General features: G+C 68.5%; 100 protein-coding genes, 5 tRNA genes and 1 pseudogene. 72 read left to right on the plus strand and 34 right to left on the minus strand.

Features of this window, described 5'->3' with window-relative positions:
• The 5 genes from ACIPQB_RS21010 to ACIPQB_RS21030 form a co-directional block, all read left to right on the plus strand.
• The coding region (locus ACIPQB_RS21010) for an acyl-CoA dehydrogenase family protein (protein ID WP_446483135.1) at window positions 1–236 on the plus strand (236 nt) is incomplete at its 5' end.
• A 42-nt stretch (window positions 237–278) separates the two neighbouring features.
• Window positions 279–551, plus strand: coding sequence for a type II toxin-antitoxin system Phd/YefM family antitoxin (locus ACIPQB_RS21015; RefSeq protein WP_446487200.1), 273 nt, complete (start codon window positions 279–281; stop codon window positions 549–551).
• Window positions 548–970 carry a type II toxin-antitoxin system VapC family toxin gene (locus tag ACIPQB_RS21020; RefSeq protein WP_446487201.1) on the plus strand — a complete coding sequence of 141 codons (423 nt, stop codon included), beginning with the start codon at window positions 548–550 and terminating at the stop codon, window positions 968–970. The genes ACIPQB_RS21015 and ACIPQB_RS21020 overlap by 4 nt, the downstream gene beginning before the upstream one ends.
• A gap of 13 nt (window positions 971–983) precedes the next feature.
• Window positions 984–2,036 (plus strand): enoyl-CoA hydratase/isomerase family protein, encoded by a 1,053-nt coding sequence (locus ACIPQB_RS21025; RefSeq protein ID WP_446487202.1) that lies wholly within the window; start codon window positions 984–986, stop codon window positions 2,034–2,036.
• 58 nt (window positions 2,037–2,094) lie between these two features.
• Window positions 2,095–2,898: a class I SAM-dependent methyltransferase gene (locus ACIPQB_RS21030; RefSeq protein ID WP_446487203.1), complete on the plus strand. Its 804-nt coding sequence runs from the start codon at window positions 2,095–2,097 to the stop codon at window positions 2,896–2,898.
• Here the strand turns inward: ACIPQB_RS21030 and ACIPQB_RS21035 are convergent.
• Window positions 2,865–3,022 (minus strand): annotated as a pseudogene (locus ACIPQB_RS21035) (hypothetical protein). The gene ACIPQB_RS21030 and the pseudogene ACIPQB_RS21035 overlap by 34 nt on opposite strands.
• A gap of 38 nt (window positions 3,023–3,060) precedes the next feature.
• Between ACIPQB_RS21035 and mmsB the strand changes: the two are divergent.
• On the plus strand, window positions 3,061–3,972 hold the full coding sequence (gene mmsB, locus ACIPQB_RS21040) for a 3-hydroxyisobutyrate dehydrogenase (RefSeq protein ID WP_446487204.1): 912 nt from the start codon (window positions 3,061–3,063) through the stop codon (window positions 3,970–3,972).
• 167 nt (window positions 3,973–4,139) lie between these two features.
• On the plus strand, window positions 4,140–5,366 hold the full coding sequence (hemA, locus tag ACIPQB_RS21045; RefSeq protein WP_446487205.1) for a 5-aminolevulinate synthase: 1,227 nt from the start codon (window positions 4,140–4,142) through the stop codon (window positions 5,364–5,366).
• A gap of 33 nt (window positions 5,367–5,399) precedes the next feature.
• Here the strand turns inward: hemA and ACIPQB_RS21050 are convergent, their stop codons facing one another.
• Entirely contained in the window at window positions 5,400–5,837 is a 438-nt protein-coding gene (locus ACIPQB_RS21050) for a MucR family transcriptional regulator (protein ID WP_446487206.1), read from the minus strand.
• A gap of 205 nt (window positions 5,838–6,042) precedes the next feature.
• On the opposite strand from ACIPQB_RS21050, the gene glyA reads away from it, so the two are divergent.
• From glyA to ACIPQB_RS21090, 8 genes are all read left to right on the plus strand, one after another.
• Window positions 6,043–7,347 carry a serine hydroxymethyltransferase gene (gene glyA / locus ACIPQB_RS21055; protein WP_446487207.1) on the plus strand — a complete coding sequence of 435 codons (1,305 nt, stop codon included), beginning with the start codon at window positions 6,043–6,045 and terminating at the stop codon, window positions 7,345–7,347.
• Window positions 7,348–7,379: 32 nt separating this feature from the next.
• The gene (gene nrdR / locus ACIPQB_RS21060; RefSeq protein WP_446487208.1) at window positions 7,380–7,853 is read left to right on the plus strand and encodes a transcriptional regulator NrdR; all 474 of its coding nucleotides are present in this window, start codon (window positions 7,380–7,382) and stop codon (window positions 7,851–7,853) included.
• A gap of 78 nt (window positions 7,854–7,931) precedes the next feature.
• The gene (locus tag ACIPQB_RS21065) at window positions 7,932–8,396 is read left to right on the plus strand and encodes a 6,7-dimethyl-8-ribityllumazine synthase (protein ID WP_446487209.1); all 465 of its coding nucleotides are present in this window, start codon (window positions 7,932–7,934) and stop codon (window positions 8,394–8,396) included.
• Window positions 8,393–8,854 carry a transcription antitermination factor NusB gene (nusB, locus tag ACIPQB_RS21070; RefSeq protein ID WP_446487210.1) on the plus strand — a complete coding sequence of 154 codons (462 nt, stop codon included), beginning with the start codon at window positions 8,393–8,395 and terminating at the stop codon, window positions 8,852–8,854. The genes ACIPQB_RS21065 and nusB overlap by 4 nt, the downstream gene beginning before the upstream one ends.
• Complete coding sequence (gene thiL, locus ACIPQB_RS21075) at window positions 8,763–9,911, plus strand: thiamine-phosphate kinase (protein WP_446487211.1); 1,149 nt, start codon at window positions 8,763–8,765, stop codon at window positions 9,909–9,911. Before nusB ends, thiL begins: the two co-directional genes overlap by 92 nt.
• 107 nt (window positions 9,912–10,018) lie before the next feature.
• Complete coding sequence (locus tag ACIPQB_RS21080; RefSeq protein ID WP_446487212.1) at window positions 10,019–10,444, plus strand: SRPBCC family protein; 426 nt, start codon at window positions 10,019–10,021, stop codon at window positions 10,442–10,444.
• 61 nt (window positions 10,445–10,505) lie between these two features.
• Window positions 10,506–11,024: a hypothetical protein gene (locus tag ACIPQB_RS21085; RefSeq protein WP_446487213.1), complete on the plus strand. Its 519-nt coding sequence runs from the start codon at window positions 10,506–10,508 to the stop codon at window positions 11,022–11,024.
• Window positions 11,025–11,273: 249 nt separating this feature from the next.
• Complete coding sequence (locus tag ACIPQB_RS21090) at window positions 11,274–13,412, plus strand: sodium-translocating pyrophosphatase (protein WP_446487214.1); 2,139 nt, start codon at window positions 11,274–11,276, stop codon at window positions 13,410–13,412.
• A 255-nt stretch (window positions 13,413–13,667) separates the two neighbouring features.
• Here ACIPQB_RS21090 and ACIPQB_RS21095 read toward each other — a convergent pair whose 3' ends face one another.
• The 3 genes from ACIPQB_RS21095 to ACIPQB_RS21105 all read right to left on the minus strand — a co-directional run bounded on the left by ACIPQB_RS21095 (window position 13,668) and on the right by ACIPQB_RS21105 (window position 15,341).
• Complete coding sequence (locus ACIPQB_RS21095; protein WP_446487215.1) at window positions 13,668–14,003, minus strand: hypothetical protein; 336 nt, start codon at window positions 14,001–14,003, stop codon at window positions 13,668–13,670.
• Between the two features lie 157 nt (window positions 14,004–14,160).
• Window positions 14,161–14,691 (minus strand): response regulator, encoded by a 531-nt coding sequence (locus ACIPQB_RS21100; protein WP_446487216.1) that lies wholly within the window; start codon window positions 14,689–14,691, stop codon window positions 14,161–14,163.
• Window positions 14,692–14,852: 161 nt separating this feature from the next.
• A complete protein-coding gene (locus ACIPQB_RS21105; RefSeq protein WP_446487217.1) occupies window positions 14,853–15,341 on the minus strand; it encodes an outer membrane protein assembly factor BamE in 489 nt (162 codons plus the stop codon).
• Window positions 15,342–15,461: 120 nt separating this feature from the next.
• Between ACIPQB_RS21105 and ACIPQB_RS21110 the strand changes: the two genes are divergently transcribed.
• The 8 genes from ACIPQB_RS21110 to ACIPQB_RS21145 all read left to right on the plus strand — a co-directional run bounded on the left by ACIPQB_RS21110 (window position 15,462) and on the right by ACIPQB_RS21145 (window position 21,103).
• Window positions 15,462–15,992: a ubiquinol-cytochrome C chaperone family protein gene (locus tag ACIPQB_RS21110; protein WP_446487218.1), complete on the plus strand. Its 531-nt coding sequence runs from the start codon at window positions 15,462–15,464 to the stop codon at window positions 15,990–15,992.
• On the plus strand, window positions 15,977–16,525 hold the full coding sequence (locus tag ACIPQB_RS21115; protein WP_446487219.1) for a YceD family protein: 549 nt from the start codon (window positions 15,977–15,979) through the stop codon (window positions 16,523–16,525). The genes ACIPQB_RS21110 and ACIPQB_RS21115 overlap by 16 nt, the downstream gene beginning before the upstream one ends.
• 129 nt (window positions 16,526–16,654) lie before the next feature.
• Complete coding sequence (gene plsX, locus ACIPQB_RS21120) at window positions 16,655–17,710, plus strand: phosphate acyltransferase PlsX (protein WP_446487293.1); 1,056 nt, start codon at window positions 16,655–16,657, stop codon at window positions 17,708–17,710.
• Entirely contained in the window at window positions 17,707–18,684 is a 978-nt protein-coding gene (locus tag ACIPQB_RS21125) for a beta-ketoacyl-ACP synthase III (protein ID WP_446487220.1), read from the plus strand. Before plsX ends, ACIPQB_RS21125 begins: the two co-directional genes overlap by 4 nt.
• Before the next feature lie 201 nt (window positions 18,685–18,885).
• Complete coding sequence (locus ACIPQB_RS21130) at window positions 18,886–19,188, plus strand: integration host factor subunit alpha (RefSeq protein ID WP_007667198.1); 303 nt, start codon at window positions 18,886–18,888, stop codon at window positions 19,186–19,188.
• Window positions 19,189–19,201: 13 nt separating this feature from the next.
• The gene (locus ACIPQB_RS21135; protein WP_446487221.1) at window positions 19,202–19,630 is read left to right on the plus strand and encodes a MerR family transcriptional regulator; all 429 of its coding nucleotides are present in this window, start codon (window positions 19,202–19,204) and stop codon (window positions 19,628–19,630) included.
• Window positions 19,631–19,704: 74 nt separating this feature from the next.
• Window positions 19,705–19,781: transfer RNA gene (locus ACIPQB_RS21140), tRNA-Pro, on the plus strand.
• 131 nt (window positions 19,782–19,912) lie between these two features.
• A complete protein-coding gene (locus tag ACIPQB_RS21145) occupies window positions 19,913–21,103 on the plus strand; it encodes a DUF3089 domain-containing protein (protein ID WP_446487222.1) in 1,191 nt (396 codons plus the stop codon).
• Here the strand turns inward: ACIPQB_RS21145 and ACIPQB_RS21150 are convergent.
• Window positions 21,100–21,321 (minus strand): DUF2842 domain-containing protein, encoded by a 222-nt coding sequence (locus tag ACIPQB_RS21150; RefSeq protein WP_446487223.1) that lies wholly within the window; start codon window positions 21,319–21,321, stop codon window positions 21,100–21,102. The two genes, ACIPQB_RS21145 and ACIPQB_RS21150, sit on opposite strands and share 4 nt — an antisense overlap.
• On the minus strand, window positions 21,318–21,581 hold the full coding sequence (locus tag ACIPQB_RS21155; protein ID WP_446487224.1) for a GlsB/YeaQ/YmgE family stress response membrane protein: 264 nt from the start codon (window positions 21,579–21,581) through the stop codon (window positions 21,318–21,320). Before ACIPQB_RS21155 ends, ACIPQB_RS21150 begins: the two co-directional genes overlap by 4 nt.
• A 164-nt stretch (window positions 21,582–21,745) precedes the next feature.
• Between ACIPQB_RS21155 and ACIPQB_RS21160 the strand changes: the two genes are divergently transcribed.
• The 8 genes from ACIPQB_RS21160 to ACIPQB_RS21195 all read left to right on the plus strand — a co-directional run bounded on the left by ACIPQB_RS21160 (window position 21,746) and on the right by ACIPQB_RS21195 (window position 27,485).
• Window positions 21,746–22,777, plus strand: coding sequence for a COX15/CtaA family protein (locus ACIPQB_RS21160; RefSeq protein WP_446487225.1), 1,032 nt, complete (start codon window positions 21,746–21,748; stop codon window positions 22,775–22,777).
• Window positions 22,778–22,856: 79 nt separating this feature from the next.
• Entirely contained in the window at window positions 22,857–24,341 is a 1,485-nt protein-coding gene (locus ACIPQB_RS21165; RefSeq protein WP_446487226.1) for an alkaline phosphatase, read from the plus strand.
• Between the two features lie 178 nt (window positions 24,342–24,519).
• Window positions 24,520–24,993 (plus strand): 50S ribosomal protein L13, encoded by a 474-nt coding sequence (gene rplM, locus ACIPQB_RS21170; protein ID WP_446487227.1) that lies wholly within the window; start codon window positions 24,520–24,522, stop codon window positions 24,991–24,993.
• A gap of 3 nt (window positions 24,994–24,996) precedes the next feature.
• Window positions 24,997–25,470 (plus strand): 30S ribosomal protein S9, encoded by a 474-nt coding sequence (rpsI, locus tag ACIPQB_RS21175; RefSeq protein WP_446487228.1) that lies wholly within the window; start codon window positions 24,997–24,999, stop codon window positions 25,468–25,470.
• Window positions 25,471–25,542: 72 nt separating this feature from the next.
• Window positions 25,543–25,839 carry a hypothetical protein gene (locus ACIPQB_RS21180; RefSeq protein ID WP_446487229.1) on the plus strand — a complete coding sequence of 99 codons (297 nt, stop codon included), beginning with the start codon at window positions 25,543–25,545 and terminating at the stop codon, window positions 25,837–25,839.
• A gap of 4 nt (window positions 25,840–25,843) precedes the next feature.
• On the plus strand, window positions 25,844–26,797 hold the full coding sequence (gene argC, locus ACIPQB_RS21185) for an N-acetyl-gamma-glutamyl-phosphate reductase (RefSeq protein ID WP_446487230.1): 954 nt from the start codon (window positions 25,844–25,846) through the stop codon (window positions 26,795–26,797).
• A gap of 98 nt (window positions 26,798–26,895) precedes the next feature.
• On the plus strand, window positions 26,896–27,084 hold the full coding sequence (locus tag ACIPQB_RS21190; protein ID WP_446487231.1) for a type II toxin-antitoxin system HicA family toxin: 189 nt from the start codon (window positions 26,896–26,898) through the stop codon (window positions 27,082–27,084).
• A gap of 5 nt (window positions 27,085–27,089) precedes the next feature.
• Window positions 27,090–27,485, plus strand: coding sequence for a type II toxin-antitoxin system HicB family antitoxin (locus tag ACIPQB_RS21195; RefSeq protein WP_446487232.1), 396 nt, complete (start codon window positions 27,090–27,092; stop codon window positions 27,483–27,485).
• Between the two features lie 23 nt (window positions 27,486–27,508).
• Here ACIPQB_RS21195 and ACIPQB_RS21200 read toward each other — a convergent pair whose 3' ends face one another.
• The gene (locus ACIPQB_RS21200; protein ID WP_446487233.1) at window positions 27,509–28,375 is read right to left on the minus strand and encodes an alpha/beta fold hydrolase; all 867 of its coding nucleotides are present in this window, start codon (window positions 28,373–28,375) and stop codon (window positions 27,509–27,511) included.
• Between the two features lie 117 nt (window positions 28,376–28,492).
• A complete protein-coding gene (gene soxR, locus ACIPQB_RS21205; protein ID WP_446487234.1) occupies window positions 28,493–28,960 on the minus strand; it encodes a redox-sensitive transcriptional activator SoxR in 468 nt (155 codons plus the stop codon).
• 75 nt (window positions 28,961–29,035) lie between these two features.
• On the opposite strand from soxR, the gene ACIPQB_RS21210 reads away from it, so the two are divergent.
• A complete protein-coding gene (locus tag ACIPQB_RS21210; RefSeq protein ID WP_446487235.1) occupies window positions 29,036–29,392 on the plus strand; it encodes a hypothetical protein in 357 nt (118 codons plus the stop codon).
• Window positions 29,393–30,252: 860 nt separating this feature from the next.
• Here the strand turns inward: ACIPQB_RS21210 and ACIPQB_RS21215 are convergent.
• Window positions 30,253–32,022: a class I poly(R)-hydroxyalkanoic acid synthase gene (locus ACIPQB_RS21215; protein WP_446487294.1), complete on the minus strand. Its 1,770-nt coding sequence runs from the start codon at window positions 32,020–32,022 to the stop codon at window positions 30,253–30,255.
• A 332-nt stretch (window positions 32,023–32,354) separates the two neighbouring features.
• Between ACIPQB_RS21215 and ACIPQB_RS21220 the strand changes: the two genes are divergently transcribed.
• From ACIPQB_RS21220 to ACIPQB_RS21245, 6 genes are all read left to right on the plus strand, one after another.
• Window positions 32,355–32,819 carry a hypothetical protein gene (locus ACIPQB_RS21220; RefSeq protein ID WP_446487236.1) on the plus strand — a complete coding sequence of 155 codons (465 nt, stop codon included), beginning with the start codon at window positions 32,355–32,357 and terminating at the stop codon, window positions 32,817–32,819.
• Between the two features lie 110 nt (window positions 32,820–32,929).
• Complete coding sequence (locus ACIPQB_RS21225; RefSeq protein ID WP_446487237.1) at window positions 32,930–34,150, plus strand: LL-diaminopimelate aminotransferase; 1,221 nt, start codon at window positions 32,930–32,932, stop codon at window positions 34,148–34,150.
• 58 nt (window positions 34,151–34,208) lie between these two features.
• Window positions 34,209–35,498 (plus strand): homoserine dehydrogenase, encoded by a 1,290-nt coding sequence (locus tag ACIPQB_RS21230; protein ID WP_446487238.1) that lies wholly within the window; start codon window positions 34,209–34,211, stop codon window positions 35,496–35,498.
• Window positions 35,499–35,543: 45 nt separating this feature from the next.
• A complete protein-coding gene (glpX, locus tag ACIPQB_RS21235; protein ID WP_446487239.1) occupies window positions 35,544–36,497 on the plus strand; it encodes a class II fructose-bisphosphatase in 954 nt (317 codons plus the stop codon).
• Window positions 36,498–36,628: 131 nt separating this feature from the next.
• Window positions 36,629–36,943, plus strand: a complete 315-nt coding sequence (locus ACIPQB_RS21240; RefSeq protein WP_446487240.1) for an EthD family reductase — start codon at window positions 36,629–36,631, stop codon at window positions 36,941–36,943.
• Between the two features lie 199 nt (window positions 36,944–37,142).
• A complete protein-coding gene (locus ACIPQB_RS21245) occupies window positions 37,143–38,114 on the plus strand; it encodes a class 1 fructose-bisphosphatase (protein ID WP_446487241.1) in 972 nt (323 codons plus the stop codon).
• A gap of 75 nt (window positions 38,115–38,189) precedes the next feature.
• On the opposite strand, the gene ACIPQB_RS21250 is transcribed toward ACIPQB_RS21245, so the two are convergent.
• Window positions 38,190–38,891, minus strand: coding sequence for a class I SAM-dependent methyltransferase (locus tag ACIPQB_RS21250; RefSeq protein ID WP_446487242.1), 702 nt, complete (start codon window positions 38,889–38,891; stop codon window positions 38,190–38,192).
• Between the two features lie 326 nt (window positions 38,892–39,217).
• Between ACIPQB_RS21250 and recJ the strand changes: the two genes are divergently transcribed.
• The 8 genes from recJ (at window position 39,218) to ACIPQB_RS21290 (ending at window position 43,310) form a co-directional block, all read left to right on the plus strand.
• Window positions 39,218–41,035: a single-stranded-DNA-specific exonuclease RecJ gene (gene recJ / locus ACIPQB_RS21255; protein ID WP_446487243.1), complete on the plus strand. Its 1,818-nt coding sequence runs from the start codon at window positions 39,218–39,220 to the stop codon at window positions 41,033–41,035.
• A gap of 69 nt (window positions 41,036–41,104) precedes the next feature.
• Window positions 41,105–41,179: transfer RNA gene (locus ACIPQB_RS21260), tRNA-Glu, on the plus strand.
• A 57-nt stretch (window positions 41,180–41,236) separates the two neighbouring features.
• Window positions 41,237–41,311: transfer RNA gene (locus tag ACIPQB_RS21265), tRNA-Glu, on the plus strand.
• Between the two features lie 172 nt (window positions 41,312–41,483).
• Entirely contained in the window at window positions 41,484–42,089 is a 606-nt protein-coding gene (gene cspD / locus ACIPQB_RS21270) for a stationary phase survival cold shock domain protein CspD (protein ID WP_446487244.1), read from the plus strand.
• Between the two features lie 107 nt (window positions 42,090–42,196).
• Window positions 42,197–42,712 carry a DUF192 domain-containing protein gene (locus ACIPQB_RS21275; protein WP_446487245.1) on the plus strand — a complete coding sequence of 172 codons (516 nt, stop codon included), beginning with the start codon at window positions 42,197–42,199 and terminating at the stop codon, window positions 42,710–42,712.
• A gap of 70 nt (window positions 42,713–42,782) precedes the next feature.
• A tRNA-Pro gene (locus ACIPQB_RS21280) sits at window positions 42,783–42,859 on the plus strand.
• 41 nt (window positions 42,860–42,900) lie between these two features.
• On the plus strand, window positions 42,901–43,206 hold the full coding sequence (locus ACIPQB_RS21285; RefSeq protein WP_446487246.1) for an ETC complex I subunit: 306 nt from the start codon (window positions 42,901–42,903) through the stop codon (window positions 43,204–43,206).
• Between the two features lie 27 nt (window positions 43,207–43,233).
• Window positions 43,234–43,310 (plus strand) — tRNA-Arg (locus tag ACIPQB_RS21290).
• Between the two features lie 189 nt (window positions 43,311–43,499).
• Here the strand turns inward: ACIPQB_RS21290 and ACIPQB_RS21295 are convergent.
• A complete protein-coding gene (locus tag ACIPQB_RS21295; protein ID WP_446487247.1) occupies window positions 43,500–44,459 on the minus strand; it encodes an isopenicillin N synthase family dioxygenase in 960 nt (319 codons plus the stop codon).
• Window positions 44,460–44,918: 459 nt separating this feature from the next.
• Between ACIPQB_RS21295 and ACIPQB_RS21300 the strand changes: the two genes are divergently transcribed.
• From ACIPQB_RS21300 to guaD, 6 genes are all read left to right on the plus strand, one after another.
• Window positions 44,919–47,135: a TonB-dependent receptor gene (locus ACIPQB_RS21300; protein WP_446487248.1), complete on the plus strand. Its 2,217-nt coding sequence runs from the start codon at window positions 44,919–44,921 to the stop codon at window positions 47,133–47,135.
• 142 nt (window positions 47,136–47,277) lie between these two features.
• Complete coding sequence (locus ACIPQB_RS21305; RefSeq protein WP_446487249.1) at window positions 47,278–48,933, plus strand: GMC oxidoreductase; 1,656 nt, start codon at window positions 47,278–47,280, stop codon at window positions 48,931–48,933.
• Window positions 48,930–50,318 carry an MFS transporter gene (locus tag ACIPQB_RS21310; RefSeq protein WP_446487250.1) on the plus strand — a complete coding sequence of 463 codons (1,389 nt, stop codon included), beginning with the start codon at window positions 48,930–48,932 and terminating at the stop codon, window positions 50,316–50,318. Before ACIPQB_RS21305 ends, ACIPQB_RS21310 begins: the two co-directional genes overlap by 4 nt.
• A 65-nt stretch (window positions 50,319–50,383) precedes the next feature.
• Window positions 50,384–51,148 (plus strand): sugar phosphate isomerase/epimerase family protein, encoded by a 765-nt coding sequence (locus ACIPQB_RS21315; protein ID WP_446487251.1) that lies wholly within the window; start codon window positions 50,384–50,386, stop codon window positions 51,146–51,148.
• 209 nt (window positions 51,149–51,357) lie between these two features.
• Window positions 51,358–52,437, plus strand: a complete 1,080-nt coding sequence (locus ACIPQB_RS21320) for a LacI family DNA-binding transcriptional regulator (protein WP_446487252.1) — start codon at window positions 51,358–51,360, stop codon at window positions 52,435–52,437.
• 86 nt (window positions 52,438–52,523) lie between these two features.
• Window positions 52,524–53,891 carry a guanine deaminase gene (gene guaD, locus ACIPQB_RS21325; RefSeq protein ID WP_446487253.1) on the plus strand — a complete coding sequence of 456 codons (1,368 nt, stop codon included), beginning with the start codon at window positions 52,524–52,526 and terminating at the stop codon, window positions 53,889–53,891.
• A gap of 73 nt (window positions 53,892–53,964) precedes the next feature.
• Here guaD and pdxR read toward each other — a convergent pair whose 3' ends face one another.
• Window positions 53,965–55,374 carry a MocR-like pyridoxine biosynthesis transcription factor PdxR gene (pdxR, locus tag ACIPQB_RS21330; protein ID WP_446487254.1) on the minus strand — a complete coding sequence of 470 codons (1,410 nt, stop codon included), beginning with the start codon at window positions 55,372–55,374 and terminating at the stop codon, window positions 53,965–53,967.
• Between the two features lie 97 nt (window positions 55,375–55,471).
• Between pdxR and ACIPQB_RS21335 the strand changes: the two genes are divergently transcribed.
• The gene (locus ACIPQB_RS21335; protein WP_446487255.1) at window positions 55,472–56,464 is read left to right on the plus strand and encodes a hypothetical protein; all 993 of its coding nucleotides are present in this window, start codon (window positions 55,472–55,474) and stop codon (window positions 56,462–56,464) included.
• 222 nt (window positions 56,465–56,686) lie between these two features.
• Here ACIPQB_RS21335 and ACIPQB_RS21340 read toward each other — a convergent pair whose 3' ends face one another.
• The 5 genes from ACIPQB_RS21340 to ACIPQB_RS21360 all read right to left on the minus strand — a co-directional run bounded on the left by ACIPQB_RS21340 (window position 56,687) and on the right by ACIPQB_RS21360 (window position 61,793).
• Entirely contained in the window at window positions 56,687–57,148 is a 462-nt protein-coding gene (locus ACIPQB_RS21340) for a hypothetical protein (RefSeq protein ID WP_446487256.1), read from the minus strand.
• Window positions 57,149–57,388: 240 nt separating this feature from the next.
• Window positions 57,389–58,003, minus strand: a complete 615-nt coding sequence (locus tag ACIPQB_RS21345) for a hypothetical protein (RefSeq protein WP_446487257.1) — start codon at window positions 58,001–58,003, stop codon at window positions 57,389–57,391.
• Window positions 57,964–58,698, minus strand: a complete 735-nt coding sequence (locus ACIPQB_RS21350) for an FkbM family methyltransferase (RefSeq protein WP_446487258.1) — start codon at window positions 58,696–58,698, stop codon at window positions 57,964–57,966. The genes ACIPQB_RS21345 and ACIPQB_RS21350 overlap by 40 nt, the downstream gene beginning before the upstream one ends.
• The gene (locus tag ACIPQB_RS21355; protein ID WP_446487259.1) at window positions 58,699–59,961 is read right to left on the minus strand and encodes a hypothetical protein; all 1,263 of its coding nucleotides are present in this window, start codon (window positions 59,959–59,961) and stop codon (window positions 58,699–58,701) included.
• Window positions 59,958–61,793: a hypothetical protein gene (locus ACIPQB_RS21360; protein ID WP_446487260.1), complete on the minus strand. Its 1,836-nt coding sequence runs from the start codon at window positions 61,791–61,793 to the stop codon at window positions 59,958–59,960. The genes ACIPQB_RS21355 and ACIPQB_RS21360 overlap by 4 nt, the downstream gene beginning before the upstream one ends.
• A gap of 438 nt (window positions 61,794–62,231) precedes the next feature.
• Between ACIPQB_RS21360 and ACIPQB_RS21365 the strand changes: the two genes are divergently transcribed.
• The 5 genes from ACIPQB_RS21365 (at window position 62,232) to ACIPQB_RS21385 (ending at window position 68,560) form a co-directional block, all read left to right on the plus strand.
• A complete protein-coding gene (locus ACIPQB_RS21365; RefSeq protein WP_446487261.1) occupies window positions 62,232–62,498 on the plus strand; it encodes a hypothetical protein in 267 nt (88 codons plus the stop codon).
• A complete protein-coding gene (locus ACIPQB_RS21370) occupies window positions 62,461–62,733 on the plus strand; it encodes a hypothetical protein (RefSeq protein WP_446487262.1) in 273 nt (90 codons plus the stop codon). Before ACIPQB_RS21365 ends, ACIPQB_RS21370 begins: the two co-directional genes overlap by 38 nt.
• Before the next feature lie 212 nt (window positions 62,734–62,945).
• Window positions 62,946–64,079, plus strand: a complete 1,134-nt coding sequence (locus ACIPQB_RS21375) for an alkaline phosphatase D family protein (RefSeq protein WP_446487263.1) — start codon at window positions 62,946–62,948, stop codon at window positions 64,077–64,079.
• 317 nt (window positions 64,080–64,396) lie between these two features.
• Window positions 64,397–66,880 (plus strand): TonB-dependent siderophore receptor, encoded by a 2,484-nt coding sequence (locus ACIPQB_RS21380; protein WP_446487264.1) that lies wholly within the window; start codon window positions 64,397–64,399, stop codon window positions 66,878–66,880.
• Between the two features lie 147 nt (window positions 66,881–67,027).
• Complete coding sequence (locus tag ACIPQB_RS21385) at window positions 67,028–68,560, plus strand: acyl-CoA carboxylase subunit beta (protein WP_446487265.1); 1,533 nt, start codon at window positions 67,028–67,030, stop codon at window positions 68,558–68,560.
• An 8-nt stretch (window positions 68,561–68,568) separates the two neighbouring features.
• On the opposite strand, the gene ACIPQB_RS21390 is transcribed toward ACIPQB_RS21385, so the two are convergent.
• The 3 genes from ACIPQB_RS21390 to ACIPQB_RS21400 all read right to left on the minus strand — a co-directional run bounded on the left by ACIPQB_RS21390 (window position 68,569) and on the right by ACIPQB_RS21400 (window position 72,305).
• Window positions 68,569–70,131 (minus strand): hypothetical protein, encoded by a 1,563-nt coding sequence (locus ACIPQB_RS21390; protein ID WP_446487266.1) that lies wholly within the window; start codon window positions 70,129–70,131, stop codon window positions 68,569–68,571.
• Between the two features lie 3 nt (window positions 70,132–70,134).
• Window positions 70,135–71,370, minus strand: coding sequence for a hypothetical protein (locus tag ACIPQB_RS21395; RefSeq protein WP_446487267.1), 1,236 nt, complete (start codon window positions 71,368–71,370; stop codon window positions 70,135–70,137).
• An 86-nt stretch (window positions 71,371–71,456) separates the two neighbouring features.
• On the minus strand, window positions 71,457–72,305 hold the full coding sequence (locus tag ACIPQB_RS21400; protein WP_446487268.1) for an RsiV family protein: 849 nt from the start codon (window positions 72,303–72,305) through the stop codon (window positions 71,457–71,459).
• 119 nt (window positions 72,306–72,424) lie between these two features.
• Between ACIPQB_RS21400 and ACIPQB_RS21405 the strand changes: the two genes are divergently transcribed.
• The 5 genes from ACIPQB_RS21405 (at window position 72,425) to ACIPQB_RS21425 (ending at window position 76,601) form a co-directional block, all read left to right on the plus strand.
• The gene (locus ACIPQB_RS21405) at window positions 72,425–72,958 is read left to right on the plus strand and encodes a hypothetical protein (RefSeq protein ID WP_446487269.1); all 534 of its coding nucleotides are present in this window, start codon (window positions 72,425–72,427) and stop codon (window positions 72,956–72,958) included.
• Between the two features lie 83 nt (window positions 72,959–73,041).
• Window positions 73,042–73,935 (plus strand): polyprenyl synthetase family protein, encoded by an 894-nt coding sequence (locus ACIPQB_RS21410; protein ID WP_446487270.1) that lies wholly within the window; start codon window positions 73,042–73,044, stop codon window positions 73,933–73,935.
• Complete coding sequence (locus ACIPQB_RS21415; RefSeq protein WP_446487271.1) at window positions 73,932–74,888, plus strand: ABC transporter ATP-binding protein; 957 nt, start codon at window positions 73,932–73,934, stop codon at window positions 74,886–74,888. Before ACIPQB_RS21410 ends, ACIPQB_RS21415 begins: the two co-directional genes overlap by 4 nt.
• A complete protein-coding gene (locus ACIPQB_RS21420; protein WP_446487272.1) occupies window positions 74,885–76,105 on the plus strand; it encodes an ABC transporter permease in 1,221 nt (406 codons plus the stop codon). The genes ACIPQB_RS21415 and ACIPQB_RS21420 overlap by 4 nt, the downstream gene beginning before the upstream one ends.
• Before the next feature lie 16 nt (window positions 76,106–76,121).
• A complete protein-coding gene (locus tag ACIPQB_RS21425; RefSeq protein WP_446487273.1) occupies window positions 76,122–76,601 on the plus strand; it encodes a sterol desaturase family protein in 480 nt (159 codons plus the stop codon).
• Between the two features lie 19 nt (window positions 76,602–76,620).
• On the opposite strand, the gene ACIPQB_RS21430 is transcribed toward ACIPQB_RS21425, so the two are convergent.
• From ACIPQB_RS21430 to crtY, 3 genes are read right to left on the minus strand one after another with little or no spacing between them, the layout of a single operon-like run.
• Complete coding sequence (locus ACIPQB_RS21430) at window positions 76,621–77,550, minus strand: phytoene/squalene synthase family protein (protein WP_446487274.1); 930 nt, start codon at window positions 77,548–77,550, stop codon at window positions 76,621–76,623.
• Window positions 77,547–79,046, minus strand: a complete 1,500-nt coding sequence (locus tag ACIPQB_RS21435; RefSeq protein ID WP_446487275.1) for a phytoene desaturase — start codon at window positions 79,044–79,046, stop codon at window positions 77,547–77,549. Before ACIPQB_RS21435 ends, ACIPQB_RS21430 begins: the two co-directional genes overlap by 4 nt.
• Window positions 79,043–80,224, minus strand: coding sequence for a lycopene beta-cyclase CrtY (crtY, locus tag ACIPQB_RS21440; RefSeq protein ID WP_446487276.1), 1,182 nt, complete (start codon window positions 80,222–80,224; stop codon window positions 79,043–79,045). The genes ACIPQB_RS21435 and crtY overlap by 4 nt, the downstream gene beginning before the upstream one ends.
• A 111-nt stretch (window positions 80,225–80,335) precedes the next feature.
• On the opposite strand from crtY, the gene folD reads away from it, so the two are divergent.
• The gene (gene folD, locus ACIPQB_RS21445; RefSeq protein WP_446487277.1) at window positions 80,336–81,232 is read left to right on the plus strand and encodes a bifunctional methylenetetrahydrofolate dehydrogenase/methenyltetrahydrofolate cyclohydrolase FolD; all 897 of its coding nucleotides are present in this window, start codon (window positions 80,336–80,338) and stop codon (window positions 81,230–81,232) included.
• A gap of 98 nt (window positions 81,233–81,330) precedes the next feature.
• Here folD and ACIPQB_RS21450 read toward each other — a convergent pair whose 3' ends face one another.
• From ACIPQB_RS21450 to ACIPQB_RS21465, 4 genes are all read right to left on the minus strand, one after another.
• A complete protein-coding gene (locus ACIPQB_RS21450; RefSeq protein ID WP_446487278.1) occupies window positions 81,331–82,173 on the minus strand; it encodes a class I SAM-dependent methyltransferase in 843 nt (280 codons plus the stop codon).
• 121 nt (window positions 82,174–82,294) lie between these two features.
• Window positions 82,295–82,777 carry an Hpt domain-containing protein gene (locus tag ACIPQB_RS21455; RefSeq protein WP_446487279.1) on the minus strand — a complete coding sequence of 161 codons (483 nt, stop codon included), beginning with the start codon at window positions 82,775–82,777 and terminating at the stop codon, window positions 82,295–82,297.
• A 161-nt stretch (window positions 82,778–82,938) separates the two neighbouring features.
• Window positions 82,939–83,721: an NAD kinase gene (locus ACIPQB_RS21460; protein ID WP_446487280.1), complete on the minus strand. Its 783-nt coding sequence runs from the start codon at window positions 83,719–83,721 to the stop codon at window positions 82,939–82,941.
• A 55-nt stretch (window positions 83,722–83,776) separates the two neighbouring features.
• Complete coding sequence (locus ACIPQB_RS21465) at window positions 83,777–84,859, minus strand: DUF2336 domain-containing protein (RefSeq protein ID WP_446487295.1); 1,083 nt, start codon at window positions 84,857–84,859, stop codon at window positions 83,777–83,779.
• A gap of 192 nt (window positions 84,860–85,051) precedes the next feature.
• On the opposite strand from ACIPQB_RS21465, the gene glpK reads away from it, so the two are divergent.
• Both glpK and ACIPQB_RS21475 read left to right on the plus strand, forming a co-directional pair.
• Window positions 85,052–86,542: a glycerol kinase GlpK gene (glpK, locus tag ACIPQB_RS21470; RefSeq protein WP_446487281.1), complete on the plus strand. Its 1,491-nt coding sequence runs from the start codon at window positions 85,052–85,054 to the stop codon at window positions 86,540–86,542.
• Entirely contained in the window at window positions 86,539–87,495 is a 957-nt protein-coding gene (locus ACIPQB_RS21475) for an SMP-30/gluconolactonase/LRE family protein (protein ID WP_446487282.1), read from the plus strand. The genes glpK and ACIPQB_RS21475 overlap by 4 nt, the downstream gene beginning before the upstream one ends.
• 2 nt (window positions 87,496–87,497) lie before the next feature.
• Here ACIPQB_RS21475 and ACIPQB_RS21480 read toward each other — a convergent pair whose 3' ends face one another.
• Complete coding sequence (locus tag ACIPQB_RS21480; protein WP_446487283.1) at window positions 87,498–87,959, minus strand: hypothetical protein; 462 nt, start codon at window positions 87,957–87,959, stop codon at window positions 87,498–87,500.
• 59 nt (window positions 87,960–88,018) lie between these two features.
• Here ACIPQB_RS21480 and ACIPQB_RS21485 point away from each other — a divergent pair, with 59 nt between their 5' ends.
• A complete protein-coding gene (locus tag ACIPQB_RS21485; RefSeq protein ID WP_446487284.1) occupies window positions 88,019–88,504 on the plus strand; it encodes a MarR family winged helix-turn-helix transcriptional regulator in 486 nt (161 codons plus the stop codon).
• Between the two features lie 15 nt (window positions 88,505–88,519).
• On the opposite strand, the gene ACIPQB_RS21490 is transcribed toward ACIPQB_RS21485, so the two are convergent.
• Window positions 88,520–89,197, minus strand: a complete 678-nt coding sequence (locus ACIPQB_RS21490; protein WP_446487285.1) for a uracil-DNA glycosylase — start codon at window positions 89,195–89,197, stop codon at window positions 88,520–88,522.
• Between the two features lies 1 nt (window position 89,198).
• A complete protein-coding gene (locus tag ACIPQB_RS21495; protein ID WP_446487286.1) occupies window positions 89,199–89,816 on the minus strand; it encodes a LabA-like NYN domain-containing protein in 618 nt (205 codons plus the stop codon).
• A 14-nt stretch (window positions 89,817–89,830) separates the two neighbouring features.
• Here ACIPQB_RS21495 and folK point away from each other — a divergent pair, with 14 nt between their 5' ends.
• Window positions 89,831–90,349 (plus strand): 2-amino-4-hydroxy-6-hydroxymethyldihydropteridine diphosphokinase, encoded by a 519-nt coding sequence (folK, locus tag ACIPQB_RS21500; RefSeq protein ID WP_446487287.1) that lies wholly within the window; start codon window positions 89,831–89,833, stop codon window positions 90,347–90,349.
• Window positions 90,350–90,498: 149 nt separating this feature from the next.
• Window positions 90,499–92,574, plus strand: a complete 2,076-nt coding sequence (locus ACIPQB_RS21505) for a M13 family metallopeptidase (protein ID WP_446487288.1) — start codon at window positions 90,499–90,501, stop codon at window positions 92,572–92,574.
• Between the two features lie 45 nt (window positions 92,575–92,619).
• Here the strand turns inward: ACIPQB_RS21505 and ACIPQB_RS21510 are convergent, their stop codons facing one another.
• Together ACIPQB_RS21510 and ACIPQB_RS21515 are read right to left on the minus strand one after the other, a co-directional pair.
• Entirely contained in the window at window positions 92,620–92,820 is a 201-nt protein-coding gene (locus tag ACIPQB_RS21510; protein WP_446487289.1) for a helix-turn-helix transcriptional regulator, read from the minus strand.
• Window positions 92,817–93,206 carry a hypothetical protein gene (locus ACIPQB_RS21515; RefSeq protein WP_446487290.1) on the minus strand — a complete coding sequence of 130 codons (390 nt, stop codon included), beginning with the start codon at window positions 93,204–93,206 and terminating at the stop codon, window positions 92,817–92,819. Before ACIPQB_RS21515 ends, ACIPQB_RS21510 begins: the two co-directional genes overlap by 4 nt.
• Window positions 93,207–93,431: 225 nt before the next feature.
• Here ACIPQB_RS21515 and rpoZ point away from each other — a divergent pair, with 225 nt between their 5' ends.
• From rpoZ to ACIPQB_RS21530, 3 genes are all read left to right on the plus strand, one after another.
• Window positions 93,432–93,791 (plus strand): DNA-directed RNA polymerase subunit omega, encoded by a 360-nt coding sequence (rpoZ, locus tag ACIPQB_RS21520; protein ID WP_446487291.1) that lies wholly within the window; start codon window positions 93,432–93,434, stop codon window positions 93,789–93,791.
• Window positions 93,792–93,964: 173 nt separating this feature from the next.
• Entirely contained in the window at window positions 93,965–96,130 is a 2,166-nt protein-coding gene (locus ACIPQB_RS21525; protein WP_446487296.1) for a RelA/SpoT family protein, read from the plus strand.
• 65 nt (window positions 96,131–96,195) lie between these two features.
• Window positions 96,196–97,242: an alpha/beta hydrolase gene (locus ACIPQB_RS21530; protein ID WP_446487292.1), complete on the plus strand. Its 1,047-nt coding sequence runs from the start codon at window positions 96,196–96,198 to the stop codon at window positions 97,240–97,242.
• 157 nt (window positions 97,243–97,399) lie between these two features.
• Here ACIPQB_RS21530 and ACIPQB_RS21535 read toward each other — a convergent pair whose 3' ends face one another.
• Window positions 97,400–100,402: a TonB-dependent receptor gene (locus ACIPQB_RS21535; protein ID WP_446487297.1), complete on the minus strand. Its 3,003-nt coding sequence runs from the start codon at window positions 100,400–100,402 to the stop codon at window positions 97,400–97,402.
• Window positions 100,403–101,054: the final 652 nt, after the last annotated feature.

Consider the following 101,054-nt stretch of genomic DNA (forward strand, 5'->3'; position numbering starts at 1 on the left):
CCGCCCTGGACCGCAAGGACCCCGCCGCCACCAAGCTGTGCGCCATGGCCAAGCGCTTCGCCACCGACGCCGGCTTCCAGGTCGCCAACGACGCCCTGCAGCTGCACGGCGGCTACGGCTACCTGCAGGACTACCCGCTGGAGCGCATCGTCCGCGACCTGCGGGTCCACCAGATCCTGGAAGGGACCAACGAGATCATGCGGGTGATCATCGCCCGCGAGATGTTTCGGGCGTGATGTGCTAGTCTGACCACAACTGGTCAGAATTGGGAGACTCCCATGCGTGAAGTCGGCGTGCTCGAAGCCAAGACCCACCTGTCGTCGTTGCTGGACGCCGTCGAGAGGGACGGCGAGACGGTGACCATCACCCGCCACGGCCGTGCGGTGGCCACGCTGGCGCCCGTGCTCGAAGCAGGGCAGGTCCGTGCACGAAAGACCTCTGCAAAGGAACTCGTCGCCCGTTTCAAAGCGCTTCGCGAGTCGATCGCGGCCGCCCATCCTGAAGTCGAGAAGCTGACCTGGGAAGACCTGAAGCAGATGGCCCGCGAGTGAGATCGGTCGTTCTCGACGCCTCGGCCGCCCTGGCCTGGTTGTTGCCTTCGCAGGCGACCGACGCTGCGGCCGCGCTCCTCGGCGAGGGAGACGCGATGATTTTCGAAGCGCCCGCCATCTTCGAGTGGGAGGTCTATAACGTGCTGGTCGGCATGGTGCGGCGAGGCCTGCTGACCGACGAGCAGTATGGGAAGGCCTTGGCGGATTATCGGCGCCTCGACGTGCAGCTCCATGCCCCGGCGGTCGGGATCGAGGAACTGGCGTTGCTGGCGCGCACCGTTCGTCTCAGCCTCTTCGATGTTTCCTATTTCGCGCTCGCTCTTGACCGAGGGACGCCTCTGGCCTCACGCGACGAAGCCTTGCTGGCCGCCGCCGGCCAGGCGGGCATCGAATGTTTCGATCTTAGAGCGACCGCTTAGCCCCACGGAATCCATGACCGACCAGCCCGAAGTCCTCGTCCGCGTCCAGAAGAACGTCGGCCGCCTGACCCTGAACCGGCCCCAGGCGCTGCACGCCCTGACCCAGACCATGTGCGAGATCATGATCGGCGCCCTGCTCGACTGGCGCGACGATCCCGAGATCTACATGGTGATCATCGACCATGCCGGCGAGCGCGGCTTCTGCGCCGGCGGCGACATCCGCATGCTGGCCCGCAGCGGGGCGGGCGACGGTGTCGAGGCGCGAGCCTTCTTCCACACCGAGTACCAGCTGAACCACCTGCTGTTCACCTACGAGACCCCGGTGGTCGCCCTCCTCGACGGGGTGGTGATGGGCGGCGGGGTCGGGATCTCGATGCCGGCCCACTATCGGATCGCCACCGAGCGCACGACCTTCGCCATGCCCGAGACCGGCATCGGCCTGTTCCCCGACGTCGGCGGCGGCTGGTACCTGCCGCGCCTGCCCGGCAAGGCCGGGCTGTGGCTGGCCCTGACCGGGGCGCGGATCAAGGGGGCCGATTGCCTGCGGCTGGGGATCGCCACCCACTTCGTCGAGTTCGGGGCGGTCGAGGGGTTGAAGAAGGCTATCGTCGCCGACCCGCGCCGCATCGACGACATCCTGAAAAAGTATCGCGCCGACGCCGGCAAGGCCCCGCTGGTCAGCGTCGAGCAGGACCTCAACCGGCTGTTCGTCGGCGACAGCGTCGAGCAGATCTTCGAATTCCTCGAGGCCGACAGCAGCGACTGGGGCAAGGCCCAGCTGGCGGTGATGCAGACCAAGTCGCCCCAGACCCTGAAGGTCGCCTTCCGCCAGTTGGAGGCGGGCGCGGCAATGACCGACTTCGCCGACAACATGGCCATGGAATACCGGATCGGGGCCCGCGTCGTGCAGAGGCATGATTTCCTCGAAGGCGTGCGGGCGGTGATCATCGACAAGGACAATGCGCCGCTTTGGGATCCGGCAGAGCTTGCAGGCGTCACCGACGCGATGTTGGATGAGATTTTCGCGCCCTTGCCGGCCGGCCAGGAATGGACGCCGCTGACGTAGCGTCTTTGCTGCGCTAGCTTGCCGTGCAACGAGAAGATGATCGTCGGAAGGAACACCCATGCGTAAGCCGCTACTCAGCCTCGTCGCCGCGCTCGCCCTGACCGCCTGCGCCACGACCCCGATGGGTCCCGCGGCCCCGCCGCCCCCGCCGGCCAACGCCCCGGTCGCCATCCCGGCCAACATCGCCGCGGCCCTGTCGGATCCGGCGCGCCCGTCCGCCGACATGGTCCGCGACGAGCTGCGCCTGCCGGCCGAGACCCTGGCCTTCGCCGGCGTCAAGCCGGGGGCCAAGGTCGCCGACCTGATTCCCGGCGGCGGCTATTTCACCCGCATCTTCTCCAAGGCGGTCGGGCCCCGCGGCCACGTCTACGCCTACGTGCCCGACGAGCTGACCAAGCTGGCCAAGCGCGAGCCGGCGGTGAAGGCGATCGCCGCCGACCCGAACTACAAGAACGTCTCGGTGATCCTCAACACCCTGCCCAGCTTCGCTGCGCCGGAGAAGCTGGACCTGGTGTTCACCGCCCAGAACTACCACGACATGCACGACAAGTTCATGGGCCCGGCCGACCTGTCGGTGGTCAACCGCCAGGTCTTCAAGGCCCTGAAGCCGGGCGGCGTCTATCTGGTGCTCGACCACGTGGCCGAGGCGGGCTCGGGCCTGCGCGACACCGAGACCCTGCACCGCATCGACCCCGCCGCCGTCAAGCAGGAGGTCACCGCCGCCGGCTTCATCTTCGAGGGCGAGAGCCGCATCCTGCGCGACAGCGCCGACAAGCACACGCTGAGCGTCTTCGACCCGTCGATCCGCGGCAAGACTGACCAGTTCATCTACAAGTTCCGCAAGCCGGCGGCGGGGCGGTAGAGGCGAGGCCCTGCGTCCTTCGAGGCCCGCTGCGCGGGCGCCTCAGGATGAGGGGCTTTGTGCTGACGTCCTCATCCTGAGGTGCGAGCCGCAGGCGAGCCTCGAAGGACACAGGGCGCCGCAGACCACGACAAGAGCCGCGCCCATGAGGCGCGGTTCGCTTTGGGGAGCACGGGCATGACCCGCATCGCCTTCATCGGCCTGGGCAATATGGGCGGCGGCATGGCCGCCAACCAGGCCAGGGCGCAGCATCAGGTCAGCGCCTTCGACCTGTCGGCGGCGGCGCTGGACAAGGCGGTGGCGGCGGGGTGCCGGGCGGCGGGCTCGGCGGCCGAGGCGGTCAAGGACGCGCAGGTGGTGATCACCATGCTGCCGGCCGGGCCCCATGTGCGCTCGGTGTATGGCGAGCAGGTGCTGGTCCACGCCCCCAAATCGGCCCTGCTGATCGACTGCTCGACCATCGACGTCGACAGCGCCCGGGCCGTGGCCGTCCAGGCCAGGGCGGCGGGCTTCCGCTTCGCCGACGCCCCGGTGTCGGGCGGGATCATGGCCGCCGAGGCCGGGACCCTGGCCTTCATGGTCGGCTGCGACGACGCGGATTTCGCCGCCGTCCAGGCGGCGCTCGAGCCGATGGCGCGGGTGACCATCCACGCCGGCGAGCCCGGGGCCGGCCAGGCGGCCAAGATCTGCAACAACATGCTGCTGGGCGTGTCGATGCTGGGAACCTGCGAGGCCTTCGCCCTGGCCGAGAAGCTGGGCCTGGCCGCCGAGCGGTTCTTCGCGATCGCCAGCCAGTCGTCGGGCCAGTGCTGGTCGGTCAACACCTATTGCCCGGTGCCCGGCGTGGGCCCCGCCACCCCGGCCGACCGCCACTACGAGGGCGGCTTCGCCACGGCGATGATGCTCAAGGACCTGAAGCTGGCCCAGGACGCCGCCGCCAAGGCCGGCGCCTCCACGCCGATGGGCGCCCAGGCCGAGGCCCTCTACGCCCTGTTCGACGCCAACGGCTTTGGCGGCAAGGACTTCTCGGCGGTGCTGCAGATGCTGCGCGGCAGGCTCGGCGAGCTGAATTGAGGCGTTGACCCGAGCGGCGCCTGTTCGTTCACGCATGCGATGCGTCCATTCGCGCCTTAAGTTCGTAGGTAGACGTCCCTATGTGGACAGAGGGCGTCGCTGGTGCGAAAAGCCAAGCCTTGAGAAGGGACCGATCGGGCCGACCGGGTCTGTCGAGTAAAGACATCATGGATTACCAAGCCGCGTTCCGCAGCGCCGTCGACCAGATCCGCGATGAAGGCCGCTACCGGGTGTTCGCCGACCTCAAGCGCCATCGCGGCGCGTTTCCTCGCGCCACCTGGACCGACGGCCAGGGCGTCGAGCGCGAGGTCGTGGTCTGGTGCAGCAACGACTATCTCGGCCAGGGCCAGAACCCGGTGGTGCTGGACGCCATGCACGCGGCGATCGACAGCCACGGCTCCGGCTCGGGCGGCACCCGCAACATCTCCGGCACCAACCACCATCACGTCGAGCTGGAAGCCGAGCTGGCCGACCTGCACGGCAAGCCCGCGGCCCTGCTGTTCACCTCGGGCTATGTCTCCAACGAGGCCAGCCTGACGGCGCTGCAGAAGCTGCTGCCGGGCCTGATCATCTTCTCCGACGCCCTGAACCACGCCTCGATGATCGCCGGCATCCGCAACGGCGGCTGCGAGCGCCACGTGTTCCGGCACAACGATCTTGAGCACCTGGAGCAGCTGCTGGCCGCCGCGCCGGCCGACGCGCCCAAGCTGGTGGCTTTCGAGAGCGTCTATTCGATGGACGGCGACATCGCCGACATCGGCGCCACCGCGGCCCTGGCCAAGCGCTACGGGGCCATGACCTATCTCGACGAGGTCCACGCCGTGGGCATGTACGGCCCGCGCGGCGGCGGCGTCGCCGAGCGCGACGGCCTGATGGACCAGATCGACATCATCGAGGGCACCCTGGGCAAGGCCTTCGGGGTGATGGGCGGCTATATCACCGGCGACGCCGTGGTGATCGACGCCATCCGCCTGGTCGCCTCGGGCTTCATCTTCACCACCTCGCTGCCGCCGGCCCTGACGGCCGGGGCCCTGGCCAGCGTCCGCTGGCTCAAGCAGCATCCGGAGGTCCGCGAGGCCCACCAGGAGCGCGCCGCCACCCTGAAGGCGATGTTCAAGGCCGCCGGCCTGCCGGTGATGGACAATGACAGCCACATCGTGCCGGTGCTGGTCGGCGACGCCCACCACACCAAGCTGATCAGCGACATGCTGCTGGCCGACCACGGCGTCTATGTGCAGCCGATCAACTACCCGACCGTGCCGCGCGGCACCGAACGCCTGCGCTTCACCCCGACGCCGTTCCACACCGACGACATGATGCGCAAGCTGGTGGGGGCGATGGAAAAGCTCTGGGCCCACTGCAACGTCGCCCGCATGGGCGGCCACGCGGCTTAAAACTCACCCTCTCCCTATGGGAGAGGGTTCCCGCTACCGCCCCCGCATCTTGCCCTTGCCCAGGCCGATCTGCTTGGCGAAGTCCGAGCGGCGTTCGGCATAGGCCGGGGCGACCATCGGATAGTCGCCGGGCAGGGACCATTTGCGGCGATATTCCTCGGGGCTCATATCGTAATGGGTGCGCAGGTAGCGCTTGAGCATCTTCAGCTTCTGGCCGTCCTCCAGGCAGACGATGTAGTCGCGCTGCACCGAGCGCGACACCGGCACCGCCGGCTTGGGCTTGTCGGTCGGCTGCGGGGCCTCGGCGGTCGTCAGGGACGACAGGGCGCCGTGGACCGAGCGGATCAGTTCGGGCACCGCCGTGGACGCCACGGTGTTCTGGGCCACATAGGCGGCGACGATTCCGGCGCTGAGGCCGAGGATGTCGATGGCGTCGCCGTCGGTTTGAATCTCGTCATGCGACGTCGCCATACGCTTCCACCCTGTTTGCAAAGTTACTGTGTTTCAAAGTCACTCGAACGCCCGGCGCGCCAGCTATAGCCGGCCCGGTTCGTGCCCAACGCGCGCCGCTATCGTGAGGTTCCCGGATTGATCGCGGCGCGAAGGGGGTTAAAGAGAGCGCGCTGACTCCCGCCAGTGTTCCTGCCTCAAGTCTCCCAGCCCCAGGAGAGCGTCCATGACCGCCCCGGCCGCCAACATCACCGCCGACAAGACCGCCTTTTTCGGCGCCGACCTGGCCGCGGCCGATCGCGACATCTTCGATCGCATCGGCCTGGAGCTGAACCGCCAGCAGAACCAGATCGAGCTGATCGCCTCGGAGAACATCGTCTCGCGGGCGGTGCTGGAGGCCCAGGGCTCGATCCTGACCAACAAGTACGCCGAGGGCTATCCAGGCCGGCGCTACTACGGCGGCTGCGAATATGTCGACGAGATCGAGACCATCGCCATCGAACGGGCCAAGGCGCTGTTCGGGGCCGGCTTCGCCAACGTCCAGCCGCACTCGGGCTCGCAGGCCAACCAGTCGGTGTTCATGGCGCTCCTCCAGCCGGGCGACACCTTCCTGGGCATGGACCTGGCGGCCGGCGGCCACCTGACCCACGGCAGCCCCGCCAACCAGTCGGGCAAGTGGTTCAAGCCGGTGTCCTACACCGTGCGCCAGCAGGACCAGCAGATCGACTACGACGCCGTGGAGGAGATCGCCCAGCGCGAGAAGCCCAAGCTGATCATCGCCGGCGGCAGCGCCTACAGCCGCCAGATCGACTTCGCCCGCTTCCGCCAGATCGCCGACGCGATCGGCGCCTATCTGATGGTCGACATGGCCCACTTCGCGGGTCTGGTGGCCGGCGGGGTGTTCCCCAGCCCGATCCCGCACGCCCACGTGGTCACCACCACCACCCACAAGACCCTGCGCGGCCCGCGCGGCGGCATGGTGCTGACCAATGACGAGGCGATCATCAAGAAGGTCAATTCGGCGGTGTTCCCCGGCCTGCAGGGCGGTCCGCTGGAGCATGTGATCGCCGCCAAGGCCGTGGCCTTCGGCGAGGCGCTGCAGCCGTCGTTCAAGGCCTACGCCCGTCAGGTGATCGATAACGCCCGGGCGTTGTCCGAAGCCCTGCAGACTCAAGGGGTCAACATCGTCTCGGGCGGCACCGACAGCCACCTCATGCTGGTCGACCTGCGGCCCAAGGGCGTGACCGGCCGCGACGCCGAGCACAGCCTTGAGCGGGCCCACATGACCTGCAACAAGAACGGCGTGCCGTTCGACACCGCGCCGTTCACCGTCACCTCCGGCATCCGCCTGGGCACCCCGGCCGGCACCACCCGCGGGTTCGGCGTCGCCGAGTTCACCCGGGTCGGCCAACTGATCGGCGAGGTTGTCAACGGTCTTGCAATCAACGGTCCTGACGGCAATGCCGAGGTCGAGGCCCGGGTGCGCGAGGAAGTCCTGGCCTTGACGGCGCGGTTCCCGATCTACAACTAATGGGCCCTGACTTGGTCGGGAGGGCCTAGATCATGCGCTGCCCGTTCTGCGGCCATATGGAAAGCCAGGTGAAGGACAGCCGGCCGTCGGAAGACGGGGCGGCCATCCGTCGCCGTCGACTGTGCCCCGAATGCGGCGGCCGCTTCACCACCTTCGAGCGGGTGCAGCTGCGCGAGTTGACCATCGTCAAGCGCTCGGGCCGGCGCTCGCCGTTCGACCGCGAGAAGCTGGTGCGCTCGATCTCGATCGCCACGCGCAAGCGGCCGGTCGATCCGGAGCGGGTCGAGCGGATGGTCAACGGCATCGTCCGGCAGCTGGAAAGCCAGGGCGAGACCGAGCTGCCGTCCTCGGCGGTGGGCGAGATGGTCATGAAGGCGCTGAAGTCGCTCGATGACGTCGCCTATGTCAGGTACGCCTCGGTCTATCGCGATTTCCGGGAAACCAGCGATTTTGCGAAGTTTCTCGGGGCCGAGGGCCTCAGCGACGTCGCCGAAGACGAGCTATAGGCGCATTCTACGATTCGATTTTGCGACGGCGCCGCTTGTTCCGAAAGGACCGGTCCCGTCGAGGAGAGTTCAGGGACTATGGTGGAAGACAAGATTCGCCTGCTGATCGTGGAGGGCCGCCGCTATTCGGGGCTGTCCGACGAGCTGCTGCGCGGCGCGACCCAGGCGATCGAGGCCCATGACGCGGACTTCGACGTGATCACCGTCTCCGACGCCCTGCAGATTCCCGCCGCGGTCGCCCTGGCCGAAGAGGCCGGCCACCGGCCGGTCGGCGTGCGCTATGACGGCTTCGTGGCCCTGGGGGCGATCATCCGCGGCGAGACCTACACCTTCGAGATCATCGCCAACGAAACCGCCCGCGGCCTGCAGGACCTGGCGATCGGCAAGCGCCTGGCCATCGGCTACGGCGTGCTGAACGTCGACGACGAGGACCAGGCCTGGACCCGCGCCAAGGTCTCCGAGGGCGACCGCGGCGGCCATGCGGCTCGCGAATGCCTGGAACTGGTGGCCCTGCGCCGCCAGCTGCTGGGGGCCGGCCGATGAGCCGGGGCGATCGCATCCAGCCCCGCTCGGTGGCCCGCCTGGCCGCCGTCCAGGCCCTCTATCAGATGGAAGTCTCCGGCGTCGGCGTCGACGCGGTGGTCCGCGAGTTCGCCGAGCACCGCTTCGACCGAGATGTCGACGGCCCGGACGGCGACCAGCTGGCGGCCGCCGACGAGACCTTCTTCGCCGACCTGGCCAAGGGCGTCGTCGCGCACCAGGCCGCCGTCGACCAGGCCATCGTCCGCCGCCTGGCCTCGGGCTGGAAGCTGGAGCGGCTGGACGCCACCGCCCGCGCCGTCCTGCGCTCGGGCGCCTACGAGCTGATGCACCGGCCCGACGTGCCCACCGAGGTGGTCATCAACGAATATGTCGAAATCGCCAAATCCTTCTTCGAGGGACCGGAATCCGGTTTCATCAACGGCGCCCTGGACGCCATCGCGCGTGACGCCAGAAGCTGACGACGACTGGTTCGACGAACCGACGCCGGAAACGGCGGCGGCCGACGACGCGTGGTTCGACGAGGCCGCGACCCCGGCGGAAGCCCCGCCGGTCGACGAGTTCGGCTTGATCGAGCGCCTGCTGCGGCCACTGACCCGCGGCGACCAGGCGGCGCTGGACCTGCTGGACGACGCCGCCGTGCTGCCCTCGCGTCCCGGCTACGACCTGGTGATCACCAAGGACGCCATGGTCGCCGGGGTGCATTTCCTGGCCGGCGAGGACCTCGACGTGGTGGCCAAGCGACTGCTGCGCACCAATCTTTCCGACCTGGCGGCCAAGGCGGCGGTGCCCTACGGCTATTTCCTGGCGGTGGGCTGGCCGTCGGGCACCACCCTGACCGATCGCGAGACCTTCGCCCGCGGCCTGGCCGAGGACGGCGAGGCCTTCGATATCAGCCTGCTGGGCGGCGACACCGTCACCACCTCGGGCCCGATGGTGGTCTCGGCGACCTTCCTGGGTTGGGTGCCCAGCGGCGACGCGGTGCTGCGGCGCGGGGCGCGGGTCGGCGACCGGCTGATGGTCAGCGGCACGATCGGCGACGGCTGGCTGGGCCTGCTGGCCCACTGGGGCGAGGTCGAGGACCCGGACGGCGGGCTGGTGCACAGCTATCGCCTGCCGCCGCCGCGCCTGAGCATCCGCGACGCCCTGCGGGCCTACGCCCGGGCCGCCGCCGACGTCTCCGACGGCCTGCTGGCCGACGCCGGCCACGTGGCCAAGGCCAGCGGCCTGCGGGTCAAGGTCGACCTCGACCGCCTGCCGCTGTCGCCGGGGGCCCGAAACTGGCTCAGCGCCCAGCCCGAGGCCGGCGAGGCGCGGATGTCGCTGGCGTCGGGCGGCGACGACTACGAGATCGTCTGCGCCGTCGATCCCACCGACGTGGCCGCCTTCCAGGCCGCCGCCATGGCTGCCGGGGTGCCGGTGCGCGACATCGGCGAGTTCGTGGAGGGCGAGGGGGTCTGCGCCCTGTTCAAGGGCAAGGACATCACCCCCGAACGGCTGGGCTGGCTGCACGGGTAGGCGCGCCATTAAGCGCCTCCGCGATGCCCGGTCGGCGTTGATTCAGGTCAAGGTGATCCCAGCGAACCAGCAGCCAATGAAGCTGCGGTGACAGGGAGCCAGGCCTCATGCACATCTTTGTGGAACACACGATCTATGCGTCGCCGGAGGCGGTGGCCGCGATCATGTTCGACCCCGACCGCGAAGGCGAGTGGGTCGCCAAGGGCGGCAAGGCCGAGACCCTGACGCCGGGGCCGCTGGCCGTCGGCTCGCGCGTGCGCCACGATGTCGGCGTGCTCGGCTGGCAGTTCTCGTTCATCACCGAGGTCACGGCGCTGGATCCCGGCCGCACGCTGGAAATGAAGATCGTCGAGGCGTCGGACCAGGGGGCGATCATCTATCAGGTCGTCGAGACCTCCGGCGGGGCGATCGCCTCCATCCATGTGGAGGACGAGTCGATGGTCCGCTTCCCGCACTCGGTCTGGGCGCGCAAGAAGCAGGCCGAGGAGAACCTGGCCCACCTGGCCCGGGCGGTGGCGCACGCCCAGGCGTGACAAAAGGGCCGGCGGCGGCCGAGGAAACCAAACCTCAAGCCTTGTTGGTTAAGGGATGGGCATGACCTCTCCGCCGCCCCTTCGCCGCCGCGCGTTCCTGGCCGTTTCCCTGGCCCTGGCGGCGACGCCGGCCTGGGCCAATGCGGCCAAGAAGAAGGAAGGCGAAGCCGATCCGAAGGTCGATCCGGTCATCAGGCTGCAGTCCATGGCCCTGCCGATCATCGTCGACGGCCGGCTGGTCAACTATGTGTTCGTCCAGTTGAGCCTGACCCTGAAGCCCGAGGTGCCGGTGGCGGCGTTCGAGGGCCAGGAGCCGATGCTGCGTGACGCCATCGTTCGCGAGGCCCACGCCAAGCCGTTCGTCCGGCCCGACAGCTACAGCCTCGTCGACGAGGCGCGGCTGAAGGCCTCGATCCTGCGCGAGGCCAATCGCCTGATGGGGCCGGGCAAGGCGGCGTCGGTGACCCTCATCAAGCAGACGCCGCGCAACTTCATCGCCCCGCCGCCCAAGCCCCGACCCCAGGCGGCCGCGGCTCCCGCCCCGCGCCAGGCGCCCTCCGATCCCGACCTGGTGCCCTGACCGGCGCGAAAACCGCGTCCGCGAAGCTTTCGCGCTGATTGAACGCCGTTCCCGCAGGCGGTTGCGCGGGCCGCGACCATTTGGCACTGTCGCGGCCTTGGCGCCAGACCGGCGTCATCAGGGAGCATCGAGGGGGGCACGAGGCCAAAGGCCCGCCCGTCGCGTGCGGCGGAGGCGATCCTTGGCGATCGTGCTTCGGCTGGACCGGCGACCCTCTCGTGATTGGAACGCGAAGAGGGCGAATTGACGATGAGTTCTTGGCTTTACGTGGCCATAGGGGCCGGGTTGTTGGCGGTGCTGTACGGCGCCGTGCAGACGGCCTCGCTGATGCGGGCCTCGCCCGGCAATGCGAAGATGCAGGAGATCGCCGCGGCGATCCAGGAGGGGGCCCAGGCCTACCTCAAGCGCCAGTACACGACGATCGCCATCGTCGGGGTGGTGGTCATCGCCCTGCTGGCGTTCTTCTTCAAGTCGTGGGAGCAGCCGGTCGGCTTCGCCCTGGGCGCGATCCTGTCGGGCGCGGCCGGCTTCGCGGGCATGCTGATCTCGGTGCGGGCCAATGTCCGCACCGCCCAGGCCTCGTCCGAGAGCCTGGCAAAAGGCCTGTCGATGGCCTTCACCTCGGGCGCGGTGACCGGCATGCTGGTGGCGGGCTTCGCCCTGATCGGCGTGGCCGGCTATTTCGCCCTGCTGTTGAGCCTGGGTCATGACGGCACCGACCGGGTCGTGGTCGACTCCCTGGTGTCGCTGGGCTTCGGCGCCAGCCTGATCTCGATCTTCGCCCGCCTGGGCGGCGGCATCTTCACCAAGGGCGCCGACGTCGGCGGCGACCTGGTCGGCAAGGTCGAGGCCGGCATTCCGGAAGACGACCCCCGCAACGCCGCGACCATCGCCGACAATGTCGGCGACAATGTCGGCGACTGCGCCGGCATGGCCGCCGACCTGTTCGAGACCTATGCGGTGACCACGGTCGCCACCATGGTGCTGGCGGCGATCTTCTTCGCCGGCACCGACGTGGTGGCCTCGATGATGCTGCTGCCGCTGGCCATCTGCGCGGTCTGCATCGTCACCTCGATCATCGGCGCCTTCTTCGTCCGCCTGGGCAAGAAGCAGAACATCATGGGCGCCCTCTACCAGGGCCTGATCGTCACCGGCGTGCTGTCGATCCCGGCGGTCTGGTACGTGATCCACCAGCTGGTGCCGAACGCGATCGAGCTGGACGGCCGGATGTTCACCGCCGACAACCTGTTCTATTGCGGCCTGGTCGGGCTGGCGGTCACCGCCGCGATCGTGGTGATCACCGAATACTACACCGGCACGGGCTTCCGGCCGGTGAAGTCGGTGGCCCAGGCCAGCGTCTCGGGCCACGGCACCAATGTCATCCAAGGCCTGGCCATGTCGCTGGAGTCCACGGCGCTGCCGGCCCTGACGATCATCGTCGGCATCCTGGTGGCCTATAATCTGGCGGGGCTGTTCGGCATCGCCATCGCCGTGACCACCATGCTGTCCCTGGCCGGCTTCATCGTCGCCCTGGACGCCTTCGGCCCGGTCACCGACAACGCCGGCGGCATCGCCGAGATGGCCGGCCTGCCCAAGGAGGTCCGGGTCACCACCGACGCCCTCGACGCCGTGGGCAACACCACCAAGGCCGTGACCAAGGGCTACGCCATCGGCTCGGCCGGCCTGGGCGCCCTGGTGCTGTTCGCCGCCTATACCGAGGACCTGAAGTTCTTCTCGGCCAACGCCGAGGCGGGCGGCTTCTTCGACGGCATGGGCCCGGTGACCTTCGACCTGTCCAACCCCTATGTCGTGGTCGGGCTGCTGTTCGGGGGGCTGCTGCCCTTCCTGTTCGGCGGCATGTCGATGACCGCCGTGGGCCGGGCGGCCGAGTCTGTGGTGGCCGAGGTCCGCCGCCAGTTCCGCGAGAATCCCGGGATCATGACCTATGAGGTCAAGCCGGAATACGGCCGGGCCGTCGACATCCTGACCAAGGCGGCGATCCGCGAGATGATCGTGCCCAGCCTGCTGCCGGTGATCTCGCCGGTGGCGCTGTTCTTCGTCATCAAGGCGATCGCCGGCAAGGTCGACGCCTTCGCCAGCCTCGGGGCCATGCTGATGGGGGTGATCGTCACCGGCCTATTCGTGGCCATCTCGATGACCAGCGGCGGCGGCGCCTGGGACAACGCCAAGAAGGTGATCGAGGAAGGCTTCACCGACAAGGACGGCGTCCTGCACAGCAAGGGCGGCGACACCCACAAGGCCGCCGTCACCGGCGACACCGTCGGCGACCCCTACAAGGACACCTCGGGCCCGGCCGTGAACCCGATGATCAAGATCACCAACATCGTGGCCCTGCTGCTGCTGGCGGTGCTGGCCCACGGCGTCTGATTTCGGTCGAACCGGACAGGACGACGCCCCGGAGGGAAACCTCCGGGGCGTCTTTGATTCCGGACCTGGATCTGGGCGCGAATGACCCCGGACTGAAGCGCCCATCCCCAATCCGTTTTCCCGGCGAAGGCCGGGATCCAGGTCGTAGAGCGGGGTGTTTCGGATCATCGTCCAACACGACGGCTGAATCTGGGCCCCGGCCTTCGCCGGGGAGACGGATGAAAGATGGCGATTCAGCCTTTGATCATCCTGGGCCTAGCCGCGGCGGTGGTCGCGGTCCTGGCGGTCGTGCTTCTCGGCCACGACCTGGCGGCTCAGGCGGTCGAAGCGGGCGTCGAGGTCGGCGCGTTCGCGCATCGACAGGCCGTGGGAGCGGCGATAGCTGGCCTCCAGGCGGGCGATCGACCGGAACTCGCCGCGCAGGCGGGCGGCCTCGGCCCGGGTCAACTCGCCGCTGCGGACGCCCTGGTCAATGCGCTGTTCCAGGTTGGCTTGGCGCTGGTTGATCGATTGCCAAGGCGCGGCCTGGGCGGCCAGGGGCGCGGCCGAGACGGCGGCCAGGGCGGCGAGAGAGAGCAGGATGCGCTTCATGATAGGTCTCCGACGTAGTTTTCCACGGACGCGCGACGCGTTCCGATAGAACCCATGAAAGACCCTGGCGGTTGAACGTTCCCCGATTGCGTCGTTGGTTTGCATTCATGTGGCGCGACGACGTCGGCCATGAAACGCGGGCCGACTCGGCCTCTGGTCAGTAGAGGTCCTGCAACTCGACCTCGGCCTGCGCCTCCGCCGCGGCGCCGCGGCGCTCGTCGCCGTCATAGTCGTGGTCGATGCGCCGCCGGCGGCAGGGGCCGAAATAGGCGCCGGCCCGGACGAAGTCGCGTGGATTGTTGATCACCTCGTTGACCCGGTGCAGCACGCCGCGCGCGGTCAGCGGCTTGGCCAGGAACTCGGTGACCCCGGCCATGCAGGCCTCGTTGAGGCTGGCGCGGGTGGCGTGGCCGGTGATCATGATGATCGGCACATAGGGATTGGCGCTGGCCGGCGAGGTACGCACCCAGCGGATGAAGGCCAGGCCGTCGACCGGCTGCATCATCAGGTCGGTGAAGATGATGTCGATCTCGCGCTCGGTCACCGCCTTCAGCGCCTCGACGCCGTCGCTGGCCTCGATGATCTTGCGCACGCCCAGCGACTTCAGCACCGTCCCGATGATCTCGCGCATCGGGGCGCTGTCGTCGATGATCAGCACCGTCAACGGACGCAGGTCGGGCGCGCTCAACAGTCATCCCCCTTGGCAAGGCGGCGTCAGCCGCGACATCGCCTGGGGAAGCTACGCCGTCGTCGTTGAGAAACCGTTGATATGAGCGACGAAATGTCGCGAAAATTCAGCCGGTTATGTTAACCGGTCCAGGGCCTGAGTTTGCGGCGGGGGCGGAGGGCCTAGCGGCGGTCCTGCGGGCGATTGCCCGGGACGTCCTGGTCGTCCTGGGGCAGCATGCCGCCGCGGCCGACATTGCCCAGCAGCTGCTCGAGGATGGTCATTTCGCGGCCGCGGGTCGGGGTCTCGTGGCCGTTATAGGCGATGACCTTGCCGTCCTTCAGCGTGTAGGTGTTGATCGAGGCGACCTTCTCGTCGGCCGGATTGAACTTGATCGCCACCACGTCGCGCTTGATCACCCGCGGCTTGTAGAAGGCCACTCGGTCGGTGGTCTGCGAGATATAGTACCAGGCGTTGGCGTCGAAGGTGGAGGTGGCTGACGGCGAGCCGAGCTTTTCCGTCACCGTCGACTTGGTGTCCTCGCCCACCTTCATGTCGGCCGGCTTGGCTTCGATGGCCTGGAAACCGGAATAGCTCGTCAGCGGCGTGCAGCCTCCGGCGACGGCGGCGAGGCCGATGACAGCGGCGGCGAGAACGGCGGGACGAAACATGCAGGCTCCGGTACCTGGAAAGGCTGACTTTGACCTATCGCCCGCGCGGGCTTAGTTCAATGGTCCGCGTGGAACCAGGAGCCAACTAGTTCGACGTCGCGGCGAAATCGAGGCGAAGCTATGTTTCTGGACCGGCTGCTCAAACCCAGGCCCGCCAAGGCGGCGGGGGGCAAACTCTACGCCTCGGCGGCGGCCCAGGCCCGCTCGGCGCCGCTCTACGCCCGGATGGGCGTGCGCGATTCGATCGAGGGCCGGTTCGAGCTGTTCACCCTGCACGTGGTGCTGCTGCTGGAGCGGCTGAAGGGGCGGGGCGAGGCCGCGGCCGAGGTTTCGCAGGCGACCTTCGACGCCTATGTCCACGGCCTGGACGACGCCTTCCGCGAGATCGGCGTCTCCGACACTGCGGTCGGCAAGAAGATGAAGAAGCTGGCGGGGGCCTTCTACGGTCGGCTCAAGGCCTTCGACGAGGCGGCGGCCAGCCTGCCCGACCGCGCGGCCCTGGCCGAGATGCTGGCCCGCACCGCCTTCGAGGAGCGCGGCGAGGGCGACGTGGGGGCCCTGGCCGACTATGTGGTCGCTGCGCGCGACCAGCTGGCGGTCCAGCCGCTGGAGACCCTGCTGCAAGGAGAGGCCCAATGGCCGAAGGCGTGATCGATCCCTGGCCCTGCAGCGTCACCCTGGGACGGATGGGCCGCGGCCTGGACCTGCGCCTGGAGCCCGACGCCGCCGCCCGCCGGGAGATCGCCAAGACCCTGAACCTGGTGTCGCTGGACTCCCTGGACGCCGAGATCTTCCTGCGGCCGTGGATGGACGGGGCCGAGGTCTCGGGCCTGATCCGCGCCCGGGTCACCCAGGTGTGCAGCGTCTCGGCCGACGAGTTCGAGGAGCCGGTGGAGTCGCGCTTCTCGCTGCGGGTGCTGCCGGCCGACAGCGAGAACACCTCGCCCGACGAGCACGGCGACCTGGCGCTGGATCCGGAGGGCGACGATCCGCCCGACGTGCTGGAGGGCGAGACCATCGACGTCTCGGCCTATGTCATCGAGCACCTGGCCCTGGCGCTGGACCCGTTTCCGCGCAAGCCCGGCGCGGTGTTCCAGCCGCCGGCCGAGCCGGTCGACCTGTCGCCGTTCGCCGCCCTGAAGGCGCTGAAGAGCGATCCCGAGGCCGGCGGGGAGGGGTCCTGAATGACGGCCGCGTTCCGCTTGCGCGATCTTCCCGCGGCTGTATCGTCCCGCCGCCTTGACCCAGCGGTGCGCCGCGCCTGGAGCCGATAGCGCCTCGTGCCTGAACCTATCGTCATTTCGATCGACGCCATGGGCGGAGATCATGGCCCGTCCGTCATCGTGCCGGGCGTGGCGATCGCCGCGCGCAACCTGCCCGACGTCCGCTTCCTGCTGCATGGCGACGAGGCCCTGCTGAACGCCGAACTGGCCAAGTGCCCGCCCGCCCGGGTGGTCAGCGAGGTGCGCCACACCGACAAGGCCATCGCCATGGACGAGAAGCCCGCCCAGGCCATGCGCCGGGGCAAGGGCTCCAGCCTGTGGAACGCCGTCGAGGCGATCCGCGACGGCCAGGCCAACGCCGTGGTCTCGGCCGGCAACACCGGCGCCCTAATGGCCATCTCCAAGCTGATCCTGCGCATGGGCGCCAATCTGGAGCGCCCGGCCATCGTCGCCAGTTGGCCGACCATGACCGGCGTCTCGGCCGTGCTCGACGTCGGCGCCAATGTCGAGAGCGACGCCAAGCAGTTGGTCGAGTTCGCAATCATGGGCGCGGCCTTCCACCACGCGGCCCACGGGTCCGAGCGCCCGACCGTCGGCCTGCTCAATGTCGGCTCCGAGGACCAGAAGGGCCACGAGGAGGTGCGCGAGGCGCACGCCATCCTAAAGGAGGCCAAGCTCGACTTCGACTATCGCGGCTTCGTCGAGGGCACCGACATCGCCAAGGGCACGGTCGACGTCGTCGTCACCGACGGCTTCACCGGCAATGTCGCCCTGAAGACCGCCGAGGGCCTGGCCCGGTTCTTCGCCGCCGAAATCAAGTCGACCCTGACCTCCGGGCCGTTCGCCCTGCTGGGCGCGCTGATCGCCTCGCGGGCCCTGGGCAAGATGCGCAACCGCCTGGATCCTGGGCGGGTCAACGGCGGGCCGCTGCTGGGCCTGAACGGCATCGTCGTCAAGAGCCACGGCGGGGCCGACGCCCGCGGCTTCGCCTCGGCGATCCGTGTGGCCGTGGACCTGGCGCGCAGCGACTTTTCGGCCGAAATCGAACGTAATCTGAAACGCCTGACCGAAACCGGCCTCAAGGCCGATGCAGACATCACGGCCGGAGGCGTGTCGGGCGCCGACGGCCAAGGAGCTTTCGAGTGAGCGTAGTTCGTAGCGCGGTGACCGGGGTCGGGGCCTATCTTCCGGCCAATGTGGTCACCAACGACGACTTGGCCAAGACGGTCGACACCAGCGACGCCTGGATCGTCGAACGCACCGGCATCCGCCAGCGCCACAAGGCGGCGGACGACCAGCCGGTGTCGGACCTGGCCCTGCGGGCCGCCCAGCAGGCGCTGGAGAACGCCGGCAAGACCGCCGCCGACGTCGACCTGATCATCGTCGCCACCACCACGCCCGACCTGACCTTTCCGGCCACGGCGGTGATCGTCCAGCGCAAGCTGGGCGCGCCGGTCGGCATCGCCTTCGACGTCCAGGCGGTGTGCTCGGGCTTCGTCTACGCGCTCAGCGTCGCCGACGGCTTCGTGGCCCGGGGCCACGCCAAGTGCGCCCTGGTGATCGGGGCCGAGACCATGACCCGGCTGATGGACTGGACCGACCGCGGCACCTGCGTGCTGTTCGGCGACGGGGCCGGGGCGGTGGTGCTGGAGCCGCGCGAAGGGCAGGGGACCACGGCCGACCAGGGCCTGCTCGGCTTCGCCCTGCGCGCCGACGGCACCAAGCAGGAGCTGCTCTATGTCGACGGCGGCCCGTCGACCACCGGCACGGTCGGCAAGCTGCGGATGCTGGGCAACCAGGTGTTCAAGCATGCGGTGATCAACATCTCCGAGGCGATCCACGCCGCCGCCAAGGCGGCCGACGTGACCATTCCCGAGGTCGACTGGTTCATCCCGCACCAGGCCAACCAGCGGATCCTGGCCGGCGTCGCCCACCGGGTCGGCATCGACGAGGACAAGGTGATCTCCACCGTCGCCCTGCACGCCAACACCTCGGCCGCCTCGATCCCGCTGGCCTTCGCCCAGGGAATCGCCGACGGCCGCATCAAGCCGGGCCAGCTGCTGCTGCTCGAGGCGATGGGCGGCGGACTGACCTGGGGCGCCTGCGTCCTGCGCCTCTAGGCGCCTCCCAGCGTCACCAGAACGGCGGCAGGAGCGACCAGCTTGCAATATCGCCTGAAGTCTTGGCCCTCAGCCTTTGACTCCATGCGATAATCACGGCATGCAGGCTCCAGTTGATGGGCGCGCGTTGCGGAAACACGGGGCTCGACCCGGTCTGACGTGCGCGTGCTTTGGGTTTGTCAATCAAGCGTAGGGGGCGTCATGAAGGGCGCGACATTGACCCGGGCCGACCTCTGCGAGGCGGTCCACGAGGAAGTCGGTCTGACCCGCCAGGACTGCGCGGGCCTGGTCGAACGGACTCTCGACCTCGTCGCCGAGGCTCTGGAGCGGGGTGAAACCGTCAAGCTCTCCGGATTCGGCGTCTTCCAGGTCCGCGACAAGCGCGCCCGGATGGGCCGCAATCCCAAGACCGGAGAGCCCGCCGAGATCGAGCCCCGCCGGGTGATCGGCTTTCGGGCCTCGCAGGTCATGAAGGCGCGAATCGACCGCGCCTTGGGCGGCTAGGGCGCGATCGGCGGTGGCGAAGGGACCCAACGCCTTCCGCACGATCTCCGAAGCCGCCGAAGAACTGGGCGTGCCGCAGCACGTCCTGCGCTTCTGGGAAACCAAGTTCTCGTTCATCCGACCCATGAAGCGGGCCGGCGGCCGGCGGTTCTACCGCCCGCAGGACATCGCCGTGCTCAGCGGCGTGCGCGCCCTGCTGCACGCTGAGGGCTACACCATCAAGGGCGTGCAGAAGCTGCACCGCGAGCAGGGGCTCACCCATGTGATCGCCGCCGGCCTGGGCGACAACGGCTCGGCCTCGCTCGACCTGCCGATCCACAGCCAGGCCGATTCTCCGCTGACGGCCGATCTGGCCGACGAGGCCCGCGAGCGGCTGGTCTCGACCCTCGACGACCTGGAGGCCGTCAAGGCCCGGCTGGACGGGCTTCTGCGCGGGCTCTGAACCGCCGGCAAATTCGCCGCGAAATCCCATTGCCCCCGGCAAGGCTCGCACCTATAAGGGCGCTCCTTCCGGATCGGAGCGTGGCGCAGCCTGGTAGCGCACTTGACTGGGGGTCAAGGGGTCGCAGGTTCGAATCCTGTCGCTCCGACCATTTCCTTCACCGGGAATGCGACCGGAAGAACGCAAAGGCCGCCCGAAAGGGCGGCCTTTTTCGTTGCAGACCGCCAGTTGAAATTACATGCGTAATCTTCAAGCCTCGCCTAGCAAGCAAAGGCGAGGCGGATGGCGATCTTGAACCAAGGGCGGTGGGTGGCCGGGGCGATGGTTCTGGCCTTGATCGGGGCAAGCGGTCCAGCCTCGGGGCGGCAAACGATCGCGGCGCCAATGGACTATTCCCGGTCCGAGAGTTGGCTTTGCCATCCGGACAAGCCCGGAGCCTGCGTGGCCGAGCCGGCGACTATCCTGACCGCCTCGGAGCAGGCGCGGGAGCCGGTGGCCGTCCATCGCGATCCGCCGATCGATTGCTTCTACGTCTATCCGACAGTGTCTAACGATCCGGCGCCGAGCGCTACGGGACGGGAGTCGGAAGCCGAGCGCCGGGCGGCGCGTCGCCAATTCGCGCGGCTGGGTTCGGTGTGCCGGCTCTATGCACCGCTCTACCGACAAGCGACGTTGTGGCAGATGAAGCAGAGCATGGCGGGTGAAAAAATCTCGCCGACGATCTTCGCCGAGGTGCGAGCCCTAGCTGAGGCCGACGTGACCGCTGCCTGGGCGTACTATCTGAGGCACGACAATCACGGGCGAGGCTTCGTGCTCATCGGCCATTCGCAGGGCTCGGGCATCCTGCAAACGGTGATCGGCAACGCTATCGACGGCAAGCCCGTTCAAAAGCAACTGATCTCGGCCATCCTGCCGGGCAGCTTCGTGCTCGCGCCTGCAGGCAAGGACGTGGGCGGTACGTTCGATTCCATTCCAGCGTGCCGGATTTTGGGCCAGCTTGGCTGCGTGATCGTGTTCAACGCTTACCGTTCGTCGGCCCCGCCGCCCACGCCACCGTCCTTTCCGAACGGACAAAAGCCGTTATGCACGAACCCTGCCGCTTTGGCGGGCGGGGCCGGGGTCCTGAGGCCCTATTTATCGACCCGAGGTGAGACGATCATCCCGGACTTCACCGAACCCGTTCGGCCGCTGACCACAAGGCCGCATCCCATCGCGACGCCTGTGGTGACCTTGCCGGATCTGTTCTGGGCCGAGTGTCGCGATGACGACGCGCACGGAGTTTATCTGGCCGTGGAGGCGCGGCCGACGAAGAATGATCATCGTACCGCGGTGCTGGTGGGCGACTGGACGGTAAACGGTGTTCGCGACCCGCTCATGGGCCTGCATCTGATTGATCTCGATCTGACCATTGGCAACCTGATCGACGTGGTCCGCGCGCAGTCGGGCTCCTACCAAGCGAAGGCCGATCGCTAAAGCCGCTTGTCGGCCTTGCCCATCCACGACATCAGCGGCAGCAGCGGCAGGCCCCAGGCGAGGCCCGCGACGGCGAAATAGACCAGGTGGACGGCGCGGTTGTCGGGCAGATAGTCGTAGAGGCTGGTGAAGGCCCAGACATAGGCGGCCAGGAACGCCATGATGCCGATCCCGCCGATCAACTTACGCAGGCGGGCGGGGATGAGGGGAGCGCTCAAGCGGGTCTCCGGAAGATGCTCGAAAAGATGCCGAGGACGGCCAGGAAGAAGATCGCGCCGACGCTGGAGACCAGCAGGCTGCCGAGGAAGCCGCTGAACCTCAGGTCCAGGCGCTGGGCGATGAACGCTCCGATGAACGAGCCGACGACGCCGATCAAGAGCTTGGTGAACAGCGCATGGCGGCGGGCCAGCACCAGGTCGGCGATCCAGCCGGCCAGGATGCCGATGACCACGGCCACGAACACGCCCACCCCGCTCATCGAAACCTCCGACCTCCAGCGCCGCCCGGGCCGTTCCGCCCGCCTGAGGGCAATCATCGCACGCCGCGTCGGACGCGTCATGAGGCCATGGACGTCGGCGCAAGTCGGGCGTACGGCAAAGCTTCGCCTTATTCAGGCCCACAACAGACGATCTTTGCGACTTCATGACGTCCTTTCTGCGTTCCGACCGTTCCCGGCCTGTAGCCGTCTGGCTGCTCGTCGTGGCCGTCCTCGTCTTCGCCATGGTGGTGGTCGGCGGCGCGACCCGCCTGACCGACTCGGGGCTTTCGATCACCCAGTGGAAGCCGATCATGGGCGCCCTGCCGCCGATGTCGGACGAGGCCTGGCGGGCCAATTTCGAGCTCTACAAGAAGATTCCGCAGTACCGGCTGGTCAATGCCGGCATGACGCTGGAGGCCTATAAGGGCATCTTCTGGTGGGAGTGGGCCCACCGCCTGCTGGGCCGTCTGGTCGGCCTGGTCTTCGCCCTGCCGCTTGTGTTCTTCCTGGTCCGCCGGATGATCCCCCGGCGGCTGATCTGGCGCTGCGTGGCCCTGCTGGGCCTGGGCGGCCTGCAGGGACTGGTCGGCTGGTGGATGGTGTCCAGCGGCCTGTCGGAGCGGGTGTCGGTGGCGCCCGAGCGGCTGATGATCCACCTGGGCCTGGCGCTGGCGCTGTTCGTCATGCTGATCTGGACGGCGCTGGACGCCTGGGCCGGGTCGCCGCGCATCGAGGAGCGCACCGCCTGGCGCGGCTGGGCCCTGGCCTTCCTGGGCGCGGTGTTCTTCCAGAGCCTGCTGGGCGCCCTGGTGGCCGGCAACGACGCGGGGCTGGTCTATAACGACTGGCCGCTGATGAACGGGGCGCTGATTCCGGCCGAATATGCCGGCCACGGCTTCTGGGGCACGATCGCCCACAGCCAGGGCGCGGTGCAGCTGCACCACCGGCTGATGGCCTACACCCTGTTCGTCGCCGCCCTGGTCATCGGCGCGGCCGCCGCCCGGGCCCGCCGCCTGCCGGAGGAGACCAAGCGGGTCGCCCTGGTGCTGGTGGGCGTGGTGTTCGTGCAGGCCGGCCTGGGGATCTGGACGCTGATGGCCAGCGTGCCCCTGGCCCTGGGCGTGCTGCACCAGGCCGGGGCGGCGATCCTGCTGGCCACCGCGACCGTCTTCGCCTGGCGGGTGCGACGGCCCTAGCGGTTTTGCGGCGGCGCTCAAAGAACTGTCACGAAACGCCAGCAGAGGACGTCCGACGTCCTTGCTGGAGACCCCGCCCGTGATCCGCGCTTCCCACTTCCTGGCCGGAGCCCTGCTCCTGGCCGCCGCGCCCGCCCTGGCCCAGACCGCCAAGCCGGCGGTCAACGCCGCGCCCAACGACGCCTATTACAAGGCTGGCGAGGCGGCCCTGGCCAAGGCCCTGACGGTCGCCCCCAACACCGGTCGCGCCAAGAACGTCATCCTGTTCCTCGGCGACGGCATGGGGATCTCCACCGTCGTCGCCAGCCGCATCTATGAGGGCCAGCAGCGCGGGGTCGACGGCGAGAGCAACTCGCTGGCCTTCGAGAAGCTGCCGTGGACGGCGCTGTCCAAGACCTACAGCCACGACACCCAGGTCACCGACAGCGCCGCCGGCATCACCGCCCTCACCACCGGCGTCAAGACCCGCAACAAGGTCATCGGCCTGACCGGCGCGGCCAAGCCGGAAAGCTGCGCCAGCGAGGCGGGGACCCGCGTCCAGACCATCGCCGAACTGGCCAAGGCCCACGGCCTGTCGGCCGGGGCCGTCACCACCACCCGCATCACCCACGCCACCCCGGCCGGGACCTACGCCCACACCGCCTATCGCGACTGGGAAGGCGACAGCGACATGCCCGCCGAGGCGCTGTCGGCCGGCTGCAAGGACATCGCCCGCCAGCTGGTCGAGGCGCCCGCCGGCCTGCGCCTCGACGTGGCCTTCGGCGGCGGCCGCTCGCGCTTCCTGCCCGAGGCCCAGGACGGCAAGCGCGCCGACGGCCGCGACCTGACCGCCGAATGGCTGAAAGCCCCGAACGCCGCCTATGTGACCACCGACGCCCAGCTGGCGGCCCTGGACCCGGCCAAGACCGGCCCGGTGCTGGGCCTGTTCGCCAATGAGCACCTGCCCTACGAGGTCGAGCGGCCGGTGCTGGGGCAGGGCGTGCCGACCCTGGCGGCGATGACCACCAAGGCCATCGACCTGCTGTCGAAGAACCCCAAGGGCTATTTCCTGCTGGTCGAGGGCGGCAAGATCGACATGGGCAGCCATCTCAACAACGCCAAACGGACCCTGACCGAGACGGTCGAGTTCTCCAAGGCGGTGCAGGCGGCGCTGGACAAGGTGGACCTGAAGGACACCCTGGTCATCGTCACCGCCGACCACAGCCACGGCCTGGTGATCTCGGGCTATGCGGCCCGCAACGCCCCGATCCTCGGCCTGGCGGGCAACGAGGGCGACCCGGTCGTGGCCGGCGACGGCAAGCCCTACACCGTGCTCAGCTTCGCCACCGGCCCCGGCGGTCCGGAAGGCGGCGGCACGCGGGCCGACCCGTCGAAGGAAGACACTGACGACATCGACTACCATCAGGCCGCCGTCGCCAACCTGCCCAGCAGCGCCCACTCGGGCGAGGATGTCGGCGTGTTCGCCGACGGGCCGGGAGCCTATCTGGTGCATGGCGTGGTCGAGGAGAGCTACGTCTACCAGATCATGCGCCACGCCTACGGCTTCGACGCCGACGCGAAGTAGAAGAGCGCGATGAGGTATTATGGTACCTCATCGCGAAATTCCTTGCTGCACAAGGGTTTGCGGAGTTTCTTGCGCGCGCATTGTTGACAGGCCGCGAACCGTCCTGTACCTGCCGCCCCTCACGCAGACGGGACCGCTTTCCTTGGCCCCCGACGCACAAGAAATACGGATCAATCCCATGCAAAAGACCACGGCTTCCCTGAAGCCCGCCGAGGTCGAGAAGAAGTGGATCGTGGTCGACGCCCAGGACGCCGTTGTCGGTCGTCTGGCGACGTTCATCGCCATGCGTCTTCGCGGCAAGCATCGTCCCGACTACACCCCGAACGTCGACTGCGGCGACTTCGTCGTCGTGATCAACGCCGACAAGGTGAAGTTCACCGGCAAGAAGATGGACGACAAGATCTACTATCGCCACACCGGTCACCCGGGCGGCGTCAAGTCGACCAACCCGCGCAAGCTGCTGGAAGGCCGCTTCCCGGAACGCGTCCTTGAAAAGGCCGTCGAGCGCATGCTGCCCAAGGAAAGCCCCCTGGCGCGCAAGCAACTGACCCACCTGCTCATCTACAACAACGGTGAGCACCCGCACCAAGCGCAGAGCCCCGAAGTGATCGATTTCGCTTCGCGCAACGCCAAGAACACCCGGAGCGCCTAAGTCATGTCCGAAGCTCAAGGCTTTGACGCGCTGGCCAGCCTGTCCAGCAACCCCGAAGCGGCCGCTCCGGCCGTCCAGAAGATCGACGCCCAGGGCCGCGCCTATGCGACCGGCAAGCGCAAGAACGCGATCGCCCGCGTCTGGATCAAGCCCGGCAAGGGTTCGATCACGATCAATGGTCGCGACCAGGAAGTCTATTTCGCCCGTCCCGTGCTGCGGATGATGATCGCCCAGCCCCTGCAGGTCACCGACCGCCTGGGCCAATTCGACGTCGTCGTCACCGTGGAAGGCTCGGGCCTGTCGGGCCAGGCCGGCGCCGTGCGCCACGGCCTGTCCAAGGCCCTGACCTATTACGAGCCCGGCCTGCGCACCCTCTTGAAGCCGCACGGCTTCCTGACCCGCGACAGCCGCGTCGTCGAGCGTAAGAAGTACGGCAAGGCCAAGGCCCGCCGCAGCTTCCAGTTCTCGAAGCGCTAAGCGCGTCACGTTTCGTGCTTATGGAAAGGGCGCTTCGGTTTCGGCCGAAGCGCCTTTTTCTTGGAGCAAGCCATGCCCTCCGAACCGGATTTTGGATGGCCGTCACAGTGGCGCGGTATCGCGGACACGGACGAGGCTGTTCTTCTGGAAGACGAACTCTATCGCGAAATGCTGTTTGGTCACCCGCTGCATCGCCTGGCTCCTGCCGCCCTGGCCCGGCGGGATGACCGCGACGGCGTACTTTTCTTGGCTTCCGACGGCCGTGTCGCTCAGGTGCATTTGACTTGGGCCGCGCGCGAACCCGGTTGGCCCACCGTGGTGTTCCACGCGACCTTAGACGACTGGGCGGCCGCTCAGATCGAGGAGTGATTGCATGACGACCTTGCCGAAAGTCTTCATTGACGGCGAAGCCGGCACCACCGGCCTGCAGATCCGCGAGCGCCTGGTCGGCCGCAAGGACCTGCAGATGGTCTCGATCGACCCGGACCGGCGCAAGGACCCGCTTGCCCGCAAGGCCATGCTCAACGACGCCGACGCGGTGATCCTCTGCCTGCCCGACGACGCCGCCCGGGAGGCCGTGGCGCTGATCGACAATCCGGCCGTCAAGGTGATCGACGCCTCGACGGCGCACCGCACCGCCGCGGGCTGGACCTACGGCTTTCCTGAACTGGACGAGGCCCAGCGGGGCAAGATCGCCGCCTCGACCCGTGTGTCCAATCCCGGCTGCTACGCGACCGGCGCCATCGCCCTGGCCCGGCCGCTGGTCTCGGCCGACATCATCGCGCCCGACCTGCCGCTGTCGTTCAACGCGGTGTCGGGCTACACCGGCGGCGGCAAGGCGATGATCGCCGAGTTCGAGGACGAGGCCGCGCCGAACTACACCAGAGCGCCGTACCGCATCTACGCCCTGACCCTGAACCACAAGCACGTGCCCGAGATCCAGTCGCATGGCGGCCTGCTGACCCGGCCGATCTTCACCCCGGCGGTCGGGCGCTACGCCCAGGGCATGCTCGTTGAACTGCCGCTGCATCTGGGCATGCTGAACGGCAGCCAGTCGCTGAGCGACATCCACGAGGCCCTGGCCAGCCACTATGCGCGCGAGCCGTTCGTCGAGGTGGCCAGCCTGAGCGAGGCCCGGGCGATGACCACCCTCGACCCGGAGGGCCTGAACGGCACCAACCGCCTGAAGCTGTTCGTGTTCGGGGCCGAGGACAGCGGCCAGGTCCGCCTGGTGGCCCTGCTCGACAACCTCGGCAAGGGCGCCTCGGGCGCGGCGGTGCAGAACCTGAACCTGATGCTGGGCTTGAAGGAAGGTGCGGGGCTTTAGGCTTCGTCGTCGGAGGGCCGTTCCGCGTCGCCGTGGGGCGTGTGTATCGGTGTGTTCCAGATTGACAAGTGCGCCTTTCAGTGTGTATTAATGCGCACATGGATAGCCGCGACATCATCACGGCGCTCAAGGCTGACGGATGGGCTGAAGTGGCGCGTCGCGGCTCGCACGCTCAGTTCAAACACCCGACGAAACCGGGCCGTGTCACTGTCCCCCATCCGAAGAGGGACATTCCCATCGGAACTCTGCGCTCGATCGAGCGGCAGTCCGGCCTGACTCTGAGGTGACTGAAATGGCCAATTACATCGCCCTGATCCACAAGGACGCCGACAGCGACTACGGCGTCTCCTTCCCCGACTTTCCCGGCGTCGTCACGGCGGGGACTTCGCTGGACGACGCCCGCGCCATGGCCGAGGAAGCCCTGGCGTTGCACGTCGAGGGTCTGGTCGAGGACGGTGACGCCATCCCCGAGCCTTCCTCCCTGGAGAGCATCATGGCCGACGCCGGCAACCGCGACGGCGTCGCCATCATCGTCCGCCTGGCCACCGAGGCCAAGAAGGCGGTGCGCGTCAACATCACCCTGCCCGAAGACGCCCTCCGCGACATCGACCGCTACGCCGAAGCGCACGGCCTGACTCGCTCCGGCCTGCTGGTTCAGGCTGCCCGGCGGATGATGGAAAGCGCTTAGGCGCGGCTTGCTCACCGGCCCCACTATGCATGAACCCGCCCGAGAAAGTCGCGGATGAGCGGGACCACTCCGTCGAGATGGGTCTCCAGCAGCCAGTGACCGCCGTCGAGCATATGGATTTCGGCGTCAGGCAGGTCGCGCAGATAGGCGCGGCCGGAGGCTTCGGGCATGTAGCCGTCCCGCGGGCCCCAGACGATCAGGGTCGGCGGCCGGTGCTCGCCAAGATATCGCCGATGCTGGGGAAACCAGGCGCGGTTCTCCTTCAGGCCGGCCAGCAGGTCGACCGCGATCTCTCGACGCCGCGAGGTCATCAATGACCAGTGCAAGGTCCACAAATCGGGCGGGATGCCGTCGGCGAGTTCGGGCCTGACCCCGTTCAGGAATTCCTGCCTGAAAGTCTCTTCATCGACGGCTTCCGCCAGCCTGGCCCGCATCTCCGAGGCGGGCAGCGTCCAGGTCTCCTCGATCTCGGCATATTTCGGTCCCAGCGCATCCTCGTAGGGAATGTCGCCGTTCTGGATGATGAGCGCCTTGACCCGCTCGGGCGCCCTGATCGCCAGCCGCGCGCCGATCGGAGATCCGAAGTCGTGCAGATAGAGGGCGAAGCGGTCGACGCCCAGCGCCGTCACGAAGCCATCGAGGAACGCCGCATAGCCGTCAAAGCTGTAGTCGAAGCCTTCCGGCGTTCCGCTATAGCCTGCGCCGGGATAGTCGGGCGCGATCAGCCGCCAGCGGTCGGCCAGCCGCGGCATGAGGTTGCGAAACGCGTAGGACGAACACGGATAACCATGCGGAAGCAGAACGGCCGGCGCGTGTTCCGGTCCAGCTTCGCGGTAGAAGGCGTCGACGTCGCCAATCGTGATGCGACGGTGCCGCACGAGCCTGTCCATAGGCTGTCTCCTTGCTCGTTTCTCCTGGACGGGCGGCGGGGACGCGCGCCCATTTTCGAAACGCCTGGGGCGGTCGGTCGGGCTCTTCGTCGAGACAGGTTAATGGGGGGGGCGGCGCTACGCTCCGTCGCTCTCCAATAACCGCGGCCCCGCGCCCTGGGCGCCGAGGGCGTCGGCCGGATTGCGCAGCGGGCAGGCGGTTAGGGACAGGCAGCCGCAGCCGATACAGTCGTCGAGCTGGTCGCGCAGTTGGCCCAGGCGGCGGATGCGGTCGTCCAGCTCGGCCCGCCAGGTCCGCGACAGCTCGGCCCAGTCGCCGGCGCTCGGGGCGCGGTCCTGCGGCAGGTGGGCCAGGGCATGCCGGATCGCCGCCAGCGGGATGCCGGTGCGCTGGGCGACCTTGATCACCGCCACCCGGCGCAGGACCCCGCGCGGATAGCGGCGCTGGTTGCCGTCGCTGCGCAGGCTGCGGATCAGCCCCTTGGTCTCGTAGAAGTGCAGGGTGGAGACGGCCACGCCGCTGCGCCTGGCGACCTCGCCGACGCTCAGGGTTCCGCCGGGGACCGGGAAATCGGGCTTCGACATCGGCGCTTGACCTCAACTTTGGTTGAGGTTTTACACGGGAGGCTCCTCTCACGGCAACGCCCTCCAGGAGCCTTCATGACCACGCTCACCGTTCCCGATCGCGCAGCGGTCGCCGCAGCGCTGTCCGACCCGCCGGTCTTCAATGTCAGCATCATCCGCCCCAAGCCCGGCAAGTTCGACGAATTCGTCGCGGTCCAGCACGCCCAGTTCCTGCGGCTGCGCGGCCAGGTGCAGGGCGTGCGCGGCAACCGGATGCTCACCTCGCCCGAGAAGGGCGTCGTGGTGCTGGTGGCGTCCTTCGACACGGCGGCGGACGCCCGGCGCTTCAGCCAGGACCCGCGCTTCACCGAGCACCTGGAGCGGGTCAAGCCGCTGATCGACAGCGCCGAAGCCCTGCCGGTCGAGCTGGCCTACGAACTGGGCGTCATCTAGCGGGCCCGGCGGGTCCGGCCCTGTTTGGGAAGTTTGAGGAAGTTTGAGGGACACACACTCATTTCCCCTGACGCAAATCTTGGCTGAAAGGGCCGTGAGGGAAATGAGTGTGTGTCCCTCATCCTTCAGCGTCTACATCGACATGTCGGCATAGTGAATTAGGGACACATTTCCCCAACACGCCTCCCGCCTGCGAAGTGGGGATGGAATGAGTGTGTGTCCCTCAGCCGTCCCGACGCTCTAGGCGTCAGACCGTGGGCGTGAGGCGTCCACGTGGAAAGAGTGTGTCCCTTTTTGCCAAGAGTCTCCACCGTTTGGTGGATGCGCATCGTCTTCTTCTGACCCCACACTTACGTGCCAGTACATACGCGAAACTTGCCGTGTGTGTTTTGTAAATCTATTAATGGTTTGAAAATGAGCGATAATCACCTTGATCTCTCGAAAGCAAAGTTCAGCACTACAGACAATTTGTCTGATGTTGATCTGGCGGGAGGGGTACACACCTTAAGTGACGGTAACGTTGTCTCGGTTGGAGCAGTCGGCGGTGAGCTTGCCGGCTATACGGTTAAAGATTCATCGGGCAAGCTGCTAAATCATATGAAGTCAGCGCCACCGACTCGGTTGGGGGAAAGCTCTGCTGGCTTTGCTATTACCCGGAAAGTGGCCTCTACACCTGCGTTAGGGTAAGCTGTGTCCCGATAACGCTCGAACCCGTCTGAATTCACACGACGATTGTATGGCTTCTTTGAAACGAGTGAAACGAGGGTGAGGGACACACACTCATTTTCGCAACGGCTTCGCGGCCGACACTGCGGTGGGGAAATGAGTGTGTGTCCCTCACCCTCTCCCTAAAGCCGCCCTCAGGCCGCCGCGTTCGACCGCACCCGCACGAAGCTGCCCGGCGCGTCTTCGATCGGCTTCAGCGGGCCCTTGGTCGGATCGCGAGCCGGGATCTGCTGGCCCGACCGCGCGCCCAGCCATTGGGCCCAGTGCGGCCACCACGAGCCGGGATGCTCCGTCGCCCCCGCTCGCCAGGCCTCGGCCGAGGCGGGCAGGCCGTCATTGGTCCAGTACTGGTACTTGTTGGCGTCGGGATGGTTGATGACCCCGGCGATATGGCCCGAGCCGGCCATGGTGAAAGTCACCGGGCCGCCGAACGCCTGGGCGCCGCGATAGACGCTGCGATAGGGGGCGATGTGGTCGTCCTTGGACGACTGCACATAGATCGGGATCTTGACCTTCGACAGATCCAGCGTCTCGCCGCCCAGCACCAGTCGGCCCTGGGTCAGGGCGTTGTCCTTGTAGAAGTTGCGCAGGTAGTAGAGGTGCAGGGCCTTGGGCATGCGCGTCTGGTCGGCGTTCCAGAACAATAGGTCGAAGGGCCGCGGCTCCTTGCCCATCAGGTAGTTGTTGATGAAGAACGACCAGATCAGGTCGTTGCCGCGCAGGCTGTTGAAGGTGTCGGCCATCGACTGGCTGGGCAGGTAGCCGCCCTGTTGGTCGATCAGGGTCTCGATCGACTTCAGCCATTCCTCGTTGGTGAACAGCAGCAGGTCGCCGGCCTCGGCGAAGTCCTGCTGGGCGGCGAAGAAGGTGGCCGAATTGATCCGTTTGTCGCCCTTGGCGGCCATGTGGGCCAGGGCGCAGGACAGCAGGGTGCCGCCGATGCAGTAGCCGACGGTGTTGACCCGATCGACGCCGCACTGGGCCATGACCTGCTGGCTGGCGTCGTAGACGCCCTCGAACATGTAGTCCTCGAAGGTCTTGTCGGCCTGGCGGCTGTCGGGATTGACCCAGGAGGCGACGAACACCGTGAAGCCCTGGCCGGTCAGCCAGCGGATCATCGAATTGTCGGGCCGCAGGTCGAGGATGTAGTACTTGTTGATCCAGGGCGGGAAGATCAGCAGCGGGATCTCGTACACCGCCTCGGTGGTCGGGGTGAACTGCAGCAGCTGCAGGATGTCATTTTGGTAGACCACCTTGCCGGGGGCGGTGGCGACGTTCTCGCCGACCTTAAACTTGGCCAGGTCGGTCTGGCTGATGGCCAGCTGGCCGCCGCCGCGCTCGAGGTCGGCGGCGAAGTTCTCCATGCCCCGCACCAGGCTTTCGCCCTTGCTCTGCATCACCTCGCGCAGGGCGGCGGGGTTGGAGATCAGGAAGTTCGACGGCGAGAAGGCGTCGGTCAGCATCTTGGTGAAGAACTCGACCCGGCGCTTGGCGGTGGGGTCGACGCCCTCGGCCTGGGAGACCAGGTCGTTGAGCCAGTTCGACGACAGCAGATAACTCTGCTTCATCATGTCGAACATCGGGTTGGCGGCCCAGTCGGGGTCGCTGAACCGCTTGTCGCCCTTGGCGGGGGCGACGACCGGTTCGGCCGGTTCGCCGGTCACGCGGCGGGCCGCCGACTGCCACAGGTCCATGTAGCGGCTGAAGAGGTCGGCCTGGGCCCGCAGCAGGCGGTCGGGCTGGGCGGCCAGGCTGGTCATCACCTCGTTGAAGGCGGGACCGACATGGAAGGGGTCGGGGCTCAGGGCCGCCGGCCGGTCGGCTTGACGCAGCGCCGCCTCGGCGATCGCGCCCTGGGCGGTGACCGCCGCCCGGGCCAGATTGGCCGACAGCGCCTCCATCATCTTGATCTGATCGGGCGACAGCAAGGCGTCGAGATTGGGGAGGGGACTGGGGCTGGCCGGCGGCGGCGGCTGGCGGGTCGCCGATTCGGCCGCCGCGACCCGGGAGTCCGGCTCGGTCTTGGCCTGCGGCGCAGCTTTCGGCGCGGCCTTGGCCCTGGGCTTGGCGTCGGCCGGGGCCGCATCCGCCTTCGCGGCGGGCCTTTTTCGAGTTTTGGCGGCGGTTTCGCTGATGGCCATGGGCTTTGCTTCACCTTCTTGTCCGAAACCATCTGGCCTTGGCGGCGCGGATGGCCTTTCGCTCGACGCGATCATCGCATAAGACCTGAGACAAGATGAACGACCAAACCGGCAAAATCGTACGTCTTGGCGTACACATCCGCAGTGCGATCCTGATGGGCGCGGTTGTGGGCGTCGCCGGCTGTGCGTCGCCGTTCACGCCGCCTCCCGCCGATCCGGCCTCGCCGGTGGCCGCCGCCGCCAACGCCGCGGCCAAGGCCTCGACCCACGCCACGCGTCCGACCTTCGCCGAGATTCCGGCCATTCCGACCGACATCCGCACGCCGGTGCAGTTCAAGAAGGCTGTCGGCGCCGAGAAGCTGGCCGCCGAGGAACTGAAGCGCCAGACCGCTCCCAATACCTGGACGCTGTCGGACACCGAAGGCTACGCGTCCAAGGCCCGCCGCGTGGCCAAGGTTCCGGCTCCCGCCGCTCCCACCGACGCCGACCGCGCCGCGACCGAAGCCTTCGCCAAGGCGGCGCGTGACCGAGCTACCGCGCCTCCGTCCAAGTCCCAATAGGACGACGGAGGCATAATTTCCCTTGAACTGGCTTGGCTAGGCCCCGCTTGGGGTCTATCCATGCCCGACATTTGCTCCCGGCGCGCCGCAGCGGCGCAATGAGCCATTTCATGACCTCCGACTTCCACCGCATCCGTCGCCTGCCGCCCTACGTTTTCGAAGAAGTGAACAAGATCAAGGCGCGCCTGCGCGCCGAGGGCACCGACATCATCGACTTCGGCATGGGCAATCCCGACATGCCGACCCCCAAGCACATCGTCGACAAGCTGATCGAGACGGCGCGCGATCCCAAGGCCGGCCGCTATTCGGCCTCCAAGGGCATCGCCGGCCTGCGCAAGGCCATGGCCGGCTATTACGGCCGCCGGTTCGGCGTGAAGCTCAATCCCGACACCGAGGTGATCGCCACCCTGGGCTCCAAGGAAGGCTTCGCCAACCTGGCCCAGGCCCTGACCGCCCCCGGCGACGTGATCATCTGCCCCAACCCGGCCTATCCGATCCACGCCTTCGGCTTCATCATGGCCGGCGGGGTGATCCGCCACGTGCCGGCCCTGTCGCCCGAGCAGTATCTGTCCAACATCAGCCGGGCGGCCAAGCACTCGGTGCCGCCGGCCAGCGTGCTGATCCTGTCCTATCCGTCCAACCCGACCGCCCAGTGGGTGGACCTGGACTTCTACAAGGACGCCGTCGCCCTGGCCAAGAAGCACGAGCTGCTGGTGATCAGCGACGTGGCCTATGGCGAGATCTATTTCGACAACAACCCGCCGCCCTCGATCCTGCAGGTCGAAGGGGCCAAGGACATCGCCGTCGAGGTCAATTCTCTGTCGAAGACCTACGCCATGGCCGGCTGGCGGGTGGGCATGGTGGTCGGCAACGCCCGCATCTGCTCGGCCCTGGCCCGGGTGAAGTCCTATCTCGACTACGGCGCCTACACCCCGGTGCAGGTGGCCGCCGCCGCGGCGCTGAACGGCCCGCAGGACTGCGTCGACGAGATCCGCGGCATCTACAAGAGCCGCCGCGACACCCTGGTGTCGTCGATGGCGCGCGCCGGCTGGGACATCCCCAACCCGCCGGCCTCGATGTTCGCCTGGGCCAAGATCCCGCCGGCCTACGAGGCCGCCGGCTCGATGCTGTTCTCGCGGCTGCTGATCGAGGAGGCCGGCGTCGCCGTCGCCCCCGGCATCGGCTTTGGCGAATACGGCGAAGGCTTTGTGCGCATCGGCCTGGTCGAGAACGAGCAGCGCATCAAGCAGGCCGCCCGCAACGTCAAGAAGTTCATCGCCAACGCCGACACCATCCTGGCCAAGGCGCACAACAAGATAGAACAGGTCTGAGCCGCCCGCCCAGCAGGGTAGGGGCGCGGCTCGGCCTCCCGGACCAGGAACGCAGAACATGACTCAGAAAACCTGGCGCGTCGGCGTCGCCGGCCTCGGCACCGTCGGCGGGGGGCTGCTGCAGTTCCTGGCCGAGCGGCCCGACTTCGCCCCGGCCGGCGACCGGGCGGTGGTCACCGCCGTGTCGGCGCGCTCGCGCTCCCGGCCGCGCACCATCGACATCTCGGGCCTGGCCTGGTTCGACGACCCGGTCGCCCTGGCCTCGTCGCCGGACGTCGACCTGTTCGTCGAGCTGGTCGGCGGTTCCGACGGCCCGGCCAAGGCCGCGGTCGAGGCGGCGCTGAAGCTGGGCAAGCCTGTGGTGACCGCCAACAAGGCCCTGATCGCCGAGCACGGCGCCGAACTGGCCGCCCTGGCCGAGGCCAACAACGCCCCGCTGCTGTTCGAGGCCGCCGTGATGGGCGGCACCCCGGCGGTGAAGATGCTGCGCGAGGCCATGGTCGGCGACGAGGTGGTCGGCGTGGCCGGCATCCTCAACGGCACCTGCAACTTCATCCTCAGCGAGATGGAAAAGACCGGCCGCGACTTCGCCGACGTGCTGCGCGAGGCCCAGGCCCTGGGCTATGCCGAGGCCGACCCGACCATGGACGTCGGCGGCTTCGACGCCGGCCACAAGATCAGCATCCTGGCCGCCCTGGCCTTCGGCTGCGCGCCCGACTTCGACGCCGCCGAGATCGAGGGCATCAGCGATGTCGAGCTGCTCGACATCAAGCTGGCCAAGGACCTGGGCTATCGCATCAAGCTGGTGGCCAGCGCCGCCAAGACCGACGGCGGGGTGGCGGTGAAGGTCCATCCCAGCCTGACGCCGCTCGACCACCCGCTGGCCCAGGCGGGCGGGGCGCTCAACGCCCTGTTCATTGAGGGCAAGCGGATCGGCCGGATCTTCATCCAGGGCCCCGGCGCGGGCGCGGGCCCGACCGCCGCCGCCGTGGCCGCCGACATCGCCGACGTCATGACCCGCGCCGTCCGGCCGGTGTTCCAGGCCCCGGCCGGCCAGTTGAAGCCGTTCGTCGCCGTCGACCCCGCCCGGTCGGTCGGCAAGGCCTATCTGCGGATCATGGTCCGCGACGAGCCGGGCGCGATCGCCGCCATCTCCGAAACCCTGGCCGAGTGCGCGGTCTCGATCGACAGCTTCCTGCAGAAGCCCGTCGAGGGGGCGGGCGGGGTGCCGATCGTGCTCGTCACCCATGCGACTCCGGAATCCAATCTTCTGGATGCGATTAGCCGCATCGAAAAGCTGCATGCCGTGCTAGAGCGTCCCCGCCTTTTGCGCGTCGCGCGCATCTGAGAACCGCGCAAAGCGGCTGGGACTAAGGCCTGCTGGGAGAGACTGATGAGCTCGAAGACCCTGGACCGCTCGCTGGTCCTGGACGCGGTCAGGGTGACCGAGGCCGCCGCCATCGCCTCCTGGACCCTGGTGGGCCGGGGCGACGAGATGGCGGCCGACCAGGCGGCGGTCGACGCCATGCGCAACGCCCTCAACGAACTGGCGATCGACGGCGAGATCGTGATCGGCGAGGGCGAGCGCGACGAGGCGCCGATGCTCTATATCGGCGAGAAGGTCGGCACCGGCAAAGGTCCGAAGATCGACATCGCCCTCGACCCGCTGGAAGGCACCACCCTGACGGCCAAGGCCATGCCCAACGCCCTGGCCGTGATGGCCTGGGCGCCCAAGGGCACGCTGCTGAACGCCCCCGACACCTATATGGACAAGATCGCCTGCGGTCCCGGCCTGCCGCCGGGGGTGATCGACCTGGACAAGTCGCCGGCCGACAACGTCAAGGCCGTCGCCGCCGCCAAGGGCGTCGAGGCGACGCAGATCACCGTCTGCGTGCTGGACCGTCCGCGCCACGCCGAGATCATCGCCAGCGTTCGTTCGGTCGGGGCCAGGGTCTATCTGATCACCGACGGCGACGTGGCCGGGGTGATCGCCACCACCGACCCCTCGACCGGCATCGACCTCTATGTCGGCTCGGGCGGCGCGCCGGAGGGGGTGCTGGCCTGCGCGGCGCTGAAGTGCGTCGGCGGTCAGTTCCAGGGCCGGCTGGTGTTCCGCAACGGCGACGAGCGCACCCGCGCCGCCAAGTGGGGCATCACCGAGCTCGACAAGAAGTACGACCTGCACGACATCGTCCGCGACGAGGCCATCTTTGCGGCCACCGGCGTCACCTGGGGCAACCTGCTGGACGGGGTGACCTACAAGGACGGCTTCGTCCACACCCATACGCTGGTGATGAATTCGTCGACTGGCACGGTGCGCGAAGTGCGCATGAAGCGGAAGGTCTAGATCGCGCACTCCTAGGCTGCCGGCGGTAGCTGCAAGGTTCTGATTCAAGCGTCTTCAGGATGCGCTTCACAAGCCGGCGCGCTAGAAGGCCCCTTGGGCGTTCGGAGAGGCGCCCAGGCAGGAGCCCGATCATGATCAAGATGAGCGTCTATTATCCGGCCGATGGCGGCTCGAAGTTCGATCACGACTATTACCGCACCCGCCACCTGCCGCTGATCCGGGAACGGCTCGGCGCTGCCTGCCTGCGCTACGAGATCGAGAAAGGCCTTGCGGGTCGCGAACCTGGAAGCGCGCCGGAGTTCGTCGCGGCGTGCCACGTCTACTCGCCGACTCTGGAGACATTCGAGGAGGCGTTCGGTCCCCACCGCGCGGAAATCGTCTCGGACGTCGCCAACTACACGGACATCGCGCCCATCGTGCAGTTCAGCGAAATCATTGAAGGGTAGGGGGCTTGGGCGCGTCAGGCGCGCGATTTCGATATCGGGCGACTGGCTCTAGGCGGATTTTGCATGCCCCGTCGTAAGCCCGTCGCCTTTTGCAGGTCATAACCCGAAAACCGAGCGTGCGGCGGGGGGAGCCCGCGTTGGCGCGGGCGGTTGCATTGACTAAGGTCGCGGCGAATCCCGCCGCCATTCGAGGCCCTGAATGACCACGCTGATCGATCTCGCCGGATACCTGGCCGCCGAGCAGGCCGCCGACGAGGCCGTGAAGGACGTGGTCGCCACGGTCGCCGCCGCCTGCGTCCAGATCAGCAGGGTGGTGGCCTCGGGCGCGATCTCCGGCAGTCTGGGCGCGGCCGGCGTCGTCAACGTCCAGGACGAGGAGCAGAAGAAGCTCGACATCATCACCAACGACATCCTGCGCGACGCCCTGAAGGGCTGCGCGGCGGTGGCGGGCCTGGCCTCCGAGGAGCTGGAGGAGATCGAGACCACCGGCCGGCAGGGCGGCTTCCTGGTCACCTTCGATCCCCTGGACGGCTCCAGCAATATCGACGTCAACGTCTCGGTCGGGACGATCTTCTCGATCCTGCCCGCGCCGGCCGGCCGCACCCCGACCGAGGCCGACTTCCTGCAGCCCGGCCGCGGCCAGGCCGCCGCCGGCTACGCCGTCTACGGTCCGCAGACCATGCTGGTGCTGACCCTGTCGACGGGCGTGGTCGCCTTCACCCTCGACGCCTCGGGCGCCTGGCTGCTGACCCATGGCCAGGTGGCCATTCCCGCCGACACCGCCGAGTTCGCGATCAACATGTCCAACCAGCGCCACTGGGCCGAGCCGGTGCGGCGCTATATCGACGGCTGCCTGCAGGGCAAGGCGGGGCCGCGGGGCAAGAACTTCAACATGCGCTGGGTGGCCTCGATGGTCGCCGACGTCCACCGCATCCTGATGCGCGGCGGGATCTTTCTCTATCCGTGGGACAGCCGCGAGCCGGACAAGCCCGGCAAGCTGCGCCTGCTCTACGAGGCCAACCCGATGTCGCTGATCGTCGAGCGCGCCGGCGGCAAGGCCACCACCGACGGCCAGGCGGCGATCCTCGACATCCAGGCGACCAAGCTGCACCAGCGGGTGCCGGTGGTGTTGGGCTCGGCTAACGAGGTGGCGCAGGTGGGGGCGGGGTAGACCCGATGGGACGACGCCGACGGGAGGTTCGACCCGCAGGCGAAGTTCGGAGGGGCCGCAGGCGCCTTGCGGCAATCAAGTCCTCACAGCATGCCACCCTCGGATCATGAACGCCTGGAAGAACGGGATTGGCTTCAGGAAGCCGGCGGCTTCCCACAAAGCTTCCGTCTCCGCCGGGGTCAGAACGCTCAACACGTCCCGCATCATGCCGCCAAGCTTCGTCAGCGACTCCGGCGTTGCGCCCGTTAGAACTTGGATTCGCTTCCAGTCTTCCAGCATCTCGGGAAACTCCGGGGCGTCCAGGTCGCCGCTGATCTCGGCGCTGGCGAAGCAGCCTCCCGGCTTGAGGCGATCATGAATGGCCGAATAGAAGGCGCGTCGGTCTTCGCGTTTGATGAAGTGCGCGACCAGTAAGCTGACCGCGGCGTCAAATCCGTCGTGGGGAACATCCTGGGCATATCCCTGAAGAAGCTGGCAACGATCCAGCACGCCGGCCTGTTCGAGCCGGTGTCGCCCCACAGCCAGCATCTCATCGGACGGATCGACGCCGACGAACGACCAGCCCGGATATATCCTGGCCAACGACAGGATTTCAGCGCCGGTCCCTACTCCGACGCACAACACGCGCGCATCGGCGGGCAAGTCCGCCAGAACCAACTGCAGCAGGAAATGCAGGCTGTCGGAGATGGGGGCGAGCGCGCTGTTCCGACGATCATAGGCGTCGGCGATCTCCTGGTTGAAGAGGTTGGGCGAGGTCGCGGGTCTCAGCTGTTTCATTGTTACATTATAACAGGAAATTTGGCGCGCCATCCATCCTGTCTCTGTCAGCGTCGAGCGATTGATCAGTTGGGAGGCGGAGGTCCGCACGCCACCCTTCTCAGCCTCTGACAGCGTCCGCTTAGCGGTCCCACATGGTCGGTAACCCGAACGGTCGCCATCTGAGGTCAGGACCTGGATCTGCGTCCGCTCCTGACGCAACTGCGCCTTACCTCCCGTCCTCGCGCCGCATGGAGCGAATCCGGCAAAGCAGGTAGGCTCGGGCCATGATGTCGATCGCAAAGCCCCCAGTTTTCGGCCGTCTTCCCGCACGAGGGCGCTGAGCCATGCCTGCCGACGGTCATCTTGCCCTCAGCACCGGCCACTTCCTCGACGTCTCGCGCTCGCTCAGCGGCCGGGCCTGGCGCGAGCGGCCGGGAGACGCAGCGGCGGCGCGCAGCCACCAGCAGGTCCACGGCCTGTCCGAGCCCCTGGCCCGGGCCCTGGCCTCGCGCGGGATCGGCGTCGACGCGGCCGAGTCCTATCTGCGCCCGACCCTGAAGGCGCTGTTTCCCGACCCCTCCAGCTTCACCGACATGGACCGGGCCGCCCAGATCCTGATCGACGCGCTGGAGACCGGCCGCCCGACCATGGTGTTCGCCGACTATGACGTCGACGGGGCCACCAGCGCCGCCCAGCTGGTGCGTTGGTTCCGGCACATGGGCGTCGAGCTGCCGATCTACATTCCCGACCGGCTGACCGAGGGCTACGGCCCCAGCCCGGCCGCTTTCAAGACCATCCGCGACACCGGCGCCGAGCTCGTCGTCACCCTCGACTGCGGGGCGGCGGCCTATGACGCCATCGCCAGCGCCGCGACCATCGGCCTGGAGGTGGTGGTGATCGATCACCACCTGATGCGCGAGGACCCGCCGGCCGCCGCCGCCGTGGTCAATCCCAATCGCCCGGGCTGCCAGAGCGGGCAGGGGGTGCTGGCCGCCGCCGGGGTGACCTTCGTGCTGCTAGCCGCCCTCAATCGTGAGGCCCGCAAGCGCGGTCTGTTCGGCAACGATCGGCCCGAGCCCGACCTGCGCCAGTGGCTGGACCTGGTGGCCATGGGCGAGGTCTGCGACGTCACCCAGCTGGTCGGCTTCAACCGCGCCCTGACCACCCTGGGGCTGCGCACCATGTCGCAATGGGGCAATCCCGGCCTCAAGGCGCTGTTCGAGGTGGGCAAGGGCTCGGGCCCGGCCTCGGTGTTCCACGCCGGCTTCATCCTGGGTCCGCGAATCAACGCCGGCGGCCGGATCGGACGCTCCGACCTCGGCGCCCGCCTGCTGTCCACGGACGATCCGCTGGAGGCCCGGGCCCTGGCCGAGGAACTGGACGAGCTCAACACCGAGCGCAAGGCGGTCGAGGCGGCGGTGGTCGAGGAAGCCGCCGCCGTGCTGGAGCGCGGCAGCAATTTCAATCCCGACGCCCCGGTCATCGTGGTGGCCGGGGAGGGCTGGCACCCCGGGGTCATCGGCATCGTCGCCGGCCGGCTGCGCGAGCGCTATCGCAAGCCGGTGGTGGTGATCGGCATCGACCGCGCCGCCAATGTCGGCAAGGGCTCGGGCCGCTCGCAGCCCGGCGTCAACCTCGGGGCGGCGATCCAGGCGGCGTTCGAGGCGGGGCTGCTGATGGCCGGCGGCGGCCACGCCATGGCGGCGGGCCTGTCGATTCGGCCCGATTCCATTCCCGAGTTCCGGGCCTTCCTGGAAGAGCGCCTGGCCGGCGAAATGGAAGCCGTGGGCGTCGAGGGCGTGGAGATCGACGCTCTGGTCCAGCCGCGGGCCGCCAATCGCGCCCTGTGGACCGAGTTCCAGCAACTGGCGCCGTTCGGTCCCGGCAACCCCGAGCCGATGTTCGCCCTGGCCGGCGTTCGGCCCGAGCGGATGATGGCCATGCGCGGCGGCCATGTGCGCGTCGATCTGGTCGGTCCCTCGGGCGACCGGATCAAGGCGATCTCCTGGCGCTCGGCCGAGACCGATCTGGGCCAGCGGCTGCTGGCCGGCGGCGGGGCGCTGCACGTCGTGGGCCGTCTGAAACCGGACGATTACATGGGCCGCGAAGGGGTTCAGCTGGAGATCGAGGACGCCGCCGATCCCCGCATGCGCACGACTTGAAAAAACTGCGCCCGGTCGCTTGCGCCCCGGGGGGAAGCTTTGTATATCGCCTGCTCTTCGCGGCCACGTGGTCCCTTCGTCTATCGGTTAGGACGCCAGATTTTCATTCTGGAGAGAGGGGTTCGACTCCCCTAGGGACTACCACCGCGAAACGCACGCCTTGCGACTTTACATGCGAATACCCGCCTGATCAGGCGCCGTGGTCCCTTCGTCTATCGGTTAGGACGCCAGATTTTCATTCTGGAGAGAGGGGTTCGACTCCCCTAGGGACTACCACTACCCCCACGATTTCAGCGCGATGCCGGCCTAAACGCTGCGACGAAATGTCGCGGGCGGCGATTGACGGTCGCGCGCCGTCGATTGGTGATTGACGGCTCTCCTTCCGCGAGAACAGTGTTATTCTGTGGTGCTCGCCCCCTGGGCTGTCTGGGCGAGCCAGAGGGGCGGAATGTCTGGTTTCGATTTCGAAGAATCGGGATCGCACGAGGAATTTGTGCGTATCAGCGGTCGGGTGAAGTGGTTCGACACGGGCAAGGGCTACGGTTTCATCGTACCCGACGACCCGGGTCAGACCGGCCTGAAGGATGTGCTGCTGCATGTCACTTCGCTGCGCAACTGCGGGCGGGAGACGGCGCTGGAGGGCGCGGTCATCGTCTGCGACGTGGTCAAGCGGCCCAAGGGCTGGCAGGTGTCCGAGGTGGTCGACCTGGACGAAAGCGCCGCCTGCGCGCCGATGGAACGCCCCCGGCGGGTGTTCAGCGACGCCGGCGTGGGCCTGCGCCGCGACAACGGCTTCCGCTCCGGCCTCGACAGCGGCCGGCCGACCCTGGAGCCGGCGGGGCCCGCCGAGCGGGCCAAGGTCAAGTGGTTCAACCGCACCAAGGGCTACGGCTTCGTCGTCCGCGACGGCCAGCCGGGCGACATCTTCGTCCATATCGAGACCCTGCGCCGCGGCGGGCTGGAGGATCTCCAGCCGGGCGAGGACGTCATGGTCCGCTTCGCCGAGGGCCCCAAGGGCCTGGTGGTCGCCGAAATCAGCGGCGGCGAGGACTGACTTTCGCCATCACGGCAAGGCTCGTATAGATCGAGCGTCGCAGTCGCGACGGTCGCGGCCCGCTGGTGAGGCCGCGCGACACGGGCAGTGAGGTTGGCGTGGCTTTGATGACGATCGGTCGACGTGTTCTGGCCCTGGCGTTCGTCGCCGCGGCCCTGGTCGCCACCCCCGCCTGCGCCGACCAGGCCCGGCCCAGGCCTGCGGTCGCCTCGCAAGCGGCGGTCAAGCCGTCGGCCCGGCTCGACACCGTCGAGATCCTGACCAGCCGCGGCCGGGCCAAGTTCACCGTCGAGCTGGCCGTCACCCCGGCCGAGCAGCAGCGCGGCCTGATGTTCCGCACCGCCCTGGCGCCCGACCGCGGCATGCTGTTCCCCTACAACCCGCCCCAGCAGGCGGCGTTCTGGATGAAGAACACCCTGATCCCGCTCGACATCATCTACATCGCCCCCGACGGCCGGGTGCTGTCGATCGCCCGCAACGCCGTGCCGCACGACGAGACCCCGATCCCCTCGGGCGGCGTGATCGGCGGGGTGCTGGAGATCGCCGGCGGCCGTGCGGCCCAGCTGGGCATCCTGCCGGGCGACCGCGTGCTCAACAAAATCTTCCCGCCCCAGGGCCATTGAGGCGCAAACGCCGTCTGTTCCGTTTGCTCCGCGCGGCGAAGCCCTGTAGAGCACGCGCCTGCCGGTGTTCCGGAGCGTAGCGCAGCCTGGTAGCGCATCTGGTTTGGGACCAGAGGGTCGCAGGTTCAAATCCTGCCGCTCCGACCACCGCGGCCCCCGTCCGGGGGTAAAGACTGGAGAGATGATTCATGCTCGCGCGCATCTATCGCCCCGCCAAGACCGCCATGCAGTCCGGCAAGGCCAAGACCAAGGACTGGGTGCTGGAGTTCGAGCCGGCCTCGGCCAGACGTTCCGATCCGCTGATGGGCTGGACCCAGTCGAGCGACATGAACGGCCAGGTGCGCCTGACCTTCGACACCCGCGACGAAGCGGTCGCCTACGCCCAGCGCCACCAGATCTCGTTCCAGCTGTTCGAGCCCAAGACGCCCAAGCGGGTGCTCAAGGCCTATGCCGACAATTTCGCCGCCGGCCGCCGCCAACCCTGGACCCACTAGCCGTTCGGCCCCAAGATTTCCAGATTCGCGCCCTTAGCTCAGCTGGATAGAGCACTCGCCTTCTAAGCGAGCGGTCGCTGGTTCGAATCCAGCAGGGCGCGCCACTCCGGTACAAAACTGCGAACGTCGAGCGACGCCGACCCTACGCCATGTTCGCCGCCAGGGTCCTCGACGGCTCGATCCTCGATCCCATCATCTCGCCGGCGGTCGGCGAGGTGATCTCAACCCGCTGGGACCCGGTCCATCGGCATGGTCAGTCCCGTGCGCCCGACCGGCCGTTCAGCAAACCTCGGTTAGACGGGTTGGCGATCGTCCGTCGAGGTTGAGGGGTGATCCCCATAGGTGGCGTGGAGCTTCTGCGTCAGATATTCGCCGGCCACGATCGGCGGGTACTTGGCGGCAATGCCGGGCAGGGGCGCGACCTCGGCGTCGGGATTGGGATCGAGGAAGAAGGCGATGGAGTAGCGCTCGGCCGTAGGCCTCAGCACCCGGTGAGGGGTCGAGACATAGGTGTCGCCCGTCCAGCGCATCAGGCAGTCGCCGATGTTGCAGATCAGCGCCCCCGGGATGGTCGGCGCATCGATCCAGCCGCCGCCGCGGCGGCGCACCTGCAGTCCCGCCACCCCGTCGGTGGCCAGCAGGGTGAGATTGCCGTAGTCGCAATGGGCGCCGGCCCCGAGCGGGCCCGAGTCCGGGCTGTTCGGCGGCGGATAATGCAGCAGCCGCAGGATGCCGATCGGCTCGTCGAGCTTGTCTTCGAAAAAGCTCTCGTCGAGACCGAGATCGAGGCAGAAACCGCGGTGGATCAGGCGTCCCGCCGACCAGCAGCGGTCGTAATAGTCCAGCATCAGCGCGCGCCAGCCCGGCAGGTCGGGCCAGAAGTTGCCCCCGCGGAACGGCCGGCGTTCGACCCGGGCCGGATGGTCGGGCGGCAGCTCCAGGCCGATGTTGAAGGCTTCCTTGTGATCGGCGCCGCCGGTGGGATCCAGCTGCTCGTCGTCGAGGCCGACATAGCCCACGTTGTTGTCCGAGCGCTTGATGGAGTGGGCGAGCTTGGCGGCGCGGGGCTGCGCGAAAAAGACGCTGGCGGCCGCAAACATCTCCGCCAGCATGTCCGGCGGGACGCCGTGGCCGGTGACATAGAAGAAGCCGACCTCGCGCGCCGCCTGGCCGAGCTGCAGGCCCACGGCGCGCCGCACGTCGGGATGCGCCGACCGGAGCCCGGAAATGTCGATGACCGGCAGATCGGCCATGGTCTCTCCTCATCCGCCCATTGGGGCGAGACAAACGATTGCCAAACGAAGCAGCGCCGCGCCAGCCGAAATCGCGGGATCGTGGAAGAATTGCACGCCGCCGCCCGCATTTCGCCCGCCGCCTGCACAGGGCCGGCGGCGGACCGGGCCGTCGGCCGAAAGGGCGGGGTCACAACCGCCTTCGCGGCCGTGGAGCGGGCTCGGAAAGGGGCTTTCGCCTGATTCCGGGTCTTCCCTGCCTGATTATCGTCCAGAAAATCACCAGCGCGGGTCTTGGCCGCGGTTCAGGCTTGCGCGTCCGGCGTGGGAACATCGTTATCTTGAGATCGAAGGCAAACGTTTGCCGCTTCCACGGACGAGCTCCTGGGCGCGGTTTTTTTTGAAAGTTGACGGCAAACGTTTGCCATCGCCGATCCGGCGGCTTCCCGGGGGGCGGGACAAGAAGACAGGGGATAGCGGATGTTTGGAAATCTGAAGGCGGCGGCGCGACCGGGCGACCGTCCCGAGGCCGGCCTGCGGGGCCGTTTGTTGATGGGCGCCGCCGTGCTGGGCGTCCTGCCGCTGATGTTGCTCCCCGGCCAGGCCTCGGCCCAGGCGACGAGCGCGGCGGGGACCACGCTGGAGGAGGTGGTGGTCACCGCGCAGCACCGGCGGGAAAACGCCCAGACCACGCCCATCGCCATGGGCGTCTACACCGGCGAGGCCCTGAGCCGGGCCGGGGTGACCAATATCGCCGCCCTGGCGATCCTGGCGCCGGACGTCAGCCTGGCCACCTCCGAGGGCCAGTCGGTCATCACCATTCGCGGCATCTCCAGCCGCGACACCACCGAGAACGGCGACCCGGCGGTCACCGTCAATGTCGACGGCTTCTACATGAACCGCGCCTACGGACTGAGCGCCAACCTCTACGACATCGATCGTATCGAAGTGCTGCGCGGGCCCCAGGGCACCCTCAACGGCCGCAACGCGGTCGGCGGCGCGATCAATATCGTCACCGCCAAGCCGGTGGACCACTTCGCCGCCCAGACCAGCCTGCAGTACGGCAATTTTTCGAGCCTGGAACTGAGCGGGATGGTCAATGTGCCGCTCGGCGACCAGGTGCAGGTCCGCACCGCCTTCCTGTCGGCGTCCAACAACGGCTATCTGGACAACAGGCCCCAGGCGCGGGGCGACCGCCAGGACGACAAGTCGGCGCGCATCGCCATCGCCTTCCAGCCGGTCGCCAATCTGACGGGCCTGGTCACGGCGCAATACACCAACCAGCAGGGCACCGGCGACATCCTGCAGTACATCCCGTTCATCTATACCGCGACGGGCGCGCTCGACCACAGCCTGCCGCCGGGCATCGACAGCCGGAAATTCCCGCTCGGAACCCAGCCCTTCGTCCACATGACCAGCGCCCAGCTTCGGGCCCAGCTGGCCTACGACTTCGGCGGCGTCGAGGTCACCGCGATCGCCGGCTACGACCACACCAACTATGCGCAAGGGGTCGACCAGACCCTGGCCGGCGTCACGACGACCGCCTATCAGTGGAACCCGACCCAGAAGCCCGACACCTTCAACGGCGAACTGCGGATCGCCTCGAAGACGCCCGGGCCGTTCCAGTGGCAGGTCGGCGGCTTCTATTTCCGCGAAGAGGCCAACCTGGTCTCCGGCGATGTCGCCCCGCTGCCGGGCGGCGGCTACAACGAGTTCTTCGGCTTCGTCTACAGCACCAAGCAGCGGTCCGAGGCCGGCTACGCCCAGGCGTCCTACCAGCTGACCTCCAAGCTGAAGCTGACCGGCGGCTTCCGCTACACGCACGACTACAAGGGAGAGACCGGCTACTTCGGCGACCTGACCGGCGGCGTGGTCTACGGGCAGGGGGAGGGTTCCGGTTCGTCGTCGAAGGCGACCGTCCACCTGGCGGCCGACTATGCGCTGACGCAGTGGAACATGGTCTACGCCAAGTACGACACCGGGTATAAGGCCGGCGGCTTCAATCTCGGCGGCAGCACCTATGAGCCCGAGACGGTCAAGGGCTACGAGATCGGCTCCAAGAACCGCTTCCTCGAGAACACGCTCCAGCTCAACCTCGCCGGCTTCTACTACGACTACACCAAGCAGCAGGTCGCCAACTACGCCTTCCTGGCCACGGGCCAGCCGGTCCAGCTGACCCAGAACGCCGGGGCCAGCCGGATCTACGGCGCCGAGGCGGACCTGACCTACAAGCTGTCGGCGATCGGCACGCTGGACCTCAGCGCCAGCTACCTGCACGCCCGCTACACCGACTTCCTGTCGATCGCCTCGCCGAGCGACCCGAAGGCGAGCGGCAACGTGCAGCTGGCCGGCAACCGGCCGCCCCAGGCGCCGACCTGGAGCTTCGGCCTGGGCCTGGAGCACGGCTGGGAGGTCCTCGGCGGAACCCTGACCGCCCGGGTCCAGTCCAAGGCCCAGAGCGCCGCCTACTTCTCGTTCTACAACTTCGCCGACACGCGCCAGAAGGCCTACGCCATGTCGGACGCCTTCCTGACCTATCAGCCGGCCGACGGTCCCTGGAAAATCTCCGCCTATGTCCGCAATTTCACCGACAAGGCGGTGTTCAAGGACGCCGAGGAAAGCCAGTACGCGGGCGGCTACGGCTATGAGTTCTTCCCGCCGCGAACCTATGGCGTTCGACTTGAATACTCGTGGTGACGCGGCGCGGGGACGTCGCCCGCAGGCTCGTGAAATCGAAGCATGACCAAGCCGCCCCGTCGCCTGGCGCGATGGGGCGGCGCGGGCCCCGGCCGCCGTCGTGCGCGGTCGCCGGGGGTGCGTCATGAGGCAGGACGGATCCATGGAAAACGACCGCTATGATGTCGTCATCGTCGGCTCGGGCGCGGCCGGCGGTTTCGCCGCCAAGGAACTGACCGAGCAGGGCCTGACCGTCCTGGTGCTCGACGCCGGCCGCCAGGTCGGTGCGGCCGACGCCTCCGCCCTCAAGCGCGGGGCGGGCGCCCGCGGCGTGCAGCTGCGGGCGCGTATGCTGGCCACCGCGCTGGGGCAGCCGCTGCAGGCGCGGGTGGCCTTCTTCAACGCCGCCATGAAGCGGTTCCTGGTCAAGGACTGGCTGCACCCTTACCGCACGCCCAAGGACGCCCCGTTCCTGTGGGTGCGGGGGCGGCAGGTCGGCGGTCGGCTGCACGTGTTCGGGCGGGTGCTGTTTCGCTGGTCGGATCACGAGTTCAAGGGCCCGGCGGGCCCCTGGCCGATCAGCTATGGCGACCTGGCCCCCTGGTACGAAAAGGTCGAGCGCTTCCTGGGTCTGCACGGCAATGTCGACGGGGTGGAGACCGCGCCCGACGGCGTCATGGCCACGCCCGCGAGCTTCACCGGCCACGAGCTGGTCTTCAAGCGGGCCGCCGAGCGCCGCTGGCCGGACCGCAAGGTGATCAGCTGGCGCTTCGCCCCGCCCGATCGCGACGCCCTGCCGGCGGCCCTGGTCGCCGCCCTGGAGTCCGGGCGCATGACCCTGCAACCGGACGCGATCGCCACGCAGATCCTCACGGACCCGGTCACTGGGCGCGCCACCGGCGTCAGCTATGTGGACCGGCGCACGGGCCGGCGGCGCCAGGTCCTGGGCGCGGCGGTGATGGTCTGCGCCTCGCCCATAGAATCGGTCCGGCTGCTGCTGAATTCCCGCTCCGCCCGCCATCCCGACGGGATCGGCAACAGCGCCGGACTGCTGGGCCGCTATTTCATGGACCAGCCCGCCAGCCTGGTGTTCGGCGCCCTCCCGCCGCTGGCGGCCCAGGGGGGCGGCCAGGACCTGCCGACCCATCCGCTCTATGGCGCGACGGGCGGGATGATCATCCCGCGCTACGCCGACCTGGACGGAGCCGCCGGAGACGACATTCGGGGCGGCTACAGTTTCCAGGGATCGGCCGGGCGCGATCCGGCCCTCGGCCCCGACGACAGCGCCGACGCCGTCTTCATGGGCTACGGCGAAATGCTGCCCTATCGCGACAACGCCATCAGCCTGGATCCCCAGCGCCGGGACCGGTGGGGCGTGCCGCTGCCGGTCATTCGCTGCGCACTTCACGACAACGAACGTCGGATGCTCGTCAAACAGATTGCGGAGGTCGTGGAGATGATTGAAGTCGCGGGGGGCTCAGTGAACGCCTGGGTGTCGCCATTGGGCCTCGAGGAGCGCGGCGCGGGGCTGTATCCGAAATTGAACCCGCTCGCGCGCTGGATCGTCCGCAAGATGATGCCCAAGAGCATGGTGATGGGGGCGGCGATCCACGAAAGCGGCGGCGCCCGCATGGGCGCCGACCCCGCGACCTCGGTGCTGAACCGCTTCAACCAGGCCTGGGACGCGCCGAACCTGTTCGTCACCGACGCCAGCGCCTTCCCGTCGGGCGGCTCGATGGGCACGACCCTGACGGTCATGGCGCTCACCACCCGCGCCTGCGCCCACCTGGCCGGCGAGCTGAAGGCGGGCCGGCTATGACCGAGAACAGCCACGCCGAGGCCTGGGGCGTCAGGGTCCCCGCCGGTCCCGCCGTCGTCGCCGGCGCGACGCCCGAGCGTCTCAGTCTTGCGGAAAAGCTGGGCTACGGCTGCGGCGACCTGTCGTCCAACCTGACCTGGGGCATGACGATGTCATACCTCATGTACTACTACACCGACATCTACCTGATCCCCGCGGCCGCCGTCGCCTGGCTGCTGTTGGTGCCTCGCCTCTTCGACGCCTTCTGCGACCCGCTGTTCGGCTACATCATCGACCGCACCTCGGGCCGGCACGTCAAGACCATGATCGGGCTGCTGGCCGTTCCCTTCGGCGTGGTCGCCTTCCTCTGCTTCCTGCCGCTGCCCCTGCCGCTCGGCGGCAAGGTGGTCTGGGCCTGGGTCTCCTATCTGGCCTTCGGAGCGATGTACTCGGCGATCAACACGCCCTACGGCGCCCTGGGCAACATGATGACCACGGCGTCGCAGGAGCGGGTCAGCCTCAACGCGTTCCGCATGGCCGGATGCCAGATCGGGCAACTGGCGGTCGCCGCCCTGACGCTGCCGGCGATCGCCTTCTTCGGCGGCGGCGGCGACGTCCCGCACCAGCAGCGCGGCGTGGCGATCTTCTCCCTGCTGCTGGCGATCGTCGGGACAGGGCTTTGGATTCTCACCTGGCGCAGCGCCAGGATCCGCAAGCCGCTGCCGGCCACGGACCATCGCCTGGGCGAACTGCTCTCGTCGCTGTTCCGCAATCGGCTCTGGCACCTCTGCAACACCTTGATGTTCCTGAACTTCCTGGTCTTCTGCTCGGAATCCGCCCTGACGATCCACTATACGCGCTTCATCCTGCACCGGTCGGCGGCCACGGCCGGACTGCTTCTGACGGTGGCGACCCTGGGCGCGGTGATCGGGGCGGTGGTCGCGCCGATGCTGACCAAGCGCCTGGGCATCCGCAGGACCTACGGCCTGATGCTGGTGTGCGAACTGGCCGGCCTGGCGGCGATGCTGGCCGCCGGCGGGAACTTCGTCCTGTTCCTCGTCGCCTTCACGCTGCAGTACATCTGCGTCGGGGTGCTGTCGCCGCTGTGCTACGCCATGCTGGCCGAGGCGATCGACGACGGCGAGGCCAGGACCGGCGTCGCGGCGACCGGCCTGGCCTATTCGGTCAATTCCCTGGTCACCAAGGTCGCGGTCGGCGTCACCGGCTTCATCATCGCCACCCTGCTGGCCTGGGGTCGCTATACGCCGGACCTGCAGGTCGGCGGGCCCGCCCTGACCTTCTGGCTGAAGGCGGGATTCCTCGGCGTGCCCTGCAGCGCCGTCGTGCTGGCCATCCTGACCTTGTGTCTCTGGCCGGCCGACGCGCCGGTCCGGGCCAAGGCCTAGCCCTCCTCGACGAACATCCGGAACACCCCTTCGCGGCGCTCCTTGGGCCGCACCAGTGAGGCGCCATGCGACCCAACGACGTGTTTTCGATCCAGCTTTGGTCCACCCGCACCGCCGGCTCCCTGGCCGAGCAGTTCGCCTATCTGGCCGACTGCGGCTATACCGACGTCCAGCCCTACAAGGATCTCTATGCCGATCCGGCGGCCCTGCGGGCGATGCTGGACGAACATGGGCTGACCGCCCGCAGCGGCCACTTCAAGTTCTCGATGTTCGAGCTCGACTTCGAGCACGTGGTCGCCAGCGCCAGGACCCTGGGCATGACCCTGGTCGCGGCCGACTGGCTCGACCCGGAAGAGCGCCCCGTCGACCGGGCCGGCTGGGAGGCGCTGGGGGCGCGGCTGGCGGCCGTCTCCCGGCGCCTCGCCGACCAGGGCCTGCGGTTCGCCTGGCACAATCACGAGTTCGAGTTCACGCCGCTCCCCGACGGCTCCTGCGGCATCGAACATGCGCTCGGCGAGGAGGTGCTCTGGGAGATGGACATCGGCTGGGTGTTCAAGGCCGGGCAGGATCCGCTCCCCTGGCTGGCCCGCTACGCCGGGCGCGTTCCGGCCATCCACGTCAAGGATGTCGCCGCGCCGGGCGAGAAGCTGGACGAGATGAACTTCGCCGATCTCGGCGAGGGGGTGATGGACTGGGGCCTCTACTGGCAGGCCGCGGTCGACGCCGGCGCGGAGCTGATGGTCGCCGAGCATGACGCGCCGTCGGACTGGCGGCGGTTCGCCCGGGTGAGCGGGGAAGCCATGCGCCGACTCGCCAGTGGTGCGACATGATTCCCGGGGCGGGGCGGCGTTCCGGCCGGGGAGGCCTCGATCCTGGCCCACGCGCGGCTGGATTGGAAAACGTTTGCCGCAATCCTGCGTTATCCCTAGATTGGCTGCGCGCGAAGCCTTTCCCAGAGTCGGTGGCGTCCCGCCGCCTGCGGAGGGCGTCGCGCCGGGTTGCGCGGCGCAGGGGCGGTCGCGGCGGGTTCGGAGGGCCAGTGGTCAAGCTGATTGATGTGGCGCGGGCGGCGAACGTCGCCGTCTCGACCGCCAGCCGCGCGCTGAACAATCCGTCGCGGGTCAATCCCAAGACGCGCAGCCGCGTGGAAACGGTCGCCGCCCATCTCGGCTATTCCACCAACATGGCGGCCCGCAGCCTGCGGATGGGCTCGTCGCGGATGGCGATGGTCATCATGCCCCCGTGGCGCGAGTCCAGCATGCTCAACGACGTCCTGCGGGGGATCGACGAGGAGCTCTCCAAGCACGGCTATACGATGATCGTCGGCCAGCTGAACGAGGCGGGCCTGCCTGATCCGCGGGTCCTGGAAATGGCCCGCGGCGGCATGATCGACGGCGCCATCGCCGTCGCCAACGATCCGCCGCGGTCCGGCGGCCTGCCGATTCTGGCGGCCGAACGGCCGATCGTCGGCCTGATGATCGACCTGAGCGAGCACGGCGTGCCCAGCGTGATCAGCAACGACCGGCGGGCCGTCCACGACGTCGTCGGCCGGCTGCTGGCCAACGGCCGCCAGCGCTTCATGTTCGTCTCGGGGCCGCCCAACTATCACGACAGCGAGCGCTACGGCGGCTTTACCGAGGCGCTCGCCAAGGCCGGGGGCAAGGCGGGCGCCCGCGAGGTCCTGAGGTTCGACGGCGACTACACCTTCGAGGCGGGGTGGAACGCCGGCGGGGCGTTTCTCGACGCCCAGGAGCGCCCGGACGCCGTGGTCTGCAGCAGCGACGACATCGCCATCGGCTTCATGAAGCGGGTCCAGCGGGCCGGCGTGCGGCTGCCGCAGGAAGCGTGCGTCGTCGGCTTCGACGGCATCGCGGTGGGGGCCTTTGTCGAGCCGGCGATCTCGACCATCCAGCAGCACCTGGTGCGCATGGGCGCGGCCAGCGCCCGGCTGCTGCTGCGCGCCCTGGCCGATCCCGACGCGGACCTGCCGATGCGGACGATCGTGAAGACCACCTATGTGGAGCGCGAGAGCACGATCGCCGCTCTTGGCGGGCCGGCCAAGCCGGCCGCGCCGCCCAAGGCGCGGTCCGCCGCCTCCCGAGCCTCCAAAGCGTCCTGACGACCGGTTTCCGCGCGGCGACCTCCGCCCCGAGGCGCCGCCGAAACCGAGCCTGGCGAACCCTATCACCCGTCCTGGAGACGAAGATGCCTGACCTCCGCGGCAAGAGCCTGATCGGACGCTTCTTTCACGCGCCGACGCGCGGGCGCGTGGAGGCCCTGGACCAGGCCCTGCTGAAGATCGGGGCCGACGGGGTCATCGAGACCCGCCTCCTGCAGACCGACGAGGGTTTCGCCGAAGCGGTCGACGAGGCCGAGCGGGCGGGCGTCCTGGTCCGCCTCCCGCGCTCGGCCTATGTCCTGCCTGGCTTCGTCGACCTGCACATCCACGCCCCGCAATATCCCCAGCTCGGAACCGCGCTGGACCGTCCGCTCGAGGATTGGCTGCAGGACTACACCTTTCCGCTCGAGGCCCGCTTCGCCGACCTGGCCTTCGCCCGCCAGGTCTACACGGCCCTGGTCGAGGACCTGCTCGCCAACGGCACCACCACGGCCCTGATGTTCGCCTCCATTCACCTGGAGGCGACGCAGCTTCTGGCCGACATCAGCCTGGAGAAGGGCCTGCGCGCCCTGGTCGGCAAGACGGCGATGGACGATCCCGCCGTCTGCCCGGACTTCTACCGCGACGCCTCCGCCGGCGCGGCGCTGGATGGAACCGAGGCGCTGATCGAATACATCCAGGGCCATCCGGCCAACAAGGCGGGCCTGGTGCGGCCGGTGGTGACCCCGCGGTTCGCGCCCAGCTGCACCGATCCCCTGCTGCGGGGACTGGGCGAGCTGGCGCGTCGCTGCGGCTGCCATGTCCAGACCCACTGTTCGGAGAGCGACTGGGAGGAGGGCTATGTCCAGCAGCGGACCGGCCGGCGCGACGCCGAATACCTGGACGACTGCGGGCTGATGACCTCGCGCACCATCCTGGCGCACGGCGTGCTGCTCTCCGGGTCCGACATGGACCTGATCCATGCCCGCCAGTCCGGCGTCGCCCACTGCGCCCTGTCCAACGTCTATTTCTCGACCGCCGTCTTTCCGTTGCGGGCCGCGCTGGAGAAGGGGCTTCGCGTCGGGCTCGGCACCGACATCGCCGGCGGGCCGAGCGTCTCGATGCTGGACGCCATCCGCATGACCGTCGCGGCCTCGCGGATGCTCGACGAAGGGGTGGATCCTGCGCTCCCGCCCGACCGGCGCGGCCGCAAGGGCGCCCGCCAGGACTGGCGCGTGGCCTTCCACCTGGCCACCGCCGGCGGCGCCGAGGCGCTGGGCCTCAAGGTCGGCGCGTTCGAGCCCGGCCAGGCCTTCGACGCCCAGTTGATCGACCTGGACGCGCCGGGCGGAACGATCCGCCTGCTCGACGATCCGGCCGATCCCGAAGCCCTGCTGGAGAAGATCCTCTACACCGCCTCACGCGCCAACATCACCGAAGTCTGGGTGGCGGGAAGGGCGGTCGCGGGGCGCTGAGGCCTGTACCGGCGTTTGGACACTCTTCGGGGAAGGGACCGTTCGCGATGTGCCCGCCGTTCATCGGGGCGGCTCATCCTCGATGCGTTTCGTCGATCGCGCACGCCAGTCTCGCGGCGATCTCGTCGGCTCGTTCTTCGGGGACGTTGGTGAAGCTCATCAGCAGGCCCTGATCCTGGCCGGGCGCCAGGTACTGACCCGACAGCGGCGCCGGCCTAAGGCCGACCGCCAGGGCCCGCCGCGCCAGGGCGACGTCGTCGTCCAGTCCGGGAAAGCGCGCCAGCACATGCAGGCCGCCGGCGCGGGGGGTGAGGGCGATCCGGTCGCCGAACCGGCGCTCCAGCGCGGCGACCAGGGCGTTGCGTCGCGCCTTGTAGCGCACCGCCATGCGGCGCAGGTGGCGGGCGAAGTGGCCTTGGCGCATCAGTTCGGCCACGGCCAACTGCTCGAACATCGCCACGCCACGGTGACGCAGCTGCTGGGCCTCCGCGGCGGCGCTCGTCAGCGGCCGCGGAAGGACCAGATAGCCCAGCCGCAGCGACGGCAGCAGCGACTTGCTGAAGCTGCCGGCGTAGAAGACCCGCTGGTCGACATCCATGGCCTTCAGGGCCGCGGGCTTGTGGCCGCTGTAGTGGAACTCGCTGTCGTAGTCGTCTTCCAGGATCCACCCCCCGGTCTCGCTGGCCCAGGCGAGCAGGTCGAGGCGCCGGACTGGCGAAAAGGTGACGCCGAGCGGGAACTGGTGCGCCGGCGTGACGATCGCGAGCCTGGCCTCGGGGGCCTGCGCGCGCGCCCAGTCGATGCGCAATCCCGCCTCGTCCACCGGCGCTGCGACGATGGTCATGTTCCTGGCGCGCAGCGTCCGTTGAACGAAGCCGTAGCCCGGATCCTCGGTCCAGACCTTGTCGCCCTCGGCGAGCACGAGGTCGAGGGTCAGGTTCAGGGCGTCCTGATAGCCGTGGGTGACGACGATCTGGTCGGCGCCGCAGGTGACGCCGCGCGACACCGCCAGATAGGCGGCGATCGCCTCGCGCAGCGCCGCCAGGCCCATCGGGTCGGGCACGACCATCTGGTCGAGCGGCAGCTGCCGCGCCTGCCGACCGAGAATCCGCGTCCAGGTCTTGCGGGGGAAGAGATCCAGCGCGGGCAGCCCCAACTGCAGGGGCAGCCAGGGCTCGGACGGCTCTGGGCGCGGCGCCGCGGGCGCGTCCGACGGCGGGCGGAAGCTGGGGCTGACCGCCGTGCCGCCCGGGCGGCGGGCCGTCAGCCGGCCCTCGCCGGCCAGGCGCGCATAGACGGCGTCGACGGTGCCGCGCGCGACGCCCAGCTGGGTCGCGAGGCTGCGGGTCGAGGGCAGTCGCGTCCCCGGCGGCAACCGCCCGTCGCGGATCGCGACATGGATCCGCTCATAGAGCTGCTGGTGCAGCGGCAGCCTGGAAGCGCGGTCGATGGCGAAGGCGTCGAGGCGGGGCGTGTCGCTCATGGCTCACTGATTTTCACCAGATCTGGCCCTATGCAATAGGCCATTGCGGCGCTCTAGTCCGAAGGTCGCCGCAGGGGCGGCGAACGAGGGCTGCGGCGTGTCGACAGAGGTTCCAGCGAACGGGCGGGGAGATCCGGCGCTCTGGCTGCCGGTCGCGGCGGCGTTGCTCTATCCCTGGGTGTTGGGAGCGTTTCATGGCGCGGCGGCGACCGGAGGCCTGACGCTGGTCGCGGGCGCCTGGCTGGCCATCGCCTTCGCCCTGCCGCTGTCGTGCTTGGCGCTGGTCCTGTTCCGGCCCGAGCGGCGTAGCGTCGCGGCCCGTCGCCTGGCCTTCGTCGGCCTGACCGCGCCGCCCCTGTTCGTCCTGACCGGCGTGCTGACGGGCCTGCTGCATTCGCCCGTCAAGGACGTCTGGATCTGGTCGGTCCTGTGGATCGGTCTTGGCCTGGCGTCGGCGCTCGCCAAGTCCGCCCAGGCCGAGCATCAGGCCCGTCCATGGCCTCGCCTGCGGATTGCGCATGGGGTGGCGGCCGTCCTGATCCTGCTTTTCGTGACATTCCACCTGTTCAATCACCTGACCGGCCTGCTGGGTCCGGAGACGCATGCGCGGGTGATGAAGCTGGGTCGCCTGGTCTATCGATCGCCTTTCGTCGAGCCGATCCTGGTGGCCCTCTTGCTGTTTCAGGTGCTCGGCGGGATCACCATGGCCTATCGTTACAGCGCCCGTCCGCTGGACCTGGCGCGAGCGATCCAGGTAGGATCGGGCGCCTATCTGGCGGCCTTCATCCTCACCCACATGAACTCGGCGTTCGTGTCCGCGCGGATGGTCCATCGCATCCAGACCGATTGGGCCTGGGCCACGGGAGCGCCCGAGGGCCTGTTGCGAGACGCCTGGAACATCCGGCTCGTGCCGCACTACGCCCTGGGCGCCTTTTTCGTCGTCGCTCACCTCGTCTGCGGCCTGCGCCAGGTGCTGCTCGCGCATGGCGTTCGCCGCGAACTCGCGGACGGCGTGTGGGGCGCCGGGCTGGCGGGCGCGGCCGCGCTTTCGGCGGCGATCACCGCCGGGCTGTGCGGCTTGCGGCTCTAACGCGGCGAGGGTGTGGCGTGCGGCCCGAATTCGTCGAGGCTCCAGGTGGCCGCCCCGGTCGATTCTCAGCCGTCCCGCAGTCGTCCTTACCGCATCGCTCCGAACGTCGTGTTTCTGGAGCGAGCTCAGAAGCTCCATCTGTCGCGACACGGCCGCAATATTGGACATCCCGATCGTCACGGACTCTTTGCGCCAACGGCGGACTGGGGTCGCCGCCGGAGCCTATCTGAGAAAGAACCCCGCCAAGCTGACTCGCAGGTGGGCCCCGGCGTTTACGTCGACCCGGGCGATGCGGTGGGGGCGATGCTCGCCGATCAGGGCCAGGCGGTTGGGTCGCGGGGCGACGGCGGCGGCGATGTCGGTCAGCAGGGCCTCGTCCTGGCCTTCGTCGGACATCCAGGCCGGCTCGCCCACAAGACCAGGCGTCAAAGGGGGAGATTTGATCCCGCCCGTCGCCAAGGGCGGATAGACCATCAGCTCGCCGCCCCAGTGCGCCTGCCAGCGTACATGGGCAAAGAAGGCGAACGAGCCGCTGTAGCGGGCGGAATCCTGGTGCAGCGACAGGGCGCTGCCGACCGGATAGAGCCAGGGGCAAAGATAGAGTCCCTTCCAATCGAGCCCCTCCGCCCCAACCGCATCGGGATACAGGGCCGAAAGGGTGCGAACCGCGTCGATCCAGAGCATCCAGCGGGCCGTGGGTGGGATAGGTCGCGCCGCGCCAGTCGAAACAGCGATCAGGATCGTAGTAGACTGAGGATCCACGCCGGGGATGACCGTCCCACAGCCGCCAGACCCGATCCCATTTCTGGTCATGCACTCCATGGTAATCGGCGCGGGCCGCATGGTCGCGCACGCCCTGAAACTCTGCCGGCGCCAGGACGTCGTCGGCAATCACGAGATCAGTCTCGACGAGGGCCAGGCGGGTCATCGGGCGTTGGTGGTCAGTCGGGGAGAGAGGACAGGCGGGAAGGCGCCCCGCCGACCGTCGTGGACGAGGTCGGTCCGCTCGCCGTCGGCCATCACATAGTTGAGAAATAGCTGGCCGAAGTTTTCGCCGTCGAACGGCGCGCGCCAGTGATCGAGGCGGTCGCCCGGATAGATCACCCCATCGCCCGGCTTCTGGATCACGGCGATGTCGGGCGCAAAGCAGATGGGCGGCGGCGCGCCCCCCCGCGCGCCCAGGTGCAGGGTAACGGCGACCTCCGCGGCGGGCCGGTCGCGATGGCGGACCAAGGCGTCGCCGCCGCCATAGAGCCGGGCATAGGCATATGTCGCCAGCAGGGACCGACCGCAGGCCCGCTCGACATCCGGCTGCAGTCCGATCAGGAGGGCGTCGAGGGTCGCATCGCCCCAATGACTGTCGGCGGCCGGCGCCTGGCGGTCGCGCTTGACCTCGCCGCGCCAGCGCCGCAGCTGCAGCATGGCGTAGACGATCCCCGCCAAGCGCGCGTCGATCAGGCTGGAGACCACGATCGGCTTGGCCGGCAAGGGCAAGGCGCTCATGACCAGCGACGCCCGCGCCAGGCGGCGCTGCGCCAAGCGGTCGTCTCGTGAGCGAAGGTCGACTGGGCCAAAACCCCGGCCAGCACATAGCCGTCGTCTATGCCCAGGTCCCGGGCCCGTACATAGCCGCGCGCCTCCAGCAGCGCGCGGATTTCGCCGCGCACCGGGCCATTGTTGTGCTCGACGGTCAGCACCCTCACCTGATGCGCTTCGAAGGGAAAGCTACGTAGCAGGGCCAATTCCGAACCCTCGGTGTCCAGACTCCAATAGTCGATGATCCGCGGCGCGCCGCAGTCGGCCAGCACCGCACGCAGGGTTCGGGCGGTCTTGCGCACTGTCGCCGATCCGCCTGGCCGTTCGGCGGCCTTGCGGCGGGCAAAGCCCAGGTGGCGCGGATCATAGGCCTCAAGGATACCGCCATAGACCCCGGCCGCCTCCAGGAACTCCACCGGCCCATCGCGGTCATAAAGGCAGCAGTCCAGGCAGATGCAGGCGCGGTTAGCGACCAACTGCGCGAAGGTCTCGCCGTTGGGCTCCACGCAGATCCCCCGCCAGCCATAGTCGCGCTCCAGCACCCAGCTGTTGCTGCCCCTGCGCCCGTTCGAAGCGCCAGAGTCGAGGAAAAAGCCGCCGCGCAACCCCCCGAGGACCTCAATCACGAAACGATCCTGCCCCTGGTAGGAGCCGTCATAGGGACGCACGTCGGCGGTCGGGAAATCCAAGCCGTCCATCTAGCCCCTCCGCCCGCGACCCAGGGCCGCCGATCGCCAGGCCGCCTTGTGTTCTGGGGACAGCGGCGGCTCGCGATGGTTCTCGTCGAACCGGCGGTCGCCATAGAGCAGGGTCACATTGATCCGGCAGCCGGCGTAGTCCGGCGAAAAGCATACTGCTTCGGTGGCGTGGAACAGGTCGGAATTGAAGATGATCGCCCGGTTCTGGCGGTAGGGGATGCGCACGGCGCGCGGCCGACAGCGGGCGATCAGGTCGCCGATCAGGTCGGGACGCTCGTTATATTGCGCGAAGCCCCAGGCCAGGGGCGCCTCCAGATCGTAGACCACCATGCCGCCGGATGTCGGGTCGAGATTGGCCGCTTCCGGGGTGAGCCAGAAATTGACGTTCACCGCGGCGAAGTCGGCGTGGATGGTGCTGTCGGGCGGCAGGAAACCGGTAGTCTTGAAGGCCCACAGTTGGCGCAACGGATGACGATCGCCGATCAGCTCGGGAAAAGCTTCGCGAACCTCCTCGGCGATCTGCAGCAGCAGCGGACAGTTGAAGCCGGTGAAGAATAGGCTGCTCATCCGGCCGTTGGTGTAGCGGTCGCCATGCCAAATGGTCGAGGCGCGGCAGAAGGCCAGCAGGCTCTCCAGGGCTTGCTGGCTGAGGAAATCATCGACCACCACGAGGCTGGGGCTGGCTCGGCGATAGACGGCCTCGGCCAGCGCCGGGCTCCAGGCGCCGGACAGGGCGCGGGCGAGGCGCGGAGCGGGCTTTAGGTTGACGAGGCGGCCATAGGCAGCGGCCAATACCGGGTCGGGCCTGGCGGGAAACGCAAGGCGAGCCTCGGGATCGCCGCAATCCAGTCCATCGAGGGCGGTCTGATAGGCGGCTCGGATCGCCTCGACCTCGCTGGCCCGCATGCCGCCCTGCTCGCGGAGCCATCGCAACTGAGCGATGTCGTGGCGCAGCTTGGTCGCCGACAGCCGAGCCTGAGGCGGCGGCGGGCTCGGCAGGCCAGGCCCGGCGACGCCTCGCTCCAACCAGGTCAGCACCGCCCCCAGTCCGCCGGCGAGGGAAAGGTCCCGGGCCTCCAGGGCTGCGATGATCGCCTCGGTGAGCCAGGCTGGCGTCCCGCCGCCCTCCGCCGCGACCATGGCGACGGCCTCGGTCAGCCGCCCTTCTAGAGCCAGCGCGCCGATCCGCGCCCGTCGCTGAGGTTCCGTCGCCGGGGCGGGCGCAGATTCAGAGGCGCGGACCGCCAAACGTAGCGAGCTCATCCGATCTCGAGGCCGCTGACGCGCAGCGCCCCTCGCCCACGGACGAAGCTGGCATATTGCACCAAGGCGTTCAGCGCCGTAGCGACGTGGGCCGGTAACTGCACGCTCCCCCAATAGCCGCCAAAGGCCCCGGGGCTCATTTCCGTGCCAGTTCCTGGACTGACCTCGGTGCCGCCACCGCCGGGACTCTGGTCGGTTCCCCCGCCGCCCGGGCTCATCTCCGTGCCGGTCCCAGGGCTCATCTCGGTCCCTTCGGTCAGGCGAATCTGACCCAGCAGTTTCTGCACCCGCGAGATCCCAGTCCGCAGTTCCTTAAGTTCAACAAACACAACGGCTCCGCGCCCGGGGCTCATTTCCGTGCCTCCCGGGCTCATCTCTGTGCCGCCAGGACTCATCTCGGTTCCGTCGGCCCGCGCCAGCCCATCGGCCAATTGCGAGACGAGGCGGATCTCGTCGACCATCCGCCAAGCCAGGTTCGCGGCGCCGGGACTCATCTCGGTAGACGTGCCAGGACTCATCTCCGTGCCCTCCGACGCGCGGGCCAGGTGCAAGGCCAGACGCTCGGCGTTGCGCAGGACCGCGACCAGGGCCTGGCCCAGCTGCAGAGCACCGGGGCTCATCTCCGTGCCGCCCGGGCTGATCTCGGTGCCGCCGCTCGGACTCATCTCTGTTCCGGCCTGCATCCTGGAAAGCTCGGCGATATAACGCTCAACAGTGAATAGCTCGCCCACCAGCCGGTCGGAGAGGTCACCCAGACTGCGTTCGGTGGCGATCCCTGGGCTCATTTCCGTGGCCGTGCCTGGGCTCATCTCCGTACCCCGGCCGCGAACCAAGGCGTCGCTAAAAAGTTCGGCCCGTCGCAGAGACTCGGCCAGGGATTCGGCCAGTCCCAAGGCCCCCGGGCTCTTTTCCGTGCCGTGGCCGGGGCTCATCTCGGTCGCGGTTCCCGGGCTCATCTCCGTGCCTTCGCCGCTCAGCAGCCCAGAAGCAAATCGCGTGGCCGCCCGCACTTCAGCCACCAGCCGCTCGGAGAAACTCCATGCGCCCGGGCTCTTGTCGGTGGCGATACCGGGACTCATCTCCGTGGCGGTTCCCGGACTCATCTCCGTGCCGTCGGCGCGATGCAATTGTAGGCTGAAGAGCTCCGCCCGCTTGAGGATTGCGATCAGCCGTGGGATCAGCCCACCACCGGCCGCACCCGGACTCATCTCCGTGCCGCTCTCCGTGCCGCCGGGGCTCTGCTCCGTGCCTGTCTCCAGCTGGACCAGTTGGGCGTTCAACTGCACCGCGCTGCGGATCTCCTGAGCCAGGCGCCCGGCCAGATCGAGCCGGCCTGGGCTCATCTCCGTGCCATGCCCTGGACTCATCTCGGTCGCAGTTCCGGGACTCATTTCCGTGCCGGCCGCGTCGACGCGGCCCATCGTCGACAGCACCGAGCGGAAGAAGTCGACCTGGGCGGAGAACAGATCCTCCTCGCTGGCCGCCCCACGCACGAGGGCCAGGGTCACCGCCTCGTCCCTGGCCTTGGCCGCGGCCCCGGCGAAGCGGCTCGCGAACTGGTGACGGCTGGGGCTCTGCCCGCCTAGTTCTCCGGCATAGGTTCCAAGCCATCGGCGTAGGGCCGAGCTTGAGAACACCGCGAACACCAGCTGGTTGGCCGCATCGGCGTCGAGGCCCGCATGCGCGTCGCCCAACACATAGTCGGCGAAGATCTGCATCGGGTCGGTCGAGAACTGTTCGCGCAGCAGGTAGTCCCCGGACATGGCGCGGAACATCGCATGTGATCGCCAGGCCGCCTTGGCGTCGACGAGCGCAAGATTGGATTGGGCCATAAATCCTCCCAGCTGCGTCCTGAGGGATGCAGGAGCGCGCAAAATATCCGCCGAATGGCGAGCGATATTAAAAGAAGATGTATCCACACCTCGCTCCAGCGAGGTCTGTTAGATCACGCAAGATGGTGTTGTCCGTCGCGCCCGGCGCAGCCGATTCCGGACGATTTACTCATCAAATCGGAAACTAAGGATACTAAGGAGTACCATGCCGAGTGGATTCTAAAAATACCCTTTTTGCGATAAGGTCAAGCCGCGGTTCACGTCGACGCGTGGACATCTCTCCAAAAACGTAGCGCTCGAACCGCTCTGGAGACCTATTTCAACGGCGCCAAGGGGCTGGCCAGCATCGGCGCCTTCGCCAAGTCGATCAAGGACGACATCTACGCGCTGAAGCAAGAGCAGCTGATCGACGGCTTCCGCTACACGATCAGCACCCCGATGAACGCCAACAAGTCCACGCTGCGCGGCATTGAGGTCCAGTACATCAACAACGCTCTGCCGGGCCTGCCCGGGCCGCTGAAGGACAAGGTCGGCGTCGCGCTGAACGCCACGCGAACCTGGGGCGACATGGACTACATCGTCGACGGCAAGGTGCTGCACATCGATCGTCTGCTCTACCAGCGCAATTGGATGGCCAATGCCGCGGTGTTCTACAACCTGCCGCACGATGGCGAGGCCCGGACTGAACAGCTACAACTGGGGTGACGCCTATTACGACGGCATCGGCGCCAACCCGTGGCTGAACCGAGGTCCCGAAGCCCGCGGGCAGATGGACGCCACCGTGCGCTATCGGGTCGCCGGCGACTGGATCGTCAAGCTGCAGGCCAAGAACATTCTCAATGAAGACCTCTATCTGGGCTACGACCGGAACCTGCGCGAGCGCCGGGCCGAAATGAAGAAGGGCCAGTCCTTCTTCCTCAACGTGATCTACCGTCCGTGAACGCGGCCATGAGCATCCCGCGCAGACGCCTGATCTAGGCCGGCGGCCTGGTTCTGCTGGCTGGCGCAGCTACCGGCCCTGTCTGGTCGCAGGGCCTGAGGGCGAGCGCGCGCTACTGGTACCGCTTCTCCGCCGCCGGCGAGACCAGCCGGATCGGCACGGCGCGGACGACGCCCGCCGCCGGCTCCCGTCTCGACCGCCTGCGCATCGGCGTGACCGGCCGCCAACACTACGAGGCGGGGCTCTTTACGGCCTACAAGCACCTGAGCCGGGAGCCGGATCTCGACGCTATCTTCCACTACGGCGACTACATCTACGAGGGCGCGGGCGGGAAGGGCTGTCCGGTTGGCGAGGAAACGACCGACAGGAGCCGGATCTGTTTCCGCAAACACGCCGGCGGCGAGATCTACTCGCTGGACGACTACCGCCGCCGCTACGCCCAGTACAAGACCGACGCGGATCTGCAGGCCGCCCACGCGGCGGCGGCCTTCCTGTCCTCGTACGACGACCACGAGGTCGACAACAACTGGGCCGGCGACGAAGACCAGGACGCCACCCCGCGCGAGGTCTTCCGGCTGCGTCGGGCCGCGGCCATGCAGGCCTGGTACGAGAACATGCCGGTGCGCCGCTCGTCCTTCCCGGTCGCCGGCGGGCTGCGCATGCATCGCCGGATCGACTATGGCGACCTGCTGCGCGTCCAGGTGCTCGACACCCGGCAGTTCCGCAGCGGCCAGATCTGTGGGGCCAAGGCGCTGGACCGCTGCCTGCCGATGGGCTCGATCCCGCGCCCGACCATCCTCGGTGAGGCGCAGGCGACCTGGCTTGAGCAGGGACTGGGCGGCGGCCAACGCTGGAACCTGTTGGCCCAGCAGGTGATGGTGATGCCGTTCCTCTATCCCGGCACCCGCGGCGCCGGCCGCACCAATCTCGACAGCTGGAGCGGCTATGCCGCCAGCCGCGAGCGGCTCGTCGCCGCCATTCGGGCTCGGAACCTGACCAATGTCGTGATCGCCACGGGCGACGCGCACCAGCATCACGCCGGCGTAATACCCAGCCGCGAAGGGGCATGGGACAGCCCGCCTGTGCCGACGGAGTTCGTCTCGACCTCGATCAGCTCCGGCGGCGATGGCGTCGCCTTGTCGGACGAGTGGAAAGGCGTGCCGGCCGACAACCCGCACTGCAAGCTCTTCGACGCGCGGCGCGGCTATCAGCTGTTCGACATCAGCCGAGATGTCTGGCGCACCGACGTCAAGGTGGTCGACCGGGTCACGAGCCCTGGCGGATCGCTGTCGACGATCGCGCGCTTCGCCGTTCAACCCGGCCAGCCGAGCCTGTCTTCAGCCTGATCCGGGGGCGGCGGGCGGCTTGCTGGCGGTAAGGCCTGTCCTTCAAAGGGAGAGGGCGAGCCCAGCCTGGCCAACTGTCCGAATTTCCGGCGCCGCCCCGACGAAATCACGCAACAAGCGTGAAAAGGCCAGCATAGCCGCTCTAATTTCCCCAATAGATGGTCAAGGTTGTAGCGTTTGACCGCCCTAGAACGCGCCTATTCCTGGGGGTGCGGTGCAGCATGCGCCGAGTCCACTACTTAAGCGATCATTGTTCAGTCGCCACCAGCGTGAAGAACAATAGATCCGCGAAATCGGGATGTAAGGGGCGAGTCTAGATGAAGAACATGAAGTCGGTCGGCGGCGCGATGGATGCTGCGCGGAAATCTCACCAGATTCGCAGATCTCTGATGGCGCTGGCCGCCGGTTTGCTGGCGAGCACGGCGATCACGTCCGTAGCCCGGGCGCAAGCGGCCGCGCCGGCGGCGGCGAGCGAGTCTCCCACCGCCGTTGACGAGGTTATCGTTACGGGGTCGCTTGGCGCCCTGCCTCTCAAGAACGTCGGGTCGATTTTCGGTTTCGACAAGACGATTTTGGAAACCCCGCGTTCTGCGTCGACCATCAGCCAGGAGCAGATCGAACGCTTTGGCGTGACGGAAATCTACGATCTCGTCGCCCAGGCTCCCGGCACCTTTACCAATTCCTTCTTCGGCGTCGGCGGCGCTCTCGACATCCGCGGCACGCCGGGCGAAGTCTATTTCCGCGGGATCCGCCGCCTGGACAATGCGGGCAACTATCCGACTCCCATCGGCGCCTCCGATCGGATCGACATCGTCCGGGGCCCGGCCTCGCCGATCTACGGCCCGTCGAAGACCGGCGGCTACATGAACTTTGTTCCGAAGTCCGCCCGGGTCAACGGCGCGCTGATGTCGTCGCCGGCGGGGGAGATCAGCTACACCACGGGCAGCTGGGACAAGGGCGTCCTGACGGCGCAGGTTCGCGGGCCCGCGACGATCGGGGAAAAGGAGTTCGGCTACAGCCTCTATGCCGAAGTCGAGGACTCGGGCAGCTACTACCGCAACATGTCCACCAAGCAGACGATCCTGCAGGCGTCGTTCGACAGCAACATCACCGACAATCTGCGGATTGAATTTGGCGGCATGTACCACAAGTACGACGGCCAGCAGAACGGCGGCTGGAACCGCCTGACGCAGGCCCTGGTGGATAACGGGACCTACATCACCGGTACGGCCAAGGCCGTGCCCGACATCGGTACGCCCGACGGCAAGATCTCCTATGCCGAACTCGCGGCGATCGGCGGCCTTGGACCTTTTGGCGGTTTCGCCTGCGGCGGCAACGTTTTCGCCGCTTCGATCACCAATGGCTGCTTCCCCGCGGGGGGCGCCATGGCCCTGACGAGTTCAGGCACGGCGAAGCTCAGCCGCAAGGACACGCTGACCGGCGTCAACGATTTTCTGCGGAACGAGCAGACGACCGGCTATTTCGATATCATCTATGCCGGACCGAATGACTTCGAGATCAAGAACCAGCTCTTCTATGACAAGACAGAAAACCTGAATGAAAACGCTTACGGATTTTCGCAGTCCGTGGATTCCTATGTCATTGAAGACAAGATCGTCGCTTCTCAGAGCTTCACCAATGCGATGGGGAAATTCGCCTACCAAATCTCTCCGTCAATTCGCTATACGAATTTCCATTTCGGGGACGATTTCACCTACGAATATTTCCACCGCGTCGATCTGACGGAAGGCTATACTCCGCTCTCCACCCGCCTTCTGTCGACCCAATGCGATTGTTCGTATTCTGACTATTTGACCGGGCACTATACGGACTACGGCCTCGCCGGCCTTGCCGACATGGCGTTCGACTTCGGCCTCGATGTCACCTTGGGCGCCCGATACGACAAGACGGACGTCGTCTCGACCATCGACCCGACCAGGCAACCCGTCGCTGCGGGAACCCTTCTATCAGCCTCGAACAGCAAGGGCGCTTGGTCATGGACCGCCAGTGCAAACTATAAGCTGCCGTTCGGTCTGATCCCCTACGTCACCGCTTCAAAGCAATCCACGATGGTCGTGGGGGAGGGCGCCGAGGTCCTGGTGGCTGACGTCTCCGGCAATTCGTTTATCGCCGCGTCAAATCTCTACGAGGGCGGCATCAAGGGCTCTTGGCTCGATGGCACGCTCTATGGCGCGGTGTCGGTCTACAAGCAGAACCGAACCGACCACAATGTTCAGTCGTCTGTGACCAATCAGTCGGTCGAAACCAAGGGCCTGGAGGCGGAGTTCCGCTGGTCGGTCAACAAGCATCTGCTGCTCACCGGCGCCTACACCAACACCCGGGTCTATAACCTCTCCTATCTGGACGCCGGCACGGCCTTCAGCTTCTTCGGCATCGAGGATCTGAAGAACGTCACCAACCCCGCCCTCTATCTGGGCGGTCAGCCGCTGGGCCTGGTGCCGGTCTTCAACCGGGAAGCCTCGCGGCGCGCCGGCATTCCTGAAAACGTCATTTCCGGAACGGCCACCTACGCCTTCGACAACGGCCTGGCCTTCGCCGCCAGCGCTTCGCACGTGGAAGCGGTGTGGTCGGGCCAGTCCCAGGTCGTGCGCCTGCCGGCCTATACGCTGGTGGATCTGAGCGCGTCCTACAAGAAGGACCGGTGGCTGTTCCGGGCGGTGGTGAAAAACGCGACCGACGCGACCTATTTCCGGGCCAACTTCACCGAGCTGTTCGGGAGCACGATCGTGTTGCCCGAAAAGCCGAGAAGCTTCCAGGCGACCGTCGCCTACAGCTTCTGACATCGAACGGGGCGGCGCGTCGTCGCCGCCCCGTTCGACGCCCAGTTCACGATCGCGGCCGACGAGGCTCGCGTCCTTCAGCTTGCGACCCTAAGGTGGCCGCACGAGGCCTGAAGGCCGCCAGCAAGAGAGCCGGGGAGCGTCCGCGTGCAGCACATCCTTGAGGAACTGGATCGTCGTCGGGCGCAGGCGCGGGCGGGAGGCGGCGAGGCGCGGGTGGCGGCCCAGCACGCCAAGGGCAAGCTGACGGCGCGCGAGCGGATCGACCTGCTGCTGGACGAGGGTTCGTTCGAGGAGTTCGACATGTTCGTCGAGCACCGCGGGACCGAGTTCGGCATGGCCGAGCAGAAGGTGGCCGGCGACGGGGTGGTGACCGGCTGGGGCACGGTCAACGGCCGGGTGGTCTATGTGTTCTCCAAGGACTTCACGGTGTTCGGCGGCTCGCTGTCGGGCGCCCATGCGGCCAAGATCGTCAAGGTCCAGCGCCAGGCGATGAAGGTGGGGGCCCCGATCATCGGCCTGTTCGACGCCGGCGGGGCGCGCATCCAGGAGGGGGTCGACAGCCTGGCCGGCTATGCCGACATCTTCCTGGAGAACGTGATGGCCAGCGGCGTGATCCCGCAGATCAGCGTGATCATGGGCCCGTGCGCCGGGGGCGACGTCTATTCGCCGGCCATGACCGACTTCATCTTCATGGTCAGGGACACCAGCTACATGTTCGTCACCGGGCCCGAGGTGGTCAGGACGGTGACCAACGAGGTGGTCACCGCCGAGGAACTGGGCGGGGCGCGGGTGCATGCGGCCAAGTCGGGGGTGGCCGAGGGGGCGTTCGACAACGACCTGGAGGCCCTCACCCAGGTGCGGCGGCTGATCGACTTCCTGCCCTCGTCCAACCGCCAGCCGGCCCCCGAGCGCCACAGCTTCGATGAGGCCTATCGCGAGGAGCCCAGCCTGGACAGCCTGATCCCCGCCGATCCGGGCAAGCCCTACGACATCAAGGAGCTGATCCTCAAGATCGTCGACGAGGCCGACTTCTTCGAGATCAGTAGCGAATGGGCCAAGAACATCGTCTGCGGCTTCGCCCGCATGGACGGGACGAGCATCGGCGTCGTCGCCAACCAGCCGCAGGTGCTGGCCGGGGTGCTCGACATCGACAGCTCGCGCAAGGCCGCCCGCTTCGTGCGGTTCTGCGACGCCTTCAACATCCCGATCCTGACCCTGGTCGACGTGCCCGGCTTCATGCCCGGCACCAAGCAGGAGTACGGCGGGCTGATCAAGCACGGCGCCAAGCTGCTGTTCGCCTATGCCGAGGCCACGGTGCCGAAGATCACCCTGATCACCCGCAAGGCCTATGGCGGGGCCTATGACGTGATGAGCTCCAAGCACCTGCGCGGCGACTTCAACTACGCCTGGCCCACCGCCGAGATCGCGGTGATGGGGGCCAAGGGGGCGGTGGAGATCATCTTCCGCCAGGAGGCCAAGGACCCCGCCGCCCTGGCCGCCCGCGAGGCCGAATACAAGGCCGCCTTCGCCAACCCCTTCGTCGCCGCCTCCCGCGGCTATATCGACGACGTCATCATGCCCCACGGCACCCGCCGACGCATCGTCCGCGCCCTGAAGTCCCTCAAGGGCAAGGACCTCTCAAACCCCTGGAAGAAGCACGACAATATTCCGCTGTAGGGCGGGTCTCAGTAGACGACGTCGCCCTCCGGCCTGAACGCTTTGAGCATTTCGGCCCGGGCGGCGGCGTCCGCTCGGCGGACGCCGATCACGCCGTCCATGGTCTTGATCGTCACGACGCCGTCGGCGCCCGGCGCGACGCGCAGGCTGCGCAGCAGTTGCGGGCCTTCGCCCCAGTCCAGGCGGACATCCAGGAGCAGCGAGCCCTGTTCGCTCCAGCCGCCGAAGACGTAGGTCAGGGTCATGGCCGGCAGGTCGATCGGGCCGGGTTCGACAGCGACGGCGCTGACCGTGCGGCTGCCCTGATACCAGGACAGGTTGACGCTCATCATTGCGGTCTGGGCCTCGACCCAGTTGGCCTGAGAGACGTTCTGCGGCAGGCAGGCGGCGGCCCAGCGGGTCGGCGATTTGCCGCGGGGCTTTTCCTCAAGGCGCGGCGCGCACCAGACCAGGCCCGCCGCCCCGGCCCCGGCCATCGGCACGCCATAGACCGGTTGGCCGGCGGGCAGGGCCTTGTCGAAGAACCAGCCCTTGCCCCGGACTTCCTGTTTGAGCACGCCGGTCACGCCGTGGCGGACCCCGACAGTGAAAAATGGCTGGCCCTTGGCGACGCCGCCGACGGCCACGGCGGGGGGCGCGCCGGCCGAAACGAGCGGCCTGGGCGCGAAATCAGGGGGCGAGGCTTGTTGAAGGGAAGCGGGTTTGGGTGGCGGAATGCCGGTGGCGGCGAGATCGGCCAGGCCCGCCGCAATCGGCTTCAGGTCGGCCACCGCCGGCAGCCGGCCAGTGACGCGGTAATGCAGCGTACCCGGTTGGGCGCCGGGCGAGAGGGTGATGTTCAGCGTCTCAAGCGCGAAGTCGCCGCCGCCAAGGGGGGCGAGGCGTCCTTGCGCGCAGGCGCCGCCGTTCAGGAACCAGCCCTTGTCCTCGGCGGTCCGCAGGGCGCGGGCGAAGCGCGCGGGCTTGACGACCCCGTCGCCGTCGCACCACTGGTAGCCCAGGAGCAGAGTCGGGCGCTCCTCGGGCCGGGCCTCCCGATAGGCCGGCTTGGCGACGAGCGTGTGCGGATCGCGCACCACATTGAAATCGGCCGCCGCGAAATAGTAGCTGGAGGCGGCGGCCCAGCTCTGGTCAAAAGCGCCGGTCTCCTTGGTGTCTGTCAGACACTCGAACGCCCTCCGGCTGACCCATTTGAGATTGGCGCGCAGGTCGCACCAGACCACCCGGCGCGGTCCGTCGCCGATCTCGACGCGGGCCAGAACCGCGCCGGCGGGGATCTGCCGGAACCGTCCCTGCGCCGGACTGGTGAGGACGCGGGCCTGGGCGACGCGAAGCGTGTGCTGGGCGATCACGCCGTCCCGGGCGATCTCGCCCTCCATGGCGGTCGGCGGCGTTTCCGTTAGAGCCATGGGCATGCGCGCCGCCTCGCCCGCCACGCCGTAGCTGTAGATCGGGGGCGCGGCGCCATAGATCAGCGGCTGGGGCGCGGAGCCGGCGACTGCGGCGGTCGCGCCGGCGACCGCGAGGCCGGCGGCCGCCAGAAGCGACCGCCAGTCTGGGGTTCGGGCCATGATTTAGAGCGCGGCGGGGGCTGGCGCCGGCGCGGGGGCCGGGGTCGCCGCTGCGGCGTCGGCCGGAGCCGGCTGGGCCTTGGATCCGAAGGCGTAGCCTTCGGCGAAGGGGCGCTCGGGCAGTTCCAGCGCGTACATATAGGCCCCGTTGCACGGACCGGTCGCGCCGTTGACATAGGTTGCGGCGCGCATCTTGTCGCCCAAGCCCGACAGGGCCGGGAACACCGCGCGATAGGGTTCCAGCATCATGTCCGGACCGATGCGGTTGGACGGCGAAGCGGGATCGAACGAGCCAGCATAGATCACGTCGCCGGCGGCCGCCTCGAATGACGGCGCGCCCAGGCACAGACTGGCCATGAACAGGCCGGCGTGGAAGCTGGAGATCCGCCATTGGCCCGGCGGCACCGCGTAGACCAGCGTGGTCCCGCCGGCCCCGCCGGCGACAGCCGTGGCCTTGAGCGGCTGAGCGGCGGTGAAGGCGCCGGGGCGGCCGTCGGCCCAGGCCGGGGTCTTGGCGTCCGGACCGACCCGTTCGAAATTGACCGAGAAGGCGCCCACGCCCTGGAGATTGACGACCACCAGGGCGGAGTCGGCGGGGATTTCGCCCAGTTGCTCGGGCTTGAGCGGCGAAGGCGGCCGAGCGCTCTTGGCCAGCTTGGGGGCGGGCGCCGGCTTCTCCTTGCTGGGCTTGTCGGAATCGGGCGGGTCGCCCATGGCGTCGACGCTGAGCCGCGCCTTGCTGGTGTTGCGCGCGGGTGAGAACATGCCGCTGGTCTGGACGGTCGCGGCGTCGTTGTCGAACACTCGGACGATGGTTCCCTCCGGCTCGACGGCGCCGATCAGGGGGGCGATCCGGGCGGCCTTGGCGGCGGTATCGAGCTTGTCGGCGGCTTCGCCGGCCACCGGATCGAGCGCCACGACCCGCCAGCCCCTCACGACCATGCAGTTCTCGACATTGACCGGGCGCGCCTTGGCGTCGTTCATGGCCATGACGATCGCCTTGCCGATCGCTGCGCCGATCGCTCCGGCCAGGCCGGGCGCGTAGACGGCCGGGCTGGTGTCGGGTTGATGCAGGCGCGCGCTCATGGCCCGGCAGGCCCGTACGTCGGCGTCATGCGCGGCGAGTTGCGCGCCGGGCTTGTTGAAATAGGTGTAGCCGTCCGAGGTCTTTCCCAGATCGCCGGCCGTCGCGGACGACGCCGCCGCAGCCATCGCCGCGGCCAGACACAATTTGCGCATGAACTTGCTCTTTCCCCCAAGGAACAAGCTTAGCTGTCATAAGTCAGCGACGGGCGCAACCCCACGTGGCGGAGGGGGGAGCGGATCTATTTCACCGCGTCCATCCGCACACTGATCGTCCCGTCCGGATTGCCCGGCGACTTCGGTCCGCCGGCGAAGGCGCCGGCATAGGTCGGGGCCAGCAGGCCCTGGAAGGCGTTCTGCGGCACGGTGACCTCGTAGTCGCCCTCGGCGTAGGGGCCGACGACATAGGGGTCGATGATCGCGGTCAGGCCGCCGATCTTGCCCGGCGCGGTCGAGGCGGCCAGGACCAGCACCGTCTGGTTCCAGTGCGGGCAGGCGAACATCTCGCCCAGCGGCGCGGCCCCCTCGCGATGGCGCTTGGCGGCCTTGACCGCGTCGCAGATAGCGGTGTCGAGCGGGGTCATGTCGACGTCAGGGCGGAACAGCGCCTGGGGCTGCAGCTCGGCATTGGCCGTCCGGTCCCACAGCAGGCTGGCGCCGCCATGGTTGGGATGGGCGCCGCCGGTGTCCTCGAACCACAGGGCCCGCAGCCCGACCAGGCGGTCGCCGGCCGCGCTCAAGAACCACTGGCCCTGGCGGGCGTAGGGCCGCCAGGGATAGGACCCGTCCCAGGCCTGATGGTCCGCCTGCGCCTTGGCGGCGAAGGCCTTCAGGCCGGCGACCTCGCGGTCATAGAGCGCCGCGTGCAGGGCAGGGTAGTTGGCGATCTCGGCCGGCAGGCGCAGGCCGACGCTAGCGGCGGGGTCGTCGGCCTCGAAGCTCAGGGGGCGGACCGGCGCGGCGGGGGCGGGGGTCGCGACCGCGACGGGCCGGGGCGGCTTGGCCGGGGCCGCTGGCTTGCGCTCGCAGGCGGCCAGCATCGCAAGCAGGGCCAGGCCCGCGAGCATGGGGGCGGACGTCTTCAGCTTCATCGCGTTCTCCTGCGCCGTCCCCCGCCGACACCCTGCCGCGCGTCGCCGGGTCCGTCCATGGGCGCAAAACGCATCGAACCGGGCGGGATCGGCGTTACGCAGCAGATGGGGATCAAAGCATGAGACACCGGGGTCCTTGGCTGGCGCTGGGCGTCGGCGCGGCGCTGCTGGGCGCGTGCTCGACGGCCCCGCCGCCGCGGCCGATCCCGCACGCGCCGCCGCCGGCCCGGGCCGAGACCGCGACCCCCGCTCCAGCGGGCATGGTCTGGAACTATCTTCCGGACCCTGGCGGCGAGGTCCGCCTGAACTACGGCCTGCCCAACAGCGACCAGGTCGGGATAATGTTCAGTTGTCGGCGCCCGGCCAGGGCGGTCGGTTTCGTCACCGACCTCGACAAGGGCGAGCCGGGCTCCGGGACCGTGCGCTTCCGCTCGGACCAGGCCCAGGGCCGCTACGCCGCGCGGCTGGAAAGGTCCGAATTGACCGGCGGCTGGGAGGCGCATGGCGAGATCGCCCTGGCCGATCCGGTCCTGGCCAGGTTCGAGACCAGCGGCCGGATCAGCCAGGTCGAGGACCGGGCCTATGCGCAGGACGCGCGCTCCGCCGCCGAGCGGAAAAACATCAAGCGGTTCTTCGGCTTCTGCCGGGGTTAGGGCGCTTTGAGTTGACGCCTCGCGGCTGCGCCGTCAAATGAAGCGCCCACGTCGGGGTGGATAGCACGGCCGCGACTCGCCAGATGGACGACAACGCCGCCCTTCTTCGGACTTTCGAAGCCCTGCGCGCCGGGGTCGACCGGCGCCTGGCCGAACTGGCCCCGCCGGCGGGCTCGGCGCCCGACCGGCTGGTGGCGGCGGTGCGCTACGCCCTGCTGGCCCCCGGCAAGCGCTTTCGCCCGATGTTGGCCCTGCTGGCCGCCGCCGAGTTCGGGGCGCCGGAGGGGGCGGCCCTGGACGCGGCCTGCGCCTTCGAGATGATCCACGCCGCCTCGCTGATTCTCGACGACCTGCCGGCCATGGACGACGCCGGCCTGAGGCGCGGCCTGCCGACCATCCACCGGGCCTTCGACGAGGCCACGGCGATCCTGGCCGGGGTCGGCCTGCTGAACCAGGCCTATGCGGTGATCGCCGCCGACCACGCCTTGCCGGGACCGCTGCGCGCCGACCTGACCGCCCGCGCCGCCCATGCCGTCGGCTTTTCGGGCCTGATCGCCGGCCAGGCCCGCGACCTGTTCGACCGCGACCGGACCCGCGACGCCGCCGCCCTCGACCGCCTGAACCACGAGAAGACCGGGGTGCTGATCATCGCCGCCGCCCAGGGCGGGGCGGCGATCGCCGGGGCCCCGGTCGCGGCGGTCGAGGCGGTCGGGGTCTTCGCCCGCCACATCGGCCTGGCCTTCCAGATCCGCGACGACCTGATCGACGCCCAGGGCTCGGCCGAGGGCGCCGGCAAGGACGTCGGCAAGGACGCGGCCATGACCACGGTGGTCTCGGCGCTGGGCCTGGCCGGGGCCCGCCAGGCCATGGACGGCCACTTGGCCAGCGCCGCGGCGGCCCTCGGCGGGGTCGGGGCCGGCGACCTGCTGGGCCGTTATGTTGGCGGCCTGTTCGCCGGGCGCAAGGCGGCGGCGTGAACGCTGAGGCCCTTTCGGCGGCGCCCATTCTGACGGTGGCGGGGGCGGTCCACGCCTATGGCGGCCGGCCGGTGCTGCGCGGCGTCGACCTGGCGCTGGGCCGCGGCGAGATCTACGCCCTGCTGGGCCCCAACGGGGCCGGCAAGACCACCCTGATCCGCACGCTCTGCGGCCGCATCCGGCCCGACGGCGGGACCGTGCGGCTGAACGGCCGCGACCCGGCCCGGGTGGCGGCGGCCCGGGCCGGCCTGGGCCTGGTCCCGCAGGAGATCGCCCTCTACGCCAACCTGACCGTGGGCGAGAACCTGCGGACCTTCGCGGCCCTGGCCGGCATGCCGCACCGCCAGATCGCGGCCGCCGTGGAGCGGGCGCTGGCCCTGACCCGCACGGCCGACCGGGCCGGCGTGCCGGTCAAGCACCTGTCCGGCGGTTACCAGCGCCGCGCCAACATCGCCGCCGCCATCGTCCACGCGCCCAGCCTGCTGATTCTCGACGAGCCGACGGTCGGGGTCGACATCGACGCCCGCGAGGCGGTCGACGCGGTGATCCGCGGCCTGCGCGACCTGGGCGTGGCCATCCTGCTGACCACCCACGACCTGGACCAGGCCGAGGCCCTGGCCGACCGGGTCGGTTTCCTGCGCGAGGGGCGGATGGTGCTGGAGGGCGAGCCCAAGGCGCTGCTGGCCGAGGCGTTCGGAACCCAGATGGAGGTCCTGGTCCACCTGTCGGGAACGCCGGACGCCGCCGCCGAGGCCCAGCTGGCCGCCGAGGGCCTGGCCCGCACCCGCCAACCGTCGGTCTGGACCCGCCTGGACGCCGACGGTTATGCGGTGGCCGGGACCCTGGACAGGCGGCTGCGCCAGGTCGGACTGGCCCCGCGCGAGATCCGGGTGCGCCAGCCGTCCCTGGCCAATCTGTTCACCCGCCTGGCCGAGCAGGAGCCGGCGGCGTGAGCCCGCGGCCTGTCGAGAGGCTGGCGATGATCGCCGCCATGGTGCGGGTCATGACGCTGGAGCTGTGGCGCGACCGCGGCGCCCTGGTCATGACCTTCCTGCTGCCGCCGCTGGTGTTCCTGATCTTCTCATCGGTGTTCGCCGGGGCGACCGGCGAGACGGTGCAGCTGAAGCTGGCCGTGGCCGACCTGGCCCGGACCCCGGACTCCGGCCGGCTGGCGGCGGCGCTGGCCGGCTCGCCCGACATCCGCGCCGAGCGGGTTTCTCCGTCTACGGTCGAAGAGGTCCGCCGCCGGGTCAAGACCGGCCGCGCCGACGCCGGCCTGGTGATCCGCGCCGATCCCGCCGCGGCCGACAAGCCGTTCGTGATCGTCGCCGACCCCACCCGCGCCGTGGCCGCGCCCCTGGCCCAGGCCCGGGTGCAGCAGGTGCTGTCGGCGGCCCTGCCGGACGTCGCCATGCGCCGCACCGTGGCCCAACTGACCCCGGCCCTGGGCGGCCTCAGCGACGAGCAGGCCGAGAACGCCGACACCGCGGCCGCCTTCCTGCGCCAGAACCCCTCCAAGGACGACGGCGGCTTCTTCGACCGCGAAGACGTCAAGGACGCCAAGACCGGCGGCGGGGTGATCGCCTATTACGCCGGGGCGGTGATGATCCTGTTCGCCCTGTTCTCGGCCATGCAGGGGGCGCTGGGCCTGATGGACGAGCGGCGGACCGGGGTGGCCGACCGGCTGCTGGCCGGGGTGGCGGGCATGGGACCGGTGGTGACCGGAAAGTTCCTGTTCCTGGTCGTCCAGGGCCTGGTCCAGGCCCTGCTGATCTTCGCCACCGCCCAGTTGGTCTATGGCGTGGCGGCGGCCCAGCACGCGGCCCTGTGGCTGCCGACCACCCTGGCGGCCAGCGCCTGCGCCGCCGGCCTGGCCCTGGGCCTGGTCTCGGTCTGCCGCACGCGCGAGCAGGCCCAGATGCTGTCGACCTTCGTGATCCTGGTGCTGGCGGCGGTCGGCGGCAGCATGGCCCCGCGGTTCCTGATGCCGCCCTGGCTGCAGGCCCTGGGCTGGTTCACGCCCCACGCCTGGGCGATCGAGGCCTATCAATCGATCCTCTGGCGCGACGCCGGGATCGCGGCGGTGTATAAGGCCTGGTGCGTCCTGGCGGCCGTGGGCCTGGCCGGCCTGGCCCTGGCGCATGTCCTGGCCCGCCGGCTGAGACGATAGGAGCGGGGCCGATAGGATGACGATGCAGACCCTCGGCCTCCACCTGGCCCTGTTCCTGGCCGCCCTGGCCTTCATGGAAGGCTTCGCCTGGTTCACCCACCGCTATGTGATGCACGGCTTCCTGTGGGCCTGGCACCGCTCGCACCACGAGCCGCGCGCCGGCCTGTTCGAGCTCAACGACCTGTTCGCCGTGGTCTTCGCCGCCCCGGCCATCGTGGCGATCTATTTCGGCGTCCACGGGACCCCGTGGCTGCTGCCGGTCGGCCTGGGCATCACCGCCTACGGGGCGATCTATTTCATGTTCCACGACGGCATGGTCCACCAGCGGTTCAAGGTTCCGCTCGGCAAGTCGCGCTATTGGCGGCAGCTGATCCAGGCCCACCGCATCCACCACGCGGTGCACAGCAAGGACGGGGCGGTGTCGTTCGGCTTCCTGCTGGCCCGGCCGGTGCGCGAGCTGAAGGCCAAGCTGCGCGAGCGGGGCGTGGGCGTCTAGGCGTTCGACCGCCCTCCGCTCAGATCCTCGACCACATCGCCGGCCGCGCCGGCGCCTGCCCCCGGCGGTCCAGGGTCGCCGCCCGCAGCGCCACCAGGCCGCCCTGCAGCGCCCGCCAGGCCTTCATCCGGCCGCTGACCACCACCCGTTCGTCCCAGGCCCTGTCGCCAGCGGCGACCACGTCCAGGCCGATCTGCCGGTAGACGCCGCGAGCCGCGGCGATGGCCCAGGCCGAGCGCACCGGCAGGTCGCGCAGGCCCCAGCGGGCCGAGGCGTAGTAGGGCTCGGCGGCCGCGACCAGGCGCCGGGCCAGGACCGCCACGGCGGCGCGGTGGGCGGGTTCGGCGACCGCGTCCGCCGGCACGCCTAGCTCGGCCAGCCAGTCGCCGGGGACATAGACCCGGCCGTTGCGGGCGTCCTCGACGATGTCGCGGGCGATGTTGGTCAGCTGGAAGCCCAGGCCCAGGTCCTGGGCGCGGCGTAGGGTCGGCAGGTCGTCGGGCTTCACGCCCATGACCAGGGCCATCATCGTCCCGACCACCCCGGCCACGCCCCAGCAGTATTCCAGCAGCTCGTCGAGCGTGCGGTAGCGGCGGCCGGCCACGTCCATGGCGAAGCCGTCGATCATGTCCAGGGCGTAGCGCTCGGGAATGGCCCGGCGCAGGGCCACGGTCTGGAAGGCGGCGAACACCGGGTCGGTCGGCGTCTCGCCGGCCAGGGCGGCGCGGGTGTGGGCGTAGAGGGCCTCCAGCCGGGCCGGGCCGTCAGCCACCGGGCTCATGCCGTGGCCCAGGGTCTGGCCGTCGATGACGTCGTCGCAGTGGCGGCACCAGGCGTAGAGCATCTCGGCGTCGGCCCGGGTCTGGGCGTCGAACAGGGCGGCGGCGGCGGCGAAGCTCTTGCTGCCCTTCTGGATCGCCGCGCGGCTCTGGTCTTCCAGGTCGCTCATGCCGGCAGGGTCGCGTAGTCGTCGATCATCAGCCCGGCCGTGGCCTTGGCCGAGCCGACCACGCCGGGGATGCCCGCGCCCGGATGGGTGCCGGCCCCGACGAAATAGAGATTGGGAATGACGTCGTCGCGATTGTGGGTGCGGAAGAAGGCGCTCTGGGTCAGGAGCGGCTCCAGCGAGAAGGCCGCGCCCTGCCAGGCGTTGAGGTCGGTCACGAAGTCGTCCGGGGTGATGAAGCGGCAGGTGACCATGTCGGCGGTCAGGCCGGGGATGTAGTGCTTCTCCAGATAGGCCAGGATCTTGTCACGGTACTTCGGTCCCTCGACCGACCAGTCGATCCTGGCGGTCTTGAGGTTGGGCACCGGCGACAGGGCGTAGAAGGCCGAGCAGCCCTCCGGGGCCATCGACGGGTCGCTGGCGCTCGGATGGTGCAGATAGAGCGAGAAGTCCTCGGCCAGGCCGTCCTTGCCGTAGATCTCGCCGATCAGCTCGCGATAGCGGTTGCCGAAGCAGATGGTGTGGTGGCGGATTTCGGGGTGGGTCGTCTTCAGGCCGAAATAGACCACGAACAGCGACGGGCTCCAGCGCTTGGCCTCCAGGGCCTTGCCGACCTTCTTGCCGCGCGGATCGTCGGCCAGCAGGGCGCGGTAGGTGTGCATGACGTCGGCGTTGGAGGCGACCGTGTCGAAGGCCTCGAACTGGCCGTCGGCGCGGATCACCCCGGTGACGCGGCCGGCCTTGGTGGTGATCTTCTGGATCGGCTGGCCCAGGTGCAGGGTTCCGCCCAGGTCCTCGAGTAATTTCACCAGCGCGCGGATCAGGGCGTGGGTGCCGCCGCGCGGGAACCAGACGCCGCCGCGCCGCTCCAGGGCGTGGATCAGGGCGTAGATCGACGAGGTCGCGAACGGGCTGCCGCCGACCAGCAGGCTGTGGAACGACAACGCCTGGCGCACGTGCTCGTCCTTCACGAAGCCGGCGACCTTGTCATAGACGCTGCGCCAGGCCTGCAGCTTCATCAGGGCCGGGGCGTTGGCCAGCATGGCCCCGAAGTCGAGGAACGGCACGGCGCCGAGCTCGACATAGCCCTTCTGGTAGAGCTCCTCGGAATAGGCGTGGAAGCGACGGTAGCCCTCGACGTCGGCCGGGTTGCGGGCGGCGATCTGGGCGTCGAGCTGGTCCTGGTCGTTGACATAGTCGAAGACGTCGCCGTCCTCCCAGACCAGGCGGTAGAAGGGATCGACCGGTAGCAGCTGGACATAGTCCTCGATCCGGCGGCCGCTGAGCGCGAACAGTTCCTTCAGGCAGGCGGGGTCGGTGATCACCGTCGGGCCGGCGTCGAAGGTGAAGCCGTCGTCGTGCCAGACATAGGCCCGGCCGCCCGGCTTCTCGCGGCCCTCGAACACCGTGACGTCGAAGCCCGAGGACTGCAGGCGCACGGCCAGGGCCAGGCCGCCGAACCCGGCGCCGATCACGGCGGCCTTCGGTCTTGTCGTCATGCGTCTTGGTCTCCGGAAACCGAGCCTTCGCTCAGGCATTTGAGGGCCGCCGAGACCGGCACCGGCGGCTTGCCGACCAGGATCCGCAGCTTGTCCCACCGGTTCAGGCGGGCGGCGTAGAAGCGTTGCACCAGGCGAGGGGAGAGGCGGTAGAACCGCTCCAGCACCCGGTAGCGCTGGTCGGGCGCGCAGGCCCGGAACAGCATGCGATTGAGCAGCCGCAGGAAGCCCCGCCGCCGCCACAGCGTCCTGGACTGGGTCTCGACGCAGTCGCGCACCGTGGCGCTGGTGATCCGCGGCAGGGCGGCGATCGCGTCGGCCAGGCGGGCCGCGTCGGGCAGGGAATAGCCGGTGGTCGGCTGGAACAGGACCGCGCGCAGCCCGACCTCGGCGACCTGCGGCGGGGCCTCGCGCCAATAGGCGTCGATGTCGCCGCCCAGGGCGATGGGCAGGACGCCGTCCTCCTCGCGCTCGACCGCGGCGATGGTCCAGCCCTGGGCATTGGCATAGTCGGCGATGGCCTGGCGCAAGGCAGGGCGGTCGAGGCCGGGCCCGTCGCTGTAGCGGGTGTCCTCGATCAGCAGGCGCGTATCGTCCAGCGGCAGGACATAGACGAAGCGATAGCCGTCCTCCTGCGAGACCGTGGCGTCCATGATGATCGGCCGGGCCAGGCCGTGGGGGGCGGTCAGGCGCACGCCCTGGCCGACGAACTTCTGGTAGCCGAGGGCCAGGCTGCGGCTGCGGCGCGGCCCGCGGCCGTCGATCACCGCGCCGGCGACGATCCGGCGGCCGTCGGCCAGGGCGACCTCGTGCGGATCGACCCCGGTCACCGACACTCCCAGCCAGGCGTCGTCGCCCAGGGCGGCGCCGACCACCTGGTGCAGGCGCCGCGAGGTGATGGCCAGGTAGTCGGTGGCCAACTGGCGGCGGTGGCCGGGAAACCGCACCTCGTAGCCGGCCCAGCGGTGGACGATCAGCGGCCGCAGCCAGCCGGCCACGGCGGCGTCGACGTCGGTGGCGAAATGGCACCAGGTATGCTCGCCGCCGATCCGGTCCCCGCGCTCGAGCATGACCACGCGCAGCCGCGGCCGCAGGCTCTTCAGCCGCAGGGCGATCAGGCTGTTGGCCAGTCCGCCGCCCACCAGGACGACGTCGGCGTGCGAGGACGCGGACTCCATGCCAGCGCTCTAGCACGATTGGCGGCGCGCCAAGCGACTTCCGCGCGGGCTCCCGGCGGATATTGCGCGCCGCCGGGCGAGGGGCTAGGCACGGCCCGACAGGAGACGCCGATGTCGCAAGCCAGAATCATCGACGGCAAGGCCTTCGCGGCCCAGCTTCGCGAGCAGATCGCCGCCGAGGTGGCGCGCCTGAAGGCCGAGCACGGCCTGACCCCGGGCCTGGCCGTGGTGTTGGTGGGCGAGGACCCCGCCAGCCAGGTCTATGTGCGCAGCAAGGGCGAGCAGACCCTGGCGGCCGGCATGCATTCGGAAACTCACCGCCTGCCGGCCGACACCAGCCAGGCCGAGCTGCTGTCGCTGGTCGAGCGCCTGAACGACGACGGCAACATCCACGGCGTGCTGGTGCAGTTCCCGGTCCCCGACCATCTCAGCCAGGCGGCCATCGTCGCGGCGATCTCGCCCGACAAGGACGTCGACGGCCTGACGGTGACCAACGCCGGCCGCCTGGCCAGCGGCCTGCCGGCCCTGACCTCCTGCACCCCCGCCGGCTGCATGGCGCTGCTCCGCGACGTGGTCGGCGACCTGACTGGCAAGCGGGCGGTGGTGATCGGCCGCTCGAACCTGATGGGCAAGCCGATGGCCCAGCTGCTGCTGGCCGCCGACTGCACGGTGACCATCGCCCACTCGCGCTCCCAGGACCTGCCGGCCATCTGCCGCGAGGCCGACATCCTGGTGGCGGCCGTCGGCCGGGCCGAGATGGTCAAGGGCGACTGGATCAAGCCGGGGGCGACGGTGATCGACGTCGGCATCACCCGCTTCCCGGCCCGCGATCCGGTGGCCGCGGCGGCGGGCAAGACCCGCCTGGTCGGCGACGTCGCCTTCGACGAGGCCGTGGCCGTGGCCGGGGCGATCACCCCGGTGCCGGGCGGGGTTGGGCCGATGACCATCGCCATGCTGCTGGCCAACACCGTCAGCGCCGCCAAGCGCCTGAACGGAATCGCTGATTAGAGCATCGTGCGGAAAAGTGGACGCCGGTTTTCCGCAAGAACGATGCGAAAACAAAAAGCTAGAGCCGGTCGCGTGAGTCTCGTATCGCGCGACCGGCTCTAGGGCGTTCGCGCCAGCACCACGTGGCCGCCGCGTTCGGGGATCGGCCGGCCGGCGTTCGGCCAGAAGCGGGCGGCCAGGGCCGGAGGGCCGAAGTCCTCGACCTCCGTGAAGCCCAGTTCGGTCAGCAGGGCGTGGAGGACCGGCGGCTCGAAATAGCTCAGCCAGGGCTCGCCCAAGGCGGCGACCCGATCGGCCCGCGCCTCGTGGGCGATGCGGGCGTCTTCCGACAGGGTGGCGGGCGGATCGGCGTAGTCGAACGCCGCCTCCGCTCCGCCGCGCAGGCCGCCGATCGTCGCCAGCGTCGCGCGCACGGCCTCCGGCGTCAGATAGGGCGCGACCCCCAGCCACATGAAGAAGGTCCGCCGGTCCGGGTCCAGGCCCGCCGCCGTCAGGCCGTCCAGCAAGGCGTGGCGTTCGAAGTCCACCGGAGCGTAGACCACCTCGTCGGGCACGGCGATTGCGGCCTCGGCCAGGCGTCGGCGCTTCCAGGCCTGGGTGGCGGGATGATCCACCTCGAAGACCCGCAACCGGCCAGCCAGCGGATTGCGATAGGCGAAGGTGTCGAGCCCGGCGCCGAGCACCACCAGTTGTTCGACGCCGCGCAGTTCGACGCCGCTCAGCAGCGCGGTCTCGGCCAGCCGGGCGCGGGCGGCGATGAACGCCCGCATGCCGCGCCCGGCCGGATGGGCCTGGGCGTCGCGCGCCACGGTCTCGGCGTCCTGGCCGAGAATCGGCAGGGCCAGCGGATCGGTGAAGATCAGGCCGCGTTCGAGCACCTGGTGCGCCGCCCGATGCGTCGCGGCCATCCAGGCGGTGCGGCTGGGTTCCTTCTCAAGCATGGCGAGCCCCTCGACCTTTGGCGATCGACATAGGAAGGCGGCCGCCGATCGGCGAGGCGAGGGGCAAAAGAAAAGCCCCGGCGAGCGGGGCTTTTCAGATCCAAAGAGGGTCGGCGGGGTTTCAGCCTGCCAGGTACTGCGCCACGCGGCCTTCCAGCTCGACGGCCAGCACCTTGCCGACCGGGTGGGTGTCGACCTTGATGCCGTCACGGACGCAGGCCTTGATGGCGTCGATGTGGGCGTCGACTAGGAACATCGGGGCCGACAGGCGGGTGGCGGGCTCGTCGATCAGCCGGCACAGCGAGGCGGCCAGGCGGGTGATCAGCGGAAAGTCATAGGTGGCGCCCAGGCCCTTCAGGTCATGGGCGCGCAGATATAGGGTCTCGACTGTCTCGGCCGTCAGTCCCTCGGCGCGGACCTCCTGGCGGGCGGCCTCCAGCTTGACGATCTCGTCATTCAGCCACTCGGCGAAGTTGCCCGACAGGCTCTTGAGCGCGGCCTCGGCCTTGGCGATCGCAGCCATGTCGATGCCGCCCCGGCCACCGACCTTGAGCTTGAGCATGTTCGGCACCTGTATTACTTCCGCGGCGGACTTGTTGGTCACGGACGCCTCCCGAAGCGGCAATTGACGTGAAATGTAAAATCCAAGGCGTTAACATTCGATGAGACGCACGTTTTACCTGGAACGTACCTGCGCCTTACCTTCGACGGCGTCCTGACCCCATCTCGCGATCGTCCCGACCAGTATCCGTTCCAGGCGAAACCCTAGGCGGAGAACTGTTCGGTCAGGACTCGCTCTTCCAGACTGCGGCCGGCGTCGAAGAGCATTGAGAGGCTCGCACTGCTGTCCTCGGCGATATGCACTTCGACGACGTCGCGAACCTCGAAATTATCGGCCACGGCGCTGACTGGTCTTTTATCGCACTCCAGAACCTCGAACGTCACCCGCGCCGTCTGCGGCAAAAGCGCGCCACGCCAGCGGCGCGGGCGGAAGGCGCTGATCGGGGTCAGGGCCAGGACCTGGGCGCCGATCGGGATGATCGGCCCGTGGGCGGAAAGGTTGTAGGCGGTCGAGCCGGCCGGAGTGGCCAGCAGCACGCCGTCGCAGACCAGCTCGCCCATCCGCACCTTGCCGTCGATGCTGATGCGCAATTTGGCGGTCTGGCGGGTCTGGCGCAGCAGCGAGACTTCGTTGATGGCCAAGGCCCGGTGCTGCTTGCGGTTGGAATCGATGGCGACCATGGCCAGCGGATGAATCACGGCCCGCTCGGCGGCGTTGATCCGCGCCAGCAGGTCGTCCTCGCTGTACTCGTTCATCAGGAAACCGACCGAGCCGCGGTTCATGCCGTAGATCGGGGTCTGGCGCTGCAGGGTGTCGTGCAGGGTCTCCAGCATGAAGCCGTCGCCGCCCAGCGCGACGATCACCTGCGCGGATTCGTCGCCGACGTCGCCATAGCGGGCGACCAGCCGCTCGCGCGCCTCCTGGGCCTCGGGGCGATCACTGGCCTTGAAGGCCAGGCGAGTCACGAAGGGCAGGGGCTGGAACATTTCGCCAAGAGGCTCGATCGCCGCGCGGTTGTCAAACCTGGGCGGTGGGCGGGGTTCAGGCCGCGCTGACCGCCTGGCGGAAGGCCATGGCGGCGATGTCGGGCGAGAACGGGCCGAAGGCTCCGCTGGCCTTGCGCGCCGCCTCGGCCCCGCCGCCCGGCCGGCCGCCGTTCAGCTGGCGGACATGCTCAAGGATGGTCGGAAAGACGCTGCGGTCGATGCCGACGGCCGAGCAGGCCAGGGCCAGCAGTTCGGGACGGTTGCTGTCGACCGCCCGCCGCACCTGGCGGACGTCGAAGCGGCCCAGGCGGGCCAGGGCGAACAGGAACAGCGGCAGCCGGCGCTCGCGCAGCACCCGCAGCAGGTAGCCCGGGCGCAGCTGGCCGGCGGCGTCGAGCTTCTCGACCAGGGCCGCCTCCATCTCCTCCCGATCCTCGACCTGTTCCAGGCTCGGCGAATCCCCGGACGAACCGCGGTGGGCGGCGCGCAGCGAAGCCTCGACGGCGGCGGCCATCTTGTCGGGATCCAGCTGGAAGCGGTCGACCAGGGCGTCACGCAGGGCGCGGCCGACCCACAGATAGAGCTGCTCGGCCAGGTCGGACGACAGGTCGGGATGGCGGGCCAGGGGCGAGCGCAGGGCGACGACCTCGCGGGCCCGGTCGACCAGGCGCCGCAGGCCGTCCGGCGGGATCTGGGCGGTGGGATTGCCGGCCAGGGCGGTCAGCACGGCCGACTCGTTCTTGGCCAGGATCGCCTCGACCACGGCGGGCGAGAGGTCCGGGCGGCGGGCGATCTCGATCTGGTGCTCAAGCGTGGCCTGGACCAACAGGCGGATCAGGTCGTGGTCCCGCAGCACCGGGCTGCGGGCGATGACCGGCCGGGCGATCTCGATCTCGTCCAGGGCCAGGATGTTGACCAGGGCCGGCGGGGCCCAGGCCGCGTCGGCCAGGCGCTCGGCCAGGCGGGCGCGGATGTCGCGCTCGGCCTCGACCACCAGGGCCATGAAGATGGAGTCCAGCAGCACCTGGATCTCGGGCGCGGCGGGACGGCCGCGGGCCTGGCTGGCGTCGCACAGGTCGATGATGCCGGCGAGCAGGTGCTCGCGGTCGGCCGGCTCGCGGCTGCGGGCCAGGGACAGAAGCTGCGCGGTCTGGGCGGCCTGGCTCACCAGACTCCTCGAATTTCAAGCTCTACCAAGACGACCTTGGCCGCTCCGGATGAAAACATGCTTAAACGTGCGACGCCACGCAACGTTAGAGCATAGCGGCGCGATGCCGCATAACCAGGGCGGGAATCGCCGCCGGACCGTGAAGCAGGGAGACCGACACGCATGGGCCAACCTCTGATCCTCGCGCTCGATCAGGGCACCACCAGCACCCGGGCCATCCTGTTCCAGACCGACGGCAAGCCGGTGTGCGACGCCAGCCGGCCGCTGCGCCAGAGCTATCCCCGCGACGGCTGGGTCGAGCACGACGCCGAGGAGATCTACGCCGCCTGCGTGGGCGTGCTGCGCGACACGGTCGAAAAATGCGATCGCGACGCCGCCGACATCGCCGCCCTGGGGATCACCAACCAGCGCGAGACGGTGGTGGTTTGGGATAAGGCCACCGGCCGCCCGATCCATCCGGCCATCGTCTGGCAGGACCGGCGCACGGCCGAGGTCTGCGAGCGCCTGCGGGGCGAAGGCCACGAGGCCGCCGTCACCGCCGCCACCGGCCTGCTGCTCGACCCCTATTTCTCGGCCACCAAGATCGCCTGGATCCTCGACAATGTCGCTGGGGCGCGGCGGCGCGCCGAGGCGGGCGAGCTGCTGTGCGGCACCATCGACTGCTGGGTCATCTGGAGGCTGACTGGAAAAAGCGTCCACGCCACCGACGCCACCAACGCCTCGCGCACCCTGCTGTTCGACATCCAGGCCCAGGCCTGGTCCGAGCCGATGCTGGCCCTGTTCGGCGTGCCCCGCGCCCTGCTGCCCACCGTGCTGGACTGCGCGGGGGACTATGGCGAGGTCACTCCCGACATCCTGGGCCGGCCGCTGCCGATCCGCGGCGTGGCCGGCGACCAGCAGGCGGCGCTGATGGGGCAGGGCTGCGTCCGTCCCGGCGAGATGAAGGTCACCTACGGCACCGGCGGCTTCATGTTGGTCAATACCGGCGACAAGCGCCCGCATTCCGCCTCGCGCCTGCTGACCACGGTGGCGGCGCGGGTCGGCGGGCGGACGACCTACGCCCTTGAGGGCTCGATCTTCGTGGCCGGGGCGGCGATCCAGTGGCTGAACGAGGGGCTGGGCGTCACCGGCGGCCCGCGCGGGGCCGAGGCCCTGGCCCGCACGGCGCGCGGCGACCACGGGGTGGTGGTGGTGCCGGCCTTCACCGGCCTGGGCGCGCCCTGGTGGGACGCCGAGGCGCGCGGCGCGGTGTTCGGCCTGACCCGCGACGCCGGCTTGGCCGAGATCGCCCAGGCCACCTTCGACTCCTGCGTCTTTCAGGGCCGCGACCTGATCGAGGCCATGCGGGCCGACGCCCCCTCGGCCTTCGAGGACGCCGCCCTGCGCATCGACGGCGGCATGGCCAGGAGCGCCTGGTTCAGCCAGCGCCTGGCCGACCTGACCGGCATCCCCGTGCATCGGGCCAGCTACCAGGAGACGACGGCCCTGGGCGCGGCGCTGTTCGCGGGGGTGGGCGCGGGGCTCTACGCCTCGATCGAGGACGCGGCGCTGGCGCGGCCGGAGGCGGAGGTGCTGACGCCAGCGGTCAGCGTCAACGTGCGCGAGGAGGCCTATGCCAGATGGCTGGACGTGCTGCCGAGGGTGCGATCGTGAGCGGAGAATACCCCGCAGTCGGCCGGATCTACCGTCTTTCTCCCAAGCTCGACGCCGTCGTCGCTCCGGACGCGCAGATCCAGCAGCTGGCCGACGGCTTCATCTGGACCGAAGGCCCGGTCTGGGTCCGCGACGGCGGCTACCTGGTGTTCTCCGACGTGCCGGGCAACGTCATGTACCGCTGGAGCGAAGCCGACGGCGCCAGCGAGGTCCTGAACCCCTCGGGCTACGACGGTCCGCCCACCGACGCCTTCGCCGAACCGGGCCAGAACGGCATGGCGCTGGACGCCGCCGGCGACCTGCTGGTCTGCGACCATGGCAACCGCGCCCTGGCCAGGATCGACCTCAAGACCCGCAAGAAGACGTTCGTGATCGACCGCTACCAGGGCAAGCGGTTCAACAGCCCCAACGACCTGGCCGTGGCGGCGACGGGGGCGATCTATTTCACCGACCCCACCTATGGCCTGAAGGGCCGCAACGCCTCGCCGCTGCGCGAGCTGGACTTCAACGGCGTCTATCGCCTGGCGCCGGACGGGACGCTGGACCTGCTGGACGCCGACCTGACCTTCCCGAACGGGATCGCCCTGTCGCCGGACCAGAGCCGGCTCTATGTCTCGGTCTCGGATCCCGACGACCCCAAGCTGGTGGTCTATGACCTGGGTCCGGACGGTTTGCCCACGGCCAAGGCGATGTTCTTCGACCCCAGGCCGCTGCGCGAGGCCGGCGGGCTGGGCCTGCCGGACGGCCTGTGCCTGGATACGGACGGGCGGCTCTACGCCACCGGCCCGGGCGGGGTGCTGGTGCTGACGCCGGACGCCGAGCTGATCGGGGTGATCGAGACGGGCACGGCCATCGCCAACTGCGCGTTCGGCGAGGACGGCCGCACCCTGTTCCTGGCCTCGAACCACACCCTGGCGCGGCTGCGGCTGAAGACGACGGGGCTGGTGTGGTGAGGTCAGGCCGTCAGCAGGGCGATGATCGCCAGGCACAGCGACACGGCGGCGGCTAGGTCCAGCAGCAGTCGCCAGCCGCTGGCGCGGACCCAGGCCATGGCGCGGGCATGCAGGTCGGCGTCGAAATCGCCGGCCTTCTCGAACGCTATCGCGCGCGGAATGAAATAGGCGAACGACCAGGCCCGCATCGCCACATGGGCGGCCAGGGCCGCCAGCAACCATTGGCGCGCGTCGAGACGGGGCCAGGCGGCCCACAGCGACGCGCCCAGCAGGGCCTCGAAGGTGAAGTGCGCCGGCATCCAGAACCGCTTGCGATTGATGCCGCCTCGGCTGGGTTGGACCAGGGCGGGATTGTCGGGCCACAACCGGTCGATCAGCGTGGTCTCGTAGACGCCGCCGCCCAGGCTGCCGGCGACCAGGATCAAGGCGGCGAAGGTCGTGACGACGGCGATGTCCATGCCCATTGGTCGGTTCCTCGGATGTGTGTATCTTAGTTGTCGGATATCTTAGTGAGTAAGATAATATGACGAAGGCGTCAACGGGCGGCGAGGACGGTCGTCAGGCCTTGTTGTGGCGACTGCAGGCGGCGATGCGCGAAACCAGCGCGCAGGGCGTGCTCATCAGCCAGACGATCGCCGACCGGGCCGGGCTGAACGCCAGCGACCTGGAGTGCCTGGACCTGATGCAGTTGCACGGCCCTCGCACGGCGGGCGAACTGGCCAGGGCCACGGGCCTGACCAGCGGCGCGATCACCGGCCTGATCGACCGGCTGGAACGCGCCGGCTACGTCGCGCGCGAAAGCGATCCCGCCGATCGCCGCCGCGTGGTGGTGCGGGCGAAGCCCGAGAGCCTGACCGCCCTGAACGCGCTGTACGCCCCGCTGCAGGCCGCCAGCGAGAACTTGAACGCCGGCTATTCGGACGAGGACCTGGCGCTGATCGCCGCGTTCATGGAGCGCAACATCGCCATGGCGCGCGACTTCATCGCGGGCCTGAAGGCCGCGCCCTAAGCAAGCCGCGATGCCCTAAGGATTGGCGTCCAGATACGCCTTCACGCGCCCGAACAGCTCTTCGAACATCGGCGTCGTCAGCCGTCCGGTGTTCGTGTTCAGCCGCGAGCAATGATAGCTGTTGAACACCCGGTAGGGCCCAGCCTGGAACTCCGTGCCGTGGCCGGGGAGGCCGGCCGAGGCCTTCAGGCCCAGGGCCTTCAGCAGGTTGCGGCGCGAGACGTCGCCCAGGGTGACGATGGCCTTGAGGTTGGGGAACATCTCGAGCCGGGCGGTCAGGAACGGCCGGCAATTGTTCTCTTCGCTGGTCTCGGGCTTGTTGCCGGGCGGGGCGCAGCGGACGGCGTTGGTCACCGCGCTGCCGATCAGCCTCAGGGAGTCGTCGGGCCGGGCCTCGAACTTGCCCGTCGCGAAGCCGTATTTGATCAGGGTGTCGTAGAGCAGGGTCCCGGCATAGTCGCCGGTGAACGGCCGGCCGGTGCGGTTGGCGCCCTTGCGGCCAGGGGCCAGGCCGACGACCAGCAGTCGCGCCTCATGGTCGCCGAACGACGGGGCGGGGCCGTTGAACCAGTCGGGATAGAGCGCCTGGTTCTCGCGGCGATAGGCGACCAGCCGCGGGCAGCGCGGGCAGTCGCGCGGCGGCTCGGCGGGCGAGGGCACGACCTCGCCGGGGATGTTGGAATGCTGGGCCATCTCAGTAGGCGTCGTCGCCGTCGCGGTCGTCGTGCGCAGCCGCGCCGCGCGCCGGCTCGGTGACGAAGCGGGGCAGGGGATTGGCGCTGCGCTGCGGACGGCCGATGATCGTCCCCAGGTCGGCGAGGTCGACGAAGTTGTCGGCCTGGCGGCGCAGGTCGTCGCTGGTCATCGGCGGCTGGCTCTTCATCGTCGAGACCACGGTGACGCGGCGGCCCTTGCGCTGCACGGCCTCGACCAGGGCCCGGAAGTCGCCGTCGCCGGAGAACAGCACCAGGTGGTCGACCGTGGCGGCCATCTCCAGCATGTCGACGGCGATCTCGATGTCCATGTCGCCGCGCCAGCGCTTGCGGCCCTGGCTGTCGGTGAATTCGCGGGCCGGCTTGGTCACCAGGGTGAAGCCGTTGTAGTCGAGCCAGTCGACCAGCGGCCGGATCGGGGAATACTCCTCGTTCTCGGCGATGGCGGTGTAGTAATAGGCCCGCACCAGCACGCCGCGCTTGCGGAACTCGTCCAGCAGCTTGCGGTAGTCGATGTCGAAGCCCAGGGCCTTGGCGGCGGAATAGAAGTTGGCCCCGTCGATGAACAGGGCCAGGCGCTCGGTCGGATAAAAGGTCACTGGGGCGAAAATCCTTGAAAAATCAGTTCGATCGACAATGGCTGGATCAGGCGGTGGTGGTGGCGCTGGGCTGCAGCCTGGCTGGAGCCTATCCGAGTCGCCAGGCGTTGTTGGCGGCCGCGCTCCAGGCCCTGCCCGACGAGGGGCTGAAGGTGAGGGCCCATTCTTCCTGGTGGAGCTCCGCCGCCTGGCCGGACCCGGCCGCGCCAGCCTATCTCAATGGCGTGGCCCTGGTCGAGACCGCCTTGCCCGCCAAAGACGTCCTGGCGGCGCTGCACCGGATCGAGACGCGCTTCGGCCGGGTCCGCGCCGAGCCCAATGCGCCCCGCACCCTGGACCTCGACCTGATCGCCCACGGCCGCACGGTGCTCGACGGCGAGGTGGTCGCGCCCCACCCCCGCGCCCACCAGCGCCTGTTCGTGATGGGCCCCCTGGCGGAGATCGCCCCGGACTGGCGCCACCCGGTCAACGGCCGGACGGCGGCGGACCTGGCGGCGACGGCGACGGTGGGGACGGACGCCGCGCCGGCCTGACGGGAGGGCGCCGCAGGGCGAGCGCCTATCGCCAGCGTCGTCGACATTGCCAAACTTTAATTCGCGCGCCACGGGCGCCGGTTCGATAGTCCGCCCCAAACGTCGCGCTGAGCGTCGCCCCGCCAGGCGCGCCTTGGGGAATTTCTCGCATGTCCTTCACACGTTCGCTGCTCGCCTGCGTCGCCGCTTGCGCGCTGTTGTCCGCCGCTCCCGCCTTCACCTCGGCCGCCTGGGCGGGCGACAAGAGCGGCGTCGACCAGACCAGCTTCGACAAGACCGTCGCGCCCGGCAACGACTTCTGGGCCTATGCCAACGGCGAATGGGTCAAGGCCCACCCGATCCCGGCCGACCGCAGCAGCTACGGCAAGAGTGCGATGATGGTCGAGGAGGCCGCAAAGCGGACCGTCGACCTGATCCAGGCCGCGGCCCAAAACAAGGGCATGGGGGCCGGCGGCGCGGGCGACGGCCAGAAGGTCGGCGACTACTACGCCAGCTACATGGACGAGGCGGCGATCGAGGCCAAGGGGATCACGCCGCTGAAGGCGGACCTGTCCCGCATCGCCGCGATCAAGGACAAGAAGACCCTGGCCGCCGTGCTGGGCGGCAATGTCCGCGCCGACGTCGACGCCCTCAATGCGACGGACTTCTACACTGACAACGTCCTGGGCCTGTGGGTCTCACCGTCGTTCGACGACACCAGCAAATATGCGCCGTTCCTGCTGCAGGGCGGCCTGGGGATGCCCGACCGGCAATACTATGTCGGCGACAGCGCCTCCATGCGGGAGGCGCGCGCCAAGTACGTGGCCCATGTCGCCAAGATCCTGACCCTCGGCGGCGTGGCCGACGCCGAGGCCAAGGCCGCCAGGATCATGGCCCTGGAAACCCGGATCGCCCAGGCCTCGGGCACGCGGGCCGACAGCGCCGACGTCCAGAAGGCCAACAACAGCTGGACCCCGGCCGACTTCGCCGCCAAGGCCCCGGGCCTGGACTGGAAGACCTTCTTCACGGCCGCGGGCCTGGCCGACCAGCCGCGCTTCATCGTCTGGCATCCGACCATGGTCGTGGGCCTGGGCAAGGTCGCCGACGAGGAAAGCCTGGAGACCTGGAAGGACTACCTGACCTTCCACCTGCTGGACCACTACAGCAACCTGCTGCCCAAGGCCTTCGTCGACGAGCGCTTCGCCTTCTACGGCGCGGCCCTGCAGGGCACGCCGCAGCTGTCGGCCCGCTGGAAGCGCGGCGTCAACTCGACCAACGCCGTGCTCGGCGAGGCGGTCGGCCAGCTCTATGTCGACAAGTATTTCCCGGCCCAGTCCAAGGCCGAGGTCTCGGCCATGGTCGAGAGCATGAAGGCCGCCTTCGAAAAACGCATCGACAGCCTGGATTGGATGGCCCCCGAGACCAAGACCGAGGCCCATCGCAAGGTCGAGGTGCTGAAGGTCGGCGTCGGCTATCCCGACAAGTGGCGCGACTATTCGGGCCTGACGATCGTGCGCGGCGACGCCCTGGGCAACGTCCAGCGCTCGGAGGCCTTCGATTACGCGACCGCCAAGGCCAAGCTGGGCAAGGCGGTGGATCGCGGCGAGTGGGTCATGACGCCCCAGACGGTCAACGCCGTGAACCTGCCGATGCTCAACGGCCTGAACTTCCCGGCCGCCATCCTGCAGGCCCCCAACTTCGACTCCAGCTATGACGCCGCCGCCAATTACGGGGCGATCGGGGCGACCATCGGCCATGAGATCAGCCACAGCTTCGACGACCAGGGCGCGCAGTTCGACAGCCAGGGCCGCCTGCGCAACTGGTGGACGCCCGCCGATTTCGACCATTTCCAGAAGGCCGGCGCGGCCCTGGCCCTGCAGTTCGACGGCTACAAGCCGTTCCCCGACCTGGCGGTGAACGGCAAGCAGACCCTCAGCGAGAACATCGCCGACGTCGCCGGCCTGGCGGCGGCGCTGGACGCCTATCACGCCTCGCTGGGCGGCAAGCCGGCCCCGGTGATCGACGGGTTGAGCGGCGACCAGCGGTTCTTCCTGGCCTATGCCCAGAGCTGGCTGACCTATTCGCGCCCCGCCGCCCTGCGCCAGGCCCTGGTCACCGACGGCCACGCCCCGGCCCAGTACCGGGCCCTGACGGTGCGCAACCTCGACGCCTGGTACGCCGCCTTCAACATCAAGCCGGGCGATGCTCTCTACCTGCCGCCGGAGCAGCGGGTGAAGGTCTGGTAGTCATTATCGACGTCGGGGAGGGCGGTCCGACCGCTCTCCCCGACACTACTTGGCGTGCGGGTTGGGAAAGATCTCCTCGATCGTCAGGCCGAACGCGCTCGCGATCCGGAAGGCCAGATCGAGCGACGGGTCGTGCCGCTCGGTTTCCAGCGCGTTGACGGCGTAGCGCGACACGCCCACCGCCTGGCTGAGCTGTTCCTGGGTCCAGCCGCGCTCGGCCCGCAATACCTTGAGACGGCTTTTCATGCGCGGGTGTCCCGGATCAATGGGGTCGCGATCCCGAACAGGCCCCAGAATAACGGATAGATCAGCCAGGCCGGCAGGCGGGGGAGGCCGATGAACTCCATCACGCTCCAGGCTGTAGCGAGGGTGATCGCGCCGGCGGCCGCAACGACCATTCGTTTCAGCGTCAGGGCGCGGACAAACTCGTCCTGAGCCGCGATCAATCTGTAGGCGGCGCGGAACTGCAAAGCCACCGTGACGGCGGGGACGAGCGCCAGCGTGATCAGCACGGGGAGCGGCCAACCGTAGGCCCGTCCGGCCGTCACGCCCATCACGCAGGCCAGGAACAGTATCCATGCGGCGATGGCGCCAAGCGTATAGCGCCAATTGGTCGGCCAGGTCGGATTCATGTTGGGTGCTCACATCATTGAGTTGGGTTCTCCTAACATTGGTATGGATGTTAGGTCAACCCAACATCGAGCGCGGAGCGGCGCGCGCAGGGAAGTCTGGACTTCTCAAGCCAAACCCGGCATAAGCGCCCCCTCGCGAAAGCCGGGACTCTGCCGATGCGGCGTTGTGTAACGCCGCCCAAGACCCTATTTTGCGATAACCAAGGCTCATAGCCCGAGGAATTCATGGCCCGCGTCACCGTCGAAGATTGCGTCGAGAAGGTTCCCAACCGCTTCGCTCTGGTCCTGCTGTCCGCCCACCGGGCGCGCGGCATCTCGGCCGGCGCGTCGCTGCTCGTCGACCGCGACAACGACAAGAACCCCGTCGTCGCCCTGCGCGAGATCGCCGACGACGTCATCGACCACGAGGGCCTCAAGGAACAGCTGATCACCACGCTCCAGCGCGTCGATGAGCACACCGAAGCCGAGGAAGAGGCCGAAACCCTCGCCCTGCTGGCCGATCCCTCCCACATGCAGATGAGCGAGCTGGAGCTGGTTCGCGCCCTGCAGAGCGACCGCGACGGCGGCCAGGAGGAGCGGTACTGAGCCCCGACGGCGCAGACCCTCTCATTCTCGAAGCGGCGCCCGCCGCCGCTACGCCCGAACACGCGTCCGACTCGCCCTCTCCGGAGGGGGATTCGGGCGCGTCTTCGTCTGAAAAGCCCGGCGAGCCGGCCCCGGCTCCGACCGCTGTTCCTCCCAAGCCCCGCCAGAAGTTCCTGCGCCAGTACGAGCTGATCGAGCGCGTCCACGCCTACGACCCGACCGCCGACGAGGCCCTGCTGAACCGGGCCTATGTCTACGCCATGCGGATGCACGGCAGCCAGACCCGGGCCAGCGGCGATCCCTACTACGCCCACCCGATCGAGGTGGCCGGCATCCTCACCGAATACCGCCTCGACACCGCCACCATCGTCACGGCCCTGCTGCATGACGTGATCGAGGACACCCCGGTCACCAAGGCGGAGATCGAAAAGCTGTTCGGCGAGGAGATCGCCGAGCTGGTCGAGGGCGTCACCAAGCTGTCGAAGCTGGAGCTGCAGGCCGAGCACGCCCGCCAGGCCGAGAACCTGCGCAAGTTCATCCTGGCCATCTCCAAGGACGTCCGCGTCCTGCTGGTCAAGCTGGCCGACCGTCTGCACAACATGCGGACGCTGCACTTCATCAAGAGCCAGGCCAAGCGCGAGCGCATCGCCAGGGAGACGCGCGACATCTATGCGCCCCTGGCCCGCAACATCGGCTGCCACCGCATCTGCACCGAGCTGGAGGAGCTCAGCTTCGAGCACACCAATCCGGTGGCCCGCAACGCGATCATCCGGCGGCTGGACACCCTGCGGGCCGAGCAGGGCGGGGCGGTGGCCCTGGTCAGCCAGGAGATCGCCGCGCGGCTGGAATCGGCGGGGGTGCCGGCCCGGGTGTTCGGCCGCGAGAAGTCGCCCTATTCGATCTGGCGCAAGCTGCAGCGCAAGTCGATCGGCTTCTCGCAGATGTCCGACATCTACGCCTTCCGGGTGATCGTCGACAGCGAGGAGGACTGTTACCGCTCGCTGGGCGTCGTCCATCGCGCCTGGTCCAGCGTGCCCGACCGCTTCAAGGACTTCATCTCGACCCCCAAGCGCAACAACTACCGCTCGCTGCACACCACGGTGGTGGGGCCGCGCGGCATGCGCATCGAGATGCAGATCCGCACCGAGGCCATGGACCGGGTCAACGAGGAGGGCGTGGCCGCCCACTTCCGCTACAAGGACGCCTCCTACGGCCTCGACCTGGAAGGCATGGAGGCGGCCGGCGGCCGCGATGCCCTGGCCAACCTGCGCCAGCTGGTCCAGGTGCTCGAGCACGGCGGCGACGCCGAGGAGCTGGTCGAGCACGCCAAGCTGGAGATGTTCCTCGATCAGGTGTTCGTCTTCACCCCCAAGGGCAAGCTGGTCAGCCTGCCGCGGGGCGCCATGCCGCTGGACTTCGCCTATGCGGTCCACACCAGCGTCGGCGACACCTGCATCGGGGTGAAGATCAATGGCGAGCTGAAGCCGCTGCGGACCCTGCTCAACAACGGCGACGTGGTCGAGGTGATCCGCGGCTCCAAGCCGGTGGTGCCGCCGGACTGGCGGTCGCTGACGGTGACCGGCCGCGCCCGCTCGGCCATCCGTCGCCACATCCGCCAGACCGAGAAGGAAGAGTTCCTGCGCCTGGGCCGCGCCTCGGTCGAGCAGGTGTTCGAACGGGCCGGCAAGAAGCTGAGGGACGTGTCGCTGCGGCCGATCCTCGAACGCTACGCCCTCGACACCGAGGAGGCCCTGTTCGACGCCGTCGGCCGTGGCCGGGTCTCGCCGAGCCAGGTGCTGGAGACCGCCTTCCCGGGCATGAAGGACACCGACGTGGCCGTGGCCACCGCCCGGCGCAAGATCGACGGCGGCACGGCCGCGCGGCTCTATGTCCGCGGCGGCGGCCTGACCCCGGGCGTCTCGCTGCACTTCGCCCACTGCTGCAGCCCGGTGCCGGGCGACCGCATCGTCGGCATCCTGCGCGAGGACGGGGCGGGGCTCGACGTCCACACCATCGACTGTCCCAAGCTGGCCGAATACGAGGATCGCGAGGACCTCTGGCGCGACCTCAACTGGACGGCCGAGGCCGAGCGCGAGACGGTGTCCCTGGCCCGCCTGCACGCCACAATCGGCAATGCGCCGGGCGTGCTGGGCCAGGTCTGCACGATCATCGGCGAAGCCGGCGGCAACATCGTCAACCTGCGCATGCACCATCGCCAGAGCGACTTCTTCGACGTCGACATCGATGTCGAGGTGCGCGACGCCAAGCACCTGACCAACATTTCGGCGGCGCTACGCACCTGCCCGACGGTCGAGACGGTGGACCGGACGCGGGGCTAGGCCGGCTTGTCGCTCTCGCGCGGAGGGCGCATTGTCCCGGGCGCACAGCTGTCGAGGGAGCCAAGATGGTCGCCGTCCGGGTCTATTTCGCGACCAACAGGAACGCCCAGCCCGAGAACAAGAAGCTGGTCTTCGGCTCGCGCTTCAATCCCGACGGCGTCGCGGCCCTGCGCTTCGGCCATGTCGACTTTCCCGAAGGGGCCGAGACCCTGCAGGCGGGCTCGGTGTTCGTCTATCCCGACATCAAGGGCGAGACCGACGTCACCAAGACCGGCGGCGGGGCCTTCCTCGACGACCTGCGCAAGCGGATGACCGGCGACGGCTGCGACACCCTGGTGTTCATCCACGGCTTCAATGTCAGCTTCAACGGCGCCCTGGAGGCCGGGGCGCGGCTGGCCCGCGACGTGCGCATCCGGGCCTCGGCGGCCGATCCGGGCCGGCCGGTCAATGTCGTGGTGTTCAGCTGGCCGTCGGACGGGGCGGCGGTGCCGCTGATGTCCTATTACAGCGATCGCGAGGACGCCCGGGCCTCGGGGCCGGCCCTGGCGCGGGCCTTCCTGAAGCTGCGCGACTTCCTGCTCAGGATCCAGGTCGAGGACCGCTGCGACCGCAGCATCCACCTGCTGGCTCACAGCATGGGGGCCTATGTGCTGCGCCAGGGCCTGCAGGCGACGATCGCCAAGGCCCCCGACAGCCTGACCCGGGCCTTCGGCCAGGTCCTGCTGGCCGCTCCCGACGAGGACGACGACACCTTCGAACGCGAAGACAAGCTCAAGCTGCTGCCGCGCATCGGCCGGCAGGTGACGGTCTATTTCAACCCCGCCGACCGCGCCCTGACGATCTCGGACAAGACCAAGGCCAATCCCGACCGGCTGGGCTCGGACGGCCCGCGCATGGTCGACCTGCTGCCCAAGAAGGTGGTGCTGGTCGACTGTCGCAACGTCGCCCGCCACGCCGATCCCACGGTCCAGCACAGCTATTTCGCCCACAGCCGCGCCATGGCCTTCGACATTGGGTCGGTGCTGGCCGGGATCGAGGCCGAGGCGATCGGCAACCGCGACTACGTCCTGGCGCTGCGGGCCTGGCGGCTGATCAAGGAGCTGGAGGGGTGATGCCAACGGGTCTTGAGTTTGCCCCGCTTCCCCTTCTTCCGCCGTCAGCTGGTCAAGGGGAGGAGCACCCGTCTTCCACGCGACGTCCCGTTGGAAAAAAAGAGGCTGGCCCCCGCGAGAACGGGGACCAGCCAGGGGACTGTACAAGGCGTGAAGATCAGAACGTGGCGCGCGCCGTCAGGGTGTAGGTGCGGCCGTCAAAGTCGACCCAGCGCGACACCCGGTGGTCGTTCTCGTATTCGAAGCGGACCGCGTTGGTGAGGTTGTAGGCGTCCAGCGACAGGGTGAGCTGATCGTTCACGTTGTAGGACGCCGACAGGTCGAGCTGGCCGCGCGGCTTCACCGAACGCGCCCCGCCGGTATAGGTGCCGTTGGCGTTCAGCGGGTAGTCGGAACGGTAGTTGTAGACCATGCGCACGCCGTATTTCGGCGTCTCGTAATAGCCGATCACGTTGACATTGTGCTTGGAGATGCCGGGGAACGGGGCGATCGCCGGGCTCTTCGAGGTAGTGTAGGCGTAGTTGAAGCTGCCGCCGAAGTTCTTCCAGAAGCCCGGCAGGAAGTCGAGGTTCTGCTGGATGTTGAACTCGACGCCCTCGACGGTGGTCTTGCTGTCGAGGTTATAGGCGCCGCCGGCGTTGACGTGGACCTGCTTGCTGGCGCTGCTCAGGCTGGTGGCGTTGCAATAGGTGCCGTCCCACGACAGGGCGCCGAAGCCCCAGCTTGAGCCGTCTGAGGGACACAGCAGGGCCGGATCCGAGGTCGAGGCGATGCGGCCGGTGATGTCCTTGCGGAAATATGCCAGCGAGATCAGACCGTTGGGACGGTTGTACCATTCCAGCGACAGGTCGAACGACTCGGCCATGTAGGGCCTGAGCTTGTTGTTGCCGATCTCGACCGAGACGTCATAGACGCTGACTGAGCCCGAGCTCAGGCTGGTGTTGAGGATCTGGGCCGGGTTGATCTTGGTGGCCGGCGAATACTGGCGCGGGTGCGGACGGACATAGGTCTTGTAGTACGCGCCGCGCAGGACCAGGTCGTCGGTGACGTCGGCCACGAAGATCGCCGACGGCAGGAAGAAGTGGTACTTGTTTTTGTACTGGTCGGTGGCGAAGTCGTTCGGCGAGCCGATCGAGTCCGTGGGCGGCGTCTTGCGGTCCAGCACGGTGATGGTGTTGTCGGTGTCTTCGTAGCGTCCGCCGAAGTTGCCGCGCACGCCGTGGCCGAAAATCTGAGTGTCGTACTTCGCCTGGATATAGAACTGATTGATATCGTTCTGGTTGGTGAAGTTCTTGTCGTAATAGCTGCTGTCGGCGTACTGGATATTGAAGCCGGTGGGCGACAGACCGCCGCCCGGATAGACGGCGACGGGCTGGATGGCGTCCAGGAACTGGTGGATGTCCAGGACCTGCCAGTTGCGGCTGTAGCCGTCGACCGAGCCGCCCATGAAGTCCTTCACGAACGGGGCGGTGATCATCATGCCGGGCGTGATGTTGGCCAGCTTGGCGCCGTAGCCGAAGACCCGATAGCCCTTGGAGACGTACTTTTCGCGCTCGAGGCGCACGCCGGCCTGTATGCTCTTGATCGGGCCCAGCGAGACGAAGCGCTCGACGTCGAAGGCGGCGCTGTTCAAGTCATTCTTGGCGTAGCTTTCCGAGCCCTCGATCGAAATGGCGTTGGTCGAGTTGGCGGACGTGCCGTTGTTGTAGAACGAGGTAGGATCGTTGGCGCCGCCCCAGGTCCAGGTCACGCCGTTGGCGGCGCCGCCGATGCTGTTCTGCGGCGTGGGCGAGGTCGTGTATTTGAAGCCGCCGATGTCGTCCAGGCCCGTCGTGATCGCGCCGGAGACGCCGTTGCCGCCGGCCCGGGTGTAGTTGTTGACGTCGACCTCGGTCTCGACCGAGGCGTTGGAGCCCGATGACAGGGTCAAGGCCCCGGCGAAGCGCCAGTCGTCGTTGCTCCAGTCGATATTGCCGATCAGGCCGTCCGACTTCTGGTGTTGCGAATAGCGGCGCGTGGAGGACAGGGCGTTGATGTTGTTGAACGTATAGCCCTCGTAGAGATAGCGGCCGTCATTGATCTGCAGCGGCGAGCCCGTCGGGGCGATCACCGTGCCCGCGCCGGGGGTGGTGGACGGCGCCACATAGTTGATCATGAAGTACTGGACGGTGTCGGGCAGGTTTCGGTCGGTCGAGAAGCCGATCAGGCCGATCTTGGTGTTGTCGTTCGGCTTCCATTCGACGCCCGCCGAGCCCGACCAGACCTTGCCGACATTCATGCGGGTGTATTGGCGGATGGCGGTGTTGGCCCAGACGCCGTTCTTCCCCTTGGAGCCGGTGTCGCTGGTGACATAGGCCGCTGCGGTGTCCGGCGACATCTCCAGGGCTTGGCTCAGCGAGCGGCAGTATGAGGTCGCGCTCAGGGCGCAGGTTGTCGGCGAAAAGTACTGGCCGTAGGTGCTGTTGAACTGGGTGGGCGAGAGGCCCGTCATCGCCGCGGTCAGATAGTTGTAGTTATTCAGACGGATCGTATCGCGGCGGAAGTTTTCCTTCTTGTAGGCGATCGTCCCGAACACCGCGAGGTCGTCCGTCAGGTGCTTGTTGTAGCCGACGGTGGCGGCCGGAGCGTTCAGGTCGCCCAGGGTGTTGTGCTCGTAGGACGCCTTCAGAAAGCCGCCGTCCTTGCGTGACAGGGCCGAGGCGATCTGCATGTCGACATTGCCGCTGAGGCCGCCGGACACGGTGTTGGCCATCGGCGACTTGGCGATCACGAAGGCCGAGAAGATGTCGGAATTGAACGCGCCCAGCGGCGAGCCCTGGTTGTCGCGCAACAGGGCCGGACCGGCGAACGACTGGCCGTTCAGCGTCGTGCGGGCGTATTCGCCCGGCATGCCGCGAAGATTGATGGTGGCGTCGCGGCCCTCGGCCTCGCGATTGATTTGGACGCCCGGGATGCGTTGCAGCGCCTCCCCGACGTTGAGGTCCGGAAAACGGCCCAGGCCGTCCGACGAAATGCCGTCGGTGATTTCGACGGCGTTCTTCTTGGCCCGGACCGCGTTGGCGTAACTCTGTTTGAAGCCGGTGACGACGACCGCGTCGAGCGTGTCGCTCGGATTCGCGGCGGCGTCCTGCGCGACCGCCAGACTTGGCAGCCCGGCCATGACGGTGGCCGACAACAGCACGGCTCTCAAGGCGCCGCTCCGACGATTGATGAAGCTCACGATTCCCTCCTCATGCGCTGAGCCGTCCTCGACGGCGCCCCTTATTGGCCTGACCTCTTTGCGTTCCCCGCGGGCCGGTGAATGTTGATTTCCCATATAAATATCTTTTTGGGAATGAAAAATATATGTTTTGGCCGAGGAGTTTCGGTATGTATTTGTTTCAAAAGGAGTTTTTCAACATACAAAAATGGCACAGAAATTACACTCGCTCTGTGGTTGGAAGCAAAGTTCTAATGACCAAAAGTGGCCAGGCCAAAAATTGTCCGAGGTTGTGCTACTGACGCGCTTGACATCCGACGCCGCCACACAAAACCGGACCGGGAGATCATTTCGGCTCAGGCCGACGTCATCCGCCGCATGTTCCGCGAATAGGTCAGCAGCAGGAGCCCGGGCCAGATCGCCGTCGGCCTCAACCGACGGGGTGACCGCGCCCCAAGGCGGCTCGGGTATCCTTCAGAACGGGCTCTAGCAGGCTGTTGAAGAAGTCTGTAGCGGCGCGGGACTCGGCATGATTCACTCTTTTGGGCGGGAGCTCTGGAGGGGTGGATGCGCGGGTCGGACGAGCGGACGGGGTCGCTGTTCTCGTATGTGA

It is taken from the genome of Caulobacter sp. LARHSG274 (assembly GCF_052871235.1).

Coding starts and splice junctions, on each gene's coding strand:
- ACIPQB_RS21015 (WP_446487200.1), top strand. CDS start 279: ATGCGTGAAGTCGGCGTGCTCGAAGCCAAGACCCACCTGTCGTCGTTG.
- ACIPQB_RS21025 (WP_446487202.1), top strand. CDS start 984: ATGACCGACCAGCCCGAAGTCCTCGTCCGCGTCCAGAAGAACGTCGGC.
- ACIPQB_RS21030 (WP_446487203.1), top strand. CDS start 2,095: ATGCGTAAGCCGCTACTCAGCCTCGTCGCCGCGCTCGCCCTGACCGCC.
- hemA (WP_446487205.1), top strand. CDS start 4,140: ATGGATTACCAAGCCGCGTTCCGCAGCGCCGTCGACCAGATCCGCGAT.
- ACIPQB_RS21050 (WP_446487206.1), bottom strand. CDS start 5,837: ATGGCGACGTCGCATGACGAGATTCAAACCGACGGCGACGCCATCGAC.
- glyA (WP_446487207.1), top strand. CDS start 6,043: ATGACCGCCCCGGCCGCCAACATCACCGCCGACAAGACCGCCTTTTTC.
- nrdR (WP_446487208.1), top strand. CDS start 7,380: ATGCGCTGCCCGTTCTGCGGCCATATGGAAAGCCAGGTGAAGGACAGC.
- ACIPQB_RS21065 (WP_446487209.1), top strand. CDS start 7,932: ATGGTGGAAGACAAGATTCGCCTGCTGATCGTGGAGGGCCGCCGCTAT.
- nusB (WP_446487210.1), top strand. CDS start 8,393: ATGAGCCGGGGCGATCGCATCCAGCCCCGCTCGGTGGCCCGCCTGGCC.
- thiL (WP_446487211.1), top strand. CDS start 8,763: ATGTCGAAATCGCCAAATCCTTCTTCGAGGGACCGGAATCCGGTTTCA.
- ACIPQB_RS21080 (WP_446487212.1), top strand. CDS start 10,019: ATGCACATCTTTGTGGAACACACGATCTATGCGTCGCCGGAGGCGGTG.
- ACIPQB_RS21085 (WP_446487213.1), top strand. CDS start 10,506: ATGACCTCTCCGCCGCCCCTTCGCCGCCGCGCGTTCCTGGCCGTTTCC.
- ACIPQB_RS21090 (WP_446487214.1), top strand. CDS start 11,274: ATGAGTTCTTGGCTTTACGTGGCCATAGGGGCCGGGTTGTTGGCGGTG.
- ACIPQB_RS21095 (WP_446487215.1), bottom strand. CDS start 14,003: ATGAAGCGCATCCTGCTCTCTCTCGCCGCCCTGGCCGCCGTCTCGGCC.
- ACIPQB_RS21105 (WP_446487217.1), bottom strand. CDS start 15,341: ATGTTTCGTCCCGCCGTTCTCGCCGCCGCTGTCATCGGCCTCGCCGCC.
- ACIPQB_RS21110 (WP_446487218.1), top strand. CDS start 15,462: ATGTTTCTGGACCGGCTGCTCAAACCCAGGCCCGCCAAGGCGGCGGGG.
- ACIPQB_RS21115 (WP_446487219.1), top strand. CDS start 15,977: ATGGCCGAAGGCGTGATCGATCCCTGGCCCTGCAGCGTCACCCTGGGA.
- plsX (WP_446487293.1), top strand. CDS start 16,655: ATGGGCGGAGATCATGGCCCGTCCGTCATCGTGCCGGGCGTGGCGATC.
- ACIPQB_RS21130 (WP_007667198.1), top strand. CDS start 18,886: ATGAAGGGCGCGACATTGACCCGGGCCGACCTCTGCGAGGCGGTCCAC.
- ACIPQB_RS21145 (WP_446487222.1), top strand. CDS start 19,913: ATGGCGATCTTGAACCAAGGGCGGTGGGTGGCCGGGGCGATGGTTCTG.
- ACIPQB_RS21155 (WP_446487224.1), bottom strand. CDS start 21,581: ATGAGCGGGGTGGGCGTGTTCGTGGCCGTGGTCATCGGCATCCTGGCC.
- ACIPQB_RS21160 (WP_446487225.1), top strand. CDS start 21,746: ATGACGTCCTTTCTGCGTTCCGACCGTTCCCGGCCTGTAGCCGTCTGG.
- rplM (WP_446487227.1), top strand. CDS start 24,520: ATGCAAAAGACCACGGCTTCCCTGAAGCCCGCCGAGGTCGAGAAGAAG.
- rpsI (WP_446487228.1), top strand. CDS start 24,997: ATGTCCGAAGCTCAAGGCTTTGACGCGCTGGCCAGCCTGTCCAGCAAC.
- ACIPQB_RS21180 (WP_446487229.1), top strand. CDS start 25,543: ATGCCCTCCGAACCGGATTTTGGATGGCCGTCACAGTGGCGCGGTATC.
- argC (WP_446487230.1), top strand. CDS start 25,844: ATGACGACCTTGCCGAAAGTCTTCATTGACGGCGAAGCCGGCACCACC.
- ACIPQB_RS21190 (WP_446487231.1), top strand. CDS start 26,896: ATGGATAGCCGCGACATCATCACGGCGCTCAAGGCTGACGGATGGGCT.
- ACIPQB_RS21195 (WP_446487232.1), top strand. CDS start 27,090: ATGGCCAATTACATCGCCCTGATCCACAAGGACGCCGACAGCGACTAC.
- ACIPQB_RS21200 (WP_446487233.1), bottom strand. CDS start 28,375: ATGGACAGGCTCGTGCGGCACCGTCGCATCACGATTGGCGACGTCGAC.
- soxR (WP_446487234.1), bottom strand. CDS start 28,960: ATGTCGAAGCCCGATTTCCCGGTCCCCGGCGGAACCCTGAGCGTCGGC.
- ACIPQB_RS21210 (WP_446487235.1), top strand. CDS start 29,036: ATGACCACGCTCACCGTTCCCGATCGCGCAGCGGTCGCCGCAGCGCTG.
- ACIPQB_RS21215 (WP_446487294.1), bottom strand. CDS start 32,022: ATGATGGAGGCGCTGTCGGCCAATCTGGCCCGGGCGGCGGTCACCGCC.
- ACIPQB_RS21220 (WP_446487236.1), top strand. CDS start 32,355: ATGAACGACCAAACCGGCAAAATCGTACGTCTTGGCGTACACATCCGC.
- ACIPQB_RS21225 (WP_446487237.1), top strand. CDS start 32,930: ATGACCTCCGACTTCCACCGCATCCGTCGCCTGCCGCCCTACGTTTTC.
- ACIPQB_RS21230 (WP_446487238.1), top strand. CDS start 34,209: ATGACTCAGAAAACCTGGCGCGTCGGCGTCGCCGGCCTCGGCACCGTC.
- glpX (WP_446487239.1), top strand. CDS start 35,544: ATGAGCTCGAAGACCCTGGACCGCTCGCTGGTCCTGGACGCGGTCAGG.
- ACIPQB_RS21240 (WP_446487240.1), top strand. CDS start 36,629: ATGATCAAGATGAGCGTCTATTATCCGGCCGATGGCGGCTCGAAGTTC.
- ACIPQB_RS21245 (WP_446487241.1), top strand. CDS start 37,143: ATGACCACGCTGATCGATCTCGCCGGATACCTGGCCGCCGAGCAGGCC.
- ACIPQB_RS21250 (WP_446487242.1), bottom strand. CDS start 38,891: ATGAAACAGCTGAGACCCGCGACCTCGCCCAACCTCTTCAACCAGGAG.
- recJ (WP_446487243.1), top strand. CDS start 39,218: ATGCCTGCCGACGGTCATCTTGCCCTCAGCACCGGCCACTTCCTCGAC.
- cspD (WP_446487244.1), top strand. CDS start 41,484: ATGTCTGGTTTCGATTTCGAAGAATCGGGATCGCACGAGGAATTTGTG.
- ACIPQB_RS21275 (WP_446487245.1), top strand. CDS start 42,197: ATGACGATCGGTCGACGTGTTCTGGCCCTGGCGTTCGTCGCCGCGGCC.
- ACIPQB_RS21285 (WP_446487246.1), top strand. CDS start 42,901: ATGCTCGCGCGCATCTATCGCCCCGCCAAGACCGCCATGCAGTCCGGC.
- ACIPQB_RS21295 (WP_446487247.1), bottom strand. CDS start 44,459: ATGGCCGATCTGCCGGTCATCGACATTTCCGGGCTCCGGTCGGCGCAT.
- ACIPQB_RS21300 (WP_446487248.1), top strand. CDS start 44,919: ATGTTTGGAAATCTGAAGGCGGCGGCGCGACCGGGCGACCGTCCCGAG.
- ACIPQB_RS21305 (WP_446487249.1), top strand. CDS start 47,278: ATGGAAAACGACCGCTATGATGTCGTCATCGTCGGCTCGGGCGCGGCC.
- ACIPQB_RS21310 (WP_446487250.1), top strand. CDS start 48,930: ATGACCGAGAACAGCCACGCCGAGGCCTGGGGCGTCAGGGTCCCCGCC.
- ACIPQB_RS21315 (WP_446487251.1), top strand. CDS start 50,384: ATGCGACCCAACGACGTGTTTTCGATCCAGCTTTGGTCCACCCGCACC.
- guaD (WP_446487253.1), top strand. CDS start 52,524: ATGCCTGACCTCCGCGGCAAGAGCCTGATCGGACGCTTCTTTCACGCG.
- pdxR (WP_446487254.1), bottom strand. CDS start 55,374: ATGAGCGACACGCCCCGCCTCGACGCCTTCGCCATCGACCGCGCTTCC.
- ACIPQB_RS21340 (WP_446487256.1), bottom strand. CDS start 57,148: ATGCTCTGGATCGACGCGGTTCGCACCCTTTCGGCCCTGTATCCCGAT.
- ACIPQB_RS21350 (WP_446487258.1), bottom strand. CDS start 58,698: ATGGACGGCTTGGATTTCCCGACCGCCGACGTGCGTCCCTATGACGGC.
- ACIPQB_RS21355 (WP_446487259.1), bottom strand. CDS start 59,961: ATGAGCTCGCTACGTTTGGCGGTCCGCGCCTCTGAATCTGCGCCCGCC.
- ACIPQB_RS21360 (WP_446487260.1), bottom strand. CDS start 61,793: ATGGCCCAATCCAATCTTGCGCTCGTCGACGCCAAGGCGGCCTGGCGA.
- ACIPQB_RS21365 (WP_446487261.1), top strand. CDS start 62,232: ATGAACGCCAACAAGTCCACGCTGCGCGGCATTGAGGTCCAGTACATC.
- ACIPQB_RS21370 (WP_446487262.1), top strand. CDS start 62,461: ATGGCGAGGCCCGGACTGAACAGCTACAACTGGGGTGACGCCTATTAC.
- ACIPQB_RS21380 (WP_446487264.1), top strand. CDS start 64,397: ATGAAGAACATGAAGTCGGTCGGCGGCGCGATGGATGCTGCGCGGAAA.
- ACIPQB_RS21390 (WP_446487266.1), bottom strand. CDS start 70,131: ATGGCCCGAACCCCAGACTGGCGGTCGCTTCTGGCGGCCGCCGGCCTC.
- ACIPQB_RS21395 (WP_446487267.1), bottom strand. CDS start 71,370: ATGCGCAAATTGTGTCTGGCCGCGGCGATGGCTGCGGCGGCGTCGTCC.
- ACIPQB_RS21400 (WP_446487268.1), bottom strand. CDS start 72,305: ATGAAGCTGAAGACGTCCGCCCCCATGCTCGCGGGCCTGGCCCTGCTT.
- ACIPQB_RS21405 (WP_446487269.1), top strand. CDS start 72,425: ATGAGACACCGGGGTCCTTGGCTGGCGCTGGGCGTCGGCGCGGCGCTG.
- ACIPQB_RS21410 (WP_446487270.1), top strand. CDS start 73,042: ATGGACGACAACGCCGCCCTTCTTCGGACTTTCGAAGCCCTGCGCGCC.
- ACIPQB_RS21425 (WP_446487273.1), top strand. CDS start 76,122: ATGACGATGCAGACCCTCGGCCTCCACCTGGCCCTGTTCCTGGCCGCC.
- ACIPQB_RS21430 (WP_446487274.1), bottom strand. CDS start 77,550: ATGAGCGACCTGGAAGACCAGAGCCGCGCGGCGATCCAGAAGGGCAGC.
- ACIPQB_RS21435 (WP_446487275.1), bottom strand. CDS start 79,046: ATGACGACAAGACCGAAGGCCGCCGTGATCGGCGCCGGGTTCGGCGGC.
- crtY (WP_446487276.1), bottom strand. CDS start 80,224: ATGGAGTCCGCGTCCTCGCACGCCGACGTCGTCCTGGTGGGCGGCGGA.
- folD (WP_446487277.1), top strand. CDS start 80,336: ATGTCGCAAGCCAGAATCATCGACGGCAAGGCCTTCGCGGCCCAGCTT.
- ACIPQB_RS21450 (WP_446487278.1), bottom strand. CDS start 82,173: ATGCTTGAGAAGGAACCCAGCCGCACCGCCTGGATGGCCGCGACGCAT.
- ACIPQB_RS21460 (WP_446487280.1), bottom strand. CDS start 83,721: ATGTTCCAGCCCCTGCCCTTCGTGACTCGCCTGGCCTTCAAGGCCAGT.
- glpK (WP_446487281.1), top strand. CDS start 85,052: ATGGGCCAACCTCTGATCCTCGCGCTCGATCAGGGCACCACCAGCACC.
- ACIPQB_RS21480 (WP_446487283.1), bottom strand. CDS start 87,959: ATGGGCATGGACATCGCCGTCGTCACGACCTTCGCCGCCTTGATCCTG.
- ACIPQB_RS21485 (WP_446487284.1), top strand. CDS start 88,019: ATGACGAAGGCGTCAACGGGCGGCGAGGACGGTCGTCAGGCCTTGTTG.
- ACIPQB_RS21490 (WP_446487285.1), bottom strand. CDS start 89,197: ATGGCCCAGCATTCCAACATCCCCGGCGAGGTCGTGCCCTCGCCCGCC.
- ACIPQB_RS21505 (WP_446487288.1), top strand. CDS start 90,499: ATGTCCTTCACACGTTCGCTGCTCGCCTGCGTCGCCGCTTGCGCGCTG.
- ACIPQB_RS21510 (WP_446487289.1), bottom strand. CDS start 92,820: ATGAAAAGCCGTCTCAAGGTATTGCGGGCCGAGCGCGGCTGGACCCAG.
- ACIPQB_RS21515 (WP_446487290.1), bottom strand. CDS start 93,206: ATGAATCCGACCTGGCCGACCAATTGGCGCTATACGCTTGGCGCCATC.
- rpoZ (WP_446487291.1), top strand. CDS start 93,432: ATGGCCCGCGTCACCGTCGAAGATTGCGTCGAGAAGGTTCCCAACCGC.
- ACIPQB_RS21530 (WP_446487292.1), top strand. CDS start 96,196: ATGGTCGCCGTCCGGGTCTATTTCGCGACCAACAGGAACGCCCAGCCC.
- ACIPQB_RS21535 (WP_446487297.1), bottom strand. CDS start 100,402: ATGGCCGGGCTGCCAAGTCTGGCGGTCGCGCAGGACGCCGCCGCGAAT.